This window comes from Streptomyces sp. NPDC058008 (genome assembly GCF_042886395.1).
Classification (GTDB): Bacteria; Actinomycetota; Actinomycetes; order Streptomycetales; family Streptomycetaceae; genus Streptomyces.
In genome coordinates, this window is sequence record NZ_JBHVQX010000026.1 from 1,949 (window position 1) to 115,849 (window position 113,901).

Sequence of the window (113,901 nt, forward strand, 5' to 3'; positions counted from 1 at the left end):
CGGGCTGCGCTGGGTGCGCCCGGGGGGGGCCCTCCTGGCCCCGCTCGCCGCCGCCGCTGGGCCGCTCGCGCCCGCCGCGGGGGGGGGGGGGGGGGCCGCGCCCCCCCCGCCCCGGTCCCCGCAGGCACTCAGGGCTGCGCGCCCCTGGCCTTCAGCATGTCCGCCATGAGCGAGATCTCCGACTCCTGGGCACGGGCCATGCCCGCCGCCAGACCCCTGATCCCGTCCGTGCCCGCCGCACCTGCCGCCGCCCGTGCCATGTCGGCACCCGCGCGGTGGTGGACGGTCATCAGGCGCAGGAACAGCACCTCGGCGTCCCTGCCCTCGGCCGCGCGCAGCCGGTCCAGCTCGGTGTCCGTCGCCATGCCCGGCATGAGCGAGCCGTCGGACGCCGTGACCGGGTGGCCCATCCACTCCATCGGCGGCCGGTCCGAACTCTTCGGCCTGCCCCAGGACTCCAGCCAGCCCAGCATCATGCCGCGCTGGTTGGCCTGGGTGTTGATGATGTCGTAGGCGAGCCGGCGCACGTCCTCGTCATCGGTGCGGTCCCGGACGATGAAGGCCATCTCCACCGCCTGCTGGTGGTGGACCGACATGTCCCGGGCGAAGCCCACATCGGCCGAGGCCTCGGCGGGGGCGGCCGCGGTGCCGGCCGGGGACGCCGCCGAGGGCCGTACGACCATCAGCAGGACGAGCCCCACGGCCAGGGCGAACACCGCGGCCCCCGCCCACACCAGCGAACGGGGAGCGCGGACCCCCGCACTCACTTGGCGACCCCGCCGGAGCAGGCGGCGCCCGGCTCCGGGGTCTGCGCGCCCTGGACGTACTTGGTGAAGAACTGGGCGACCCGGGCGTCCGTGGCGCTCTTCACGGTGAGCTGCTTGCCCCAGGCGCTCAGCATCAGCGGGTCCTTCTGGTCGGTCACCGGGCTCATCAGCGAGTAGGGGGTCCTGGCCACGCGCTCGGAGAGCGCCGTGACGTCGGCCTCCGCCGCCTTGTCGTTGTACGTGACCCACACGGCGCCGTGCTCCAGGGAGTGGACGGCGTTCTCCTTCGGTATCGCCTCGGTGTAGACGTCGGCGTCGCAGTTCATCCAGACCGGGTTGTGGTTGCCGCCGACGGGCGGGTTCATCGGGTAGTCCACGGGCGTCTCGACGTGGTCCTGGGTCAGGTCGTCCCAGGACTTCTCACCCGTGACGGGGGAGGTCCTGGCCTGCTCCTCGGCCTGGTCCTTCTCGTCGGCGGCCGACATCAGGTAGCCGCCCCCGGCGACGAGGCCGGCGAGCACGGCCACGGCCGCGGTGATGGTGATGATCCGGCTGCGGCGCTCACGGGCCCGCTCCTTGCGGCGGGCCTCGTCGAGCTTGGCGCGGCGCGCGGCGGCAGAGCTGTTCTGGTTCTTGGCGGAAGCCATGTCAGGTCCTCGGGTTCGGCGGATCGCGTGCGCGCGGGGGCGCGCCACGCGGTAAACGGCTTACGGGAGCCCGCCCCCGGCGCATCGGCGGCGCGGAAGGGGGATCCGGGGGCCTCGGGGTGTCCGTGGAGTACCGCCGTACGCCCATGGGGCGCGGCCCGCGGCGGGACCCCGGGGGACACCCTCTAGATCCGCTGTACCTGGAGACGCAGTTGGTCGACGGCGCCCACACCGTCGTTCGAGGGGCCCCGGATCACCGCGGCCCCGGTGAGCGGCGCGGTCCTGGGGGCCGCCGAGGGGCAGGGCAGGGCGAGAGGGGCGGGGTGGCCGGGCAGGACGACGGCCGCCGAACGGTCCGCCGTTCCGTGGCAGGAGCTGCCGGCCCCGCGTTCGTCCGGGGCGTCGGCCACGACCACCGACACGGCGGCCGAGGGCGCGGGGGTGAAGGCCCTTGCCGCCCCGGCGGACGGGACCTCGGCACGGGACGAGGCCGGGCCGGCCGGGGAGCAGCAGAGGAAGACCGCCAGGAGCATGAGTGCCCAGACCGGTGCGGCGAGCAGGCTGCCGCCCGGTCGCCGGTCCGTCCGCCCGCTTGCTCTGGTCATCGCCGCCATCGTAGATGGCGTGTGAAGGTTCAAACAGTTCGGCCCACGGTTCGGCGGGACCCCGGGTCCCGGTGCGGCGCCGGAACGGACGGCCCGGCGGTGGGACCCCGCGCGCACCCCCCGGGGGGCGCGCCCGGCGTACGCCGCGCCTACGTCCCCTCCGTGTCCTCCCGCCCCTCCGTGTCCTCCCGCCCCTCCGTGTCCTCCCGCCCCTCCGTGTCCTCCCGCCCCTCCGTGTCCTCCCGCCCCTCCGTGTCCCCCCGCTCCGTCCGCGCCGGTTCCGACAGCACCCGCTCGGCCACCGCGAACGCGGCGTTCGCCGCCGGGACCCCGCAGTAGACCCCCGTCTGCAACAGGGCGGCGCCGATCTCCCGAGGGCTGAGGCCGTTGCGCACCGCCGCGCGGACGTGCATCGCCAGCTCGCCGTGGTGGCCGTGCGCGACGAGCGCGGTCAGCGTGATCAGGCTGCGCTCGCGGCGGGACAGCGTCGGGTCGGTCCAGATCTCGCCCCAGGCGTAGCGGGAGATGAAGTCCTGGAAGGGCGCGGTGAACTCCGTGGTCGCCGCCTGCGCCCGGTCCACGTGCGCATCGCCGAGCACCTCCCGGCGCACCGCCGTCCCGCTCCCGCGCTCCCGGGGCGCGAAGTGGGCGCGCAGGGCCTCCCGTACGGCCTCGGGGCGTTCCGCCGGGGCGAGGTGGGAGGCGTGCGGCAGTTCGGTCAGCGCGGCGCCGGGGATCCCGTCGGCGATCTCCCGCGCGTGTGCCGGCGGCGTCGCCGGGTCCTCGCGGCCCGCGACGACGAGCGTGGGCGCCCGCACCCCGGACAGCCCGGGCCGCAGATCGCAGTCGGCGAGCGCGTCGCAGCAGGCGGCGTACGCTCCCGGGTCCGTGCCGAGGAGGTCGTCCAGCAGCCCCGGCTCGGTGAACCCGGGCGTGAACCAGCGGCCCGCCGCGCTCTCCGCGACCTTGCCGAGGCCCTCGGCGCGCACGAGCGCGGCCCGCTCCCGCCAGGGCCCGGGATCGCCGAAGTGGGCGGAGGAACAGACGACGGCCAGGCGGTCCACGCGTTCCGGGTGGTGGACGGCGAGCCAGAGGCCGACGGCACCGCCCAGCGACACCCCGGCGTACGAGAACCGCTCCAGGGACAGCGAGTCGGCCAGGTCCAGGACCAGCGTGCCCAGATCGGCGATGCGCGCACCGGGCCCGATCAGTCCGGCGGGCGAGCCGCCGTGGCCGGGGAGGTCCCACCGCAGCACCCGGTGGGTGACGGAGAGGTCCGGGGCGACCCCGTCCCAGAGCGCCGTGGAGGTGCCGAGCGACGGGCCGAGCAGGAGCGGGGGTGCGTGCGCGGGCCCTTCGGCGCGGTGGTGGAGCAGACGGGCGGGTGTCGTGGTCATCGGCGCTCCAGGGCGCGGTCGGTGAGAGGCCCGGCACAGCCGGTGTACCGGGCGGGGTCGGTCAGTTCCACGAGATCCAGGCCGTCGAAGGCGGGCTCCCCGGCGAGGATCTCCGCGAGCGGCCTGCCCTCGTCGCGCGCCCGGCCCGCCGCGGCGGTGAGGATCTCCTGGGCGCGCGCACGGCCCACCCGGTCACCGGCGACGGCGGCCAGCCGCTCCGAGACGATCAGTCCGCCGGTCAGCCCCAGGTGGCTCCGCATGGCCGAAGGGAACACCTTGAGCCCCCGGGCGAGTTCCGCCGAGTCCCGCGCGGCACCGCCGGCCAGGCGCAACAGGTCGCGCAGCGGCTCCCATTCGGCGTGCCAGGCCCCGGCGGGCCGCTCGTCCTCGGCGACGAGGGAGCCGTACAGCGTGGCCGCCAGCGCCGGTGCGCGGCGGGCGGCGGCGGCGATCAGGACGGCCCGCACCGGATTGGCCTTGTGCGGCATCGCGGAGGAGCCGCCGCCCGATCCCTCGGCCACCTCGGAGATCTCCGTACGGGACAGGGTCAGCACGTCGGCCGCCGTCTTTCCGAGCGCGCCCGCGGTGAAGGCGAGCGCCCCCGCCAGGTCGGCGACCGGGGTGCGCAGGGTGTGCCAGGGCAGCGGCGGTTCGGCCAGGCCCAGTTCCCGGGCGTACGCGGCGACGAGTCCGGGTCCCGCCGGGTCGCCGCCGGCCGTGGTGAAGGCGGCCAGCGTGCCCGCCGCGCCGCCCAGCTGGACGGGCAGCGCGTCGCGTACCGTCCGCAGCCGGTCGCGCGCGTCGAGCACCAGCGACCGCCACCCGGCGGCCTTCAGCCCGAAGGTCGTCGGGACGGCGTGCTGCGTCAGGGTGCGGCCCGGCATCGGCGTGTCCCGGTGGCCGGCCGCCAGCCGCCCCAGCGCACCCGCGGTCCGCTCCAGGTCGTCGAGGACGAGCGTCAGGGTCCGTGACGCCACCAGCATCGCCGCGGTGTCCAGGATGTCCTGGCTGGTCGCGCCCCGGTGGACGTACGGGCGCGCGTCCTCGCCGACCGCGGCCGAGAGGGCGGCGACCAGCGGAATGACCGGATTGCCGCCGGACCGCGCCCGCAGGGCCAGCTCCCGCACGTCGAACCGGCCGGCGTCCGCCGCCGCGGTGACCGCCCGCCCCGCTCCGGCGGGAGCGAGCCCGCAGGCGGCCCCGGCCCGGGTGAGCGCGGCCTCCGCGTCCAGCAGCGCCCGCAGGAAGGCCTGGTCGCCGGTGGCCGTCTCGGCGCCGGAGCCGGCCCTCCCGGGGGCGAGGAGGCCGGCATCGCTCTCGTGCATCAGCTGAACTCCAGGAAGACCGTCTCGTCATCGCCCTGGAGACGGATGTCGAAGCGGTAGGTACGGGGGTCCGTGCGTGTCGCGATCAGTGTCGCGCGCCGCCCCGCGTCCAGCGACTCCAGCACCGGGTCGGCCGTCGCGCCCGCACCCTCTTCCAGCAGGTCAGGGAGGTACACCCGGGTGTAGAGGTGGTGGACCAGGCCGCGGGCGAACACGGCCGCGCAGAGGTAGGGGACGCCGCCCGGCGGGAGCGTACGCACCACCCAGCGTCCGTCCGCGTCCGTCGGCGCGCGGCCGAAGCCGGTGAAGTCGACCCCGTTGCGTCCGATCACCCTGCCCGTGGCGGGGTCGTGCCGCAGCGAACCCGGGAGGCCGGCGCGTGATCCGTCGGGTGCGGGCTGCCAGGTCTCGACGATCGCGTCCGGCACCGGGTCGCCCCGGCCGTCGAGCACGTGCCCGTGGACGGTGACGGTGTCGGGGTGCCCGGCCGGGGCGACCTCGCCGCCGCCGGGGAAGGGCAGCGCGTAACCGTAGAAGGGGCCGACGGTCTGGGAGGGCGTGGGGGCGTGGGACATCAGTGATCGCCTTCTTCCTCGGTCCAGGTCGCGCACGGCCCGTCCAGGACGATGTCCCAGCGGTAGCCGAGCGACCGCTCGGGAACGGACAGCCCGTGGTCGTACGCCGAGACCAGCCGCTCGCGCGCGGCCCGGTCCGTGACGGAGCGGATCACCGGGTCGTAGGGGAGGAGCGGATCGCCGGGGAAGTACATCTGGGTGACCAGCCGCTGGCTGAACGACGTGCCGAACAGCGAGAAGTGGATGTGCGCGGGGCGCCAGGCGTTGGTGTGGTTGCGCCACGGGTAGGCGCCCGGTCTGACGGTCGTGAACGAGTACCCGCCGTCGTCGTCGGTCAGGCACCGCCCGAAGCCGGTGAAGTTGGGGTCGAGCGGGGCCGGGTGCTGGTCGAGCTGGTGCGCGTACCGCCCGGAGGCGTTGGCCTGCCACACCTCGACGAGCTGACCCCGCACCGGCCTGCCCGCCCTGTCCCGCACCCGGCCGGTGACCGTGATCCGCTCCCCGAGCGGCTCGCCGTCGTGCCGGGCGGTCAGGTCACGGTCCAGCGCGGTCACGTCCGTGACGCCGAAGGCCGGCCCGGACAGCTCGACCGCCTCCGGATCGCGCACGGGTATGAGCGCGCGGTGCGGATGACGGAAGTGGCTGCTGCGGTACGGGGGGTAGTCGCGCGGCGGATGGTGGGCACCCGGCTCCGCCGCCGCCTGGGCCCGGGCCACCTCGGCGTCGATCTCCTGCTGGCTCAGTCCGTCGGGCAGCGGATCTGCGGAAAGGTCACGTGCGGTCATGTCACGGCTCCGTGAGTCTGATAATGCTCAGTACACTGAGTAAAATGCGATGGCCATGAAGCTACCCAGGGCTTGTCGTTGGGGTCAAGACCCTCAGTACACTGTGTATTTCCGCCATCCGGCCGACCGGGCCGGCCGAGCCCGGAGCCGCCGGGCCGGCGGACGACAGGGAGGGGACGGTGCCGTGCAGGCGGTCGACCTGAGCATCCATCCGGGGCACCTGGCCCGACGGCTCCAGCAGGCGCACCACCTGCTGTGGAACACGATGGTCTCCCAGGAGATCACCTCACCCCAGTTCGCCGTGCTGAACGCCCTGACCGCCGAACCCGGCCTCGACCAGCGGACGGTGGGGGAGCGGGTCGGCCTCGACCGGTCCACCGTCGCCGAGGTGGTAGGCAGGCTGCTGCGCCGGGAGCTGCTGGACAAGGTCCGTGACCCGCTGGACGGACGGCGCTCCCTGCTCCGGCTCACGGACGAGGGCGCCCGCACCCACCGGCGCCTCGCCCGGCGCACGGCCGGGATGAACCAGGTCTTCCTCGGCCCGCTCTCCGCGGACGAGCAGCGGACGCTCTTCGACCTGATGCGCAGGGTGGCGGACGCCGCCGAGACCTTCCGGGTGCCGGAAGGGGCCGGGCCGCCGGGCCGGTGAGGGCGCCGCTCAGGGGGCGAGCACGCCGAACCCCGCCCCCTGGGGGTCGTGGAGCGTCGCGACACAGGGCCCGCCCGGGACCCGGACCGGGGGTGCCAGTGGCTCACCGCCCGCCGTCAGGGCCCTGGCCACGGTGTACTCGGTGTCGGACACCGTGAAGTAGGGGAGCCAGTGCGGTGGCGTCTCCGCCTGCTCGTCGTCGTCCTGCTCCTTCACGCCGCCGAAGTCGGCACCGGCCACGCCCCAGTGGGTGAAGCGCTCGGAGGCGTCCACGCTCCAGCCGAACACCGCCCGGTAGAAGGTGAGGGCGCCCCGCGGGTCGGAGGTGCGGAGCTCGGTCCAGCCGAGCGTCCCCGGGGCGTTGAAACGCCCCGCGCCGGGGAAGCCGCGGGCCTGCCAGAGGGCGAACACCGCGCCGGCCGGATCGGCGGCCACCGCGAACCTTCCCCGGTCGAGGACGTCCAGCGGGTCCACCAGCACCGTGCCGCCCGCCGACCGGACGGCACCGGCCGACGCGTCCGCGTCCTCGGTGGCGAACGAGAGGGTCCAGGCCGGCAGCTGCCCCGGGTCGCGGAGGGGGCTCAGGGCCGCGACGGCGTCCTCGCCGAGGCGCGCCGTCGTGTACCCGCCCGCCTCGGGCCGTGGATCGGTCTCGGACCGCCACCCGAACAGCCCCGCGTAGAAGGCCCGGGCGGCCGGCACGTCCGAGGTCGCCAGCCCGGCCCAGCAGGGGCCGCCGGGCACCGGTCCGGTGAGCTTCACGCTGATTCCTCCCGGGGCGGGCGGTCCGTCACGTTCCTACGCTGTCGTGCAGCACGCTAGGGCCGTCCGGGAGCGGCGGCGACCCGGGGCGGCCGGACCGGGAAAGATGTTTTACGTGTGTAACACCTGTTAAAGTAAATGAGTGAGTGATACAGCTGTGCGACCCCGGAAGCGATCCGTCCACAAACTGCCGGTCACCGGTCTCCTGCGGCTGAACAGCCCGGCGGAGACCTGGTACAAGCCCGCGCTGAGCGTGGTCGTGGCCTCGGCCGTCCCGAATCTGCTGCTGTACTCCCTCGGCCGGCTCGACCTGGTCATGTACACGATGGCGGGATCGCTCTGCGCCCTCTACGGGCACAACCTGCCGTACGCCCGCCGGGCCCACACCGTTCCGCGCGTCGTCCTGGGCATGGCGGCGGGCCTCGCGGTCGCCCTGGTCACGGCCTCGCTCACCGGCTCGACCGCCGTGCTGATCGCCGTCGGCGCGCTGCTCGCGGCCGTGCAGAAGACCTTCTGCGACGCCACCCGCATCGGTCCGCCCGGCAACGTGATCTTCGCCTTCGTCACCTCGGCGGCGCTCTTCGCGCCGCAGGAGCTCGGGCAGGTGCCGGCGCACATGGCCCTGATGCTGGCGGCGGGCGCCTTCGCCTGGCTCGTCACCGCGGGCCCCGCCCTGTGGCACCGGGAGGGACCCGAGCGGCTCGCCACCGCCCGCGCGCTCGACGCCGCGGCGGCGTACGCGGCGGATCCGGGCGCCCGGAGCCGGCACGCCGCCGCGGCGGCGGTCCAGGGCGCCTGGCAGTCGCTGCTGGCCTCCGGCCGCCCCACCCCCGTGCGCCAGGGGCTCGAACGGCTCGTCGTCCACGCCGAGCGCGCCCTCGCCACCACCTCGGCCGGGGGGACCGCCGCCGACCCCGGCGAGCTGCGCCGCTGGGCGGCGCAGACCCGAAGCCGCGGTCCCGTCCCCGGACCGCCGCCCGCGCCCGGCACCGTCGAGCAGCTCTTCGGGATCGACGCCGAACGCGCCGGACAGCGGATGCGGCGCGGCAGGCGCGAGGCCCGGCGCCGGCTGCTGCGCGCGCTCGGCCCCGGCTCCCCGGTGCTGCCGGTCGCCGTCCGCACGCTCGTCGGCTGCGCCCTGGCCGGGTACGTCTCCTCGGCGCTCGGCGTCGGTCACCCGTACTGGGCCATCGTCACCGCGGCGTCCGTCTACCAGCCCAACCTCGCCCTCTCCTGGAGCAGGGCCGTGCAGCGGACCGTCGGCAACCTCCTCGGGGTGCTGGTCTTCGCCGCCGTCATCCCCCTCGCGCGGGTCGGACCGCTCGCCCTCGTCCTGTGCGTGCTGTTCTTCAACTTCGCCGCCGAGGCCCTGATCACCCGCAACTACTGGCTCGGCTCCATCGCCGTGACACCGATGGCCCTGCTGATCCTGGAGTTCGGCGGATTCCAGCCGGCCGGTCAGCTCGTCACGGACCGCGCCCTGGACACCCTCGTCGGCGTGGCGGTCGGCTTCCTCGCCGCGATCGCCGTCACCAACCGCCGGGCGTCCGGCCGGGTGGAGCGCGCCCTCGCCGCGGCGGGGGAGGCCCGGGACCGTGCCGAGCGGGTGGTCGCCGACCCCGCGGCCGACGCCCTCACGCTCGAAGCGGCGCGCAGGAGGCTGACCGCCTCCCTCGTCGAGCTGCGCGACGCGGGTGACGTCGCGTCCGGCGAATGGTGGCAGCGCGCCCTCCCCGAGGAGGAACTGCTCGCCGCCGAACAGGCGGGACACCGTACGCTCGCCGCGACAGCACGACGGCAGGGCCTGCTCACCCTGCCCCCGGCGAACGGAGCGGTGTGACCGACGACATCGTGGCCTCGGTGGTACGGCAGTGGCAGGCCGTCAACCCGGGGCTGGACACGGGACCGATGGAGGTCATCGGCCGCATCAACCGCTGCGCGGCCCTCCTCCAGCAGGCCGAGGACGCCCCGCTGCGGGCGGCCGGCCTGACCCGTGCCGAATTCGACCTGCTCGGCGCGCTGCGGCGCACCAACCGCGAGCTCACCCCGGGGGAACTGGCCCGCGAGACCTTCTCGTCCGGGGCCGCCGTCACGAAGCGGCTGCGTTCCCTCCAGGAGTCCGGCCTGGTCGGCCGCCGCAGCGATGCCAGGGACCGCAGGGTCGCCCACCTCGGGCTGACGGAGGCGGGGCGCGAGCTGGTCGACCGGCTGCTGCCCGAACAGCTCGCCTACGAACGGTCGGTGCTCTCCGGACTCGACGAGGAGACCCGCGAGGGTCTCGGCGCACAGCTCGGTGAGCTGCTGGTGCAGCTGGAGGGCCGGCTCGGCGGACGCCGCTGACACCGGAGGGGTGACGGTCCGGCGGAGGAGGCACCGCCGGACCGTCCCGGATGGAGGGGGCGAACCTCACTCTGGGTGAGCGCCCTTTGGGGTGCAAGCGACCGCCGGTCCAGCGGTCCGATGTTCGGCACGCGTACCGGGCGGCACCCCGGGCCACACCCTTCGCACAGGGGTTCGTCGCTCAGGAATCTGCACCTTTCGATCTGATTCGATCGCATGTGCGCTTGTCCTGCTCTGCGGTGCGCGAATATTCGTACGAGCCACGCTTTCCCGCTCGCGTGTTCCCATAAATTTGCGTTCTCACTGGAAATTGGCAGCCCGTCAGTGCCGCTCCCGTTGACCAGGTGTCCCTCAGGGAGGGACACCTCTGTCGTCTTTCTGCCCATTTATGGCGCGCGTCACTCCCCGCACACGGTCGGCAGCGGTGAGTGTGAAAACTGGTGAGTGTATTACCGCCGACGGGCTCGCGCAGGGGGTTGGGCGAATATGCCGAGACACTGTTCTGATCTGGCTAGGCTCACGCGCAGTGAAGTCGAGTTGATATGAATTCGAGCGCTTGTTCACAACTATCCGTTCAAGTGCGTATACCTCCCGAAATCAACCGCCAGAGGGTTTAGATGGTCCGTGTTGAATCACCGCCGACCAAAAGAGACATCCCCGTAGTCCGGGCAGCACTCCTGCCCGTCGTGCTCATGGCATGCGCCACCGCGGCCGGTGCGGTGCCGGTCACCGGGGCCGTACGGGCGGCAGTCGTCTGGTGCGGTGCGATCGCCACCGTGGTGGTCGCCGCGCTCGCCGTCGTACTGAACCGCCGGCGCCGTGCGATGCGCGTCCAGCGCGCCGCGTACGAACAGCGCATCGCCTTCCTGGAGCGCCGGATCGCCTCGCACGACCGGGAGACCGAACGCCTCAGCAAGGAACTCCTGCCCGCCGCGATCCGCCGGCTGCGCGCCAGCAACTCGCCGCAGGAGGTGATGCGCGACATCGTCGACGCCGACGAGACCTACCGCGACCTCCCCAAGGCGCAGCGGGCCCTGGTGCTCCAGGTGCTCGACATCATCGACAACGAGGAGGCGATGCGTGACTCCGCGCAGCGCGCCTTCGTCAGCGTCGCCCGCCGGGTCCAGGCCATCGTCCACCGCCAGGCCAGTGAGCTGCGGGAGATGGAGGACCACCACGGGCGCAACCCCGACGTCTTCGACGACCTCCTCCGCATCGACCACGGCACCGCCCTGATCGGCCGGCTCGCGGACTCCATCGCCGTGCTCGGCGGTGCGCGCCCCAGCCGCCAGTGGCCCAAGGCCGTACCGCTGTTCAGCGTGCTGCGCGGCGCGATGTCCCGGATCCTGGAGTACCAGCGTGTCGATCTGCACTCGATCGCCAAGGTCGCCATCGTCGGCACCGCGGTCGAGCCGCTCATCCACGCCTGTGCCGAACTCCTCGACAACGCCACGCGCTACTCGCCGCCCCAGACCCGGGTGCACGTCACCGCCGTCGAGGTGCAGACCGGCATCGCCATCGAGATCGAGGACGGCGGTGTCAGCCTCAGCGAAGAGGCCCGAGTGAGGGCCGAGAACATGCTCGCCCAGGCCCGCGCCGGCATCAACATGAACGACCTCGGGGAGTCCCCCCGGCTCGGCATGGCCGTGGTCGGCCGACTCGCCCGCATGTACCAACTCCAGGTATCCCTGCGGCAGTCAGCGTACGGAGGGGTCCGCGCCGTACTCATCGTGCCGCGCGACATGATCACCACCGGCCCCGCTCCGGGCATCGCCCACGGCATCGGCGCCACCTCGCGGCCGCAGAGCTCGCTCGACATGTCGCAGATGCAGCACGTCGTCCCCCCGCGCGGCAAGAACAAGGTACGGCCCGCCGCGACCGGTCCCGTCCCCTCGCTCGCGTCGCCCGCGCCCGCGCCGGCCCCGGCGGCCTCCGCCGCCCGGTCCGCGCCCGCCCAGGCGGCCATGGGCGACGACGAGATCGTCGTGACGGAGTGGACCGACGGCGGGCTCCCGCAGCGCCGCAGCCGAGGGCGCGCCCCCCTCGGTTCGCACAACCTCCCGCAGCAGTCCGCGCCGGCCGCCGAGCCCGTCGCGCGCAACGGGCACAACGGGCACGGCGGTGGCGGCACGGCACCGCCCGGGCTCTGGCTGGAGGCCTTCACCCAGGCCGTCAACGGAGTGCCCAAGGAGCCGACGAACGACACAGACCCTGACGACGTGTGGGACAAGGGAGACGAGAAGTGATCCAGCAGCGGGGAAACATGGACTGGATGCTCAAGGAACTGGCCGACGACGTACCGAGCATCCACCAGATCGTGGTGCTCTCCGCCGACGGCCTGCGGATCGCCCGGCACGGCGGCGACCCCGACGTCGCCGACCGCCTCGCCGCCGCCTGCGCCGGACTGCAGAGCCTGGCCGCCGCCGTCGCCACCGAGATCCCGTACAGCGACGGCCTGATGAAGCTCGTCGTCATCGAGGTCACCGGCGGGTTCTTCTACCTGATGGCCGCGGGCGCGGGTGCCTACCTCGCGGTCCTCGCCGGCGAGACGGTCGACGCCGGACTCGTGGGGGCCCGCATGCGGGACATGGTCGTCCGCATCGGCGCGCACCTGACGAGTCCTCCGCGCCACGACGGGCAGGCCGGATGAGTCCTCCCCGACGAGAACGCCGAAAGGCCGACCCGGCGGTGAGCGACCCGGAACGGCTGTACGTGATCACCGGCGCCCCCGACGGCGGGAGAGCGGCGCTCGACCTCGTCACCATGGTGGTGGCGCAGGCCGAGCCGTCGCCGACGGTGCAGCCCGAGCAGGCCGCGATCCTGCGGCTCTGCAAGGCGCCGCTGTCCGTCGCCGAGATCTCGGCCTACCTGAGCCTCCCCTTCAGCGTGGTCACCTCGCTCCTGACAGAACTCCTGGCGACCGAGCTGGTCGAATCGCGCGCGCCCATCGTCCGCGCGGCGCTTCCGGACCGGTCCCTCCTCGAAGCGGTGATGCATGGACTTCAGAAGCTCTGACACGATCACGGGCCCCCGCAGCGAGGACGTCCTCCCCGACACGGCCACGGCCGCGGTGAAGGTCGTCGTCGTCGGCGGGTTCGGGGTCGGCAAGACGACCATGGTCGGATCGGTCAGCGAGATCCGGCCCCTGACGACCGAAGAGACCATGACCCAGGCCGGTGTCGGCGTGGACGACAACGTGGGGGTGGAGACCAAGACCGCCACCACCGTCGCCATGGACTTCGGCCGGATCAGCCTCAGCGACGAACTGATCCTCTACCTGTTCGGAACGCCCGGCCAGGAACGCTTCTGGTTCCTGTGGAACGGGCTCTTCGAAGGAGCGCTCGGGGCCGTCGTCCTCATCGACACCCGGCGCCTCCAGGTCAGCTTCGACGTCATCGGCAGGCTGGAGGAGCGCGGCGTGCCCTTCGTCGTGGCCGTCAACACCTTCCCCGGCGCGCCGCGGCACCCCGTCGAGGCCCTGCGCGCCGCCCTGGACCTCCCGGACGAGGTTCCGATGATCGACTGCGACGCCCGGCTGCGCGCGTCCAGCCGCGATGTGCTGATGACCCTGATGCGCTACCTGCACAACATCGCCGTCCCGCTCGCCTGACGACGGCATGTACCGCCCCCTTCCCGTGAACGGGCCCTGTCCCTCCTTCGCCCGTTCCCGGGACGCCTTATCCCTGGAGCCACTGTGACAACCCCCTTCCAGCACGAACCCGCCTCGGCCACCGGCCCGGTGCCGCCCCCGCAGTGCCCCGCGCACGGCATGGGCACCGGGCCCGGCGGACTGCGCCGGCTGTACGGTCCCGAGGCGGAGGCCGACCCGGCGGGCCTGTACGAGAAGCTGCGCGCCGAACACGGTTCGGTGGCGCCCGTCCTGCTCCACGAGGACGTCCCCGCCTGGCTGGTGCTCGGGCACAGCGAGAACCTCCACATGACCCGCACGCCTTCGCAGTTCTCCCGCGACTCGCGGAGGTGGCGCGGCCTTCAGGACGGCAGCGTGGCCCCCGACCACCCGCTCGCCCCGCTCTTCACCTGGCAGCCGGTGTGTTCCTTCGCCGAGGGCACCACCCACGAACGGCTGCGCGGCGCGGTCACCGACAGCATGGCGCGCATCGACACCCGGGGCGTGCGCCGCCACATCAACCGGTACTCCAACCGGCTCGTCAACGACTTCTGCGGCGAGGGCCGGGCCGAGCTGGTCAGCCAGTTCGCCGAGCGGCTCCCCATGATGGTGATGTGCGCGATCATCGGCATGCCCGAGGAGTACGGCGACCGCCTGGTGCAGGCCGCCCGCGACATGACCCGGGGCTCGGAGACCGCCGTCGCGAGCAACGCCTACGTCATCGGCGCCCTGGACCGGCTCGTCCAGCGGCGCCGGGAGGTCCCCGCCGAGGACTTCGCCACCTGGCTCGTCGAGCACCCCGCCGGCCTCACCGACAAGGAGGTCAGCGAGCACCTGCGGGTGGTCCTGATCGTGGCCTACGAGACGACCACCAACCTCATCGCCAACGTCCTGCGCATGGTCCTCACGGACCCCCGCTTCCGGGCCAGGCTCAGCGGCGGGCACATGACGGTGCCCGAGGCGGTCGAGCAGACCCTGTGGGACGAACCGCCGTTCACCTCGGTCCTCGGCCGCTGGGCGGTGGGCGACACCGAGCTCGGCGGGCAGCAGATCAAGGCCGGAGACGCCCTGATCGTCGGCATCGCGCCGGCCAACACGGATCCCGCCGTGCGGCCCGACCTGACCGTCAGCATGGAGGGCAACCGCGCCCACCTGGCGTTCAGCAGCGGCCCGCACGAGTGCCCCGGCCAGGACATCGGACGCGCCATCGCCGACGTGGGGGTCGACGCCCTGCTGATGCGCCTGCCCGACCTCGGGCTCGCCGTCGAGGAGAAGCAGCTGAGCTGGGCGGGGAACTTCATGTCCCGGCACCTGGTGGACCTGCCGGCCACGTTCGGCCCCACCCCGCAGCAGGAGATCGACGCCGAACCGCTGCCCGCGGTGGCCCGGTCCCGGTCGCAGGGCGACTGGGTGGTGTCGTCGCCCACCGTCCCCGAGCCGGCGCCCGCCACGACCGGCGCGGCCGCCGCACCCGGCACGCCCCCCGGCGAGGAGGCCGCCGTTCCGGCGCAACGCGGTGGACCGTCGAAGGCCTGGCGCGCCGTCGTGCGCTGGTGGAGCGGCCACTGACAGCCGTGCGACCGCTCGGTTCGGGCGCCCCGGGCCGCCGGGTCCGGGGCGCCGGGCTCCCCTCCCCGTACCATCGAGCAGCGTGAAGCTGACAATTCTTGGTGGCGGCGGATTCCGGGTCCCTCTCGTGTACGGGGCGCTGCTCGGCGACCACGCCGAAGGGCGCGTCTCGCGCGTGACGCTGTACGACACGGACGCGGACCGGCTCACCGCCGTCGCACGCGTCCTGGCCGAACAGGCGGCCGGTGTCCGGGACGCACCCGCCGTCCACACCACCGGCGACCTCGACGAGGCCCTGCGAGGAGCGGACTTCGTCTTCTCCGCGATCCGGGTCGGCGGCCTCGCCGGCCGGGCGGCCGACGAACGCGTCGCGCTCGACGAGGGGGTCCTGGGCCAGGAGACGGTCGGGGCGGGCGGCATCGCCTACGGGCTGCGCACCGTCCCCGTCGCCACCGGCATCGCCCGCCGCATCGCCCGCCTCGCGCCGGAGGCGTGGGTCATCAACTTCACCAATCCGGCGGGCCTGGTCACCGAGGCGATGTCCCGGCACCTGGGCGACCGCGTCATCGGCATCTGCGACTCGCCGGTGGGGCTCGGCCGGCGGATCGCCCGGGCCCTGGGCGCGGACCCGGACCGGGCCCGCGTCGACTACGCCGGGCTCAACCACCTCGGCTGGGTGCGCGGGATCCGGATCGACGGACGCGACGAACTCCCGCGCCTGCTCGCCGATCCCGCGCTGCTCGGCTCCTTCGAGGAGGGCCGGCTCTTCGGGGCGGACTGGCTGCGGTCGCTGGGCGGGATCCCCAACGAGTACCTGCACTACTACTACTTCGCCCGGGAGGCCGTCCGCGCCTACCAGGACGCCGAGCAGACCCGCGGCGCCTTCCTCCGCGACCAGCAGGAGGGCTTCTACGCCCGGATGAAGGACCCGGCCGCCCCGCCGCTGGCCACCTGGGACCGTACGCGTGCCGAACGCGAGGCGACGTACATGGCCGAGAACCGTGACGTGGCCGGGGCCGGTGAGCGCGAGGAGGGCGATCTGGAGTCCGGGGGCTACGAGCAGGTCGCCCTCGCGCTGATGAGGGCGATCGCCCGCGACGAACGCACCTCGCTGATCCTCGACGTCCGCAACCGGAGCACCCTGCCGGTCCTCGACGCGGACGCCGTCGTCGAAGTGCCGTGCCTCGTCGACGCCAACGGCGCGCTTCCCCTGGCCGCCGACCCGCTCCCGTACCACGCGGTCGGGCTGGTCACCGCGGTCAAGGCCGTGGAGCGCGCGGTGCTCGAAGCGGCGGAGAGCGGTTCCCGGTCCGCGGCCGTGCGGGCCTTCGCCCTGCACCCGCTGGTCGACTCCGTCTCCGTGGCCCGCCGCCTCGTCGAGGGCTACACCGGGGTACACCCCGGACTCGCCTATCTCGACCGGCCCTGAGCGGGTCCCGGGCCCGTCAGGGTGCGGGCACGGCCCTCGGCGGGCCCGACGGGCCCCAGGACGGCGCGACACCGGTGACCTGGCACACCATCAGGAAGAGCGGGATGGGCGGTGTGTAGGGCGTACGGCTCTCCGGGGCGTGGATCAGGCGGGGCCGCCCGGCCGGAACGTACGCCCCCGTGGCGTACGACGCCTGCTCCGGCCAGTCCAGGTCGAGGTCCGAACCCGACGGGACGATCCACCACCACCGGTCCGCGTCGGCGAACACACAGCCGGCGCGCGGCAGATGCGACATCAGGCGGAATCCGTACTGCGCGGGCACGCCCACCGCGTCGCAGCCGAGGCTCGCCGACAGCGCGGGCGGCAGCGGAAGCCTGACCCGGCCCGGCGCGCCGTCCTCCTCCACGGGACGGGCCCGGCGGGTGCCGAGGAACTGGGACAGCGCGTTCTTCAGCATGGCCGCTCCGGGGCGTACGGCAGTTCCGCCCACACGATGCGCCCCGAGTGGTCCCCCGCGTCGTGGGAGCCCCAGGCGGTGCTCATGGAGTCGACGAGCAGGAGACCGCGCCCGTGCTCACCGTCGGCGGTGAGGGAGAGCCGGGGGCCGCCGGGCTGATGTCCCTGGTCCTGTACGGAGATGCGCAGCCGGCCCGCGTCGCAGCGCAGCTCGCAGACGACCCGGGCGCTCGCGGTGTGCACCACCGCGTTGGTGAACAGTTCGGAAACGATCAGCACCGCGGCGTCGTGGGCGTCCCCCGTCAGCCCCCACCGCGCCAGCCGCGCCCGCGTGAGCCGCCTGGCACCGGCCACCGACTCGGGGTGAGCGGGCAGCGCGAAGCAGTGACGGAGCGCCTCCGTCCCAGGGCTGAGGTCCATGAGCCGGGGGATGAGCGCACTGCCAGGTGCCACGACCGATTCCTCACAGTGGGGGCTGTGTCACGCACCGCACCGCCCCGGAACGGGGGCGTGCGCACCACGCGAACTTGGTTCGGTCACCAACTCTCCCCCTGACATGAACACTTGGCAAGAGGCACTCTGAAAAATTCAGAGTGGCAGTGTCCCTTGAGCCGCGCGCATGGCACACTGCTCGCACAGAGCGCATCGGGAGGTCTGAAGTGAGCGAACCGAGGTCCGCCCCGACCGTGGGTCAGGTCGTTCTCGGCAAGCGCCTGCAGGATCTGCGGGAGCGCGTCGGCCTGAGCCGTGACCAGGCGGCGAAGGTGCTCCGTGTCGCCCCGGGGACCATACGCAGGATGGAGACCGCCGAGGTCGGGCTCAAGATCCCGTACGTCCAGCTCCTCCTCAAGGCCTACGGGATCACCGACGGCGAGACCGACGCCTTCGTCGAACTCGCCGAGGAGGCCAACAAGCCGGGCTGGTGGCAGCGCTTCCACGACGTGCTGCCCGACTGGTTCAGCATGTACGTCAGCCTGGAGGGCGCGGCCAGCCTCCTGCGCACCTACGAACCGCACTTCGTCCCCGGTCTGCTCCAGACCGAGGACTACGCCCGGTCCGTCCTGCGCACCGGAGCGGTCGGCCAGACCCGGCCCACGGACATCGAACGCCACGTGGCGCTGCGGATGGAACGCCAGTCCCTCCTCACCAAGGCGGAGGCGCCGAAGCTGTGGGTGGTGATGGACGAGACCGTCCTGCGCCGCCCCGTCGGCAGCCCCGACGCGATGCGCGCCCAGGTCGACCGGCTGCTCGAAGCGACCGAGCTGCCCAACGTCACCCTCCAGATAGCGGAGTTCGCGACCGGCCACCACCCGGGCACGTACGGCCCGTTCGTCCTCTTCCGGTTCGCGGTCCCGGAACTTCCCGACATGGTCTACAGCGAGTACCTGACCGGCGCCGTCTACTTCGACGCGCGCCCCGAGGTGGCCTCCTACCTCGAGGTCATGGACCGCATGGCGGCTCAGGCCGCAACTGCACAACGCACGAAGGAAATCCTGAGGGACTTCCGCAAGGAGCTGTGATGAACCACATATACAACGGCATGCCGGCCGCCGACCTCGGCACCGAAGGCTGGTACAAGCCGTGGAGCGGTGGTAACGGGGGCAATTGCATCGAGGCCATGAAGCTGGCCGACGGCAGAGTGGCGGTCCGCCAGTCCGCCGACCCCGACGGCCCCGCGCTCATCTACTCCAACGGCGAGATCGCCGCCTTCATCCAGGGTGCCAAGTCCGGTCAGGCGGATTTCCTCCTCACCTGACACGCCGGCACATATCCTCGCAACCACTCGCTGTTCGCCGAAGTCCCCGACCAACGGAGTGCGTCATGACCGGGCAGGAACCCCAGGCCGTCGAGATCGACACCAGCAAGCCGCATCCCGCGCGGATGTACGACTGGTTCCTCGGCGGCAAGGACAACTACCCGGTCGACGAACAGATGGCGCAGCAGCTGCTCGCCCTGGACTCCCGGGGGCGTGACATGGCCCGGGTCAACCGTGCCTTCATGCACCGTGCCACCCGCTGGCTCGCCGAGAACGGCGTGCGCCAGTTCCTCGACATCGGCTCGGGCATACCCACCGAGCCGAATCTCCACCAGATCGCCCAGCGGACCGCCCCGGACGCGCGCGTCGTCTACTGCGACAACGACCCGATCGTGCTCGCGCACGCGGCGGCGCTGCTGCGTTCCACTCCGGAGGGCGCCACCGAGTACATCCAGGCCGACGCCCGCCGGCCCGACGCGATCCTGGAGGCGGCGGGGAAGATCCTCGACTTCGACCGTCCGATCGCCCTCTCCCTCCTCGCCCTGCTCCACTTCGTGGACGACGAGGACGGGGCCGCCGAACTCGTCGACCGGCTCGTGGAGCGGCTGCCCTCCGGCAGCTATCTGGTGCTCTCGCACACCACCGGCGACTTCGACCCCGAGGGCGCCGCCGAGGCCCGCGCCCTGTACAAGGCGCGGGGGATGACCCTGCGCCCCCGCTCGCGCGCCGAGCTCACCGCGTTCTTCCACGGCCTCGAACTCGTCGAGCCGGGCGTCTCGCTCTCCGCGGACTGGCGGCCCAAGCTCGGCGAGCCCGTCGAGGTCCCCGGTGACGACCCCATCCCCGGCTACGCGGGCGTGGCCCGCAAGCGCTGACCCCGGCCGGCCGGACCCCGCCCACCCGCGCACCCGGCGGCCCGGCCGGCAGGCGACAATGGACGCATGTCACGACGTACCCCACGCCCCCGCCGCCCGGCCGCTCCGCAGGAGGGCTCCCCGCGGGTCACCCCGCAGGCCCCGTGCCCGTGCGGGCTGCCGGCCGCCTACGGGGAGTGCTGCGGCCGGCTGCACGCGGGCACGGCCGCGGCCCCCACCTGCGAGGCGCTGATGCGCTCGCGGTACGCCGCCTTCGTCGTCCGGGACGCCGGGTACCTGCTGCGCACCTGGCATCCGTCGGCCCGCCCGCCGGCCGTCGACTTCGACCCCGCGACGCGCTGGGAGCGGCTGGAGGTCCTCGCGACCACCGAGGGCAGCGCCTTCCACACCACCGGCACGGTCACCTTCCGCGCCCACTACACCGACGGCGCCGGGCCCGGCTCGCTGTACGAGCGGAGCCGTTTCGTCCGGGAGCGGGGCGCGTGGGTCTACGAGGCCGCGCTCCACGCCGGGTAGGCCGCCCGGTCAGACCGGGGCCGCCACCCGCTCGGGCGGTGCCAGCTGCTGCTCCAGGTCCTCCGCGAGCAGCCGTTTGGCGATCACGTCTACCGCCGCCCGCAGCTGCCGGTCGTCGGGCCTGGCCCCGTCCTCGGCCAGCCGCTCGTTGAGCCAGCGGCCCCAGGCCGACGAGATCGTCGCCGCTTCACGGCTGCCGGCCGCCGTGTGGGTGAAGAGCCGGCCGTCCCCGGTGAGGTACCCCTCCTCGATCATCCGGTCGAAGACGGGCACCAGCACCTCCGGGGGGATCCGGTGCCGGGCGGCGATCAGCCCGAGTCCCGCGTGGCCCACCATCCGGGTGAAGAGGTCGACCTGCATCACGGCCCAGGCCCCCGCCGTGTCGAGCCTGGTGTCGGACTCCACGACGATCCGCCGGGCGGTGTCGGGACCCGCCTGGCGCAGGATCCTGGCCACGGCGGATTCGAGTACCTTCGCCGCGTCCCCGGTGCTCGGCTGGGCGAAGCCCTCGCCCATGTCCGTCGAACCCGCCCGCGCGCTGTCGCGCAGCTTCACCTGCTTCAGGAAGAGCGAGACGACGAAGCCCAGCAGAGCCACCGGCACCGTCCAGAGGAACACCGTGTGCAGTGTGTCCGCGTACGCCTGGGCCAGGGGCGCCGTCTGCGCCGCGGGCAGACGGTGCACGGCCTGCGGGCTCTCCGCGACCCGTGCCAGGGTCGCCGGATCGCCGCCCGCGCGGGCCGCCTGCTCGACGCCCCGCGTCAGGTTCGGCCGCAGCGCGTTGGCGTAGATCGTGCCGAACACCGCCGTGCCGAACGAGCTGCCCAGGGTGCGGAAGAACGTCACCCCGGACGTCGCGGTGCCCAGGTCCGCGTAGTCGACGGTGTTCTGCACGGCGATCGTCAGCACCTGCATCGACAGTCCGATGCCGATGCCCAGCACCAGCATGAACAGCGACTCCCGCCACACCCCGCTGCCCGGGCCCATCCGGGACAGGAGGTAGAGCCCCACCGCCATCACGAGCGAACCGACGACGGGGAAGGAACGGTAGTGGCCCGTCTTGCTGACCACGTTGCCGCTGAAGATCGAGGCCGCCAGCAGGCCCAGCACCAGCGGCAGGGTCCGTACCCCGGACAGGGTGGCCGAATCCCCGTCGACGTACTGCAGATAGGTCGGCAGGTAGATCATCGCGCCGAGCATGGCGAAGCCCACGATGAAGCTCAGGACGGAACAGACCGCGAAGACCGGGTTGCGGAACAGCCGCATCGGCAGCATCGGCTCCTTCGCCCGTGTCTCCACGACGCAGAAGAGCGCCAGTGCGACGACCCCGCCGGCGAAGAGGGCGATGATGACCGGGGAGCCCCAGGCGTACTCGTTGCCGCCCCAGCTCGTGCCCAGGATCAGCGCGCTGGCGCCGGCCGCGACCAGCGCGATGCCCAGGTAGTCGATGACCGGCCGTCCGGCCGCGCGCACCGAGGGGATGTTGCGGGCGGCGGCGATGACCACGACGACCGCGATCGGCACATTGACGTAGAACGCCCAGCGCCAGGTCAGATGGTCGGTGAACAGTCCGCCCAGCAGCGGTCCGACGACCGTGGCGACGCCGAAGACCGCACCGATCGCCCCCTGGTACTTGCCTCGGTCGCGCAGCGGGATGACATCGGCGATCAGGGCCATGGAGGTGACCATGAGCCCGCCCGCGCCGATGCCCTGAAGACCCCGCCAGATGATCAGCAGCAGCATGTCCGAGGCGAGGCCGCAGAGGAACGAGCCGGTGATGAAGATGACGGCCGAGATCTGGAAGATCAGCTTCCGGCCGAAGAGGTCACCGAACTTGCCGACCAGCACCGTGGCCACGGTCTCCGCCAGGAGATAGGCCGTCACGACCCAGGACATGTGCTCCGCGCCGCCCAGGTCCGAGACGATCGTGGGGAGCGCCGTCCCCACGATCGTCTGGTCCAGCGCGGCGAGCAGGATCCCCAGCACGATCGTGGCGAACACGATGTTGCGGCGCCGGGGATCCAGGACGGGTGGCGCTGCGGCACTCTGCGCGGCGGGTGGGGTCTCGCTGGCAGTGGTCACCCCTGCACCCTCACACCCGGCCCCGCCTCACGCATGCGGGCGCGGGCCGTCCGGGTCAGGCCAGCAGGTCCCGTACGCACTCCGTCATCCGCGCCACGAACGCCTCGCGGACCTCCTCCGTGACCCGGTCGAGCGACAGGTACGGATTGAGGTCCTCCAGCTCGACGAGCAGCAGGCCGCCCTCCCGGGTCCGGCAGGCGTCCACCCGCTGGATGCCGTGCGTGAGCGTGTTCCACTCGACGAAGCGGCGTGCGAAGTCCAGGTCCCCGGGGGCCGGCGCGTAGGGTTCGAGCACCCAGCGGCGCTCGGGATCCGGCGCGTGCAGGGCGTACTGGAAGTCGTGGTCGACGAAGTAGAAGGACACCTCGTAGCGGAAGTCGATCCGGGGCTGGACCAGCAGCGTGCCGTCGGCGTCCCCGGGCAGTTCCGGCTCCTCGGTGAACCTCAGCCCGACCGAGTCCGCGCCGAGCTTGGGCTTGACCACGTACCCGTCCGACCGGGGGAGCAGCCCGAGGTCCGCCGCACGGTCCACGGTCGGGATCACCGGGAAGCCCTCCCTGCTCAGATCGACCAGGTACTGCTTGCCCGCCATGTCCCCCCGGCCGTCGAGCGTGTTGCAGACCCGGACCCCCGCCTCCCGCGCGCGGGCCCGGAAGGCGTCGTAGGCCGCCCGGTAGTGCAGGACCGGCCCGCTGTTGCGGACGACGACCGCGTCGAAGCCGTCCAGCAGCGCCGCCGCGTCCCGGGGGTGACAGAGTGCGACGTCGAAGCTCTCGCGCAGCCGGGAGGTGAGGAAGATGTCCTCGTCGCAGTAGCGGCGTCCGCGCGCCTCGTAGGCGAGATCGGTGACGAACAGGACGGAGGGGCGTGGTGCTCCGGGCAGGGGGATCAAGGACACTCCCAGGGGTATCGATATCGGGCTGACCGTCAATAACCTTGCTGGCGTTGCCCGTTCGCCGTCATGAAGCAGCTGATCTCTGCCCCACAGGAGTCACACGTGTCCCAGGCTTCGTCACCGCCAGACATTCTTTCGCCCGCCTTCGCCGCCGATCCCTACGGGGCCTACCGGACGATGCGCGAGAGCGCCCCCCTGATCCACCACGAGGCCACGGGGAGTTACCTCGTCTCCCGGTACGAGGACGTCGAGCGCGTCTTCAAGGACCGGGCCCAGGAGTTCACCACCGAGAACTACGACTGGCAGCTCGAACCCGTCCACGGGCGCACCATCCTCCAGCTCAGCGGCAGGGAACACGCCGTGCGCAGGGCCCTGGTCGCCCCGGCCTTCCGCGGCGCCGACCTCCAGGAGAAGTTCCTGCCCGTCATCGAGCGCAACGCCCGCGAGCTCATCGACGCCTTCCGGCACACCGGGGAGGCCGACCTCGTCGGGGCGTTCGCGACCCGCTTCCCCGTCCTGGTCATCGCCGACATGCTCGGGCTCGACCGGGAGGACCACCAGCGCTTCCACGGCTGGTACACCAACGTCATCGCCTTCCTCGGCAACCTCGCGGGCGACCCCGGGGTCGCGGCGGCGGGGGAGCGCACCCGTCAGGAGTTCGCCCGGTACATGATCCCGGTCATCCAGCGGCGCAGGGAGGAACCCGGGGACGACCTGCTCTCCGCGCTCTGCGCCGCCGAGGTGGACGGGGTGCGGATGAGCGACGAGGACATCAAGGCGTTCTGCAGCCTCCTGCTGGCGGCCGGCGGGGAGACGACGGACAAGGCCATCGCCTCGGTCTTCGCCAACCTGCTCGCCCACCCCGAGCAGCTCGACGCCGTGCGCCAGGACCGCTCCCTGGTCGACCGGGCCTTCGCCGAGACGCTCCGCTACACCCCGCCCGTCCACATGATCATGCGTCAGACGGTCGGCGAGGTGGAGCTGTCGGGCGGCACCGTCCCGGCCGGCGCCACCGTGACCTGCCTGATCGGGTCGGCCAACCGGGACGGGGCCCGGTACGCCGACCCGGACCGCTTCGACCTGTTCCGCGACGACCTGACCAGCACCACGGCGTTCTCGGCCGCCGCCGACCACCTGGCGTTCGCCCTGGGCAGGCACTTCTGCGTGGGCGCGCTGCTGGCCAGGGCCGAGGTCGAGACCGGGGTCAACCAACTGCTCGACGCGATGCCGGAGCTGCGGCTCGCCGACGGTTTCAGCCCGGCCGAGGTGGGCGTCTTCACCCGGGGCCCCGCGTCGCTGCCCGTACGGTTCACCCCCGTCGGCGTCTGAACCCCCGGCCCGGCAGCCGGCCCCCGGATCCGGCGGGGGACGGCCACCGGGCCGGACCGGGGTCCGCGCCCCAGGTCCGTTCGTCACGAGTCCGGTCGGGGCGGCCGATCGGGCCCGCCGGCTGGCTATAGTGGCGGAGGCTTCGAGGATCGGGGGATCTGAAGTGTCGCAGGAAGAGTCTCAGGCCCGGGCGGTGGGAACGGCCTGGCGGATCCATGCCGCGCTCAACGAGTCGACCCGCGCCGTCGACGCCAAGGCGTCCTTCGCCCTGGCCCTGGAATCCGCCGCCCTCGCCGGCATAGCCGCGCTGGCCGGCGACGGCCGCGCCCTCGACCGGGTGAGCGGGCCCGCCGCGTTCGTGCTCTGGGCCGGCGTGGTCCTCATCGGTCTCTCCGCGATCCTCGCCGTCCTCGTCGTCCTGCCGCGGCACAACGGGCAGGGCCGCTCGCCCGCCCCCGGGCCGGACGAGTTCCTCTTCTACGGCCATCTGCGCCACTGGGCCCCCGACGATCTCGCCGGCCGGCTCGCCGGAACCGACGCCCTGCCGACCCTCAGCCGCCAGCTCGTCGTGATCAGCGCGATCACCTGGACGAAGCACCGGCGCGTCCAGCAGTCCCTGCTCGCGGCCGTCGCCGGCAGCCTGCTCGTCGCCGCAGCCCTCGTGCTCGCCTGAACGGCCCCTGTGGACAGCACACCACGCCACCGCCCGCGCCGGATGCCCTTCTGGTCGCTGCTCGACGACGACGCCAGGTCCCGGCTGCTCTCCGCCGGCCGCACCGTGACCTTCCGGCCCAAGGACACCCTGCTGCGCCAGTACGACCTCACCGACCACCTGCTCGTCATCCGGCGCGGCTGCGCCAAGGTCGCGGCCGGCTCCGCCGCGGGCTACCAGGCCGTGCTGGCCATCCGCAGGGCCGGGGACCTGATCGGCGAACAGGCGGCCCTGGACGGCGGACCACGCTCGGCCACCCTCACGTCGCTGACCCCGGTCGAAGCCCTGACGATCCCGTCGTCCGCGTTCCGCGCCGCCGCCGGGTCCGTGCCCTCGATCGCGTTCGCCCTCCAGCAGGTGCTCTCGGAGCGGCTGCGCGAGTCGGACGGCCACCGGGCTGCCGCCGGGTCCGAAGCCGTCCAGGCCAGACTCGCCGCACTGCTCCTGGAACTCGGCGCGGAGTACGGCCGCCCGCAGCCGAACGGCGCCGTCCTCATCGCCCTGCCGCTGTCCCAGGACGACTTCGCCGGCCTCGTCCTCAGCTCACGGCGCACGGTCAGCCGTGTCCTGGAGCAGTGGCGCGGGCACGGCTGGGTCACGACCGGGCGCACCCGGCTGACCCTCGACCGGCCGGACGAGCTGAAACGGCTGACCGCTTCCGGGCGTTAGCCGTGCGACGGGCGGCCAGGGCCGCCCTCCGGCCGGTGCGAGGACCGCCGCGTGACGGCACGCCGGCTACGCCGTGGTCCCCTCCACGGGCGACGGGGTGTCCGCGCCCTGCCGGGGCACGGTCCCGGGGCGGGGCGTCTGCCTGCCGGCGTCGAGCCAGGCGAGCAACTGCCGCAGCCGCAGCCGCCTGGGCGGCCGTGTCGCCGGGGCCTCGACGAGTTCCTCGATACGGGCCGCGGCCTCGGCCTCCATCCCGGCGGCCTGCATGTCGATGAGCAGGGCGAGCTCCCAGTTCTCCGGCGGGGTCGGAAGACCGAGGGCGTGCCTCCACAGACGCAGGGCCGCCTCCCGCTCGCCCAGAGCCGCCAGTTCCATGGCGATGTCGCACACCTGGAACCATTTGGCCCAGGGGTGGGTCAGGGCGGTGTCCACCACGAAGTCCGCCGCGCCGCCGCCTTCGAGGGAGAGCACGACCCGCAACCCCCGGAGTACGTCGGCCTCGGCGCCCGCGGGCAGCGCCACGAGCCGGCGGGCGAGCTCGGCCGTGACCCGCAGGTGGCCCTCCTCCTGCGGCAGCACCTGCAGGACGCCCTGGAGCCAGTCGGAGTCGTCGGCCAGTGCCGGAGTCCGGTCCCAGATCTCCGGGAAGCGGTCGGCCGCACCCTCGCCCCCCGCCTTGAGCAGGACCCGCGCGGCCTGCTCGTACTCGGAACGGGAGCAGTACGGGGTGCGCAGCGCGAGCTCGGCCACTTCGCCCGCTTCGGCGCGTGCCCCACTGTCCAGGAGCGCCTCGGCCAGGGTCGAACGGTCGGCCGGGGCCAGCGCCCTGCCCCGGGAGAGACGTTCCATGACCGTGTCGACGGCGGACAGTCCTTCCGCCGCCAGCCAGGTCGCGACCACCGAGCCGGTTCCCAACGCCTGCCAGTGGCCGTCCTGTTGCACCTGGCGCGCCCAGTCCCCGGCTCGTGTCCCGTCGTCCAGGCCGATCAGCGCGCTCCGCAGGTGCGCGGGGACCCACAGGTAGTGGCCCGCGTCGCTCCCGCTGCGTTCGAAGGCCGCCTCGATCTCCGGCCTGGACTCCTGGCCGTACGCCGTCGCCCACAGGGAAGCCGCCCACTCCGTGGTGCGCGTGCCCGTGGCCTGCGACCTGAGCAGCGACAGGGCGATACGGGCGGCGGCCTCGATCTCGCCCGACTTCTCCAGCACCTTGCCCACGGCCATGTGGCTGGTCTGGTCGGTGGGCGGCCAGGCCAGCACGATGTCGGCGAGCTGCGGCGCCGCGTCCGGCATCGCGGTGAGCCACGCCTCACCGGCCCGCTGCAAGGAGGCCTGCCCCGAGGACGGGTCCTCCAGGACCTTGCGGGCGAGGCGCACGGTGTCCTCGCGCATCTCCATCAGGACGAGGGCCTCCGCCGCGCAGGAGAGCTGCCAGCCGTTCTCACCGGGCTCCGCCGCCATCTCCCAGGCCCGTCTCCGGACCATCTCCCGCGCCCGGTCGCCCAGGGCGACGGCCACCCGGGCGGCCCTGTCGAGCCACCCGGACACCGTGCTCAGCACCGCGCCGAGGAGTTCCTCCGTCACCTCCGCGGGACCCAGGCGGCTGAACGCCTCCACGGCCAGCAGCCGCTTCCCGCCCTCCAGGAACTCACCGCGTGCGATGCGCTCCAGCCGCTCCAGCACACCGGGTTCCCCGCCGAGCGCGCCCAGTGCCGCGAAGGCGTCCTTCTGGTCCTCCTCGTCCCGGGCGCAGCGGCCGATGCTCTCCAGCCGGTCGACCAGCCGCCCGCGGTTCTCCTCGCCGAAGCGGGCCCCCTCGGCGAGGAGCAGACCGGCCAGCAGGGGCCGGTCGTGCCCGCCGGCCGTCCCGGTGAGCAACTGGCCGGCGATCCGGTCCGCCGGACACTCCTTCCGTTCCGCCCACAGGCACAGGACGAACATGGCCAGGGTCTGCTTCTCCTTGTTGAAGGCCCGCAGGATCCAGGACTCCAGGCCGGGGAAGTCGGGCCCGATGAGCTCCGCGTACGAGCGGGCGGCGAAGAACTCGGCGAAGGAGTGGTGCAGGAAACGGTAGTCGTGCTGCTCCTGGACGAGCAGGCCCGTTCCTCGCAGGAAGTCCCTGACCTCCGTCTGCCAGCCGTCCAGGGCGAGGTGCTCGCGGCCGTGCGCGCGGACCCAGTCCAGCGCCGCCTGGTAGAGCGACTCCTCGCCCTCGAGCCGGCGGTGCCCGAGCTCCCCGAGGAGCCGGCGCTTCTCCCCGTCCAGCCAGAGGTGCAGGGCCAGGCGCTCCGGCTCGGAGGCGTAGCGGCGGCGCAGGTCCGCCCGTCCTCCGTCGCGGCGGGTGAGCAGATGGTCGAAGAAGCGCTGGTAGAGGGCGAGGCGGTTGGTCGGGAGCGCGCTCGTGGGGTCGACGGTCGACGTGACCGCCGCGATGGTGGCGAGCAGCGGGTTGTGGACCAGCTCCTGTAGCCGTCCGTCCGTCACCTCGTCGAGGAAGCGCTCACCGGCGGCCCGCGCGGACGCCTTGTCCTCGTGCTGGGCGGCGAACCACTTGCCGGCGAAGTCCTTCAGCTCCTCGGCACCGAAGGGCTCCATGGTGTACTCACCCACAGCCGCGCCGCGCAGCGGGGCCAGCTCCCCGTCGGGCAGCGGACGGCTGGTGATGACGAAGCGGTAGTCCCCGTCCGTCCGGGCGTGCAGCGCGATCATCCTGATGACCTCGGCCCGGGAGGCGAGGTCGGCGACCTCGTCCAGGCCGTCGACCAGGACCATCCAGCGCGCCCCCTGCACGCGACCGCGGAAGAGCCGGGCGTCGGGCTCGGTGATCAGGCTGTGCCCCAGGCTGCGGCACACCGCCCGGCACAGGACCGCGCTCCACGAGCCCGTCTCGCCGAGCAGCGTGCGCGCGGCGACCCTGACGGGGATCACGGGCTCGGCGACCGGAGCGTCGAGGCTCGTGTCGTCCCGCAGCCAGATGCGTGACAGCGACCAGGCGAGGTGGCTGGACAACGTGGACTTCCCGGCACCGGGCTCGCCGGTGATCAGCAGATGGCTGTGCCGCACCAGCGCCTTCGACACGGGCAGCTGGTTCTCGGCGCGCTGCGGGCTGGTGTGCCGGGAAGCCGCCGCGGGTGCGGGCACGGGGGGACCGTCGCCCATGGGCGTCCCCTTGCGAGGCACGCCGGCGCCCGCCTCGGCCGGGACCCGGATCCGCTGTCTGACGTACACGGCGGAGAGCGGCGGCTCGGTGACTCCCAGCATGTCGTAGGGCAGTCGCTCCACCGCCTTGGCCTGGGCCTCCAGCAGGTTGCGCACCATGAGGGACGGCAGGGGCAGTTCCGCCCACGACGGCAGCTCGGGGGTCCGTGCCTGCTCGGCCGCGCTCGCGGCACGGTCCATGGCCTCCCTGGCCCGGATCCATACGGGCATGACCGCGCCGGGATCGTGCCCCAGGGCCACGGCGAAGGACTGGATGACGGCCGGCTTCACCATCCGGGCGGCGTTGCAGACCCCGTAGACGACGTTCCGGTGGGCGATCTCCGCCCGTACCGCGGCGTTGAGGCTCTCGTAACCGGCGTCCGACACGGCCTGCCGGAACCACGCGGCCAGTTCCTCCAGTTCCGCGTAGCGCTGCTGGTCGCCTTTCGGCGGACGTCCCCCGGCCATGGCTCCCCCGTATCGCCGACTGCCCAGTAGTTTCCCGGAGTTTCCCCAGCCTAGTGGGAAACCTCCCGCCGCTCGCAGAGTTGGGGCACACCCGGTCACCGCCCCACGAGGAGAGAGCCATGACACCGCCGGCAGCCATCGACCCCGTACTCGCGATCGTCCTCACCGCCTCGGCGGCCGCCGCGAGCCTGTTCCGTGCCTGGATCGCGCACCGCACCACCGTGAAGGTCGAGCAGGAGCACACGCGGCGCGTGCGGATCGCCGTGGAGGCCTCCGCACCCGGGCACAGAGCCGCTGTGGTGCGGGCGTGCGCGGAGCTGGAAGCCGCCTCACGGATCGTGCCGGAGCCGGGCCGAGCGGCCTCCCGGAGGGTGCACAGCCCATGAGCCGACCGGGCGCGGACCGGGCCCGGCCTCCGCCCTCCCGGTCCGGACCCGCCGGCCCCGCCGGACAGGGCGGGCGGAGGCCGGGGTCACACCTCGTCCCAGGACATCGTGGCCAGCCCGTGCCGCTCCGCCAGCGGGTTCCAGGCCGAGACGAAGTCCTTCTTCGCGCGCGTCGCCCGCGTGCTGGCGCGGGACGCGTCGCGCCAGTGGGACGAGGACATCACGGCCGTGGACGTGCAGTCGTCCATCACCGCCTCGGCCAGCAGCGCGTACGCGCGGTCGGCGTCGGCCGACGCCTGCCACCCCGAGCGGAGGTCCCCCGTCATGGAGTCGGGCAGGAGGTCCGGGCCGAGTGCCTCCAGATCCCGTACGAGCTCCTCCCGTTCGGCCGCCGCACCGTCGAAGACCTCCTTGGCCTCCCTGAGCCCGGAGCGTCCGGGACAGCCGGTCATCCGGTTCACCGCGCGGCCCACATCGCTGCGGTTGCCCTCGTTGCGGTCCAGCAGGGTGCTCAGGGCCAGGGCCTGTTCCTCCTCGGACCCCTGGGCCGACGGCTCGTCGCTCCCCGGGTCCGAACCGCCGCCCGGATAGGCGGAGTCGGCGGAGACGCCGGAGCCGGAGCGGCCCTGGTCCCCGTCGGACAGGTCGAGGAGCGCGGGGCCGTAGACGACGGCCAGGACGACGAGTCCGGCGGCGACCAGCCACCGGCCGGCCCTGGAACCGCCGGGGTGCGGTGTGTGGGGCACCGCTCCCGCCGGCCGCGCGGGACGTCCGGCCGGCGCGGGGGCCGCCGGCGGCACGAAGGGCGGCTGCGGCGCCGTCCCTCCCGGCGTGGCGGACGCCGCGGTGACCGCGTCGGCCAGTGCGGCCAGCCACTGTTCGAGTACCGGCCGTCCGGCCGGGCCGGCGGACAGGGTCCGTTCGGCGAGCTGCCCCACCGCCGGGTGGGCGGCGCGCAGCACCGTCACGTCCCGGCCGTCCTGCTCCCCGGAGAAGAGACGGGCCGCGAGCAGAGCGAACTTGTACGTGTCGCCCGCCGGGCCGCCCATCCGCTCGCCCGGGGGCAGGGACCAGTTGGGGGTCTCCACGGCGGGGAGCGCCCAGCTGCCCCGCAGGGCCATGGCGTCGCAGTCGATCAGGAAGCACCGGGGCTCCTGACCGTCCAGGCAGAAGAGCACGTTGTTCGGTGACACGTCGCCCACCACGACCCCGAGGGAGTGCAGCCGCACCAGGGTGCGCGCGAGGTCCAGCAGCAGCTCGAACCGCTGGCCGGGTGTGACGGCCAGACCCGCCCGCCGCAGGTAGGCCGGGGGGTTGAGCAGGTACTGGAAGCCCGCCGGACGGGCGTTGCCCGGGTCGAAGTCGAAGCGGCGGAAGAACCGCCCGGGGATCTGCCGCATCAGGAAGCCGCTCACCCCGGCGGTGTCCTTCACCAGAACCGCCGGCCAGGCGGTGCACCCGGCGAGCCACTCACCGGTGGCGTGCGGCAGGGACGGGACGAAGCCGGCCATCGCGGCGAGGACATCGGCCTTCAGCCCGGGGCGGATCCTGGCGTGGTACTCCTTGTACGCCACCGGCCAGGAGCCGTTCAGCGTCCGGCCCTCGACCGCCCACACGGAGCCCTGCCCGCCGGCGTTGAACCTCGGCCCCTTCGTGATCCGGCCGACGTCCATCGCCTCGGGAGGCGTCCCGGCGGTCCCGGTCATCCCGCGGCCCTGCCCGCCGCGGGGCCGCCGCTCTCGTCGAGGCGGTGGCGGGGCCAGACGGCGAGCAAGGTCCGGTCGTCGTCGAAGGTCTCACGGGAGAAGTCGAGCAGCTGCGCGAGGGCCTGCGGTTCCCGTGGCGGACGGCCCAGCTCGTACGCCATCACCGACCCGATCCGCCCCCTGCCGTCCCCCAGCGCGTCACCGAACCCGTCCGTCCCCACCAGCAGCACCCCGTCCTCGGGAAACGTGTACCAGGTCCCCTCGATGTGCGGCGGCACCCACGGCAGCGCGGACACGGCGGAGGAGAAGACCCCGTCCGCCCGCTCCTCCTTGCCGCCCAGCAGCGGGTGGAAGCGGTCCTGCTCGAGCATCCAGGCGCCGCTGTCCCCCACGTGCGCCAGACCGACCTCCAGCCGGCCGCTCCCGGTGAGCCGTACGAGACCCGTCACCAGGGTCGTCGCCAGCAGGGTCTGCGCCTCCCGGGTCTGCTCACGGGTGGGCTCCGCGCCCCGGGTCACCCGCATGAACAGCTGGTACGCCGCCGCCGTCACCACCCGCTTCCAGTCGACCTCCGGCCGCCCGCCGTCGAGCTGGCGCAGTATGTCGGAGACCGCCGTGCGGCAGGCCAGGGCCGCGCCCACGTGCGACTGCGGAGCCGCCGAGACACCGTCCGCGACGGCGAACACCACCGCACCGGACGGCTCGTGCGCCGCCACCACCACGTCGTCCTGGCGCGGCTGCCCGCCGAACCGGTGCGCGTCGCCGCGCACGGACGCCAGCCGGACCGTCAGCTCCGGGGTCGACCAGCCGTCGAACAGGGTGTCGGGCCGGTAGGGGTCCGCTCCCGGCGGCCTGGCCTCGAACCGGGCGGTCGGACGGCCGAAGACGAAACGCGACCACGCCGGCGTGTGCGAGCCCGGCAGACGCGGCTCCCGCGTCTGCCGCGCGGGGACCGGACCACCGTCGGGCCGCCGGGGGGCGGCGGACGGCGGGGTACGGCCCTCCGGGGCCGGTTCCACCCGGCGGCCCGACGGCGGACCGTGGCCGGGGAGCGGGGGCCGGCCGGGCTCCTGCGCGTGGTGCGCGGAGCCGGAGGGCCCGTCTTCCGGAACCGGCCGCCGCAGGGGCCCGTCACCGCCCTCCGGACGTCCGAAGAAACGTGACACGCTCACACCTCGTCAATCGCGATCCGGAAGCCCTCGGGCCGTTCGACGACCAGCTCGGGCCGTCCGGACGCCATCGCGTTGCCGGACTCCACCACGCTCTTGGTGAGCGCGGTGAAGAACCCGGCGATGGAGGCCCCCAGCTGGGCCCCGGGCACCGAGACGAAGGCGAAGTCGGACTGGGTGGCGATGCTGACCATCGTCCCGGCCTCCGCCTGGCCGATCCCGCAGGCGATGATGTTCGGCGCCGCCTTGGTCACGGAGCGGTCGGTGAGCTCCCGGTGCCTGTCCTGCCAGGCCTCCCCGTAGTTGGGCTGGCCGTCGCTGAGGAAGAACACCGCCGGCCGGTGCACGCGGTACCCCTGGCTCTTGAGGGTGTCCACATCGCGGGGGAGCCGCCTGAGCAGCGCGGTGAAGGCCGCCTCGTAACTCGTGCCGCCGCTCGCCGAGAGGCGGGGCAGCTCGTTCTCGGCCCGCAGATCGGCGAGGACGAGCCGTTCGGTCACCGTGTTGGAGAACCCCAGCACGGAGAAGCGGACCTTCGCCGCGGCCATCGGCTCACCGAGCAGCGCCCGGTGGAGCGAGGCGAGTCCCGCGTTGAGGTCGCCGACGTACGGGTGCATGGAGCCGGACTCGTCCGCCAGTACGTAGATGGGCAGCAACTGCCCTTGGTCATCAGCCATTTCTCGCGCGTCCCTCTACTCGGCGTCTTCTACGGGGCTCAGCCCCCGGGGGCGTTCCAGCAGCAGCTCCGAGGATCCGGAGGCCGCGCTGCGCCCCAGGTGGAGCACGGTGTCGCGCAGCAGCACGGAGAACCGCGCCACCGAGTCCGCGAGGCTCAGCCCCTCGTCGGCCGCGACGGCGAACTCGGCGCGGTCGGCGATCCGCGCGACCGTCGCGCGGCCGGCGGTGCCGATCCCGCAGGCGACGATCTGTGGCCGGTAGCGGTGTTCCATCAGCTCCTGGCGCGCGGCCTGCCAGGCGCCGTCGTCCTCGGGCTCGCCCACGGTGAGGAAGAAGACGGTGGGCCGGCTGACGTGCGCCACCTGCTGCTTGAGCCGCTCCGTCTCCAGCGGCACGAGCTCCAGCAGGCGGCGGAAGACGGGTGCGTAGAGGCGGCCGGTCCCGGCCGGGAGGTCGGGGACGCCGGTCCGCGCGGAGACCTCGGTGAGGGGCATCCGGACGTCGGCCGTGCGGGCGAAGGCCAGTACGCACAGCCGGACGGCCGAGGCCACGTCCGGGCTGTCGGCCAGCACCGTTCGCAGCGACTCCAGCGCCTCACGGAGTCCGGCGGCACAGCCGGCCGCGGCAGGCGAGGTGTCGAGCACGACGTAGACCTGGGCCAGCCGGCCGGCCGCGGCCGGCCGCCCGCCGGGCAGCGGACCCGGTGCCGGCGCCGCGCCGTCCTCCGGCAGGTGCGGACCGTCGGGACGGGTGCCGCCCCACGGCGGAGGGGACGCCGGGGAGGCGGGCGTGGGCGGCAACCGGTGCGGCGCGGGCGGCAGCTGGGGTGTGGGTGCTGCCGCCCCCGGCGGCAGCACCCCGCCGAAGACGTCGACCGACGGCCCCAGGACGCCGTCGCGCAGACCCGGCAGGTCCACCTCCCGCACGATCCCCTTGTCGATCATGAACTGGACCATCTCGACCTGGCGCGCCTCCTGGTCCACGGACCGGCGGTGCCGGCTCTCCTCCAGGCGCATCAGCAGTTCCATGGACTTCTCGGTGTCGTCCGGATGCTTCGCCAGGTGTTCGAGGATGAGGCCGCGGAAGTCCAGGCGTACGGAGGCCAGCGCGGCCCGCTCACGCCTGTCCCGTTCCAGCCGCGCCCCCTGCTCGATGGTCCTGACCGCCTCCTTGTGGTGGGTGTTCCCGATGACGGCCCGGTGCCGGAGGCCGCCCACCTCCGAGTCGCGGCCCGCCTTCTTGCGTACGCGGATGAACTCCTGTGCCGCCTGGTCGGGTTCGAGCTGGACGTCGCAGTAGTAGAGGGTCAGGCCCTCGGGCAGCTCCATCGGCGGCGTCAGCGCCCCGTTGATCCTGGTCTGCGCCTCGAACGCCTCCTCGATCGCGAACCGGGCCGCGTGCGGCCGCATCCTGCTGACGAGATACGGATAGACGGAGCTGAGCGCGTCGGGGAGGTTGCTCCGCACCACCGCCACCGGATCGTGCACCCGGAAGCCGACGTCGATGGTCGCCTCGAACCGGTGCGCCTGGTCCTGGCAGGTCAGCGGCGTCCTGGTGAGCCTGGCCGTCCGCCGGTGGTCACCCAGGTCCACCACGTAGCAGAGCTTGTACCTGTTCTGGAGCCGGCCGGCGGCGGTCAGGTGCCGGGCCGACTCGACCTCCCAGCCACCGGTCTTCAGCGCGTACACGACCGCGAAGTTCGGCGGAAGGCCGGGAACCGCGGCGAGCTGGGAACGCCGCACCGGCTGCCTGTTGAGAATCAGCTGGACCGACATGTCACACACTCTCCAGATCGAGCTGCGCGTGGACGACGGCAGCGGTCAGGGGCAGGGGAACCAACTCGTCCCGGTCGGTCCAGTCGTCCGCGCACCGGCGCAGGATCAGGCAGGACCTGGGGTCCCCGTACGCGATCGAGCCCACCATCAGCCGGAACAGGGGCCGCAGCGCCGGGTCCCGTTCGGCGACCGCCGCCCAGCCACGGAGGACCTGCTGGGCCTCCTGTCCGAAGAACGCCTGGTTGAGCGACTCACGCCACAGGGCGGTGAACGGGGTGCGCAGTTCCTCGTAGCGGTGCGCCAGGAAGAGGAGGGCCGGCCACTCGTCCACCGAGCCGCCGGTGTTCCACTTGTCCTTCTTCACCACCACCTGGGCCGCGACGATCAGGAAGGCGAGGAGTGCCGTCGGCCGCCTGTGGTGATCGGCGGACGCCTCGTGGAGGGCGGCGAGGGCCAGCACCATCGTCCGGATGTCCTGCACGACCAGATCGGTCAGGCTGCGGCCGATCGCCACGGCCACGGCCTGCCGGTCGACGACGGCGAGGCGGACGAGGGCGGCGACCGCGGGCCCGGGGTCCTCGCGCATGCCGTACACGCGGGCCGCCGTCGCCTGCGCGAAGGGCCGGCTCCGGTCCGCGAACCAGCCCCGCACCAGGATGTCCGACCGCTCCGCGATCCAGGGCTCGTTCGAGGCGACGCACAGCGCGTAGGCGACGGCGTCGCGGTACATCCAGTTGTCGCTGTCCGCCCAGGTGTGCAGGAGCTGGTCGCAGAGATAGGTGTACGACTCCGCGGCGATCACCCCGAGCGCGGCGGCCGCGTAGATCCGGACCTCCTCCGCCGGGTCCACGACCAGGCCGGCCAGCCAGGCGAGCAGTTCCTCCTGGATCTCGTACTGCGTCCAGGCGTGCTGGATGACCCGGCGGGGATAGGCGGGGTCCTTGTACTCCAGCGACCGGCCCGGCTCGCCGTCCGCCTTGCCGGTGTCCTGGGCGCGCAGCCTGATCAGCTGGGTGCGGCGCGCGGCGGCGAACGGGTCCTCCACGCGCGGCAGCCGGCCGTCCGGCCCGGCCATCAGGACGTGCGGACGGTCGTCCTCCAGCCGCTCGCGCAGATTCCGGGCCGCGGTGGCGGTGTACTCCTGCGGGAGGCCGTTGAGGACGGCGAGGGCCAGCGCGAGGCTCCGTACGGAGGGCTCCCGCAGGCCCTCCACCCAGATGTCGAAGTCCTCGTCGGCGTGGCGGGCGAGGCGCCTGCCGATGTTCTCCGGGTTCTGCCAGCCGGCGTCCCACTCCTCGATGATCGCGACCGCCAGGTCGGCCGCCTGCTTGCACGCGGGGTCCGCGTCCCGCAGCGCGGCCAGCGAACGCGCGACCTCCGAGTCGGTGAGCAGCCGGTCCCGGACCGTGTCGCCCAGACGCCAGCGCAGGTGCGAGGAGACGATGCCGCGCTGGCTGGGCGCCTCGGTGACGTCCACGACGGCCGTGAGGAGTTCGCTGTCCGCGACCGAGGTGCTGGAGACGGTCATCACCAGCCACGCGCCCGCCAGGGCGAGCGCGCCCTGGATCTTCTCGAAGGCCTCGCCGCGCAGGGCGCCGACGGCGGACGGCTGGTCGAGGAGGAAGGCCGCACCCTGCTCGACGGAGTCGGTGCCCCGCTCCAGGAGGTCGGCGAGGGAGCCGAAGTCGACGTCGCTGTCCAGGTGGTAGGTGGTGGTGGCCCCCATGCCCTGGAGCAGACGGACCGCCATGGCGGTCTTCCCGTAGCCGGGTGCGCCGCGCAGGATCAGCAGATGACGGCCCGCCAGCGCCTCGCGGGCGGCCGGCAGGCCGGGAGGCTCCTGGTAGGCGAACCGGATCCGCTCCGCCACGAGCGGGGAGAGGGTGCGCAGGCGCCGCCGGTCCCCGCCCAGCAGAAGGACGTACTTGTCACCGCCGACGACGTCGCCCTCGACGTTGGCGAAGGCGTTGCGCACCCGGTCGTGGCGCAGGGAACCCTGCCCCATCCGGCCGGTGGCGTCGAAGGACTCGGACCCCGGGCCCGACCGGGGGGACTCGCCCGGCGCGCCACCCGTGCCCCCGCCCTGTCCGGCGCCCGCGCCGTCCGGGGCCGGTGCCCCGCCACCCGGCGCCGCCGGCTGTGCCGGGCCGGGCGGGGCAGCGGTACCACCCGCCGCCCCGCCCGGCCCGCCCCCCGTACCGGCCGCCGTCGTGGTGGTCATGGCCGGACCGGGCCCGTCGTACGGACGTTGACGGTCTTGTCGCCCTGGAACACGTCCCCGTGCACGGTTCCGACGCTGATGCCCGCACCGCCCGCGGGCCGCCGGCCGGCGGCCGTCCCCTCCTGCGCGCCGGTGTCCGTCGCGCCCTGCCCTCCCTGCTCCGCCGACGCGGCGGGGAGGCCGGGGGGAGCCGGGGATCCGGGTACCGTCACCCAGCTCCCGACGAGCTCCCCGTGCTTGGTGCGGAACGGCATCGGCAGATACGCCGCCGGGTCCACGGAGCGGTGCCCGTGACGGACGACGGCCCGGTAGATCTCGTCCGACACGACGAAGACCATCCGCGACGCGGGCGCGGCGGCGAGCACCTCGCGCAACGGCCCGGCGTCCACCAGCCGGCAGGCGGTGTTGACCGCGTCCCCGGACCATCCCTCACCGTCCCGCGCGACGATCCCCTGGTGCAGGGCGACCCGGAACCGCATCGCGTGGGCGGGCGCGTACACGACGGCCTTCTGCCGCAGTTCCTCGTCGAGGGCGTGCACGAACGGCCCGGCCAGGACGATCGGTGAGACCGTCGCGGGGACGATCATCAGGACGCCGTCGCCACGGTCCTCGGTGACCACGTCGCCGGCCGGCAGTCCGGCCCGCAGGACCGCCTCGCGGAGCACCTCGTACATCCCGGCGCGCAGGGAGCGCTGGACCGGATCGGGACGGGAGCTGAAGTTCTCGATGTCCAGCACCACGACCCAGTGGTGTGCGGCTTCGGCGGACATGGCGGTCTCCCCACGGGTGCGAGACGGTGACGACTCGGTCGGTGGTCCCAGTTGTATGACATCGGCGAGCCCCCGGTCTACGCCAATTGACGCACAGTGGAAGGCTGAAGTCCCGTGATTTAAAAGGAGGTTGGGTCTCGCGCGGCGCCCCGTCCGGCCGGGGCGCCGCAGTCGGGCGTCAGCGGATGTGGCGTCCCGAGACGGCCCGGGCGATGACCAGCCGCTGGATCTCGCTCGTTCCCTCGAAGATGGTGTAGATCTTGGCGTCGCGGTACATCCGCTCCACCGGGTGCTCCCTGCTGTACCCGGCCCCGCCGAGGATCTGGACCGCCTTCTCCGTCGCGGAGACGGCCAGTTCACCGGCCCGCAGCTTGGACATGGAGCCCTGGCCGGCGTCGAAGGTCCGGTCGTTGCGGGCCATCCAGGCCGCCTGCCAGATCAGCAGCCGGACGGCCTCGATCTCCGTACGGATGTCGGCGAGGGCGAACGCGATCGACTGGTTCTCGATGATCGGCCTGCCGAACGCCTCGCGCTGCCCGGCGTACTCCAGCGCGTACTCGTAGGCGGCCCGCGCGATGCCGAGCGCCTGCGCACCCACCGTGGGGCGGCTGACCTCGAAGGTCGCCATGGCCGCCTGGCCCTTGGCGGTGCCGCCCTCGCGCGCACGCGCCAGCCTGGCGTCCAGCTTCTCCTTGCCGCCCAGCAGGCAGTGTCCCGGCACGCGTACGCCGTCGAGGAAGACGTCCGCGGTGTGCGACGCGCGCAGGCCGAGCTTCTTGATGGTGCGGCTCGCCTCCAGGCCCTTCGTGCCGGGCGGCACGATGAACGCGGCCTGCCCGCGGGCGCCGAGCGACCCGTCGACCGAGGCGACGACCACGTGCACCCCGGCGATCCCGCCGTTCGTGATCCACGCCTTCTGGCCGGAGAGCACCCACTCGTCGCGGGCCTCGTCGTACCGGGCCCTGGTGGTCATCGCGGAGACGTCGGAGCCGGCCTGGGGTTCGGAGACGCAGAAGGCGGCGACCTTCGGGTCGTCCTCGTCGCCGTAGCACTGCGGTACCCACTCGGCGAGCTGGTCGGGGGTGCCGGAGGCGAAGATTCCGGCGACCGCGAGGGAGGTGCCGAACAGGGCCATGCCGATGCCGGCGTCACCCCAGAAGAGCTCCTCGTTGGCGATCTGGAGGGAGAGCCCGCTCGGGTCGCCGTACATGTCGGCGAGCGACTCGAATCCGTACAGGCCGATCCTGGCCGCCTCCTGGATGACCGGCCACGGGGTCTCTTCCCGGGCGTCCCACTCGGCGGCCGCGGGGCGTACCACCTGGGCGGCGAAGCCGTGCACCCAGTCGCGCAGATCCTGCTGCTCCTCGGTGAGGGCGAGGGAGAAGTGGCTCATGGGCTCAGGCCTTCGGGATGTCGAAGTAGCGGGTCAGGCCGGAGGCCAGGCCGACGTCGCCGGCGATCCTCAGCTTGCGCATCATGAACATCGTCACGGGACTGCCGTTGCCCGAGACCAGCTTGAGGAAATCGGCGTCGCCCATCACCAGCGTCGTGCGGGGCTCGGCGTCGGAGCGGCCCGCGCTCACCGTGCAGGCGCCGTCGGCTATGGAGGTCTCGTAGACCTGCTCGCTCTCGCCGGTGATCTTCCAGCGGATCAGCGCCTTCAGCGGACCGGCCGCCTCCGGGCGGAACTGCTGCCGCATCCGGCCGAAGACCTCGCCCAGCACCCGGGTGCGCAGGTCGCCGTGCATGACCTCGCCGAGCTGCCGGGCGGTCAGGCCCTTCACGATCCGCGCGAACTCCTGGGGCGATACGGCGGTGAGGTCGAGCCCGGCCAGTTCGCCGGTGAGGTCGCCGCTGCTGTTGTCGGCCACGCCAAATCCTTACTCCAGAGTAAACTTACTTCTGGGTAAGGTAAGGCGGCCGCCGCCGCCGCGCAAGAAGCGTCACCAGGCCCCGTTCGGCAGCACCGCGAGACGGGGGTGGTGGGCGCACAGCACCTTGTTGGCCCGCGCCAGCTCGGACAGCGCCTGCTCGCGGTCGGCCTGGTCCTCGACGCCCAGCCTCGGCCCCCGGAACCTGCGCACCTCGCGGGCGGCGCAGTCGGCGTCGAACTCCGCCTGCAGGATGTGCGGCGGGGTGCAGGCCCCGATCAGGGCGGCGACCCGGTCGGGGATCGGTACGGGGACGAGGAGGTGCGAGGCGGTCATGGGGGGTTCCCTCTCGGATGGTTGGCCAGGAGGTGGTGCTCCGCGACGGCCGGTGGGCCGCCGCTCCTCCCTATGTAACGGGACGCAGTTCCGGGTTTCTCGTTGAGAACGTCTCCGTGGCGCAACCGTTTGGGACTGACCGTCTATTTCGCGTTACGTGGCAGTAAGTTGACTTTGTTTCAAGGAATATGATGCGAGATCAGCTGAGGGACTGGCCCCCGCGCGCGCGTAACCGCGTGGCACGCAGCACCGCTTCGGTGGAGAAACGGCTCTCCGGGTCGGTGAGCTGCTCACCGAAGATGGCCTCCAGGCTGCGCATGCGGTAGCGGACCGTCTGGGGGTGCACAGCCAGGAGTTCGCCCATCTGCGCGGCGGTGCCGCGGGTGTCGAGCCAGATCCGCAGCGTCTCGATCAGCCGCTCCCGCCGTGTGGTGCTGATGCCGGAGACGGGGGCGAGTTCACGCGCGGCGAGCTGGTCCAGCAGGGCGGGGTCGGAGAGCAGGAACAGCGTGACCAGGTGGTCCTCGCAGAGGATGACCGGCTGATGGTCGATCACCCCCGCGTCGACCAGCTCCAGGACACGGCGGGCCCAGCGGATCGAGTCGGCGGCGAGCGCGGTGGGCACGGTCAGCCCGATCGCCACGCCGCCGCCGGGGACGGTGCGCTCCAGCATCTCCCTGCGCGCCTCGTCCATCGGTCCGGGGACCAGCAGATGCGGCTGCGGGTCGCCGGGGTCGATCAGGACGTCGTGGTCCGCGCTGATCCGGTCGAGGCCGGCGGGAGCGCGTACGGCGACGAGCGTGACCTGCTCGGGCAGCGTCCAGCCGGTCTGCTCGCAGAGCTCGGCGATGGCGCTGCGGGGCACCGGTCTTCCCGTGAGGATCAGGTGCAGCAGCCGCCGGCGCACCGCCTCGCTCTGCTGGTCGGACTGGGCCTGCACCTCCAGATAGCCCTCGCGGGACAGCGACTCCAGCTCGTCCACGTACGCGAAGAGCGCGTCCGCGAAGCTGAGCATCAGCGCGGGGGAGAAGTTGTAGCTCCGGCCCACCTTCTTCGCCCGCCGGAGTGCGACCCGCGCGCCCAGTCGGTACGCGCCCTGCAACGCGTCCATGGTGCGCCCCTCGTACGCCTCGAACCTGCCGAACCGCCGGCACATGTCGTCGCGCAGGACCGTGGGGGAGGAGGGCTCGGCGACCAGGTCGACGAAGGAGGAGAGGCTCTGCTCCACACCCAGGCGGATGGACGTGCCGTTGGGGCCGTTCAGCAGCCGCGCGTACTCCGGATAGGCGCGGGTCACTTCCATGCCTATCTCTTTGATCAGGCTCGGCAGTTCGGGCCGCATGATCGCGGCGAACTCCTGGGGGAGGGGCCCCAGCGGGTCTCCGGTGTCCAGCGGCTGGATGAGTCTCGGCATGACCGTCCCCTTGCTAATCCCGGGCCCGGCGTGGAAGGAGCAGGTGGGGGGAGAGCGCTCCCACGGACCGACAGGTGTATACCAACATCGGCGCCGAAGATAGACCAAGTCGGGCGGGGTGCACACTGTCTGGACAAGATCGAAGTGCAAGGGGCACATACCGTGGCCCTGTTGTGGGGCTCCGGTGCAGGTGGGGCGGTAAATGCTCACTTCCGGACAATGTTTTCGGCCGTGAGCCGGGCCGGGAGTGGTCCGCGGCCGCGCCGCCGGCCGCCCGTGGGGACGGTACCCGCGCCCTTCGCCCGGACTCCCGGTCTCCGCCGTTCGCACCGCGGCGGGCGCGTACCGGGTCGGGTGATCCAGGCGCCACGCGACATTTCCCGGCGATTTTGCGCACCAAGTGACAAGTGCGCCGGGCGAATTAGTGACGTACTGACGAGGAAAAAAACTCGCCGAACCAATCTTGACCGACGGGATTGTGCTGAAAGTTTCCCACAAGTAACGTCACGCCCTGTCACAGAACGTGTGTGGCTGAAAGAGCAGCACGGCCCCCACGTAACACGATTCTTCGCGGCACTCCCTGCGCCTTTGCAGGAATGCGAGTGCCTTCCCCGCAACAGTGCGCCCGCACTGCCGAATCGGAGGAACTCACTGTGCGCAACTCCCTCGGAAAGATCGCCCTGGCGGCCGGTGCCGCCGCGGCCGCTGTCACCCTCGGGGCCACCACCGCCTCCGCAGGTGTCTCCGCCCCGACGTGGACGGTCGGCCCCAGCTCCCCCGAGACGTTCTCGGCCAGCTCCGGCACCGTCACCCTCGTCCTCAACGGCGTCCCGATGACGTGTACGTCCTCCGCGGCGTCGGGCAACCTGGCCTCCGCCTCCGGCACGACGAACGTGCAGGTCGGCACCATCGCTCCGCTGACCTGGAGCGGCTGCACCAGCCCGTTCGGCCCGGTGACCCCGACGGCCGACACCTCCACCGCGTGGAAGCTGAACGCGAACACCTACAGCGCCGGCGTCACCAGCGGGTACATCTCCGGGGTGAAGGCCACGCTGAAGGTCCTCACCTGCACCTTCACCGTGACCGGTGACGTCGCCGCCACCTACACCAACTCCACCGGGGTGCTGGCGGTCAGCAACAACGCCACCTACAAGCTGACCGTCGCCACCGTCACCTCGGGCTGCGCGGGTATCGCGGCTGTGGGCAACAACCCGACCTACACCGCCAACTACAACGCGGTCACGCCGAGCGGAGGCACCACCAAGCCGACCATCGTCTACACCCCCTGATCCGGCCGCACGCCGGTAAGGAGTGAGCCGGGACCGTACGGCGGGGCCGCCCGCCGTGCGGTCCCGCGCCCCGCGGGCGGCCCCGCGGGTACGTACGGCTCCCGGCCGGCCCCGATCGGCCGAGCCGTTCCCCCGGTGCGGCGGCCGGGGGGCCTCCGGCGCCGACCGGCCCCGGACACCGTCCGGCCGACGGTCGCCCACCGGCCGGGAGGGGTGCGGCCGGACCCGCCGTCGTGCAGACTCCGTGATCCGGTCGTGCGCCCGCCCCCCGGGAGCGGGAGCCGCCGTCACGCACGTCCGTCCGAAGGGGAACACCGACAGTGAGGGCAGCCGTATGACAGGAGCACGCAGGCGCACGGTGCGCGGTGCCGCGGTGGCCACCGCGGTGCTGCTGGGAGGGATGGTCCCCGGTGCACAGGCCGCAGCCGGTGTGCAGGAGATCGACCTGGAGCTGGCCTACACGTGCGAACTGCCGCAGGGTGAGCAGCCGGTGAAGGTCGGGATCAGCGCGAAACTGCCCGAATCCGCGCAGCCCGGACAGGTGATACAGCCCGAGGACGTCGTCCTGGAGGCCACCCTGCCGGAGGGAGCGATCCTCCTGCCGGACGGCTCCACGGCGGCGCGCGTCAGCGCGGAGCTGAGGCTCGGCGTCGACGTGTCCCAGCAGGGCCGGCACGCGCGGGCGGAGTGGATCGGCACGACGGCCGAGGCCGTGCCCGTCCCGGCGGAGGGCGGACTCTCGCTGACCACGTCGGGCTCCGTCCCGTACGTGAAGCCCGAAGGGTCCGGCGACCTGCTCTTCGACGCGGACGCCCTCTCGGTGGAGCTCGCCCTGGAGACCGCCCAGGGCACTCCCGCGGAACCACCGGCCATCTCCCTGGACTGCTCCGCGGACCCGGATCAGCCGACGCAGTTGGCGAAGACGGAGGTCGGGGACGGCGAGGGCGCCGGAGACGGCGCGTCCGCGTCGGCCCCACCCGCGTCCGGACCCGCCGAGAAGGAGACGGCGGACGACGAGGCGGTGCCCGAGGTCGGCGCCAGGGCGAAGAACCCCGCTGCCCCCGACGCCCCTCCGTGCGTCGGCGACGTCGAGGACGATCTCAACCTGAACGCCTACGTCACCGGCTACGCCAACGTGGCCAAGCTCGACGGGGCGACGAAGTTCCCCCTCGCCTGCACACAGGTCTCGCAGGGACCGACCCGCGTCGACCTCTCCGAGCCGGGGTTCACACACATCTACCAGGACTCGACCGCTGTGCTGGACTACCGGGGCAAACCCCAGCTGCCACCCACCTCGGGCACCTTCCTGACCTTCGGGTTCATGCCGACCACAGCGACCCTGGAGATGACGCAGATCCCCCCGGGGACGGACGCCGAGGGGACTCCGGACTACAACGTGAAGTCGCACCTGGTGGTCGACTGGTCCGACTTCACGAACACGGGCGTGACGACCATCGACCTCGATCTCATGCTCCGGCTCCGCGACGTCGAGGTGAACGGCGTTCCCCTCGACGTGGGTGACAACTGCCGTACCAGCAAGCCCTTCACCCTGTCCCTGGAAGGCAGGATGACGGCGAAGGACGGTGTCACGACGGGCTACACCCTGGCGACGGGTGGCGTCCTGACGGGGTCGGTGACCCTACCCCCGTTCAGCGGGTGCGGAGCCGGCGAGGACCTCGACAGCATCTTCACCGCCTCGTTGTCCGGTGCGCCCGGATACGTCAAACAGGTACAGGGCGCACCCTGCGCCGCCCAGCAGCACGTGCCGGGTTCCGAAGGCGCGGTCTGCACGGACGAGTACGAGCCGGTCGACGTGCCCGTGGCGGTCCGCTGACCGCGCAGCACCCGCCGGTGCCCCTCGCACGACCACAGCACCTCACCCGAGCCGTTGACGAATTGAGGGAACAATGAGACCTGCTTCGAAGACCTGGATCAAGGCCGGCGGCGCCGTCGCGGCATCCGCGGCACTGGTCATGCCACTGACCGCCACCCCGGCCGGCGCGGCCGCGGCGGCCACCCAGCTGAACGGTTCCTGGGCCCCCTTCGACCGCTGTCCGGTGGACGCCCCGGCCATGCTCGCGACGGACGGCGACACGGACGTCGCGCTGTGCGTGACGTCCACCTCGCCCAACGGGACGATCAAGCTGGGCAACACCACGGCGACGACGGGGTCCACCAACCTGCAGTTCGGCGTCATCCAGCACCCCGCCGAAGGGACCTACACGGTCGTCCCGCCCGCGGCCGGATCCATCGTCAGCGGGAAGACCACCATCCCCGGCGGGCTGCTCGGCATCATGTGCCCCAGCAACGTCCCCGTCGTCTCGGCCGTCTGCGGCCAGATCACCGACGCCACCCTCAACAAGGTGACCGCCACCGTGGAATCGGCCGGCACGCCGACCGATTTCAGCCTGGTCGCCGGCATATCCTCCGGGCCGATCGTCAAGCTGCCCGTCAAGATCCGCCTGGAGAACCCGCTGCTCGGCTCCAACTGCTACATCGGAAGCAGCAGCAACCCGGTGCTGCTGCGCCCCGGGAACCTCAGCGCTCCCACCTTCTCCGCCTCCCGGTTCAACGGTGACGGTTCGGCGAACCCGGACGAGGGGTCGATGATCCAGATCGCCCTGTCCGGCGCCGCCCAGGGCGACAGCCAGTTCTCGGTGCCGAAGGCCAGCGGCTGCGGTCTCGGCGGCATCCTCAGCTGGGCGATCGACCTCAAGGTGGGCCTGCCCGCAGCAGCCGGCTCGAACAACCTCGTCCTGAACGACGCCAAGACCTACACCGCCGGTCTCACGGCCCCGGGCCTGTCGGTGCCCAACGCGGGCAAGGAGCTCGCCAGGAGCTGGCACTCCGCGGTGAAGTAGCCGCCGAAGCGCGCCGCGCCCCCCGTGGGGAGACCCGCGGGGAAGCGTGCCCGGCCGGTCCCGGCGGACCGGCCGGGACCGGCACCACAGCCCGTTTCTTGTCACTTGATGCGCCCGGCCCCCGGCCGGCCATGAGCCCGTCCCGACCGGATGAACCCTGGTCGGGGCGGGCTTCGGCGTGTCCGGGGCACGTCCCGGGCCCGGAGATCCGGTCCCCGGACCCTCACTTTCCGATAGGTTTCGCGCCGCGATTACTCACCCGAGTACAAGAAACAGGGGCCCTGCAATTACCTCGGAGAAAGTTCGGGAAGTGCTATTGCGGACTCAGGTTACCGGCCCGTAGCGTCCCGCTTGAGCAGCTCGGAAACACCTCCGTACCTGCTCGTCCTCCGTACGCGGAGCCCTGGTCGAACCCCTTCGGTCCGGGATTCGCACGGGAGTTCCAGCGCCCCGAACCTCCCACCGGGGCACGGTCCTCCCGAACGCCGGGGGCGCGTGGCTCCGGTGCCCCGGACCGCGGGACCCCGGTGCACCCGGAGAGCTTGCGCAGATTGCGACAAAGCCGCAGGGCGGGTTTGTCATCCGGTGACAAGTGATCCACGCCGAGATCCAATGTCCGCGATTCCCGCTGTTCAACGGCTTGTCCTGGCGGATTCGACGGACATACCGTGCGCCTCCTGGTGCACGTGTGACGAGCCGTCCTTGTACTGACCGGAGCCGGAGCGCAGACAGATGACGTCGTTCACCACCACTTCGAGGGAGGGCCGATGGGAATCGAAGTAGTCGTCGAAGGCCTGACGAAATCCTTCGGCAAACAGAACATCTGGCAGGACGTCAGTCTCACGCTGCCGGCCGGTGAGGTGAGCGTGATGCTCGGTCCCTCCGGCACCGGGAAGACCGTCTTCCTGAAATCCATCATCGGACTGCTGAAGCCCGAAAAGGGACGCGTCCTCATCAACGGCGTCGACATGGTGAACAGCCCCGAGCGGGACATCATGGAGACCAGGAAACTCTTCGGCCTCATGTTCCAGGACGGCGCCCTCTTCGGCTCGATGTCGCTCTTCGACAACATCGCCTTCCCCCTGCGCGAGCACACGGGCAAGAAGGAGTCCGAGATCCGGCGCATCGTCATGGAGCGGATCGACATCGTCGGCCTGCTGGGCGCCGAGGGAAAGCTGCCGGGCGAGATATCCGGCGGCATGCGCAAGCGGGCCGGCCTCGCCCGCGCCCTGGTCCTGGACCCGCAGATCATCCTCTGCGACGAGCCGGACTCCGGACTCGACCCGGTGCGCACCGCCTACCTCTCGCAGCTCCTCATCGACCTCAACGCCCAGATCGACGCGACGATGCTCATCGTCACCCACAACCTCGACATCGCGGCGACCGTGCCCGACAACATGGGCATGCTCTTCTGCCGCAACCTCGTCACCTTCGGGCCGCGCGAGGTGCTGCTGACCAGCGACGTACCGGTCGTCTCCCAGTTCCTCGCCGGACGCCGCGAGGGCCCGATCGGCATGTCGGAGGAGAAGGACGCGGCCACCCTCGCCGCCGAGCAGACGAACGGCGGCGGCTACGGCCCCTCGGCCCCGCGCACCGTCGTACCCCAGCTGGAGCCCTCACCCGGGATGCCCGTACGGCAGGCGGCCCTGCGCCGCCGCGAGCGGGTCATCTCCATGATGGGCCAGCTGCCGGAGGCCGCCCGCACGGCCATCATGAACAGCTACACCCCGACCTTGGACGGTGGACGCCGATGACGGCACCGCCGCCCGTACGTCCGCCCGGGCCGGCCGCCGGGGAAGCCGGCGGGAAGACCCCGCCGCCGAGGCAGCCCTCGCGGCTCCTCGCCCCGCTGCGCCAGACCGGCCAGCTGTTCGCGCTCGCCCTGGCGGTCTCCCGGGCGGTCTTCCGACGGCCCTTCCAGGTACGGGAGTTCATCGAGCAGTTCTGGTTCGTCGCCAGCGTCACGATCCTGCCGGCCGCACTCGTCTCCATCCCGTTCGGCGCGGTCATCGCCCTCCAGGTCGGCTCCCTCACCGAACAGCTCGGCGCCCAGTCCTTCACCGGCGGCGCCAGCGTCCTCGCCGTCATCCAGCAGGCCAGCCCGCTCATCGTCGCGCTCCTGATCGCCGGGGCGGCCGGCTCCGCCATCTGCGCCGACCTCGGCTCGCGGAAGATCCGCGAGGAGCTCGACGCCATGGAGGTCATGGGCGTCTCACCCGTCCAGCGACTCGTCGTGCCCCGGGTGCTGGCCACCATGTCCGTCGCCGTCCTGCTCAACGGGCTGGTCTCCGTCGTCGGCACACTCGGCGGCTACTTCTTCAACGTGATCATGCAGGGCGGGACCCCCGGCGCCTACCTCGCCAGCTTCTCCGCCCTGGCCCAGCTCCCCGACCTCTACATCGGTGAACTCAAGGCGCTGATCTTCGGCTTCATCGCGGGCATCGTCGCCGCCTACCGGGGACTGAACCCGCGGGGCGGTCCGAAGGGCGTCGGCGACGCGGTCAACCAGTCCGTCGTCATCACCTTCATGCTGCTGTTCGCCGTCAACATGTTCCTCACGGCGATCTATCTGCAGATCGTCCCCCCGAAGGGGGGCTGAGCGATGTCGATGCTCGGCTGGCTCGACCGCTCCGGCGAGCAACTCACCTTCTACGTACGGGCGCTCATCTGGATCCCCCGGACGCTGCACCGCTACCTCAGGGAGGTCCAGCGGCTGCTCGCCGAGGTCGCCTTCGGCAGCGGCGGTCTCGGGGTCATCGGCGGGACCATCGGCGTGATGATCGCGATGACCCTCGCCACGGGCTCCGTCGTCGGCCTCCAGGGGTACGCCGCCCTCGACCAGATCGGCACGTCCGCCTTCACCGGCTTCATCTCCGCGTACTTCAACACCCGAGAGATCGCCCCGCTCGTCGCCGGGCTCGCCCTCTCCGCGACCGTCGGCGCCGGCTTCACCGCCCAGCTCGGCGCGATGCGGATCAACGAGGAGGTCGACGCGCTCGAAGCGATGGGCGTGCGCTCCATGCCCTACCTCGTCACCACGCGGATCATCGCCGGCGTCGTCGCCATCATCCCGCTGTACGCGATCGGGCTGCTGTCCTCCTACCTCGCCTCCCGCTACATCACCGTCCTGTTCAACGGGCAGTCGGCGGGAACCTACGACCACTACTTCAACCTCTTCCTCTCCCCGGACGACGTGGTCCTGTCGGTTCTGAAGGTCCTCATCTTCAGCGTGCTGGTGATCCTCGCCCACTGCTACTACGGCTTCCACGCCACCGGCGGCCCGGCCGGTGTCGGCGTGGCCGTGGGCCGTTCGGTGCGCAACGCCATCGTGCTCATCAGCGTCACCGACTTCTTCCTCTCGCTCGCCATCTGGGGTGCGACGACAACGGTGAAGGTGGCCGGCTGATGTCCTCCTCCACGGCGCAGACGGTGCGCCGCAGACTCGCCGGTGTGGCCTTCGTGCTCGTGCCCGCCGTCCTCGTGTGGGTGTCGGTCTCGGTGTACGAGAAGGACTTCACCGACGACGCCACCGTGACCGTGCGCACCGGGAGCGTGGGCAACGAGATGCACGACAACGCGGAGGTCAAGCTGCGCGGCGTCGTGATCGGCGAGGTGCGCCACATCGCGGCCGACGGCGACGGGGCACGGCTCACCCTCGCCATCCGGCCGGACCGGCTCCGGCGGATACCCGCCGACGTGACCGCCCAGATGCTGCCCACCACCCTCTTCGGGGAACGCTTCGTCGCCCTCGTACCGCCCGCCGTCCCCTCGGCCGAGACCCTCCGGGCCGGGGCGGTGATCCCGCAGGACCGCTCCAGCAACGCCATCGAGCTGGAGGAGGTCCTGGACAACGTCCTGCCGATGCTGACCGCGGTGAAGCCGGAGAAGCTCGCCGCCACCCTCAACGCCGTCTCCCAGGCACTCCGGGGACGCGGCGACAAGCTGGGCGACACCCTGGTCACCCTCGACGCGCACCTGAAGGAGTTCAACCCCCAGCTCCCCACGCTCAACAGGGACATCAAGGAGCTCGTCAAGGTCAGCCACCTCTACGCGGACGCCGCCCCCGACGTCCTGGACGCGCTCACCGACTTCACCACCACCAGCGGCACGATCGCCGAGAAACAGGCGGAGCTCGCGGACCTGTACGGGTCCACCACCGCCTCCGCCAACGACGTCACCGCCTTCCTGCGGAAGAACAAGGACAACCTCATCCACCTCTCCGCCTCCGGCCGGCCGACCCTGGAACTCCTCGCCGAGTACTCCGACGCCTTCCCCTGCACCCTGCGCACCATGGCCGGATTCGTCCCCGACATGGACAAGGCGCTGGGCAAGGGCACCGACAGGCCCGGACTCCACGTCACCGTCAAGGCCGTGGAGTCCAAGGGCGCGTACGTGGCCGGCAAGGACACCCCGGTCTACGGTGCGACCGGCGGCCCGCACTGCTACTCCGTGCCGTACACCGGCAGGACGGTCCCGACCGCCGACGCCCGCGAGGCCCCGGCCACCGCACACGGTGCCGGCGGCGCGGACGGGGCCCGGGAACCCGCCCCCGCCGACGGCGCGCTCGGCCTGCCGAACTCCCCCGAGGAGAGCCGGCTCGTCAACGAACTCGTCGCCCCCTCCCTCGACGTCCAGCCGCGGTCCCTGCCCGACTGGAGCAGCGTGCTCATCGGTCCGGCCTTCCGCGGCGCGGAGGTGAAGCTCAAGTGAAGCGCCGCTCGCTCGCGGGACCGCTCGCGAAATCCGTCGTCTTCGTCGTGGTGACCGTCCTGGCCACCACGGTCCTGGGCCTGTCCATCGCCAACACGGGCGTCGGCGACACCGCGTCGTACAAGGCGAGGTTCAGCGACGCCACCGGCCTCGTCGTCGGTGACAGCGTCAGGATCGCCGGCGTCAAGATCGGGCAGGTCGAATCCATCCGGGTCGCCGACAGACGGGAGGCCGAGGTCGGCTTCGCCGTACGCAAGGACCGCGACCTGCCCGCCTCGGTGACCGCGTCGATCAAGTACCTCAACATGGTCGGCCAGCGCTACATCGACCTCGACCAGGGCGCCGGGCCCGTGGGGGAGACCTTCAGGTCCGGGGCGACGATCCCGCTCTCGCGCACCACGCCCGCGCTCGACCTCACCCAGCTCTTCAACGGCTTCCAGCCCCTCTTCGAAGGGCTGTCCCCGCCGGACGTCAACCAGCTGGCCGGCTCGATCGTGCAGGTCCTCCAGGGGGAGGGCGGCACGGTCGACAGCATCCTCTCCCACGTCGGATCGCTGACCGGCACCGTCGCGGCCAAGGACAAGGTGATCGGCGAGGTGATCAAGAACCTCGACACGGTCCTCAAGACCGTCAACGACCGCGAGGCCGGATTCGACGACCTCGTCGTCACCCTGGAGAAGCTCGTCAAGGGCTTCTCCGGCGACCGCAAGCCGCTCGGTGAGGCGGTCACCGCGATGGGGGCGCTCACCACCGTCACCGCGGACCTCCTCCAGGACGGCCGGGCGCCCCTGAAGAAGGACATCGCCCAGCTGGGGCGGCTCACCGGACAGCTCGACGAGAACGCTCCGAAGATCGAGAGCTTCCTGGAGAAGACGCCCGCCAAGATGGAGGCGATCACCCGCCTCACCTCCTACGGGTCGTGGCTCAACCTCTACCTCTGCGAGGCGAAGGTCTCCGGAGTGACGACCGAGGACGGCAGCGCCCCGCCCACCGGCATCACCATCGGCGGACCGAGGTGCTCCGGATGAGGATCAAGCCCGTACGGGAACGCAACCCCGTCGCCCTCGGCGTCATCGGACTCGTCGTCCTGGCCCTCGTCACCCTCGCCGCCTACCGCGCCGACGCGCTGCCCTTCATCGGTGGCGGCACCGTCTACAGCGCCGACTTCACCGAGTCCGCCGGGCTCGACGCCGGTGACGAGGTCCGGATCGCCGGAGTGAAGGTCGGCGAGGTCACCGGCGTCGCCCTCGACGGCGCCCGGGTGAAGGTCGACTTCAAGGTGAAGGACGCCTGGATCGGCAACTCCTCGACCGTCGGCATCGCCATCAAGACCCTCCTGGGCGACAAGTACCTCGCCGTCGACCCGCTCGGCGACGCCCCGCAGGACCCGCACTCCCGCATCGCCGCGAGCCGCACCACCTCCCCGTACGACGTCACCCAGGCGTTCGACGGGCTCGGCGAGACCATCGAGGAGATCGACACGGCCCAGCTCGCCCAGAGCTTCAAGACCATCTCCGAGACCTTCAAGGACTCACCGCCCGACGTACGCAGCGCCGCCGAAGGGCTCTCCGCGCTGTCGAGGACCGTCTCCGAGCGCGACGCGCAGCTCGCCACCCTCCTCAAGGGAAGCAAGCAGCTCACCAGGACGCTCGCCACGAAGAAGAGCAGCTTCGAGACCCTGCTGGAGGACGGCAACCTGCTCCTCGGCGAGATCCAGGCCCGCCGTGACTCCATCCACCTGCTGCTCACCGGCACCCGCGACCTCGGCACCCAGCTCACCGGGCTCGTCACCGACAACGACAAGCAGTTGAAGCCCACCCTCGACTCGCTGGGACGGGTCACCACCGTCCTGGTGAAGAACCGCAAGAGCCTCGACAAGGTGCTCTCCATGGCCGGGACCTACAACCGGCTCGTCGGCAACACCCTCGGCAACGGCCGCTGGTTCGACAACTACGTCTGCGGAGTCGTCCCGAAGAGCTACCTGCCCAAGGACACGCCCCCGGCGAACGACTGCATGCCGCCGAAGCAGGGGGGCCGCTGAGATGAGACGCACCCGCATCGCCGGCATCGGAGCCGGACTCGCCGTGGTGGCCGTGGCCGTCGGCTCGGGCGTCATCGCGTCGGACCAGGAGGGCACGGCCACCATCACCGCCTACTTCGACCAGGCCACCGGGGTCTACCCCGGGTCGGACCTGCGGATCCTGGGCGTGAAGGTCGGCACCGTCGAATCGGTGAAACCGCGCGGCCAGGAGGTCCGGATCACCCTGCGGCTCGACAAGGGGGTCGAGGTCCCCGCCGACGTCCACGCCGTCGTCGTCGCACCCAGCCTCGTCGCCGACCGGTACGTACAGCTCGCTCCGGCGTACACCGGGGGAGCACGGCTGGAGTCCGGTGCCGTCCTCCCCGCCGCGAACAACGCCACGCCCGTCGAGGTGGACCAGCTCTACGAGTCGATCACCGAGATCTCCAAGGCCCTCGGCCCCGACGGTGCCAACGCCGACGGCGCGCTCTCCGGCCTGCTGGAGACCGGCTCCGCGAACCTCAAGGGCAACGGAGAGGCCATCGGGGACTCCATCGAGCAGTTCGGCAAGGCCACGAAGACCCTCGACAGGAGCAGCGGCAACCTCTTCGACACGCTGTCCTACCTCCAGACCTTCACCACCATGCTGAAGGAGAAGGACGGCGACGTGCGGAGCGCGGAGCAGCAGCTCAACTCCGTCACCGGGTTCCTCGCCGAGGACAAGGAGAACCTCAGCGCGGCACTGCGGGAACTGGGCACCGCGCTCGGCCAGGTCAAGACCTTCATCGAGAAGAACCGCGGCGCCCTCAAGAAGAACGTGGACCTGCTGGTGCCCCTCACCCAGACCCTGGTCGACCAGCGTGCCTCGCTCGCCGAGTCGCTCGACACCCTGCCGCTCGCGGCGGGCAACGTGCTCAACGCCTACGACCCGGCGAACCGCACCCTCGACGGGCGTACGGACCTCAACGAACTGTCCATGGGCGGCCCGCTCTTCGAAGCCGGGCAGGGCACCGCCGGCCCCGACGGGCTGGCCCCGGTGGACGCCGCCCGGCAGAAGGCCCTGCCCGCCCTGCCCCTGCCCGCCGTCGGCACGGTCTACGGAACCCCGGCGGACACGGGAGCCCCGAAGAAGAACGGTACGGGCGAGAAGAAGAAGGAGGCGGACCGATGAGCCCCGCCCAGCGCGGATCCGGCACCGGAGCGGTCGTGGCCCTCGGCGGCCTGGTCGCGGCCGGCGTCTGCTTCGCACTCGTCGCCACGACCACCGGACTGCCGTCGTTCAGCGGCATCGACCAGTTGCCGCTGCCCGGCGGAGCCGACCTCGGCGACCACCCGTACGAGATCACCGCCGAGTTCGGGGACGTCCTCAGCCTGGCGCCGCAGTCGTCGGTCAAGGTCAACGACGTCGCCGTGGGCCGGGTCACCCGGATCTCCCTCACCCCGGGCGGCTGGACCGCCAAGGTGACCATGCGCGTCAACGGGGACATCAGGATGCCCGCCAACGCCTACGCCCACCTCGAACAGTCCAGCCTCCTCGGCGAGAAGTACGTCCAGCTCTCACCGCCCGCCGAAGGCCGGGCCGAGGGCTCGCTGTCCGACGGCGACCGCATCCCCCTGGAACGCACCAACCGCAACCCGGAGGTCGAGGAGGTCTTCGGCGCCCTGTCCATGCTCCTCAACGGGGGCGGCGTGGCCCAGCTGAAGACCATCACCACCGAACTCAACAAGGCGCTGGCCGGGCAGGAACCCCAGATCCGGTCGATGCTCAGCCGCGTCGACACGCTGGTCACCGACCTGGACACGCACAAGGAGGACATCACCGACGCGCTCGACGGCGTCAACCGGCTCGCCGCCACACTCGCCACCAGGAAACAGGACGTCGGCACCGTGCTCACCGGCCTCAGCCCCGGCCTGAAGGTCCTGGAGGAGCAGCGCGGGTCGCTGCTCACCATGCTGCGCTCGCTCGACACGCTCTCCACCGTCGCCGTCGACACGGTCAACAGGAGCAAGGCGGACATGATCGCCGACCTCAAGGCCCTCGCCCCCACCCTCACCGCGCTCGCCGACTCCGGGAACGACCTCCCGGACTCCTTGCAGGTGCTGCTCACCTACCCGTTCACCGACGAGGTGCTGCGCGGGGTGAAGGGCGACTACCTCAACGTCTACCTGGACGTCACCGCCATGCCCGGCACCCAGATCATCCCGGCCCTCGACCCGGACGCCGGGACCTCGGCCGGCAGCCGCGCGAAGTCCGGCCCGGCGCTGCCCCTGCCGCTCCCGTCGGTCACCACGTCCGGTACGGAGGGCACCCGCCGATGATCACCCTCGCCACCCGGCTCAAGAACATCGCCTTCCTCGTCATCGCGGTACTCGTCCTCGGCTACCTGGGCGTCCGGTACGCCGACCTCGGCCACTACGTCGGACTGCGCGGCTACTACACCGTGACCGTCCAGCTCCCGCAGACGGGCGGCCTGTTCACCCACTCCAACGTCACCTACCGCGGCGTGTCCGTCGGCCGGGTCGGCCCCATCGAGCTCACCGACGACGGTGTCGAGGCCGAACTGCGCATCGAGAAGGACGCGCCGCGCATCCCCGACAGCCTGCACGCCGTCGTCGCCAGCCTCTCCGCGGTCGGCGAGCAGTACGTCGACCTGCGGCCCACCCGCGAGGACGGCCCGTTCCTGGAGAACGGCTCGGTCATCGACCAGGCCGACACCACCATCCCCGCGCCCGTCACCGACGTCCTCACCAGCGTCAACGACCTCACCGCCTCCGTCGACACCGAAGCCCTGCGCACCGTCGTCGAGGAGTTCGGCGCGGCGTTCGAGGGGCGGGGCGACGACCTCCAGGTCCTGCTCGACACCAGCAGCGACTTCGTCCACGCCGCGGACGAGGCGCTGCCGGTGACGACCCGGCTGATGGCGGACGGGGAGACGGTCCTGCGCACCCAGAACGAACAGGGCGAGGCACTCAAGGGGTTCGCCTCGGGAGCCGGGGAACTCGCCGCGGAACTCAAGGGCTCCGACACCGACCTGCGCCGGCTGATCGCGACGGCGCCCGGCGCCACCGCCCAGATCAGCGGGCTCCTGCGGGACCTCGAACCCGGTTTCGGAGTCGTCGTCGCCAACCTCCTCACCACCTCCGAGGTCGCCGTCACCCGCCAGCGCGGCCTGGAGGAACTGCTGGTGAAGGTGCCCGCGGTCGCGGCGGCCGGGGCCGGCATCGTCGACGGGGACGGGAACGCCCGGTTCGGGATGTCCGTCACCTTCTTCGAACCGCTGCCCTGCACCGCCGGATACGGCTCCACCACCTACCGCCCCGGGACGGACCTCTCGCCCGCCCCCGCGGTCAACACCAAGGCGCGCTGCGCCTCCACGCCCGGCAGCGGCGTCAACGTACGGGGCAGCGCGAACGCACCCGACGGGGGCGGGGTGCCCCGGCCGGCCAGGCCCGGTTCGCTGATCGCCGGCACCGACGGGACCGGGCTGCCCGGAGCCCTCGGCGCCACGGGGGACAGCGGGCGCGCGGACGGCGGCATGGCCGGACTGCTGGGCCTCGGAGGTGGCGCGTGAACGCCCGCACCAGGAGCCTGAGCGGCTGGGCCGCCATGCTCGCCGCCGTACTGGTCTGCGCCGTCGGAGGCTGGTCCTACGCGCAGGCGCGCGGCGACGGCACCCTGGCGTACGCCAAGGCGCGTGACGCCGCGCTCGCCGACGGCAGGAGCCGCCTCGCCCGGCTCACCAGCATGGACGGCACGAGCGCCGGGAGCGTCGGGAGCGGTCTCACCGCCTGGCTCGCCGCCTCCACGGGCCCGCTGCACGACCGCCTGGAGAGCACCCGGAAGAAGGACACCGCCGAGCTCACCGAGTCGGGGGCCACCGCACGCGGCAAGGTGACCGCCGCGGCCCTCACGGCCCTCGACGAACGGGCCGGAACGGCGACGCTGATCGCCACCGTGGACGTGGCCGTCACCCCGCGCGCCGGGAAGGCCGGCACGGAGCGCAAGCGCTTCGAGGCCTCCCTGGCCCGCACCGGGGACGGCTGGAAGATCAAGGCACTGGACGCGATACCGGCCGGGAGCGGCGGATGAAGCAGACCGGAGGCACCACGGTCGAGGACACCCCCTCGGACCCCGACCCGGGCGTACGGGAGGACGGGGCGGACACCGCGCCGGAGCCGGACGCACCCCGCCGCACGGCCGGGCGCCGCGTCCTCGCGGCGGTGCTGGCCGTCGCCCTGCTCGCCTCGGGGGCCCTTCTCCTGGTCAAGGCCCGGCAGTTGCGGGACACCCCCGCCACCTCGAACCGCGCCCTGACCGACACCGCCGGGACCACGCGCGTCGCGGGCGACGTCAGCAGCGCGCTCGGCAAGGTCTTCTCCTACGGCCCGCGGTCCACCGCCGCCACCAAGGAATCGGCGAAGCGCCTCCTCGCGGGCAAGGCGCTCCAGCAGTACGCGGCCCTGTTCGGCCAGGTCGAGAAGCAGGCCGCCGACCAGAAGCTCACACTCACCTCGCAGGCCGTACGCGCCGGAGTCACCCGGCTCGGCGACGGCAGTGCCCACCTCCTGGTCTTCCTCGACCAGGTGTACGAGCGCGAGGGGAAGGCCCCCACCACGGCGGCGGCCCAGCTCTCCGTGACCGCCGAACTGCGCGGCGGCCGCTGGATCATCGTCGACATCACCTCCAGGTAGGAGAGGCACCGATGGCACGGGTACGGACGACCAGGAACCCGCTTCTGACATCGGCGATCGTGCTGACGGTCGCGGCGGCCGGCGCGGCCGGCTGGGGCGGATGGTCGCGCTACGACGCGGCGCACGACGACTCGGCGGCCTACGCCGAGGCCCGCGACGACGCGCTCGCCGCGGGGGAGCAGGCCGTGCAGAACATGAACACGCTCGACCACGCGCAGCTGGAGAAGGGGCTCGACAGCTGGGAGGCCTCGACCACCGGCGACCTGCACCGGCAACTCGTCGACGGCCGGGACTCGTTCGTCGAGCAGATCGAGGCGGCCAGGACCGTCAGCACCGCGAAGGTCCTGTCGGGCGCGGTGACCGAGCTCGACGACCGCGCGGGCAAGGCGGGGGTGATGGTGGCGCTGCGGGTCACGGTGACCGCCCCGGAGGGGAAGCCCGCCGTGAAGGAGAGCCGGATGCTCGGACAGCTGACCCGGACCTCCGAGGGATGGAAGCTCAGCGCCCTGGGACAGGCGCCCGTCGGCAACACCGCCGGCTGAACCCCGCCCCGCCGCACCGCCCTTCGAGAGGACCACCGACATGTCGACGACCCGACACCTCGTCAACCGGCGCCGCCGGCTCGCCACCGTCGCCGCCACCACCGCACCCGCGCGCACGGCCGCCGACCCGGGCACGGAACCCGGGTCATCCGGCGCCTCCGAGTCCGCTCGCGTGCCGGAACCGGACCCCGCGGCGGAACCGGACCCCGCGGACGGGGCCGGGGAGGAGGACGGGCCCGCCGGGGACGAACGCCCCCGCCGGAGACTGCCGCGCCCCGGCCTCCGGCTCCCCGCCGTCCTCTGCGCGGCCACCGTCCTCCTCGGCGCGTTCGCCGCCTGGGCGTTCACCTCCGCCGCCGCCCTCCGTGACGACCCCACCCGGCAGAACACGGCCCTCACCGACATCGGCAGGACCAGCGAGGTCAAGGGGCAGATCGCCGAGGCCGTCGGCGCGGTCTTCTCCTACAACTACGCCGCGCCCGGCAAGTCCGGCCTCGCCGCGCGGAAGTACCTGACCGGCAAGGCGGTCCAGCAGCACGAGGACATGCTCGCCGAGGTACGGGCCCAGGCGCCGGAGCAGAAGCTCGTCCTCACCACGACCGTCACCGGGAGCGGGGTCGAACAGCTCGTCGGCGACCGGGCCCGGCTGCTGGTCTTCGCCGACCAGAGCAACACGCGTACGGGCAAGCAGGAGGAGACGACCTACGCGGCCGCCATGTTCGCCGTGGACGCCGTCCGCCGCGACGGCACCTGGCGGATCGCGGCCATCGACACGTTCACGCGATGACCCAGGAGAGGGAGGACACATGAGGTTCGACGGAACGATGCGCCGCGGGCTCACCGGCACGGCCACCGCCGTCGCCGCCATGGCGGCGCTCACCGCGTCCCAGGCCCCCGGGCTCACCGGCGGCACGGGCGACGGCATGAAGACCGTGTCGTCCGACGACATCGTCTGGACCGAGGTGCCCAACGACGACAGCTACCACACCGAACTCCCGCCGCTGCGCTCACCCGAGCCGCCGAAGAGCGCGAGGACCGGGAAGAAGCCCGGCGCCTCCGTCGGCCGGACCTGGAGCGAGGCGGGCATCCCGGCCACCGTCCTCGCCGCCTACCGCAACGCCCAGAGCTCCCTGCACCGCAGCGACCCGGGCTGCCGTCTCCCCTGGCAGCTGCTCGCGGCGATCGGCAAGGTGGAGTCCGGCCACGCGGGCGGCGGGCGGGTGGACGCCGCCGGTACGACGCTCACGCCGATCCTCGGTCCCGTCCTCAACGGCGCGGGCTTCGCCGAGATCCGGGACACGGACGGCGGCGCGTACGACGGCGACACCCGCTACGACCGGGCGGTCGGGCCGATGCAGTTCATCCCGTCCACCTGGGCGCACTGGGCGAAGGACGGCAACGGCGACGGCCGCAAGGACCCCGGCAACATCTTCGACGCGGCCCTCGCCGCCGGGCACTACCTCTGCGCAGGACCGCGTGACCTGTCGGTGGGCGCCGACCTCGACCGCGCGATCCTCAGTTACAACCACTCGGACACCTATCTGCGCACGGTGCTGTCCTGGCTGGCGTTCTACCGCGAGGGCGTGCACTCCGTCGCCGACGGCAAGGGCGTGATCCCCCGGAGCCCCGGTGCGGGAGGCCCGCACGCACCGAAGGCCCCCGTCGGAGGCCCCGGCAGCCCGGGCGTCCCCGGTACGGGCGGCGGCATCATCGTCGGTCCGCAGCCCGGCGGTACCCCGCGACCCTCCACCACCCCCACTCCCACCGACTCCGGCAGCCCGGACCCCGGCGGATCCCCGAGCCCCACGGACCCGGGCCCCGGCCCCACCGACGGCGGCCCCACGGATCCGACGACACCCGACCCCACCACGACGCCCGACCCGACCACCACACCGGACCCCACCACGACACCGGACCCGACCACGACACCGGACCCGGAGCCGGGCACCACCGGTCCCGGCTGCCCCACGGAGCCGGCGGAGACGCCCGGTCCCGAGGACCCCGCGGGCGAACCCTGCCCCACCCCCACGGCCTGACGGGTCAGCCGGTCCCGAGCACCTCGGACAGGTCGTACCGCACCACTTCCTCCAGCTGGGCGTACGTACAGCCGGCGGGGGTGCGGTCCGGCCGCCACCGGCGGAACTGCGTGGTGTGGCGGAAGCGGTCACCCTCCATGTGGTCGTACGCCACCTCGCAGACCCGCTCCGGGGCCAGCGCCACCCAGGACAGGTCCTTCTTCCCCGACCAGCGGCTCGGCGCGCCCGGCAGCCGTGACCCCTCGTGCGCCGAGGCGTCCGCCCAGGCCGCCCACGGGTGTCCGGCCGGGTCCACGCGCAACGGGTCCAGCTCCTCCAGGAGTTCCGCGCGCCGCTTCATCGAGAACGCCGCGCACACCCCGACGTGCTGCAGGGCGCCCTCCGCGTCGTACAGGCCGAGCAGCAGCGACCCGACCACCGGGCCGCTCCGGTGGAAGCGGTAGCCCGCCACCACGCAGTCGGCGGTGCGCTCGTGCTTGATCTTGTACATCGCGCGGGCGTCCGGCCGGTAGGGCAGGTCGAGCGGCTTCGCGATCACCCCGTCGAGCCCCGCCCCCTCGTACCGCTCGAACCACTCCCGCGCCAGGGCCCGGTCCGTGGTGGCCGGGGCGAGGTGGACCGGTGCCGAGGCCCCGGCCAGGGCCGCCTCCAGGACCGTGCGCCGTTCGCTCTGCGGCGTGGCGAGCAGGGACGTGTCGTCCAGGGCGAGGATGTCGAAGGCGACGAGACCCGCCGGGGTCCGCTCGGCCAGCGTCCGCACCCGGGAATCGGCCGGATGGATGCGCTCGCTCAGCCGGTCGAAGTCCAGCCGCCCCTCGTACGGCAGGACGATCTCGCCGTCGACCACGCAGCGCGGCGGGAGGTTCTCCCGCACGGCGGTGACCACCTCGGGGAAGTAGCGGGTCAGGGGCTTCCCCGTCCGGCTGCCGATCACCACCTCGTCACCGTCCCGGTGCACGACCGCCCGGAACCCGTCCCACTTCGCCTCGTACTGCATACCGGGCGGAATCGCGGACACGGACTTGGCGAGCATCGGCTTCACGGGAGGCATCACCGGCAGGTCCATGGCCCGATTCTCACCCACACCACGGGGCGCGGCCTCCGATATGCGGCGTATGTGGGCCCGGCCTACGGTGTCCGACATGGGAGCAGGAACAGCGGTGGAGCTGGACGCGGACGGACGGGCCGTACGGCTCTCCAACCCGGACAAGGTGTACTTCCCGGAGAAGGGCTACACGAAGAGGGACGTGGCCGACTACTTCCAGGCCGTCGGGCCGGGGATCCTGCGCGCCCTGCGCGAGCGGCCCACCACCCTCCAGCGCTTCGTCGACGGGGTCCAGGGCGACTTCTTCTACCAGAAGCGCGCGCCCAGGAACCTCCCCGACTGGACCCCCACCGCGCGGATCGAGTTCCCCAGCGGCCGGCACGCCGACGAGATGTGCCCCACCGAGATCGGCGCCGTCCTGTGGGCGGCCAACCTCGGCACCCTCACCTTCCACCCCTGGCCGGTGCGCAGGGCCGACACCGACCACCCCGACGAGCTGCGCATCGACCTCGACCCGCAGCCCGGCACCGACTACGCCGATGCGGTGAGGGCGGCCCACGAACTGCGCTCCGTCCTGGACGACCACGGTCTGCGCGGCTGGCCCAAGACCTCGGGCGGGCGCGGCATCCACGTCTTCGTCCCCATCGTCCCCGAGTGGACCTTCACCCAGGTCAGGCGTTCCGCCATCGCGGTGGGGCGGGAGCTGGAGCGCAGGATGCCGGACCGGGTGACCACCGCCTGGTGGAAGGAGGAACGGGGCGAGCGGATCTTCGTCGACTACAACCAGACGGCCCGCGACCGCACCATCGCCTCCGCCTACTCCGTACGCCCCTTCCCGCACGCCCCGGTCTCCGCACCGCTGCGCTGGGAGGAGATCGACGACGCCGAGCCCCGTGACTTCGACCTCAGGACGATGCCCGCCCGCTACGCCGAGGTCGGCGATCTGCACGCCGACATGGACGACCACGCGTTCCGGCTCGACCAGGTGCTCGAGCTGGCCCGGCGCGACGAACACGAGCACGCGCTCGGTGACCTGCCCTACCCGCCCGAGTACCCGAAGATGCCGGGCGAGCCGAAGCGCGTGCAGCCCAGCCGCGCCCGGCGCGACGACGGCCGCTCCGCATGACGTCCGGCGGCGGGCACCCGGCGCACGGTGCGCACGGCAGGCCGCCGACCCGGCGGGAGAAGTGGGAGACGTACAAGAAGTCGCCGTACTTCCCCGCGGTGGTCCTGCTCTTCATCCTGGCGGCCGCGGCCGGGCTCTTCGCGGGGTCCTACACCTACGCCATGGCCAACCCGACCCCCCACCGCATTCCGGTGGCGGTCGTCGAAGGCCCCAGGACGCCCTACGCGGGGGAGTTCGTCCAGGGGATGGAGAAGGCGCTCGACGCCTCGCTCGAACTCCACCGCTACCCGGACGGCGCACAGGCCGAAGGGGCGCTGGACGAGCAGAAGGTGTTCGCGATCCTGCGGAGCGCCGGGAACGGTGTGGTGATGGAGGTGGCCGGGGCCTCGGGCGCCAGCGTCGCCCAGCTGCTCGGCGAGACGGGGGTGAAGGTCGCCGACACCCTCGGCATCCCGCTCACCGTCAAGGACGTCAAGCCGCTCCAGAAGGGGGACCCGCGCGGTCTCGCCCTCTTCTACATCTCGCTGGCCGCCGTCATCATCGGCTTCGTCGGGGCGATCCAGCTCAGTGTGCACGCCCGGGCACTGAACCCGCTGGAACGGATCCTGTTCACCGTCGCCTACGCCCTGCTCGGCGGGTTCGCCATCGCGGCGGTGGTGGACTGGGGGCTGGGCGCGCTCGACCTGCCCTTCGTCCAGTCGTGGCTGATCCTGGCGTTCACGATGTTCACGTCGGGCATGGTCTTCACGATGTTCAACACCCTCATGGGCCGCTGGGCGATGATCCCGACCTGGGGTGTGATGGTGCTCCTGGGCAACCCGTCGTCCGGCGGCGCGGTGTCCTGGCCGCTGCTGCCCTCGCTGCTGGGGCACATCGGGCGGTGGCTGCCGCCCGGCGCCTCCGTCAACGCGCAGCACACGGCGGTGTACTACCAGGGCCACCAGTACGTCTTCCCGTACCTGGTGATGGCGGCCTGGGCGCTGGTCTCCTGCACGGTCTTCTGGGTCTGGCGCCACCGGCACCCGGGAGGCCGCGACCGCGTGCCCGAGCACGCGGCCGCGGCCGCCTGAGAGTGCCTCGCCCCTACAGCTCCTTGACGCGGATGTCGCGGTAGGAGATCACGTCCGTGGTGCTGTGGACCTGGAGCCCGATGTAACCGGAGGCGTACCGCCGGCCGTCGGTGCCCGGGTCGTCACCCCGCGGCGGCTCGAAGAGCTGACCGCCGTTGTTGTCGAACTCGTTGATCAGGACGCCGTTGCGGTAGACCGAGTAGTGCTGGTCCACCACCCGGACCTCGTAGTCGTTCCACGTGCCCTTGGCGGTGACCCCGGCGCCGCCGAGGCCGACCCGGTCGAACCCGTAGAGGGAACCGGTCTTGTACATGTCGCCGTCGGGCCGGTCGTTGATCTGGATCTCATGGCCGTACTTGATGGCGACCCACTCCGGACGGGACTCCTCCGGGTGGTCGTGGACGTTCGGGAAGCGGACGAAGACCCCGCCGTTGGCGTTGCCGTCGCCCGGGGCGTCGTCCCGCCACTGGAGCTTCAGCGAGAAGTCGCCGTACTGGCGGGCCGGGAACCACAGCATCCCCATGCCGTCCACCGTGGTCGAGCTGGTGATCGAGCCGTCCTCGGTGTTGAGCCCGAACTTCCCGCCGCCGACCTGCTGCCACTTGGCGAGGGACGCCGCGGTGCCGTCGAACAGCTTGCGGTAGCCCTCGTCCTGGCCCGGCGTGCCGATGCCGGACTGCTTGGCCGCCCGGTAGATCTTCTTGTGCTCGCGGGCGTCGACGACCCCGGCGGTGAGCAGCTTGTCCAGGACCGAGTCCACGTGCTTGAGGAACAGCGCGTGCGAGGACCAGTCCTTCTCGTCCTCGATCAGCTCGTTGATGGTGCAGCGGTTGCCGGTGAGCCGGTTGGGAACGCCGGTGTCCACCGTGCCCACGATGACGGTCAGCCGTTCGTCGAACTCCGGGCAGTTGGGGGCCGGGACACCGCCGCTCTGCGCGACGGTGAACGAGACCTGCTTCGCCACGGAGGTGTTGCCCGCCTTGTCCGTCGCCCGGTGGGCGAACGTGTGGTGGCCGACGCGGTCGACGATGACGGGGGAGGTGTAGGCCAGGTACGGGCCGCCGTCCAGGGAGTACTCGACCTTGTCCACGCCCGAGTCCGCGTCGGTCGCGGTGACCGTGGCCCTGGCGCTGGTGATGAAGGCGCCGTCCGAGTTCTTGTCGCCCGTCACCACCACCGAGGTCTCCGGCGGTGTCCTGTCCTGCGACGGCGGTTCGACGACGGTGAACCCGACGGACTTCTCGGCCGCCACGTTGCCGGACCGGTCGGTGGCGCGGTAGCCCACGGTGTGCGCGCCCACCTCGTGCACCATCACGGGCGCGGTGTAGGGCTGCCAGGCGCCGTCGGCCCCGAGGGCGTACTCGATGGTGTTGACGCCGGACCCGGTGTCGGACGCGGTCACGGTGACCGTGGCCATGCCCAGGTAGGCCCCCGCGTCGTCCTTCTCGCCCGAGACGGTCGCCGAGGTCTCCGGCGGGGTCTCGTCGTCCGTGGGCGGTGCGGCGACCGCGAAGTCGACGGACTTCTCGGTCGCCGTGTTGCCCGCCTTGTCGCTGGCGCGGTAGCGGACCGTGTGCGTCCCGACCTGGTTCACCACGATCGGTGCGGTGTAGGGCTGCCAGGCGCCGTCGGCCCCGAGGGCGTACTCGACGGTGTCGACGCCGGAACCGGCGTCGGTCGCCGCCACGGTGACGGTGGCCTGGCCGATGTAGGCGCCGTCGGCGTTCTTGTCACCGTCCACGGTGGCCGAGGTCTCGGGCGCGGTGGTGTCGTCGCCACCGCCGCCGTCCTCGGTCACCGTGAGGATGCCCTGCATCGAGCCGTGGCCGGGGATCGTGCAGTGGTAGAAGTACCGGCCGGGCGTGAGGGTGACCTCGACGCTGTGCTTGCCGCCCTCGCTGTCGCTGGGGTTGGCGAGGATGTTGACCGCCACGTCGTCGTTGAACTCCGGGTCCGAGACGCTGAACGTCAGCGTGTGCGGCATGCCCGTCGTGTTGCCCGTGGCCGTGCTGTTCTCGAAGACGATGGTCGCGGCACCTGCCACGGCGGTCTTCGGCGCCGTCAGGTAGTGGTCGATGGGGTCGCCGGCGGTCCAGTTGAGGACCTGGTCGGCGGCGGTGGCCGACGCCCGGTCGCCGTCCCGGCCGTACGCTGCGGTCGACGCCAGCCCGAGGACCATCAGGAACGAGCCGAGCAGGGCGAGCCACCACCGGGCCGGCCCGTACCGCCGTCGAGCGAGGAGCGAGGGGTGTCTCACTGCGCTGCCGCCTTCCTGGCCAGGTCTGCGGCGGCCGGGGTCGGACCGCCGCCCTTGTACGTCACGCGCCACAGCGCGGACTTGGAGTCGGAGGTGAAGAAGCCGCGTCCGTAGTCCAGGACGTAGAGGGAGCCGTCCGGGGCGAACTTCCAGTCCATGAGGTTGCGGATGCCGTCCGCACCGACCGGAATGATCTTCTTCAGGGACTCGGCGTGCGTGGGCAGACCGCCCTTCCCGGCCGTCTTCGGGTCGGTCAGCACCGCGTGGCGCGGCTGGGTGTCGTCGTAGAAGTCACCGACGAACCACTTACCGTCCCAGTACGACGGCCACTTGGCCGCGCTCGTGCTCGCCGCGTCGTAGCGGTAGACCGGGCCGTTCATCGTCGCCTGGCCGCCGCCCTTGAGCCAGGGCAGGAGTTCCTTCTGCTCCTCCGCTTTGTAGCTCGGGACGCCGTTCGCGTCCCGCGGGTAGTCCACGCCGCCGCCCTGGGGCGAGTACCAGATGGTGTTGCCGGTCACCGGCGGCAGCTTCACGAGGCCGTCGTTGTTGGGCGACTCGTTCCTCGGCGCGGCGCAGTCGTACCAGCCCAGCGGCTTGGACGGGTCGGGCAGGTTGCGGTCCCGGTAGGGCTGGTTGTTGCCCATGCAGAACGGCCAGCCGTGGTTGCCCGCCTTGGTGATCGCGGAGAAGGTGTCGTACTTCGCGGGACCCCAGGTCGTGCTGGGAGAGCCCGCGTCGGGGCCGACCCAGCCCGCGTACAGGGTGTCCGTCGCCGTGTCGACGGAGATGCGCGCCGGGTTGCGGACCCCCATCACGTAGATCTCGCCCCGTGTCTTGCCGCCGCCCTCGTCCGGCTCCTTGCCGGTGAAGAGGTTGCCCTGGGGCAGGGTGTAGGTGCCGTCGTCCTCGGGGTGGATCCGCAGGATCTTGCCGTTGAGGTTGTTGGTGTTGCCCGCGGTGCGGCGGGCGTCGGCGAACGACACGCCCTTGTAGTTCGGCGCCGGGTTGTTGCCCGAGTAACCGTCGCTGAAGCCGGAGGAGTTGTTGTCACCCGTGGCGATGTACAGGTTGCCCTTCGAGTCCCAGGCCAGCCCGCCGCCCGCGTGGCAGCAGCTGTGGATCTGGACCGGCCAGTGCAGCAGCACCTTCTCGGACGCCAGGTCCAGCTTGCCGGTGGCCCGGTCGAAGGTGAAGCGCGAGACCTGCCGCACCGCCATCTGCTTGTCGCGGTCGATCTTCGCGTGCGGGGTGTAGTGCAGGTACACCCAGCCGTTGGACGCGAAGTCCGGGTCCAGCTCGATGCCGAGCAGGCCCTCCTCGACCTTGACCAGCTCGTCGCCGCCGCCCTTGTTGCCGAAGACGCTCAGCTTGCCGGCGAGGGTGACCTTCCCGGTCGCGGGGTCGTAGACGTGGATCTCGCCCTCGCCCTTGCCGACGTTCGGGTCGTTCCAGTCGGTGACCACCGGCACGCTGCTGTCCGCGCCGCCGCGCCCGATGTAGAAGACCCGCCCGTCCTTGGCGGTGACCAGGCCGTGGGGCTCGCCGATCTGGTCGTTCGCGCCGGGCTGGTTGGGCTGGGTGACCCGCTGGGCCGTGTAGTTGGAGTCGATGGTGGCCTTGCAGTCGGCCTGCGAGGTGCGGTTCGTCCAGGCCAGCGCGCCGCGCAGGTGGTCCCGGAAGTCGGTCTCGGCGAAGCTCGCGGCCGTACCGCCCATGGCGGTGTAGAAGGAGCGGCCGCCGTCGTAGTCACGGCACCAGGAGACGGGGTGGTCCCAGCCGTTGGCGCTCTTGCCCGGGGTGTAGGTCAGCTCGCGGACGCGCGCCACCGTGTGCACGTCACCGGACGGGTTCTCCTTCCAGTTCAGCCACTTGTCCGGGCGCTTCCACTCCAGCGGGAGGTTCTTCGTCGCCGGGTGCTGCCGGTCGCCGATCTCCACGGTGGCGCGCTGGACGGCCGTCGGGCTGTCCGCCGCCGGACGCGCGCCGACCAGTCCGGTGAACCAGTCGGAGTACGGTTCCGCGCGCGCCGCGTCATGGATGCCGAGGAAGCCGCCGCCGGCCTCCATGTACGCCTCCAGACCCGCCTCCTGCTCCGGGTCGAGCACGTCGCCGCCGCCGGTCAGGAAGACGACCGCGTTGTACGTGCCGAGCTTCTTGCCGTTGGTGAAGACCCTGGCGTCGTCGGTCGCGACGGTCTTGAAGCGCCCGGCCTCCGGGCCGCTGAGCCCGATCTTCTCGATGGCCGCGATGCCCGCGTCCACGGTCGGCGGCTCCTCGCCCGCGGACGCGTGGAACACCAGCACCTTGACGTCGGCCCCGCCCGGTGGCGAAGGAAGGGACAACGTTGTCGCCACCCTCTCCTTCAGTCCTGGATCCGGATACGGGCTGGCGGTGGCCGCCTGGCCGCCGAGCAGGGACGCGGTCAGGGCTCCCGCCGCCACGGCCGCCGCGATCCCGCGGCGTGATCTGGACCTGTGATGTGGTGTGCGCTGCATGTGGTCACCCACCCCTCTTGGTCACTTCTCCGGTCACTTCTCTCGTCACCGCGCCTGTGTGGTCACCGTGACAGCGCACGAAGCTAGACCTCTTTTCGTGACTCGCCAATAGGTATGGCAGCAATCGAACGAACTTTGTCCTGAGTGTGGATAAACCAACGGCCCCCGGCTACCGTGTGGGCCGTCCAGGGGAGCAGCACGTCAGTTTCCGTCTCGCAGTGGGGAGTTCGACATGGACCGAAGGACCTTCAACCGCCGGATGCTGGTGGGCGGCGGGGTGGCGGCGGCCACCGGGGTGACATCGATGTCACTCGGCGCGGTGCAGGCCACCTCCGCGGAGAACCCCGCGAAGACGGCCCCCGCGGGCGGAGTGGTCCGCCATCTCAAGCTCTACGCCGAGAAACTGGCGGACGGTCAGCTCGGATACGGCCTGGAGAAGGGCAAGGCGTCGATCCCCGGGCCGCTCATCGAGATCACCGAGGGCGACACGCTGCACATCGAGTTCGAGAACACCACGGACGTCGACGCCAGCCTCCATGTCCACGGCGTCGACTACGACATCGCGAGCGACGGCACCCGGATGAACCGCAGCCACGTCGAGCCCGGCGGCACCCGTACGTACACCTGGCGCACCCACGCCCCGGGCCGGCGCAAGGACGGCACCTGGCAGGCGGGGAGCGCCGGTTACTGGCACTACCACGACCACGTCGTCGGCACCGACCACGGCACGGGCGGCATCCGCAAGGGCCTCTACGGCCCCCTCGTCGTGCGCCGCAAGGGCGACGTCCTGCCGGACCGGACGATCACGATCGTCTTCAACGACATGACGATCAACAACAAGGCGGCCCACGAGAGCCCGGACTTCGAGGCCACCGTGGGCGACCGGATCGAGGTCGTGATGATCACGCACGGCGAGTACTACCACACGTTCCACATCCACGGGCACCGCTGGGCGGACAACCGTACGGGGCTGCTCACCGGCCCCGACGACCCCAGCCGTGTGATCGACACCAAGATCTGCGGCCCCGCCGACTCCTTCGGCTTCCAGATCATCGCGGGCGAACACGTGGGGGCGGGCGCCTGGATGTACCACTGCCACGTCCAGAGCCACTCCGACATGGGGATGGCCGGACTGCTGCTCGTCGCCAAGGCGGACGGCACGGTCCCGGGCTACGACCCGCCGCACCACGCGGCCGGCTCGGCGAAGACGCACGAGCACTGAGGTCCGGCGGCCGGACCTCCGGGGCGCGGACGGCGGGCGTGCTCGGCCCGTCCGGTACGCCCGGCCCTTTCGCCGCGCCCGGCCCGTTCGGCACGGGCCCTGTCAGGGTGCGCGCCCCGTGCGGGGCCCTCCGCCGTCGAGGGCGTACGCCCCGGCTCGTACCCACCGGGACCCGGCCTCGGGCTGCGCCGGTCCGGCGGTCGCGCGGTCCGTCACGGTGTGCCGGAGGCCATGGGTGTCGGGCGCTGATCAGCCCCGGGGCGGGGTCCGTGCGGTACGCCGGGCCCGGCCGGGCGCCGGGGCTGCGGTTGTCGGTGCCCGGTGCAAGACTCGGAAGGTGAGGGATGCCCGGGGTGGCGGACACGCCGGGCACGGAATCCGTCCGAGGAGCACACCATGCTCGACCCGTCCTTCGAGACCGGCGCCCCCGACTGGGTCGATCTCGGCACACCCGACATCGACGCGGCCACCACCTTCTACCAGGGCCTCTTCGGCTGGGAACTGGTGCCCGGCGGCCCCGAGACCGGCGGCTACGGGATGTACCAGCTGCGGGGCAAGACCGTCGCCGGCGTCATGACCGTGCCCGAGGACCAGGGCAAGCCCGCCTGGTCGGTCTACTTCCAGACCCCCGACGCCGACGCCACAGCGCGGACGGTGGAGAAGGCAGGCGGCTCCGCGGCCTTCCCCCCGATGGACGTGCTGGACTACGGGCGGATGGGCGGCTTCATCGACAACCACGGTGCCTACTTCGGCGTCTGGCAGCCGGGCACGAACCCGGGCCTCGGCATGATCATGGAGCCCGGCTCGCTGATCTGGTCCGAGCTGTACACCCCGGACGTCCCGTCGGCGGCCGCCTTCTTCCACACGGTCTTCGGGTGGCAGACCCACGAGATGGACTTCCCCGGCGGTGGCTACACGGTCGTCCGCCCGGCGGGCGGGGACAACGACGAATCCGCCTTCGGAGGGCTCGTCCCCCTCGACCAGGTGCCCAGCGAGACCGCGGCCGGACCGCACTGGCTGCCGTACTTCGCCGTGGACGACACCGACGCCGTGGTGTCCGACGCCGAGCGGCTGGGCGGCCGGGTGACCATGGCCGCCACGGACCTGCCGGAGGTCGGCCGCATCGCCGCCTTCGCCGATCCGGCGGGTGCCTCCTTCGCGGTGATCAAGCCCGCGCCGATGTAGCCGCCGACCCGCGGGCCGGGCACGTCCGGCAGATACCGGCCCGCGGAACGCGCCGGGCCGGAACGGCCGTTGAGCGGTCGTTGATCACCTGTTTATCGCGGCCGGGCACTGTGGGACGCATGCCGATCAACACCATGACCGACGAGCTCGCCTGGCAGGAGACCGCGTTGTGCGCGCAGGCCGGGCCCGAGTTCTTCTTCCCGGCGCCGGGAAGCTCCACCCGTGAGGCCAAGCAGCTGTGCAACGCCTGCGAGGGCCGGGTGGCGTGCCTGGAGTACGCACTCACCCACGACGAGCGCTTCGGCGTCTGGGGCGGGCTCTCCGAGAAGGAGCGGGACCGGCTGCGCAGAAGCCGGCCCGTACGCCGCTGAACTCCGGGCCAGGGCGGGGCCGTCGCCACGGGCGGTCCGTCACCTCGGGCGGACCGGCGCCCGCGGGCCGGGTCCCGCTACGGGATCCGGAAGGTCTCGCCGTACACCTGCCACACCAGGGGCCCGTCCAGCGCGAGGTTGCCCGCACGGAGGAACACCCGCTGCGCCGTGTCGATCCGGGTCGTGTCGCGCTGCACCTTGCGCGCCTTGATGGCCGACCGGCTCCGGTCGAGGAAGGCGTCCAGGTACGCGGTCTCGTCGCCGCCCTCCGCCGCTGTGTCCGCCGACGCCATCGCGGCGTCGCGGATGCCGTAGAAGCCGTCCGCCCCGACGCCGGGACCGTGCAGCACCATCGCGTCGTAGTAGACGAACTGCCCCAGCGTGCCGAGGCCGTCCAGCTTCGCCAGCCGGACGGCGGGATCGAAGTACAGCCTGTCGCGCGTCTCGTCCTGGGCCTCGCGGAACACCGGGTCCTTCGCCGCCTCGCGCCAGGCCTCCGTGAAACCGGGGTCCAGGCCTTCGTGCGAGTCGGTGCCGTCCACCGCGCGCAGGGCGGGCAGGTACGCGGCGAGCGGATTGTCCGCGTCCTTCCCGGTGTAGGCCTCGACCAGGTGCAGCATGTCGTTCGTGCCGGAGCAGAAGCCGATGATGCCCGCGGTGTAGCCGGTCCCGTCGCCCACGTCCTCGATCGCCCCGTACCGGCTGCGCCAGTCCAGGGTGGACGCCTCCGCGCTGGACACCAGCCGGGACGCGGTCTCCTTCATGCCGGGCTCCGCGAGGCCGGCCGGCAGCGCGGCGATCTCCTCGGCGTGCTCGTCGTCGGCCTGTCCGGCCGCTCCGGGCTCCTCCTCGTCGGCCTGCTCGGCCCCGGAGGCCTGTCCGGTGATCGTGGGCGGCTCGGAATCGCCACCGCTGAACAGGATCGAGAGGGCTATCGCGATCGGTGCCCCGAAGAGAACAACACGCGTCACAGGTTTCACCGGCACAGGGTACGTTCCGTGAGGCCGTGGGGGCAGCCCGAACGCGGAGCAGCGGCGCACGCGTGACACGTGCGCCGCTGCTGTCCGGCGGGTCGGGGAGCGGATCCCGAGTCCGCCGGGCGGATTCCGGCCGGGTCAGCCCTGGACGGCCCGGGCGGCCAAGCGGGCCTTGCGCGCCGCCAGCTTCTCGTCGAACTTCGACGCCTCGCTGTCCAGGCCGTTCATGTAGAGGCCGAGCTCCTCCTGCGCCTTGAGGCCCTCGGGGCCGAGGCCGTCGATGTCGAGGACCTTCAGGTACCGCAGGACGGGCTGGATCACGTCGTCGTGGTGGATGCGCATGTTGTAGATCTCGCCGATCGCCATCTGCGCGGCGGCCCGTTCGAAGCCGGGCATGCCGTGTCCGGGCATCCGGAAGTTGACGACGACGTCGCGCACGGACTGCATCGTGAGGTCCGGGGCGATGTCGAAGGCCGCGCCGAGCAGATTGCGGTAGAAGACCATGTGCAGGTTCTCGTCGGTCGCGATCCGGGCGAGCATCCGGTCACAGACCGGGTCGCCCGACTGGTGACCGGTGTTGCGGTGCGAGACGCGGGTGGCGAGCTCCTGGAAGGCGACGTACGCCACGGAGTGCAGCATGGAGTGGCGGTTGTCGGACTCGAAGCCCTCGGCCATGTGCGCCATGCGGAACTGCTCGAGCTTGTCCGGGTCGACGGCGCGCGAGGTGAGCAGGTAGTCGCGCATCACGATGCCGTGCCGGCCCTCCTCCGCGGTCCAGCGGTGCACCCAGGTGCCCCAGGCGCCGTCGCGGCCGAAGAGCGAGGCGATCTCGTGGTGGTAGCTGGGGAGGTTGTCCTCGGTCAGGAGGTTCACGACGAGCGCGATGCGCCCGATGTCGGTGACCTTGGACTGGCCGGTCTCCCACGCCTCCCCGTCCTCGAAGTATCCGGGGAAGTTGCGGCCGTCGGTGAACGGCACGTACTCGTGGGGCATCCAGTCCTTGGCGACCTTCAGATGGCGGTTGAGTTCCTTCTCCACCACCTCCTCCAGCGCGTACAGCAGCTGGGCGTCTGTCCACGCCTTCGAACTGCCGAGGTGGGGAGAGGCGATCGTCACGGGGAGCTCCTGGGGACGGGAGATTTACCTACGGCTTCGTAGGTTACGTGACCGTAGGTTAAGGCGGCGGTAAGCCCATAGCCAAGCCCCGCCCTCGCGGTGTGTGCTCACTCACGGTCATCCGTGCAGGTCGTAGCCGTCTACATGAGGACAATTCGGGCGTCTCGCTCAGGCGGTTCCGGGCCGGCTTCCGGGGTGGGTCCTCGTCCGGGGGCAGGTGCCGCACCGTTCCGGGCGCCGTCGGGAACGGCCGGTCGCGGCCCGCCCCGGCCGACGCCCCCGCGCATGCGCCTCCAGCGCCGACGTCAGGGGCGCGGCGCCGGGTCACGCGGGGCGTGCGTGCGGGAACAGGCGGGCGCGGTGTGCGGACTTCCCGGTTGCGGAGCGGCGCCGTCCTCCGGTCCGACGGCGGCAGGAGATCCGGTGCCGTCAGGAGAGGTCCTTCGGCCGCGCGGGCGCTTCGGTGCCGTGCCGGGCTGCGGCAGGTCCCGGCCGGGAGCCGTCCGGCCGGCCGCCTCGGGCGGAACGGCTCAGGAGGAACCGCCCAGCAGGTCGCCGAGGTCCGCGTCCAGGTCCAGGAAGCGGACCTCGTCCCCCACCGGGACCAGCTCCTGCGCCCGCTTCAGGAAGCGGCGCAGCTCGGACGTACGCACGTGCACCATCGCGATGCCCTCGACGGCGTGGAACTCCAGGACCGTGCGGTCGTAGCCGAACGGTCTGACCCGGACGTCCCCGACCCCGGCCGGAGTGTCCATGCCGGTGGCGAGCAGTTCGCGGGAGAACTCCCAGCACACCTCGGTGCCTTCGAGGGTCGCCGGGGCCGGGAACGCCATGCGGACGGCGAAGGGGTCCTTGCGGTCGTAGTGCAGAGTGGCGGGCAGGGTCTCCATACGCGGTGCGGACGCGACCATACGGGCCTGCACGGACTGCTCGATAACGCTGGACAAGACCTGCTCCCTCTCGCCTCGGACGAACGTTTCCCGGCACTGGAGTAGACGACGGAACGCCGTCATCCGTGCACTGCCGGGCGGCGTGAGCTGCGTCACCGACCCACCCCCCTCCGGTCCACTGCCCCGTTTCGCGCGGCGCACCCCGGGCGCCCGTCCGGCGGTGCGCGCGTGAGGGCCGTGGGGAGCCGGTCGGCCGAGGCGCACCGGGTCCGGCCGGTGCGGCGCGGTTCGGGTGCGGGAGTGATCGCCGGGCTGCCTAGACTGACCGTTCATGACGACGTTCCGGATGCCCGCCGACGAGGCCGAAGCCCGTTCCGTCCAGGACGAGTTGCGCACGCGGGTGATCCTGGACGAGCCGGGGCCACCGCCGGGGACCGGCCGGGTCACCGGGGTCGACGTCGCCTACGACGACGCACGCGACCTCGTCGTCGCCGCGGCCGTCGTCCTGGACGCGGCGACCCTGGAGGTCGTGGCCGAGTCCACCGCACGGGGCCGCGTGACGTTCCCGTACGTCCCCGGGCTCCTCGCCTTCCGGGAACTCCCCGCCGTCCTGGCCGCGCTGGAGGACCTGCCGGTGGACCCGGGGCTCGTCGTCTGCGACGGCTACGGGCTGGCCCACCCGCGCAGGTTCGGGCTCGCCAGCCACCTCGGTGTGCTCACCGGACTGCCGGCCATCGGCGTCGCGAAGAACCCCTTCACCTTTCGTCACGGACAACCCGGGCCCCGGCGCGGTGACTTCTCCCCGCTCCTGGACGGGGACGAGGAGGTGGGCCGGGCCCTGCGGACCCAGGACGCCACCAAACCGCTCTTCGTCTCGGTCGGTCACCGCACCGGCCTGGACAACGCCTGCGCCCACACGCTCGCGCTGGCCCGGGACTTCCGTCAGCCGGAGACCACGCGCAGGGCCGACGCCCTCTGCCGGTCCGCTCTCAAGGAAGCGGCCGGCTGACCGGGGTTCAGCCCGGGGTTCTGTTGCCAACTGAGTACAAGAACGGATGTTCTTCGTCGAACATCAGGGGCAGGCTTGTACACATGATCGACCACCACACTCCTCAGATGAGCACCGGAACCGTACGCCTCTCCCAGCGTGGCGTGGCAGTGGGCATGACCCTGGGCGTCCTGGCGGGCGCGGGCTGGACCGTCTCCATGGTCGTCACGCTGGCGTCCTGGATGCTCTGACGGGACGCGCCGTCCGCCCGGGGGTCAGTGCGACGCCGCGACCCGGAAGCGCAGGCCGGCCGCCCGCAGCCGTTCCGTCAGCGCGTCGCCCATCGCCACGGCCGTCGTGACCTGGCCCGACGTCGGCGGAAGGTCGTCGAGCGCGAGCGCCAGGGACGCCTCGGCCAGCATCTTCGCCGTCTCGCCGTAGCCCGGGTCGCCGCCCGACACCTCCGTGTAGACCCGTCGGCCGCCGCCCTCCCCGACGAAGCGGACGGTGAACCAGCTCCGCCGCCTGCGCTGTTCACCGGGGCCCGTGCCGGGTTCGACCCGCGCCGACAGCCACTGCCGCGCGGCGGGGATCTGGGCGGCCCCCAGCAGCAGTCCCACGGCCGCCGTGCCCCCGAGCGCCACGGGCAGGTGCTTCACCGAGGCGAAATGCCGGTAGCGGAAGTCGGGACCGTAGCGCTCCAGCCTCCGCGCGGACCGCTCCACGACGCGTGGGTCCAGGGTGGGAAGCGGCAGCGCCCAGGTGCCGGTCGCCGGACTGAAGTGCGGTGACCCCTGCGGGGCGCGGGCCCGCCGGCCGACCAGCCGCGGCTCGTGCAGACGCCGTTCCCGCGCGGCCCGGGCCATCTGGGGGCCGCGGCCCATCGCGGTGAGTGCCGAGGCGAACGTACCGCCGGAGAGGCCCGCGTTCGTGCGGACGAAACCGTCGACGGTCAGGGGGACGCCCTCGGGGAGCTGCCCGACGGTGAAGTGGACGCCGAGGTCGTGCGGTACGGAGTCGAAGCCGCAGGCGTGCACGAGTCGGGCGCCCGTCTCGCGGGCGCGGCCGTCGTGTTCCAGGTACATCCGGTCGACGAACTCGGCCTCCCCGGTGAGGTCGGTGTAGTCGGTCCCGGCCTCCGCGCAGGCGGCGACCAGCTTCTCGCCGTGCAGGACGTACGGCCCGACGGCCGACGCCACCACGTGCGCGGAACCGGCGAGTTCGCGCAGGGCGCCGGCGTCGTCCGCGTCGGCCGTCAGCAGCGGAAGGTCCGCACAGTGCGGGTGCGTCCCGGCGAGGCGGTCGCGCAGCCGTTCCAGCTTCTCGCGACTGCGGCCGGCCAGGGCCCAGCGGCAGCCCTCGGGCGCGTGTGCGGCGAGATAGTCGGCCGTGAGCGCCCCGACAAAGCCGGTGGCTCCGAAAAGGACGACGTCATAGGGGCGTTCTGCCCCGTTCTGCCTGTTCATGAGTGCCTCCGCAGGGGCCGGCGCCGATGTAGCAGGCAGAGGCTAGCGGAGGCGTTCGTGGCGCTGTGCGCCCGGGAGGCCCTGGATGCGAGAGGATCCGGGTAAAGAACTAAGCGCTTGCTCGGCCAAAAGGGTTGTGCGCGGCGCGGTCCGTTCTTAGCATCGCCGATGTTACATCAGTTGTGTCACACCGCTGGGGGCTTGATGGCAACGACAGGTCACCGTCCGCGGGGCCCGCTGGCCGGGGTACGCGTCGTCGAACTGGCGGGCATCGGCCCCGGGCCGTTCGCCGCCATGCTCCTCGCCGACCTCGGCGCCGACGTGGTGCGCGTGGACCGGCCCGGAGGCACGGTGATCGGGGTGGAACCCGCCTCCGACCTCACCAACCGCAACAAGCGCTCGGTCCTGGTCGATCTGAAGGCCGAGGGCGGAGCCGGGCAGGTGCTCGACCTCGTCGGACGCGCGGACGTCCTGATCGAGGGCTACCGGCCGGGTGTCGCCGAACGCCTCGGTGTGGGCCCCGGCCCCTGCCTGGAACGCAATCCGAAGCTCGTCTACGGGCGGATGACCGGATGGGGCCAGGACGGACCGCTGGCCGGGCGGGCGGGACACGACATCGGCTACATCGCCCTCACCGGCACGCTCTCCATGATCGGCAGATCCGGCGAACCGCCCACCGTGCCCGCCAACCTGGTCGGCGACTACGCGGGCGGCTCGCTCTACCTCGTCGTCGGCGTGCTCGCCGCACTCCAGCACGCCCGTACGCCCGGTGGGCAGGGGCAGGTCGTCGACGCGGCGATCGTCGACGGCGCGGCCCACCTCGCCACGATGATCCACGGCATGCTGGCGGAGGGCAGCTGGCAGGACCGGCGCGGCTCCAACCTCCTCGACGGCGGCTGCCCCTTCTACGGCGCCTACGAGACCTCCGACGGCGGCCACATGGCGGTCGGCGCCCTGGAGCCGCGCTTCTACGAGGAGTTCGCCGGGATCATCGGCCTGGGTGACGACGCCCCCGACCGCGACGACCCCGGACGCTGGGAGGAATTGCGCGCCCTCGTCGCGGGCCGGTTCGCCACCCGTACGCGCGCGGAGTGGACCGAGGTCTTCGAGGGGACGGACGCCTGCGTGGCCCCCGTCCTCTCGCTCCGCGAGGCACCGGAGCACCCCCACCTCGCCGCCCGCTCCACCTACGTCGAGCACGGCGGCGTCACCCAGCCCGCCCCCGCGCCCCGCTTCTCCGCGACGCCCGTCTCGGTGCGCACCGGTCCCGCGCTTCCCGGAGCGGACACCGAGGCCGTCGCCGCGGACTGGGACCTGCCCGGCCTGCTGAGCACCGGGAAGGGGGCGGCCGGCTGATGGGAGGCACCCCGCGCCCCGCGCCCCGGTCCGGCGCCGCCGCCCACGACGGGACGCGTGCTGCCCACGATGGGACGCGTGCAGCTCACGATGGGACGCGTGCAGCTCACGATGGGACGCGTGCAGCTCACGATGGGACGCGTGCAGCTCACGATGGGACACGTGCTGCCCACGATGGGACGCGTGCTGCCCACGACTGGACACGCGCCGCCGCCGTCCGGGGGCCGCGGCCCTCCGGGAGGGACGGGAAGGCCGTCCCGCGCGGGCCCGACGGCCTCGTGGTGCCCGGTCCCGGAGGCGCCGGCGGAGCCGCCCGTGAGGCAGGGGCCACCCCGCTCGACGCCACATCCGCCGGCCCCGGGGCCGCGCGGCCGATCTCCACCGTCAGGAACCGGATCCAGGGGGCTTGAAGTGCAGCGGCAGATCTTCACCGAAGAACACGAGGCGTTCCGCGGGACCGTCCGCACCTTCCTGGACAGGGAGGTCCTCCCGCACTACGAGCAGTGGGAGGAGGACGGAATCGTCTCGCGCGAGGCCTGGCTCGCCGCCGGACGGCAGGGGCTGCTCGGCCTCGCCGTCCCCGAGGAGTACGGAGGCGGGGGCACCACCGACTTCCGCTACAGCGCGGTGCTCGCCGAGGAGTTCACCCGGGCCGGGGTCGCCGGGCTGGCGCTCGGGCTGCACAACGACATCGTCGGCCCCTATCTGACCGGGCTCGGCACGCGGGAGCAGAAGCGGCGCTGGCTGCCCGGCTTCTGCGGCGGCCGGACCATCACCGCCATCGCGATGACCGAACCGGGTGCGGGCTCCGACCTTCAGGGCATCCGCACCACCGCCGAGGACAAGGGCGACCACTGGCTCCTCAACGGCTCGAAGACCTTCATCTCCAACGGCATCCTCGCCGACCTGGTGATCGTCGTCGCCAGGACCTCTCCGGAGGGCGGGGCGAAGGGACTGTCCCTGCTCGTCGTCGAGCGCGGCGCCGAGGGCTTCGGGAGGGGCCGCAACCTGGACAAGATCGGGCAGAGGTCCCAGGACACCGCCGAGCTGTTCTTCGACGGCGTACGCGTGCCCAAGGAGAACCTCCTCGGTGAGCTCGACGGCGCCTTCGTCCACCTCATGACCAACCTGGCCCAGGAGCGGATGGGCATCGCGGTCGCCGGGATCGCCGCCGCCGAACACCTCCTGGAGATCACCACCCGGTACGTCAAGGAGCGCGAGGCCTTCGGGCGCCCGCTCTCCAAGCTCCAGCACGTCCGCTTCGAGATCGCTGAGATGGCCACCGAGTGCGCCGTCACCCGCACCTTCGTCGACCGGTGCGTCGTCGACCACTCCGAGGGGGCGCTCGACGCCGTCCACGCCTCGATGGCCAAGTGGTGGGCCACCGAGCTGCAGAAGCGGGTCGCCGACCGCTGCCTCCAACTCCACGGCGGCTACGGCTACATGGCCGATCACCGGGTCGCCAGGGCCTTCACCGACGGCCGGATCCAGACCATCTACGGCGGGACGACCGAGATCATGAAGGAGATCATCGGCCGCTCGCTGCTCTCCTGACCTCCCACCCTCCCCGCACCGACCCCGAAAGGCAGCCGCCTTGAGTACCGAAGCATTCGTCTACGACGCGATCCGCACACCGCGCGGTCGAGGCAAGGCCAACGGCGCCCTGCACGGCACGAAGCCGATCGACCTCGTCGTCGGCCTCATCCACGAGATCCGTGACCGCTTCCCCGGCCTGGACCCGGCGGCCATCGACGACATCGTCCTCGGTGTCGTCAGCCCGCTCGGCGACCAGGGCTCCGACATCGCCCGCATCGCCGCCATCGCCGCGGGACTGCCGGAATCCGTCGCGGGCGTACAGGAGAACCGCTTCTGCGCCTCCGGTCTGGAAGCGGTCAACCTGGCCGCCGCCAAGGTCCGTTCGGGCTGGGAGGACCTCGTCCTGGCCGGTGGCGTCGAGTCGATGTCCCGGGTGCCGATGGGCTCGGACGGCGGTGCCTGGGCCATGGACCCGATGACCAGCTTCGAGACCGGCTTCGCCCCGCAGGGCATCGGCGCCGACCTCATCGCCACCGTGGAGGGCTTCTCGCGCCGGGACGTCGACGAATACGCCGCGCTCTCCCAGGAACGCGCGGCCATCGCCTGGAAGGAGGAGCGCTTCGCGCGCTCCGTCGTTCCCGTCAAGGACCGCAACGGCCTGCTCGTCCTCGGCCACGACGAGCACATGCGCCCCGGTACCACCGCCGACTCGCTCGCCTCGCTCAAGCCGTCCTTCGCCACGATCGGCGAGATGGGCGGCTTCGACGCCGTCGCCCTCCAGAAGTACCACTGGGTCGAGAAGATCGACCACGTCCACCACGCGGGCAACTCCTCCGGGATCGTCGACGGCGCGGCCCTCGTCGCGATCGGCTCCAGGGAGACGGGCGAGCGCTACGGACTCACCCCGCGCGCCCGTATCGTCTCCGCCGCCGTGTCCGGCTCCGAGCCGACCATCATGCTCACCGGGCCCGCCCCCGCCACCCGCAAGGCGCTGGCCAAGGCGGGACTCACCATCGACGACATCGACCTCGTCGAGATCAACGAGGCCTTCGCGGGGGTCGTCCTGCGCTTCGTCCGGGACATGGGCCTGTCCCTCGACAAGGTCAACGTGAACGGCGGTGCCATCGCGCTCGGCCACCCGCTGGGCGCGACCGGCGCGATGATCCTCGGCACCCTCGTCGACGAACTGGAGCGTCAGGACAAGCGCTACGGCCTCGTCACGCTCTGCGTCGGCGGCGGCATGGGCGTCGCCACCGTCATCGAGCGTCTCTGACCGTCCCCGGCCCCTCTGCCTACGGAGAAGAAAAAGCAATGACCGAGACCATCCGCTGGGAACAGGACGAGACCGGCGTCGTCACCCTCGTGCTCGACGACCCCGACCAGTCCGCCAACACGATGAACCAGGGCTTCAGGGAGTCCATCGCGGCCGTCGCCGAGCGCGCCGTGGCCGAGAAGGACTCCATCCGGGGCATCATCTACACCTCCGCCAAGAAGACCTTCTTCGCGGGCGGTGACCTGAAGGACATGATCAGGATCGGTCCCGGGAACGCCCAGGAGGCGTTCGACGCCGGGACCGCGGTCAAGAAGGCGCTGCGCACCATCGAGACCCTCGGCAAACCCGTCGTCGCCGCCATCAACGGCGCGGCCCTCGGCGGCGGTTACGAGATCGCGCTCGCGGCCCACCACCGGGTCGCCCTGGACGCCCCCGGGTCCCGCATCGGCCTGCCCGAAGTCACGCTCGGCCTGCTGCCCGCGGGCGGCGGGGTCACCCGGACCGTGCGGCTGATGGGCATCGCGGACGCCCTGCTGAAGCTCCTCCTCCAGGGCACCCAGTACACCCCGCGCCGTGCCCTGGAGAACGGCCTGGTCCACGAGGTCGCCGCCACCCGCCAGGAGATGCTCGACCGGGCCCGCGCCTTCATCGACGCCCACCCCGAGTCGCAGCAGCCGTGGGACGCCAAGGGGTACCGGATCCCCGGCGGCACCCCGTCGAACCCGAAGTTCGCGGCGAACCTGCCCGCGTTCCCCGCCAACCTGAAGAAGCAGCTCGCGGGCGCTCCCATGCCCGCGCCCCGCAACATCATGGCCGCGGCGGTCGAGGGGGCGCAGGTCGACTTCGAGACCGCGCAGACCATCGAGGCGCGCTACTTCACCGAGCTGGTCACCGGCCAGGTCGCGAAGAACATGATCCAGGCGTTCTTCTTCGACTTTCAGGCCGTCAACTCCGGTGCCAGCCGCCCGGCGGGCGTCGAACAGCGCCAGGTCCGCAAGGTGGCCGTCCTCGGCGCCGGGATGATGGGAGCGGGCATCGCCTACTCCTGCGCCCGCGCCGGCCTCGACGTCGTCCTGAAGGACGTCTCCGCCGAGGCGGCCGCCCGGGGCAAGGCGTACAGCGAGAAGCTCCTCGCCAAGGCGCTCTCCCGGGGCCGTACGACCGAGGCGAAGCGGGACGAGCTGCTGGCCCGTATCACCCCGACCGGTGACCCGGCCGACCTCGCGGGCTGCGACGCGGTGATCGAGGCGGTCTTCGAGGACACCGCGCTCAAGCACACGGTGTTCCAGGAGATCCAGGACGTCGTCGACCCCGACGCGCTGCTCTGTTCCAACACCTCGACGCTGCCCATCACGGTCCTCGCCGAAGGCGTCGCCAGGCCGGCGGACTTCATCGGGCTGCACTTCTTCTCGCCCGTCGACAAGATGCCGCTCGTCGAGATCATCAAGGGCGGGAAGACCGGGGACGAGGCACTGGCACGCGCCTTCGACCTGGTGCGCCGCATCGGGAAGACCCCGATCGTCGTGAACGACTCGCGGGGCTTCTTCACCTCACGGGTCATCGGCCACTTCATCAACGAGGGCGTCGCCATGGTCGGCGAGGGCGTCGAACCCGCCTCCGTCGAGCAGGCGGCGGCGCAGGCCGGCTACCCGGCCAAGGTGCTCTCCCTCATGGACGAGCTGACCCTCACCCTGCCCCGCAAGATCCGGAACGAGACCCGGCGCGCCGTCGAGGAGGCGGGCGGCACCTGGGCCACGCATCCCGCGGACGCGGTCATCGACCGCATGGTCGACGAGTTCGGACGGCCGGGCCGCAGCGGGGGAGCGGGCTTCTACGAGTACGGCGAGGACGGCAGCCGCGGCGCGCTCTGGCCGGGGCTGCGCGAGCACTTCACGGAGCCCGGCACCGACGTGCCCTTCGAGGACATGAAGGAGCGGATGCTCTTCTCCGAGGCACTGGACAGCGTCCGCTGCCTGGAGGAGAACGTCCTCATGACCGTCGCCGACGCGAACATCGGCTCCATCATGGGCATCGGCTTCCCCGCCTGGACCGGCGGCGTGCTCCAGTACATCAACGGGTACGAGGGCGGTCTGCCGGGCTTCGTGGCACGCGCCCGGCAGCTCGCCGAGCGCTACGGCGACCGCTTCCTGCCGTCGCCCCTGCTGCTGGAGAAGGCGGCGAACGGCGAGACCTTCCACGACTGACGAGGTCGCGCGCGGGCCGCGCTCACCGCTCCTCACCCGCGGTGAACGCGGCCCGCAGCTCCTCCTTCAGCGACCTCTGGAAGGCCGTCAGCAGCGCCTGGAGCACCATCGGCTGCATGTGGGCCGAGAGCGACTTCATCGCCCTCACGTGTTCCGGGTCCGACTCCCGCTCCCGGTAGGGGTCCCACACCTCGTCCCGGAACAGCCGGGTCAGCTCCTTCGCGGCGGAGCGGGTGTGCTCCAGCAGGACCGTGCGCGCGGCGAGGATCGTCCCGTGCGCGATCGGCACGTCCAGCAGCTCCACCCCGAGCCGCAGCAGGGCCGGGTCGACGAGGAAGGGCCCCCCGGGCGTCGCGGGGTGCTCCAGCACGCCCATGGCCGCCAGCCGGTCGACGTCCTGTCCGTCGAGCGCCCGTCCCGCCCGCCGCTCCAGCTCGGCGCGCCCCATGTCCTCGGCCGTTTCGGGCGACCAGGACGCCACCAGGGCGCGGTGGATCGCCAGGTCCTGCGCGCTCAGGTCCGGCGGCAGCTGCTGGAGGTAGCGCTCGATGGCGGCCAGCGTCATGCCCTGGTGCTGGAGTTCCTCGATGAGGGCCAGCCGGGAGAGGTGGTCGGGCCCGTAGTGCCCGACGCGCCGGGGACCGATCACCGGCGGCGGCAACAGGCCCCGGGTGCTGTAGAAGCGCACGGTGCGCACGGTCACCCCCGCCCGCGCCGCCAGTTCGTCGACGGTCAGCGTCGGCTCGTCTGTCCCGGTCGCCATCGCTGCTCCTCGTCGCGGACGGGCCCGTCCTGCCGGGCCTCGGTCGATCAAGTGCAACAGTATTGCTGTCGCACCATTGTGGTGAAAGAGCCCGGGGGCGGCCGTACCCGTCGGCGATCCCACCGGACCGGGCCGGCGGTGACGGCGCCTACGTACGTCCACCGGTTCCCGGCCGACGAGGAGTACTTCGCCTACGCGGCGTACGACCTGTGGGGCGCGCTCGGTGCCTGGACCGGCCCCGGCGACGTCCGGGTCCCGACGACCGGCCACGTGCGCGCCGGGCAGGACGACTTCGGCCGCGCCTCCTGCTCCTGCGGGGGCCGGCCCGCCCCCTCGCTGAGTGACGGCCGGCGGAGCGCCCCGCCGCCCGCCCCCGGGGGCGTTGTCGGTGGCGGCCCGTACGGTGGACGCATGCCAGGGATCACGTATGTGCGCGGGGACGCCACCGCGCCGCAGGGCAAGGGCGTCAAGCTGATCGTGCACGTCTGCAACGACCTGGGCGGCTGGGGCAAGGGATTCGTCCTCGCCGTCTCCCGCCGCTGGGCCGCTCCCGAAGCCGCCTACCGGCGCTGGCACCGCGAGCGCTCCGGCAACGACTTCGGGCTGGGAGCGGCGCAGTTCGTCCAGGTGGAGCCGTACGTCTGGGTGGCGAACGTGGTCGGCCAGCGCGGGATGCGCACCGGCAGCAAGGGGGTGCCGGTGCGCTACGAGGCGATCGACGAGGGGCTGCGGAAGGTGGCGGTGCGGGCCGCCGAGCTGGGCGCGTCGGTGCACATGCCGAGGATCGGGTGCGGCCTGGCGGGCGGCACCTGGCCGAGGGTCGAACCGCTCCTCACCGAACGGCTGGTGAAGCGCGGCCTCGACGTCACGGTGTACGACCACGGGTGAGGCCGCCGGCGCGGGGCCCGGACAGGGAGGCACGGGAGGGGAGTTACAAAGAGCCGGATCGGGTAGCAGTGTCGCACGCTCTGTATGGTTGAGTGGTGCCGACGGACTTGGAGACCTGATGGCCGCACCGGGCACCAACGAGGCGCTGCTGGCCGGCGCGCTCGCCGAGGCACCGGCCTACGACGCGCTGGACGAACAGATCCTGGACGCGGCACGCGAGCAGTTCATGACCTTCGGGCTGCGCCGCTCGACCGTCGACGACGTGGCCAAGCGGGCCAAGGTCTCCCGTGTCACCGTGTACCGGCGGATCGGCAACAAGGACAGCCTGGTCTCCGCCTGTCTGCTGCGTGAGTACCGCAGGTTCGTGGTGGACGTGGACGAGGCCGTGGCCGCGCTGCCCACCACGGAGGACCGGCTGGTCGCCGGATTCGTCGCCGTCCTCAAGCACTTCCGCGAACATCCTCTGGTGGGCGGTCTGCTGAGGCTGGAGCCGGAGATCATGCTCCCCTTCCTCACGGTGGAGAGCGGGCCCGCCTTCCTCGCGATGCGCGCCTACCTGGCCGACCGGCTCCGCCACGCCCAGCGCGCCGAAGGGCTGCCGGAGACGGACCCGACACCCGTCGCCGAACTGATGGTGCGGATCACCGTCTCCTTCCTCCTCAACCCGGTGAGCTGCTTCGAGCTGGACGACGACGAGCAGGTGCGGGCCTTCGCCCGCCGCTACCTGGTGCCGCTGCTCAGCGCCGCCTGAGCGTCCCTGACGGGAGCGCCGTCCCCGCCGTCACGCCGTCTCCGTGGGCAGGGGCTCCAGCGGGCGGTTCCTGGCCCAGTGCGGGCCGAGGTCGTCGAGCCGGTACCCGAAAGGATAGCTGCGCGGCCGGGGGCGGGAGGGCAGCCACCGGGGCCGGGGCGGCAGCAGCCGTACGCCGCGCGACCGGGCGCGGACCAGGCGCGCGGCCGAGGCCCGCACCCACCGTGGCTGCGCAGGGAAGCCCAGGGCCCGCAGCAGCGGTTCGTCCAGCAGGGCGAGCGAGAACCTGGCCACCAGGGGGCGTAAGGGCGCCGGATACCAGGCGGCCATGACGCGGAAGGTCGCGTTGGCGACCCGGCGGTTCGCCGGGTCGTAGGCGAACATCCGGCCCTCGTAGGAGTCGAGCAGTTCCTCGAACTCCCGGTAGGTGCCGGGCGCACCCTCGATGCCCATCATGGCCGCCATCCGCCGCCCCACCTCCGCCAGCGCGCCCTCCTCCTGTGCGCACAGGGGACGCCACCCGAACCGGTCGATCCAGCGCTTGGGGCCGACGACCGTGGTCGCCAGGACATAGAGGTAGTCCTCGTTCGGGATGCGGTACCTGCCGTGGATCCGGTTGAGGTGGCGGGCCGCCGCCCGGGCGCGCTCCGAGTCGAAGCCGTCGGCGGCCATCTCGTAGCCGAACAGGACGGTGTCGTCGTAGCGCTTCTGGCCGTTGCGCTCGAACTCCTGCGTGCGGTCCAGCAGTACGGAGATCCTCGGCACGCCGTAGTCGCGCAGGAAGGCGACGCTGATGCCCTGCCGGTAGTCCCAAGGGAACTCGTACTGGGACATCAGCCGGAGAATCTCGGCGCAGTCGCGGGCGGGATCCATCCGGCGGATCTGGTGCAGTCGGCTGTAGCGGCCCATGGTCAGCAACCCCTCCTGTTGAGTGACGACCGGCTTGCCCGGGACGGCATGTGACGGTTCCTCATGCCGTGGAGAGTCAAAGTTACAAATACTATTGACTTGTTTCATGGGGTGCGTCAACGGCTGTGCCGACACTGCTGACACGGATTCGCGCAGGAGTCCATTGCCGCTCCGGCGGGCGGCGCCGGCGCGCTCGGGATCGCATACTGGAGGTGACAGGGGCCGGGCACCGGTCCGCGCGCCGCCGACCGCCGGGAGCATCCCCATGACCAGCGCGGGAGACCCGTCGCCGCCCCCGCCGGGCGGCGTCCTGTGGAGCCTCGCGGGTGACATCCGAGGGCTGCTGATGCTGCCCGCCGCCCTCACCCTCCAGGTCGCCCGCCCGGCCGTCGGCGCGGGCGTCGACGCGTACTCGGTCTTCCGTACCGACCCCTGGGGCCGCGGCGAGCGGTCCCTGAGCTCGCTCCAGCTCTGGGTGTACGGGGGAGAGGAGGCGGCGGAGGAGGGGCGCAGGCTCAGGGAGCTGCACCGGGCGATCCGGGGGACCGACACCCGGGGCCGGCCCTACCACGCGCTCGCACCCGCGAACTACGCGTGGGTGCACGCCACCGGCTTCCCCGTCTACCGGCACGCGACGCGCTACCTGGTCCGCCCGCTGACCGGCGCGCAGGAACGCGCCCTGTACCGGGAATGGCTCCAGGTCGGCCGGGTCCTCGGCATCCACGACCGCGACATGCCGCAGACGATCGAGGAGTTCTGGCCGTACTACCGCAGGATGCTGGCCGAGGAGGTGGAGGCCACCGTCGTCGTACGCGAACTCGTCGCCACGGACGTTCCCGTACCGCCCCCCGACCGCGGACCCCTCGTCCTGCGGCTGCTCCTGAGGGCGCTGTGGCCGGTGCTGCTCCCGCCGCTCGCCCGGTTCCGCCGCTTCCTGACGACCGGGCTCATGCCGCCGGACGCCCGCGAGGCCATCGGGCTCGAATGGACCCCGGAGCAGGAGCGGCGGCTGCGGCGTTTCGGCGCCGTCGTACGGCGGATCGTGCCGCTGCTCCCGGAGCGGCTGCGCTATCTGCCGCGCGCCAGGTCGGCGCGGGCCGAGTGGCGGGCCGGCGGACGGCGGGAGCGGCACAGGCCGGAGTGATCCCGCCGGTCCGCCGTGACCCGCCGTGCGGGATCGGGCCCCGGGTGACCGGCGGGCGCCTCAGGCGGAGGCCCTGCGGACCAGTTCGGTCGGGGTGACCACGGACTCCGGCCAGGTGCCCGTGCCGCTGTCCAGGCGCTCCATCAGCAGCCTCACCATGAGCCGCCCCATGCCCTCGACGTCCTGGCGGACCGTCGTCAGCGGCGGCTCGGTGGCCTCCGCCACCGAGGTCATGTCGTCGAACCCGACCACGGCCACGTCCTCGGGAACCCGTACGCCCCGCTCGCGCAGCACCCGCAGGGCGCCCGACGCCATCAGGTCGTTGGACACGAACACGGCGTCGAGGTCCGGGTGCGCGTCCAGCAGCTCCGCCATGGCCCTGGCGCCGCCCTCCACCGTGAAGTCGCCGTCCGCCACGAGTTCGCTCCCCGCGTCCGGCAGCACGTCGTGGTACCCGTCGATCCGGTCGAGCGCCGATGTCTGGTCCCGGGGTCCGGCGAGGTGCGCGATGCGGCGGCGGCCGAGCGAGACCAGGTGGCGTACGGCCTCGCGGGCGCCGCCCCGGTTGTCGCAGTCGACGTACGGCACCTGGGGCGCGTCCCCGCCCTCCACCGGGCGTTCCGGGCGGCCCCCGTACACCGTGGGGACCCGGAACCGCCTGATGATCGCGGGCAGTTCGTCGTCGGTGTGCAGGGAGAAGGCGAGCACGCCGTCCACATGGCCGCCGGCCAGGTAGCGGGTGACCCGGTCGAAGTCGCCGCTGCCCTCCACCAGCAGCAGCACCAGCTGCGCGTCGTGGGCGTTGAGCTCGCGGCTGATCCCGCGGATCTGGCGGGAGAAGAACGGGTCGGAGAAGACCCGGAACTCGGGCTCGTCGATGATCACGGCGACCGCGCCGTTGCGCCGGGTGACCAGGGTCCGCGCCGCGTGGTTGGGGATGTAGCCCAGCTCGTCGACCGCCCTGCGCACCTGGTCCACCAGGGGCTGCCGTACGCCCGCGCCGCCGTTGACGACGCGGGACGCCGTCGCCCTGGACACACCCGCGCGGGCCGCCACGGCCTCCAGGGTGGGGCGGGCGTCACGTTGCGGATCGGGGGTCGGGTCGGGCAAGGGTCGCTCCTCGTACACGCGCGTCCCGGCTGGGAGCGGCTGGAACTGGCGGGTTCGGCACGAACGCCGTCAGCCTAGTCGCCCGGCCGGGAAGGCCGGGCAGGTGATCGCACCGCGATCGGGCGACATACCGTCACAGAAGAGGTCAAGGCGGAACAGCTTGTTGGTCCCCTGAGATGCACACCCCGTGTGGTACTGCCTACGGAGAGCGAATTTTCGCACTGCGGGAAAGGTGCCATCTGTGTCATACGACGAGCAGGGCCCGGGCGGGCGGGGGGACCACCTCCCGGTCACGGCCGAACCGCCCGCCGAGCCCCAGCACGGCCGGCGCCCCACGACCGACCGGGTGGTCTTCGGCGTCACGGCGGTGCTGACGGTCGCCTTCGTGGTCTGGGGCTCCACGGCCACCGGCTCACTGGAGAACATCTCCAGCAGCCTGCTCAACGGACTCATCCACAACGGCGGTTGGGCCTTCATGCTGGCGGCCTCCGGCTTCGTGGTCTTCGCCCTCTGGCTCGCGATCAGCCGGTACGGGAAGATCTCGCTCGGGCAGGAGGGGGAGGAACCCGAGTTCCGGACGATCTCCTGGGTCGCGATGATGTTCAGCGCGGGCATGGGGATCGGCCTGATGTTCTACGGGGTGAGCGAACCGCTGGCCCACTTCGTCCATCCGCCGCCCGGGACCCACCCCGCGGACGCCGCCGAGGCGATGCAGACGGCGATGGCCACGACCCTCTTCCACTGGACCCTGCACCCCTGGGCGATCTACGCGGTCGTCGGACTCGCCATCGCCTACAGCGCCTACCGCCGGCACCGGAGGCAGACGATCAGCTCGGTCTTCGTCCCGCTCATCGGCGAGAGGCGCGCCCACGGGCCCGTGGGGCGTGTCATCGACATCCTCGCCATCTTCGCCACCCTGTTCGGCTCCGCGGCCTCGCTCGGGCTCGGCGCGCTCCAGATCGGCAGCGGGTTCCAGGAGCTCGACTGGATGGAGAAGACCGGCACCGGACTGCTCGTCGCGATCATCGCCGTGCTGACGGTCGCCTTCGTCGCCTCCGCCGTGTCCGGCGTCGAGAAGGGCATCCAGTGGCTGTCCAACATCAACATGGTGCTCGCCCTGGTCCTGGTGGTGTTCGTCTTCGTCGTCGGCCCCACCGTCATCATCCTGGACCTGCTGCCCACCTCCATCGCCGCCTACTTCGGCGACCTCGCCCAGCTCGCCGGGCGGACCGAGGCCACCGGAAAGGGCGAGGTCGCCGAGTGGCTGGCCGGCTGGACGGTCTTCTACTGGGCGTGGTGGATCTCGTGGACGCCCTTCGTCGGCATGTTCATCGCGAGGATCAGCCGGGGCCGGACGATCCGCCAGTTCGTCGGCGGGGTGATCCTGGTGCCCAGCACCGTCAGCCTGATCTGGTTCGCGGTCTTCGGCGGGTCGGCGATCAGGCTGGAGGAGACGGGGCAGCTCAAGGGGGTCGGCGCCACCCAGGAGGCCCAGCTCTTCGGAGTCCTCCAGCAGTTCCCGATCGCCACCTTCATGAGCATCCTGGTGATGGTCCTGGTCGGCATCTTCTTCGTCTCGGGCGCCGACGCGGCGTCGATCGTGATGGGCACCCTCTCCCAGAAGGGCGTCCTCGAACCCGCCAGGTGGGTCGTGATCTTCTGGGGCGTGGTCACCGGCGCGGTGGCCGCGGTCATGCTGCTCATCGGCAACGGCGAGGGGGACGCGCTCGCCGGTCTCCAGAACCTGACCATCCTGGTGGCCGCGCCGTTCACCCTCGTCATGATCGGCATGTGCGTGTCCCTGATGAGGGACCTGCGGCACGATCCGCTGATCGTCCGCAGGGAGTTCGGGGTGGAGGCCGTCGAATCCGCGGTCATCGAGGGGCACGCCAAGTACGACGGGGACTTCGAGATCCGGATCGGACCCGGCACGGCGGAGGTCACCACCGACGAACGCCCCCGCCCCGACACGCCGGCCTGACCGGACCGCCGCTCAGCCCACGAGCCGGGCGGCCGCCCGCGCGCAGCCCCGGGCCACCGTCACCCCCGCGCCCCCGTGCCCGTAGTTGTGCACCAGCAGACCCCCGCCCGGCAGATCCTCCGCCTCGATGCGCACCCCGGCGTCCCTGGCCGGCCGCAGGCCCACCCGGTGGGCGATGATCCGGGCCCCCGCGATCTCCGGCCGTACCCGGGCGCACCGCGCCACGATCTCCCGCGCCGTCCGGTCGTCGGGCTCCGCCCGCGGATCGTCCACCTCCGCGGTCCCGCCCAGCACCAGCCCGAACGGCTGCGGAAAGAGGTACGTCGTCGCGCTGGCGGCCGGATCCGCCCGGGTGAACCACTCCTCGATCCCGGGGTTCTCCACCACGACCAGCTGCCCCCTCACCGGCCGCACCAGCGGGTCCGGGACCAGCTCACGGGCGCCCAGCCCGGTGCAGTTGACGACCACCCGCGCCTCGGCCGCCGCCTCCGCGAAGCCGCGCACCGTACGCCGCTCGACCACGCCCCCCGCGGCGGCCAGCCGGCCCTCCAGCCAGCGCAGGTGGGCCGGCATGTCGATCAGCGGAAGGGTCACCCGCAGCCCCTCCGCCACCTCGGACGCCGTCCGCAGCTCACGGGCCCACGGCCCCAGCGCGGCCAGCCGCTCACCCCCGTGCACCCCGGTCACCAGGCGCACGCCGGTCGCCGAGGGATCGGCCGCCAGCTCCTCGTACACCCGCAGGGTCTCCAGGGACCACGCGCCCACCTGCTCCTCCGGCTCGATCCGGTAGGGCCACCACAGCGCCCCGGCCACGGCGGAGGTCGTCGCCCCTGCCGGGTCCCGGGACCAGACGCGCACCCGCAGCCCGCGCTCCGCCAGCAGCAGCGCCGTGGTCAGCCCGCTGATCCCGCCACCCACCACGATCACGTCCGCCACCGTGCTCACCCCTGTCACCACACCGCCCCGCGCGAACCGGGGGCCCGAGCGGCCATGCTCCCACCCCGGTCCGGCGGCAGCCCAGGCCTTTCCGGTTCGTTAGGATCGTCACCCTGATGACTGCCACTCTCGTCGCCAAGGAACTCGCCGCCGGACACGGCGACCGCACACTCTTCGCGGGACTCGACCTCGTGGTCGCGCCCGGCGACGTGATCGGTCTCGTCGGAGCCAACGGCGCGGGCAAATCCTCACTGCTGCGCCTGCTCGCCGGACTCGACCGGCCCGAGGAGGGTGAGCTGCGGCTCTCCCCGCCCACCGCCACCGTCGGCCACCTCCCGCAGGAGCCCGAGCGCCGCGCGGGTGAGTCCGTACGGGAGTTCCTCGCCCGCCGCACCGGGGTCGCGGAGGCCCAGGCCGCCATGGACGCCGCGACCCAGGCCCTCGTGGACGGTGCGCCCGGCGCGGACGACGCGTACTCCGAGACCCTGGAGCGCTGGCTCGCCCTCGGCGGCGCCGACCTGGACGAACGCGCCGAGGAGACCGCCGCCGACCTCGGCCTCACCATCGGCCTCGACCTGCCCATGACCGCCCTCTCGGGCGGCCAGGCGGCCCGCGCCGGACTCGCCTCGCTCCTGCTGTCGCGCTACGACGTGTTCCTGCTCGACGAACCCACCAACGACCTCGACCTCGACGGCCTCGAACGCCTGGAGCGCTTCGTGTCGGGACTGCGCGCCGGCACCGTCGTCATCAGCCACGACCGCGAGTTCCTGATGCGCACGGTCACCAAGGTGCTCGAACTCGACCTCGCCCAGCAGCAGATCAACCTCTACGGCGGCGGCTACGCCTCCTACCTGGAGGAGCGCGAACGCGCGCGTACCCACGCCCGCGAGGAGTTCGAGGAGTACGCCGACAAGCGCTCCGCCCTCGAGGGCCGCGCCCAGATGCAGCGCGGCTGGATGGACAAGGGCGTCAAGAACGCCCGTCGCAAGGCCACCGACAACGACAAGATCGGCCGCAAGTTCCGCAGCGAGGCCAGCGAGAAGCAGGCCGCGAAGGCCAAGCAGACCCAGCGCATGATCGAGCGCCTCGACGTCGTCGAGGAGCCGCGCAAGGAGTGGGAGCTGCGGATGGAGATCGCCTCCGCGCCGCGCTCCGGCTCCGTCGTGGCGACCCTGCGCGACGCCGCCGTCGCCCGCGGCGGGTTCTCCTTCGGCCCGGCGAACCTGCAGATCGACTGGGCGGACCGGGTCGCCATCACCGGAGCCAACGGGGCGGGCAAGTCCACGCTGCTCGCCGCGCTGCTCGGACGGCTGCCGCTCGACACGGGCCACGCCTCGCTCGGCCCGGGTGTCGTGGTCGGCGAGGTCGACCAGGCCCGCAGGCTCTTCCACGGCACGGGCACCCTGCTGGACGCGTTCTGCGCCGCCGTGCCCGACACCGAGCCCGCCGAGGTGCGCACCCTGCTCGCGAAGTTCGGCCTGCGCGCCGCGCACGTGCTGCGCCCCGTGACGACCCTCTCGCCCGGCGAACGCACCCGCGCCGGTCTCGCCCTCCTCCAGGGCAGGGGGGTCAACCTGCTGGTCCTGGACGAGCCGACGAACCACCTGGACCTGCCGGCGATCGAACAGCTGGAGTCCGCCCTGGAGGCGTACACCGGGACGCTGCTGCTGGTCACGCACGACCGGCGGATGCTGGAGGCGGTCCGTACGACCCGCCGGGTCGAGGTCCGCGACGGCAGGATCACCGAGTCCGGCTGACCCGGGCCCCCGTCTCCGGGAGCACCTGCCCGCCCCCGGAGACCGGGACGGGCACACGCGCGGCCGCCGCGGGGCGTGGAGTCACGGCGGCACCGCGTTCCCCGTGACGGCGCCACCGCCCGTCATGGCCGGGGTACGACCACGGGCGGACGGGGCCACGGCCCCGCCCGCCCGACTCTCAGCGCTTGCGCCCGCCCTGGTCGGAGCCGCCCGTCAGACCCGCCCGCCGCAGCGCGTCCGCCATGGCGCTGTTGGCCGGGGCCGCCGCGGGCCGGGGTGCGCTCCCGCCGCCCCCGCGCCGGTCACGGCGCTGGCCGGCGCCCGGCTGGCGGCCGTCCTGCGCCTGCCCCTGCCGCTGCCGGGGCGGCCGCTCGCCGCCGCCCTGGGCGTTCCGCTCGCGCTTGGGTCCCTGACCGCCGCCCTGACCCGCGGCCTCGTCGTCGAGCCGCAGGGTCAGCGAGACCCGCTTGCGCGGCAGGTCGACGTCCATGACCTTCACCTTCACGATGTCGCCCGGCTTCACGACGTCCCTCGGGTCCTTGACGAACGTCCGCGACATCGCCGACACATGGACCAGACCGTCCTGGTGGACGCCGACGTCCACGAAGGCGCCGAAGGCCGCGACGTTCGTGACGACGCCCTCCAGCACCATCCCGGGCACCAGGTCGCCGAGCTTCTCGACGCCCTCCTTGAACGTGGCGGTCCGGAAGGCGGGGCGTGGGTCGCGTCCCGGCTTCTCCAGTTCCCTGAGGATGTCCGTGACCGTCGGCAGACCGAACTTCCGGTCCACGAAGTCGTCCGGCCGCAGCGAACGCAGGGTCTCCCTGTCGCCGATCAGCGAGGCGACGTCACCACCGGTCCGCTTCACCATCGTGCGCACCACGGGGTACGCCTCGGGGTGCACGCTGGACGCGTCCAGAGGGTCGTCGCCGTCCCGGATCCGCAGGAAGCCCGCGCACTGCTCGTACGCCTTCGGCCCCAGCCGTGCCACGTCCTTCAGCGCCCGGCGGGAGCGGAACGGGCCGTTCGTGTCGCGGTGCGCCACGATGTTCTCGGCCAGCCCGGACCCGATGCCCGACACCCGCGAAAGCAGCGGTGCCGACGCGGTGTTGACGTCGACGCCGACCCCGTTCACACAGTCCTCGACCACCGCGTCCAGCGACCGCGACAGCTTCACCTCGGACAGGTCGTGCTGGTACTGGCCGACCCCGATCGACTTCGGGTCGATCTTCACCAGCTCGGCCAGCGGGTCCTGGAGCCGGCGCGCGATCGAGACGGCGCCGCGCAACGAGACGTCCATGTCGGGGAGTTCCTGCGAGGCGAACGCCGACGCCGAGTACACGGAGGCGCCCGCCTCCGACACCATCACCTTGGTGAGCTTCAGCTCGGGGTGCCTGTCGCACAGTTCGCCCGCGAGCTTGTCCGTCTCCCGGGACGCGGTGCCGTTCCCGATCGCGATCAGGTCGACCCGGTGCTCCTTCGCGAGGCGCTCCAGCGTGGCGAGCGACTGGTCCCACTTGTTCGCCGGGACGTGCGGGTGGATGACGTCCGTCGCGACGACCTTGCCCGTCGCGTCCACGACGGCCACCTTCACACCCGTACGGAAACCGGGGTCCAGCCCCAGGGTCGCCCGCGTCCCCGCGGGCGCGGCGAGCAGCAGGTCCCGCAGGTTGGACGCGAAGACGCGCACGGCCTCGTCCTCCGCCGCCGTACGCAGCCGGAGCCGCAGGTCGATCCCGAGGTGCACGAGGATCCGGGTCCGCCAGGCCCAGCGGACCGTGTCGGCGAGCCACTTGTCCCCGGGCCGCCCCCGGTCCGCGACGCCGAACCTGCGGGCGACCATGTTCTCGTACGAGGAGGGGCCCGGCTGCTCCGAGGGCTCCTCCGGCTCCAGGACCAGGTCGAGCACGTCCTCCTTCTCACCCCGGAGCATCGCGAGGACCCGGTGCGAGGGCAGCGCCGTGAACGGCTCGGCGAAGTCGAAGTAGTCGGCGAACTTCGCGCCCGCCTCCTCCTTGCCGTCGCGCACCTTCGCGACGACCCTGCCGCGCGACCACATGCGTTCGCGCAGTTCGCCGGTCAGGTCGGCGTCCTCCGAGAAGCGCTCGGCCAGGACGGCCCGGGCGCCTTCCAGCGCCGCCGCGGGGTCCGCCACGCCCTTGCCGACGTCGACGAACGCGGCGGCGGCCACCAGCGGGTCCACGGACGGGTCGCCGAGCAGCCCGTCGGCCAGGGGCTCCAGGCCCGCCTCGCGTGCGATCTGTGCCTTCGTCCTGCGCTTCGGCTTGAACGGCAGGTAGATGTCCTCCAGCCGTGCCTTGGTGTCGGCCGCCCGGATCCGCGCCTCCAGGGCGTCGTCGAGCTTGCCCTGTTCACGCACGGAGTCGAGGACCGCCGAACGGCGGTCCTCGAGTTCCCGGAGATATCGCAGCCTCTCCTCGAGCGTGCGCAGCTGCGCGTCGTCGAGCATCTCGGTCGCTTCCTTGCGGTAGCGCGCGATGAACGGCACGGTCGACCCGCCGTCGAGCAAGTCGACGGCCGCCTTCACCTGACGCTCACGTACGCCGAGCTCCTCGGCGATCCTGCCTTCGATGGACGTCGTCACGGTTTTCCCGACTCGCCTTCTCGTACTGGCTGTGCTGGCTGTGCCACTGGGGTGGTCCACATCCGGGTGGGCCCCTTCGCCTGCATTGTGCCGGGTGGCCGGGGGCCGTGTCGCGTGACCCGGTCGGTCACGGCCCCGCCGTCCTGCCGCAGGCGGCCCTCACGCGCGCCCGGTCCCGCCGCCGCGCGGCGCGCCGTCGAAGGGGCCGGCCAGGAGCCGCGAGGGCAGGGCGGCCACGCCGGCGACCGCACGGAACACGGTGTGCCTCCTCCGTCGGGTGCGTCCGTCGCGTGGCCGTTGCCCGCCCTCGTGGACGTGTGCGGTGCCGGGGCCGCCCCGCGTCCACGGGGCCGGGATCAGCCCTTGCCCACCAGGTCCGGCGGGAACGCGCCGGCGGAGGCGGCCGCGAACAGGAACCCGCGGCTCAGGTCGGTCAGCCGGGCCACACCGTCGGCGCCCAGGTGCTCGTACGGCGCGGCGTCCATCCGGTCCGTCGCCTCCTCCAGATCCGCCCGGAGCGCGGTGCCCGCGTCGGTCAGCTCGCCCTCGGCGTCCAGCACGCCCCGGCCGCGCAGCCGTTCCACCGCCGCGTCCCAGTCCGCGCGTCGCCAGCCCCGGGTGGCGAGGATCCAGCGCGGCGCCATGCCCTTGCCGGTGGCGGTGTGGCTGACCAGAGCCTCGAGCGGGTCGAGGCCTGCCGTGAGGAGGGCGGCCAGATGTCCGTCGCCGCGGTGCTCGCGCAGCAGCGTGGCGGCGTGCCAGTACGCCAGGTGCGGCTGCTCCGGCGCCTCCAGGTCCGCGTGCGCGGCGTACAGCGGGCGGGCGTGGCGGGTGCACGCCTCGGTGGCCCGCAGGGCCAGCCCGGCCGCCTCCGCCATCTCCGGGGACGCGAGGGCCTCCTCGCCCAGCACCCGGCGCAGCGTCGAGTCGGCGGCCCGCAGGCGGGCGTCGAGCGCCTCCGCCGGGGTGATGTCCGACCAGACGGCGGGCAGGTGGCGGGCCACCAGCCGGTGGTCGAAGTTGTAGAAGGCCGCGGTGACCGTGCCCGCCCCGACGGCGCCCAGTGCCGCGGCCCGCGCGGCGAAGTAGACACGGCCGTCGTCGTCGACACCGAGCCCCCTGAACTCCTCGCCGAGGTCGGGCGAGAAGTAGACGGAGGAGTGCAGCGGGTTGAGCGCGTTGTGGCAGCGGCGCCCGGCACGGGGCGGAAGAGTACTCATGCCCGCACGTTACCGACTGGTTGGTACGTGAGGTAGACCCGGGGCGGACACCGACGGCCCACGGCCCGGCATGGCAGGAAAGGTGGGGAACTCGTCATTGCGGCCATCGGCCCGTCCGCCCAGGATGACGGACATGAAACAGCGATCCGTGCTCGTCGTCCTCTTCGAGGGCGTGCAGAGCCTCGACGTGAGCGGCCCGGTGGAGGTCTTCGCCGGAGCCTCCCGTTTCCCCGGGGTCTCCTACGACCTGCGCACCGCCTCGCTGGACGGGGCGCCGGTGCGCTGTTCCAGCGGACTCACGCTCGTCCCCGACGGGACCCTCGCCGACGCCCCCGTGCCGGATCTGCTGCTCGTGCCCGGCGGCGCGGGCACCAGGACACCCGACCCGGAGCTGGTCGCATGGCTCCGCACGCACGCCCCCACGGCCCGGCAACTGGTCTCGGTCTGCACCGGTGCCCTGCTCCTCGCCGCGGCGGGCCAGCTCGACGGCCACCGTGTCACCACCCACTGGTCCGTGTGCGAGACGCTCGCCCGGACCTATCCGGCAGTGCGCGTGGACCCGGACCCGATCTTCGTACGCGACGGACGCCTGGCCACCTCGGCCGGTGTCACCGCCGGGATCGACCTCGCGCTCGCCCTGGTCGAGGAGGAACACGGCCGGGACGTCGCGCTCGCCGTCGCCCGCCGGCTCGTCGTGTTCCTCCGACGCCCGGGGAACCAGGGCCAGTTCAGTGCCCAGCTCACCGCGCAGACCGCCGTCCGTGAGCCCCTCCGCGAGGTCCAGCACTGGATCACCGAGCATCCGGACGCCGATCTGTCGGTGGAGGCGCTCGCGGCCCGCGCCCGGCTCTCGCCCCGTCACTTCGCCCGCGCCTTCCAGGCCGAGACCGGCCTGACCCCGGGCCGGTACGTGGAACGCGTACGCCTCGAACAGGCGCGCCGGATGCTGGAGGACACGAGCGACGGTGTCGCCGGCATCTCCCGCGCCAGCGGCTACGGCACGCCGGAGGCGATGCGCCGCGCCTTCGTCAGGGCCCTCGGGACGGCGCCCGCCGAGTACCGGCGCCGGTTCCAGCCCCGGAGCGGCTGACCCCTGCCCCTCCCGGAGCACGCCCACCCCGACCGACCACCGGCAGACGAAAGGTCCCTCATGCAGATCGCCATCGTGCTCTTCGACCGCTTCACCGCCCTCGACGCCGTGGGCCCGTACGAGATGCTCAGCCGGGCTCCCGGTGCCGAGACCGTGCTGGTCGCCGAGGAGCCCGGGGCCGTGCGCAACGACAGCGGCAGCCTCTCGCTCGTCGCCGACCGCGCGCTCCGTGACGTGCCCGCCCCCGACGTGGTGATCGTGCCGGGAGGACCCGGGCAGAGCGGCCAGATGGAGAACGAGGCGCTGCTCGGCTGGCTGCGGACGGCGGACACCACCAGCACCTGGACCACCTCGGTGTGCACCGGATCCCTGCTGCTCGGCGCCGCCGGACTGCTCAGCGGCCGGCGCGCCACCTCGCACTGGCTGGCGCTCGACGCGCTCAAGGCCTTCGGGGCCGAGCCGACCGGCGAGCGGGTGGTCCTGGACGGCAAGTACGTCACCGCCGCCGGGGTCTCCGCCGGCATCGACATGGGCCTCACGCTGCTGGGCCGGATCGCGGGTGACGAGTACGCCCGGACCGTCCAGCTCCTGACCGAGTACGACCCCCGGCCGCCCTACGACAACGGATCGCCCGAGAAGGCCCCGGCGGCCATGGTCGAGGAGTGGCGTGCCAACAGCCGGTTCATCCAGGGGTAGGAACCGCCCCGTCCGCGCTCCCCGTCGTCCAGGTGAAGACGGGAGCGCGGCGCTCCAGGAAGGCGGCGACCCCTTCGGCGGTCTCGCCGCTGCCGCGGGCCCGCTCCGACCAGTACGCGTCCCGGTCCTCGCGGCCGTCGGCGAACTCCTTCGCCGCCGCCTGGGTCAGCTGCGAACGCGAGGCGAGGATGCGGGTGAACGCACGCACGCGTCCGTCCAGCGCGCCCACCGGAAGGACCTCGTCCACCAGCCCCGTGCGCAACGCCCTCGGTGTCCCGATCAGTTCGCCGGAGAAGAGCAGGAACTTCGCCGTGGCCGGGCCGACGAGCGCGACCAGGCGGCGCGTCGACGACGAGGGGTAGACGATCCCGAGCTTGGCCGGGGTGACACCGAAGGACGCCCCCTCCTCGGCGAACCGCAGGTCACAGGCGGCCGCGAGCTGGCTGCCGCCGCCCACGCAGTACCCGCGCACGGCGGCCAGCGTCGGGCGGGGGAACGCCGCCAGGGCCTCCTCGGCCCGGACGGCGAGCGCCTGGGGACGCCCGGCCGGGTCCCGGAGGGAGGAGATGTCCGCCCCGGCGCAGAACGTGTCACCGGCGCCGGTGAGCACGAGGACCCGCACACCGGGGTCGGCGGCCAGCTCCTCCAGCAGCACGGGCAGCGCCCGCCACATGTCCGCGGTCATCGCGTTGCGCTTGGCGGGGTGGCTGATGACGACGGTGGCCACCCCGTCCACCACCGCGTGCTCCAGCCCTGGCTCCGCCCCCGCCGCCCGCTCCCCGAGATCCATGCGCCGGATGCTATCCGTACGGCCCGAACCCATGAGCGGGCGAGGGGGGGGGCGTCGGTCTGGTGACGGACCGGATGACGTGCGAAGGCGGCGAGAAATAGTCCATCACCTGACGCCGTCATACTCCGAACGGTCAAATTGCTTCTGAAAGTGACCACTTGTGGTCAGTCGTAGGGTCCGGACCGCGCTCCTCCCGACACTCGTCAACCAAGGGTCAGAGACGTCCGAGTCGAGAGCGGGTGGCGGTCCATGGAGAGCCGTGGGAGCGTTCCGGCCCATCCCATGCCGTACGAGGGGGTGTGGCGCTTCACCGCCCCCGCGGCCGACGTCTCGGTGCCGCAGGCCCGGCATGCGGTACGGGACCTGATCGGCCGCCAGGGCGCGCCCGTCGAGGACGGCGTGCTCCAGGGGCTGCTGCTCATCGTGTCGGAGCTGGTCACCAACGCGGTCCGGCACGCGGCGCTGCTCTCGCCCGAGCTGGCGGTCGAGGTGGCCATCGGGGCGGAGTGGATCCGGGTGTCCGTCGAGGACAACCACCCCTACCGCCCGACGGCGCTCGTCACCGACCACGCGCAGACGGGCGGCCGTGGCCTGCTCCTGGTGCGTGAGATCACCGCCGAGGCGGGCGGCACCTGCGAGGTCGAGCACACCGCCGGCGGCGGCAAGATCATCTGGGCGGCGCTGCCCCTCAAGACGCAGCTCTGACCGCCCCTGCGGGACGTACGGTCCCTACCAGCCCGCGGACGGTCCCGTCAGCTCCCTGACCGCGGGCCGCGCGGCGTCCAGCACGGTCATGAACCACGCCGAGAACGGGGCGGCGGCATGCCGCTCCGCCAGCTCGGCGGCGGTCACGAAGGCCGTCTCGCCGACCTCCTCCTCGTCGGGCCGCAGACGTTCCTGCACCATGCCGACGAAGAGGTGGTTGAACTCCTGCTCCACCAGGCCCGACTCCGGATCGGGGTGGTTGTAGCGCACGGTGCCCGCCGCGGCGAGCAGCGAGGGCGAGACCCCCAGCTCCTCGTACGTGCGCCGGGCGGCCGCCGCGAAAGGCGCCTCGCCCGGGTACGGGTGGCCGCAGCAGGTGTTCGACCACACGCCGGGGGAGTGGTACTTGCCGAGCGCGCGGCGCTGGAGCAGCAGCCGTCCCTGCTCGTCGAAGAGGAAGACGGAGAAGGCGCGGTGCAGCTGGCCGGGGGCCTGGTGAGCGGCGAGCTTCTCCGCGGTGCCGATGGTGGTGCCGTTCTCGTCGACCAGTTCGAGCATGATCGCGTCTGCTGTGCCGTTCGACGAGCTGTTCGCCGCGGTGGCTGGTGTGGTCGGCATACCCATCCTTCGCTTTGGTTCCCGGCCTCGTGCGCCGGACCCCTCGAGTGCGGACAAGTCTGCCGTACAAAAGCCGCTTGTCCGCACTTCGGGTGCTGGCATGTCCGTCCCGCCCCGTTGTGGGGGAGTGGCGGGGCGGACACGGTGCCTGGCGCCGGAGACCGGCCGGTCAGTGGATCATGCCCCCCGGTACCGGAACGGAACCGCCGGGGACCAGCGCGGTCGTCGCCACGCCGGGAACACCGGGCCCCGGCCCGCTCGCCCGACCGGGCGCCGGTGCGAAGCGGAAGGCCGCGCGGTGCCCCGGGCGCCCGGCTACCGGGACGAGTGACGTGTCGAGCAGGCGCGCGGTGCCTCAGTGGCAGAGCCGTGCCTCGTGCTCCGCGTGCCCGCTGGGCTCCAGCTGGAAGGTGCAGTGCTCGACGTCGAAGTGGTGGCCGAGGCAGCCCTGAAGATCGTGCAGGAGCTTCTCGTGCCCGACCGAGTCCAGCATCTCCTGGTGCACGACCACGTGGGCCGAGAGGACGGGCATGCCCGAGGTGATCGTCCAGGCGTGCAGGTCGTGGACGCCCAGCACACCGGGCAGGGCCGTGATGTGGGCGCGCACCTCGTCCATGTCGACCCCCTTGGGCGCCGACTCCAGCAGCACGTCCAGCGTCTCCCGCAGCAGCTTGACCGTACGGGGGACGATCATGAGGCCGATCAGCAGCGACGCGATGGGGTCGGCCGCCTGCCAGCCGGTGGCCATGATGATGCCCGCGGACACCAGCACGGTCACCGAGCCGAGCGTGTCCGCCACGACCTCCAGGTAGGCGCCGCGCACGTTGAGGCTGTCGCGCTGCCCGCGCATCAGCAGGGAGAGGGAGACGACGTTGGCGACGAGGCCGACGGCGGCGAACGCGATGGTCAGGCCGCCCCGCGTCTCCGCCGGGGTGATGAAGCGGTCCACGGCCTCGAAGACCAGATAACCGCCGACGCCGAGCAGCAGCAGGCAGTTGGCCAGCGCGGCGAGGATCTCGGCACGGGCGTACCCGAAGGTGCGGTTGGGGCCGGCGGGCCGGTTGGCGAAGTGGATGGCCAGCAGGGCCATGCCGAGGCCGAGCGCGTCGGTCGCCATATGGGCCGCGTCCGCGATCAGTGCGAGCGAGTCCGAGAGCAGCCCGCCGACGATCTCCATGACCATGACGCCGAGCGTGATGCCCAGGGCGACCCGCAGCCGGCCCCGGTACGCGGCGGCGGCCGTCCCCGTCGGAGGCGGTCCCTGGTGCGCGTGCCCGTGATCGTGGCCAGCCCCCATGTGAACGCCTCCGCAACCCGTCGTGTCCCCAGGACAGCCCGGACGTACCTCGTCCGATGCGGCCAGTGAACTACGGGGGAGGGGTAGGGGGCAACACGGCACTGAACACCGTTGTCATGTGCTCTGACCTGCGGAAACGATCGCAGGTCAGAGCGTCGTCGATGGGGGCGGGCCTACCGCGCGGCGAGGGCCTCGGGGTGGTGCAGGCACCAGCCCTCCCAGGCCGACTCCACCATCTCGCGCATGCCGCGCCGCGCCGTCCAGCCCAGCTCCCCGGCCATCCGGCCGGCCGACGCCACCGCCCTGGCCGCGTCCCCCGGCCTGGGCGGCTCCACCACGGGCTCCGTGCGCAGGCCGGTGACCTCCCCGACCAGCTCGGCGAGACGGCGCACCGAGACGCCCTCGCCCCGGCCGATGTTCACGGTGAGGTCACCGCCGCCCGGGTTCCCGCCGAGGTGTCCGGCGACCGCGAGGTGGGCGTCCGCCAGGTCGGCGACGTGGATGTAGTCGCGGACACAGGTGCCGTCCGGGGTCGGGTAGGCGTCACCGAAGATCCGCGGGGCCTCGCCCCGCGTCAGCCGGTCGAAGAACATCGGTACGACGTTGTACACACCCGTGTCGGCCAGCTCGGGCGCGGCGGCGCCCGCCACGTTGAAGTACCGCAGGCAGGCCGTCGAGATGCCGTGGGCCCGCCCCGTCGCGCGCACCAGCCACTCCCCGGCGAGCTTGGTCTCGCCGTAGGGGTTGATCGGCGCGCAGGGCGTCTCCTCGGTGATGAGCTCGACGTCCGGGACGCCGTACACCGCCGCCGACGAGGAGAAGAGGAAGCGCCGCACCCCGGCCGCGACCACGGCCTCCAGCAGCACCGCGAGCCCGGTCACGTTCTCCCGGTAGTAGAGCAGCGGCTTCTCCACGGACTCGCCGACCTGCTTCTTCGCCGCGAGGTGCACCACACCCGTCACGGCGTGCTCCGTGAGCACCCGGTCGAGCACCTCACGGTCCGACGCCGAACCCCGCACCAGGGTGACCTCCGCGGGCAGCCGGGCCTCCACGCCCGACGAGATGTCGTCGAGGACGACGACCCGTTCCCCGGCACCCGTCATGGCCTTCGCCACATGTGCCCCGATGTAACCGGCCCCGCCTGTGATCAACCACGTCATGGGCGTCAGCTTAGACCGGCCGGGAAACGCGGTGCCGCCCTCCGGGGGCCCGCCGGGACCCCGTGCGGTCCCGACGCGGTTTGTGGGTCGAGGCGTTGATCGACGATGATGATCGCGAACGGCGCCGGATGATGGCCGATTCGCCCGAACGGAGCACGAACGGGTGGTGAAATCGGCCTTCCGTTCATCCGATAGCCTCAGCCGACGTGCCGCCGGCCCACCCCCGGGCCGTATCCCGCGCGCCGTTCCCGTCAGCACCAAGGAGTGAGTTCGTCTGTCGACCGCCATCCTCACCGGTGCGCCGGTACCCGGATCGTCGCTCGAGGACGATCTGAGGTCGCTCGGTTTCGACGTGACCGCCGCGGCGGACGCCGGTGAAGCCGCCGAGCTGCTCGCCGCGGTCCCCGCCGCCAGCCGCGTCGCGCTCGTGGACCCCCGCTTCATCGGCCACGTCCACGCCCTCAGGCTGGGACTCACCGACCCCCGCTTCGCCGCCGCCGCGATCCCCGGAGCGCTCACCGCGCAGCCCGAGGCCCGTCCCGCGCTGCTGCGCGCCCTGCGGCGGGCCGTGACCGTCGTCGGCGCCGGTGCGCCCGCCGCGGACCCCGGCCACGACGACGGCTCCCCGGACCGTACGGTGCCCGGCCGGCTGGCCCTGGCGCTGGACGCCGAGGGCACCGCCGTGCAGCACCCCGAGCTCGGATCCCTCACGGCCGCGGTGCCCACCGCCCCCGAGGAACGGAACGCCGCGCGGACCGCCGTGGCCGCCGTCGACGACGAGGCCGTACGGCTGCGCAGCGCGGTGAAGGCCCACGACGGCTTCTTCACCACCTACTTCATCAGCCCGTACTCCCGCTACATCGCCCGCTGGTGCGCCCGCCGGGGCCTCACCCCGAACCAGGTCACCACCGCCTCGCTGATCACCGCGCTGATCGCGGCGGGCAGCGCGGCGACCGGCACCCGGGGCGGCTACGTCGCGGCCGGGGTGCTCCTGCTCCTCTCCTTCGTCCTGGACTGCACCGACGGGCAGCTCGCCCGGTACTCGCTCCAGTACTCGACGATGGGGGCCTGGCTCGACGCCACCTTCGACCGGGCCAAGGAGTACGCGTACTACGCGGGCCTCGCCCTCGGCGCCGCCCGTGGCGGCGACGACGTGTGGGTCCTCGCGCTCGGCGCGATGGTGCTCCAGGCCTGCCGCCACGTCGTCGACTTCTCGTTCAACGAGGCCAACCACGACGCGGTGTCCAACACCAGCCCCACCGCCGCGCTCTCCGACAAGCTCGACAGCGTCGGCTGGACGGTCTGGCTGCGCCGGATGATAGTCCTGCCCATCGGTGAACGATGGGCCATGATCGCCGTGCTGACCGCCGTGACCACGCCCCGGATCGTGTTCTACGCACTGCTCGTCGGCTGCACGCTGGCCGCCTGCTACACCACGGCCGGCCGGCTCCTGCGCTCGCTGACCCGCAAGGCCCGGCGCACCGACCGCGCGGCGCGGGCGCTCGCCGACCTCGCCGACTCGGGCCCGCTCGCCCAGGCCGTCGCCGCCGTCCTGCGCCGTCCCGGCGGGGGCTTCACCGCCCCGCTCCTGGCGTTCGCCGCGGCCGCGCTGCTGGTCGCGACGGCCCTCCTCACCCCCTTCGGCGGCTGGCCGACCGTGGGCGCCGCGGCCGTGTACGCGGTCCTCTCCGGGCTCGCCGTGTCACGGCCGCTCAAGGGCGCGCTCGACTGGCTCGTACCGCCGGTCTTCCGGGCCGCCGAGTACTGCACGGTGCTGGTGCTGGCCGCCCGCAGTGACGTACCGCACGCGGTGCCCGCGGCATTCGGGCTGGTTTCGGCCGTCGCCTACCATCACTACGACACCGTCTACCGCATCCGGGGCGGTACCGGGGCACCGCCCCGGTGGCTGGTGCGCGTCATCGGCGGACACGAGGGCCGGACCCTGGTCGTGGTCCTCCTCGCCGCCGTACTCACCCACGGTCCGGATTTCACCACGGCCCTCACCGCGCTCGCGGCCGCCGTGGCTCTGGTGGTGCTCGTGGAGTCCATCCGCTTCTGGGTGTCCTCCTCGGCCCCCGCCGTACACGACGAAGGAGAACTCGCATGATCGGCCTCGTACTGGCTGCAGGTGCCGGACGCCGTCTGCGTCCGTACACGGACACGCTGCCCAAGGCCCTGGTGCCGGTGGACGGGGAGAAGACGGTCCTGGACCTGACCCTGGCCAACTTCGCCGAGGTCGGACTCACCGAGGTCGCGGTCGTCGTCGGCTACCGCAAGGAGGCGGTCTACGCCCGCAAGGCCGAGTTCGAGGCGAAGTACGGCGTGACGCTGACGCTGATCGACAACGACAAGGCCGAGGAGTGGAACAACGCCTACTCCCTGTGGTGCGCGCGTGAGGTCCTGAAGAGGGGCGTCATCCTCGCCAACGGCGACACCGTGCACCCGCTCTCCGTCGAGAAGACCCTCCTGGACGCGCGCGGCCGGGGCCGTCGGATCGTCCTCGCCCTCGACACGGTGAAGACCCTCGCCGACGAGGAGATGAAGGTCATCACCGAGGACGGCAAGGGCGTCCGGCGGATCACCAAGCTGATGGACCCGGCCACCGCGACCGGCGAGTACATCGGTGTGACGCTGATCGAGGCCGAGGCCGCCGAGGAGCTCGCCGACGCTCTCAAGGCCACCTTCGAGCGGGACCCCGACCTCTACTACGAGGACGGCTACCAGGAGCTCGTCAACCGCGGCTTCACGGTCGACGTCGCGCCCATCGGCGAGGTGACCTGGGTCGAGATCGACAACCACGACGACCTCGCCCGCGGCAGGGAGATCGCGTGCCTGTACTGACCCGCCTCATCCCGTCCCCGGTCGTCGTCGACATCCGGCGCGGCGCGATGGACGATCTGGCCGGTCTCCTCGCCGACCAGCGGATCTCCGCCTCGGGCAAGCTCGCCGTCGCGATCAGCGGCGGTTCCGGGCGCGCCCTGCGGGAGAGGCTCGCCCCGGTGCTCCCGGGCGCCGACTGGTACCCGGTCACCGACGGCACGATCGACTCGGCGGTACGGCTGGCGGACGGCATCAAGGGCAACCGCTACGACGCCGTGGTGGGCCTCGGCGGCGGCAAGATCATCGATGTGGCGAAGTACGCCGCGGCCCGCGTGGGCATGCCCATGGTCGCCGTCGCGACGAACCTGTCCCACGACGGGCTCTGCTCGCCGGTCGCGACCCTGGACAACGACAACGGCCGCGGCTCCTACGGGGTCCCCACCCCGATCGCCGTGGTCATCGACCTCGACGTGATCCGTGAGGCGCCGGCCCGCTACGTCCGCTCCGGCATCGGCGACGCCGTCTCCAACATCTCGTGCGTCGCGGACTGGGAGCTCGCCCACGACGTCCAGGGCGAGGAGATCGACGGACTCGCGGCCGCCATGGCCCGGCAGGCCGGCGAGGCGGTGCTGCGCCACCCCGGCGGGGTCGGCGACGACGCCTTCCTCAAGGTGCTGGCCGAGGGACTCGTGCTGACGGGCATCTCGATGTCGGTCGCCGGGGACTCCCGGCCCGCCTCGGGCGCCTGCCACGAGATCAACCACGCCTTCGACCTGCTGTACCCCAGGCGCGCCGCCAGCCACGGTGAGCAGGTCGGCCTCGGCGCCGGCTTCGCCATGTACCTGCGGGGCGCGCACGAGGAGTCCGTCCAGATGGTCTCCGTCCTGCGGCGCCACGGGCTGCCCGTGCTGCCCGAGGAGATCGGCTTCACCACCGAGGAATTCGTGCGGGCCGTCGAGTACGCCCCGCAGACCAGGCCCGGGCGCTTCACGATCCTGGAACACCTCAACCTGTCCACCGACCAGATCAGGGACGCGTACGGCGACTATGCAAAAGCCATCCATAGCTGAACTCCGTCCGGTCGTGCACCCTCCGGGCGTGAAGGACCGGCGCAGCGGCGAGCACTGGGCGGGCCGGCTCTACATGCGCGAGATCTCGCTGCGCGTCGACCGGCACCTGGTGAACACCAAGGTCACGCCCAACCAGCTGACCTACGTGATGACCGTCGCCGGCGTGCTCGCGGCGCCCGCCCTGCTGGTCCCGGGCATCCCCGGGGCCCTGCTCGGCGTGCTCGCCGTCCAGCTCTACCTGCTGTTCGACTGCGTCGACGGCGAAGTGGCCCGCTGGAAGAAGCAGTTCTCGCTGGGCGGGGTCTACCTGGACCGGGTGGCCGCCTACCTGTGCGACGCGGCGGTGCTGGTCGGCTTCGGCCTGCGGGCGGCCGACCTGTGGGGCCCGGGACGCATCGACTGGCTGTGGGCCTTCCTGGGCACGCTCGCCGCGCTCGGCGCCATCCTGATCAAGGCCGAGACCGACCTCGTCGGAGTCGCCCGTCACCAGGGCGGGCTGCCGCCCGTCAAGGAGGCCGCCTCCGAGCCGCGCTCCTCCGGCATGGCGCTGGCCCGGCGGGCCGCCGGGGCGCTCAAGTTCCACCGGCTGATCCTCGGCATCGAGGCCTCGCTGGTCATCCTGGTGGTCGCCGTCCTCGACACGGTCAGGGACGACCTCTTCTTCAGCCGCCTCGCGGTCGCGGTCCTGGCCGGCATCGCCCTTCTCCAGACCGTCCTGCACCTGGTGTCGATCCTGGCGTCCAGCAGGCTGAAGTGAGCTCTCCCATGAAACTCGGCGCGGTCATCATCACCATGGGCAACCGCCCCGACGAACTGCGCGCCCTGCTCGATTCGGTCGCCCGGCAGGACGGCGACCGGATCGAGGTGGTCGTCGTCGGCAACGGCGCACCGGTCCCCGACGTCCCCCCGGGCGTACGGACCGTCGAGCTGCCCGAGAACCTGGGCATCCCGGGCGGCCGCAACGTCGGCATCGAGGCGTTCGGGCCGTCCGGCTCCGACGTGGACGCCCTGCTCTTCCTCGACGACGACGGGCACCTGCCGAACACCGACACCGCCGAGCTCTGCCGGCAGGCGTTCGAGGCGGACCCGGGGCTCGGCATCATCACCTTCCGCATCGCGGACCCCGACACCGGGGTCACCCAGCGGCGGCACGTGCCCAGGCTGCGCGCCTCCGACCCGATGCGCTCCTCGCGCGTGACCACGTTCCTCGGGGGCGCGAACGCCGTGCGCAGCCAGGTCATCGCCGACGCCGGCCCGCTCCCCGGCGAGTTCTTCTACGCGCACGAGGAGACCGACCTCGCCTGGCGGGCCCAGGACGCCGGCTGGATGATCGAGTACCGCGCCGACATGGTGCTCAACCACCCCACCACCGCCCCTTCGCGGCACGCGGTCTACCACCGCATGGTGGCGCGCAACCGCGTCTGGCTCGCCCGCCGGAACCTGCCGGCGCCCCTGGTCCCGCTCTACGTCGGGGTCTGGCTCCTCCTCACCCTGGTGCGGCGGCCCTCCCTGCCCGCCCTCAGAGCGTGGTTCGGGGGCTTCCGGGAAGGCTGGACCAAGCCCTGCGGACCCCGGCGCCCCATGAGGTGGCGTACGGTGTGGCGGCTGACCAGACTGGGCCGGCCGCCGGTGATCTGAGAGGCTTTCCCTCTGAGACCATGAGCCGTAATCATTTCCGTACGGGGTACCTGTCCGCCTTGGCCGCGCCCGCGACCGGCTGCGCATCGTGAAGACGAGAGTTCTTAACTGTGAGTGACACGACCCAAGACGGCGGGATTGCCCTGAGCAGCCCGCCGTCCGCCGACGAGGGACTGAGCGCGTCCCAGCTGGCCGAAAAGTACGGCCTGACGGTCAGCGGAGCCCGGCCCGGGCTGTTCGGCTACATCCGGCAGCTATGGGGCCGCCGGCACTTCATCCTCGCGTTCTCGCGGGCGAAGCTGGCCTCGCAGTACAGCCAGGCCAAGCTCGGGCAGCTGTGGCAGGTGGCCACACCGCTGCTGAACGCCCTGGTCTACTTCCTGATCTTCGGGCTGATCCTGGGCACCCGGAAGGGGATGAGCCAGGAGGTCTTCATCCCCTTCCTCGTGACGGGTGTCTTCGTCTTCACCTTCACCCAGAGCTCGGTCATGGCCGGGGTGCGCTCCATCTCCGGCAACATCGGCCTGGTCCGGGCGCTGCACTTCCCCCGGGCCTCGCTGCCGGTCTCGTTCTCGCTCCAGCAGCTCCAGCAGCTGCTGTACTCGATGATCGTGCTGGTGGCCGTCGCGGTGGCCTTCGGCAGCTACCCGGGGCTCTCCTGGCTGCTGGTCGTCCCGGCGCTGGCCATGCAGTTCTTCTTCAACACGGGCCTGGCCCTGGTGATGGCCCGGATGGGGAGCAAGACCCCCGACCTCGCCCAGCTGATGCCCTTCGTCATGCGGACGTGGATGTACGCCTCGGGCGTCATGTTCTCCATCCCCGTGATGCTGGCGGACAAGCCGAAGTGGATCGCCGACGTACTCCAGTACAACCCGGCGGCCATCTACATGGACCTGGTCCGCTTCGCACTGATCGACGGCTACGGCTCCGAGAACCTGCCGCAGCACGTCTGGGCCGTCGGGCTCGCCTGGGCGCTCGTGGTGGGCGTCGTGGGCTTCGTGTACTTCTGGAAGGCAGAGGAACGGTACGGCCGTGGCTGAGGAATCGTCCCAGGGACACATCCCCACCGTGATCGCGGACGACGTGCACATCGTGTACCGCGTCAACGGCGCGGGCGGCGGCAAGGGCAGCGCCACCGCGGCGCTGAGCCGGATCATGCGCCGAGGCAAGGGCGAAGCGCGCGGTGTGCGCAAGGTGCACGCCGTGCGGGGCGTCTCCTTCACCGCCTACCGGGGCCAGGCCATCGGCCTCATCGGCACCAACGGCTCGGGCAAGTCCACCCTGCTGCGGGCCATCGCCGGCCTGCTGCCCACCGAGCACGGCAAGGTGTACACCGACGGGCAGCCGTCGCTGCTCGGTGTCAACGCGGCGCTGATGAGCGATCTGACCGGTGAGCGCAACGTCGTGCTCGGCGGTCTCGCGATGGGCATGAGCCGCGAGGAGATCCGCTCGCGCTACCAGGACATCGTGGACTTCTCGGGGATCAACGAGAAGGGCGACTTCATCACGCTGCCGATGCGTACGTACTCGTCCGGCATGGCCGCCCGGCTGCGCTTCTCGATCGCGGCGGCCAAGAACCACGACGTCCTCATGATCGACGAGGCGCTGGCCACCGGTGACCGGAAGTTCCGGGTCCGCTCCGAGGAGCGGATCCGCGAGCTGCGCAAGGAGGCCGGGACCGTCTTCCTGGTCAGCCACAACAACACCACCATCAGGGAGACCTGCGACCGGGTGCTGTGGCTGGAGAAGGGCGAGCTCCTGATGGACGGCGGCACCGACGAGGTGCTCAAGGCGTACGAGCGCGAGACGGGCAAGTAACCGCCGCGCGTGTCCCCCGCCGCGACGAGGCGGCGGGGGGCACCTGGCACGCGGGTCCGCGGCCGGAGTGACCCGCGGGGGCCGCGGGCGTTCCCGGGGAGGATCTCCTCCCGGCGGATGACGTCAATTGCCACGGATCCGGGGAAGGTTGACGACGGCCGGCATGTTGTACGACTGCGCGGCGCACCCCGGCGCGGCCCTGTGAGCTGTACAACGTAAGCTGTGACGGTGCTGATTCGCGGCAATGTGGGGTGATACGCCCCCTGTGCATCGCCCGTTGTGAGCATGTCGCACTCGGCCGGACGAGCGGCGTGTCCGAAAAGGGATGTTTTGGGTCAGCAGTGTAGAACGGGAGATATGACGGCAATGATGGAAAATCTCCAGCTCCGACGTGGTTTCGCCGTCCCCGCGTCGGGTGGTCCGCAGTGACCCGTACCCAGCAGGCGCGCTCCGACGCCGCCACCGCCACCCTCGACAAGGCCGCGGACGAGAACTTCCCCGTGGCCCCCTTCTTCCTGCCCCGCGCCTGGCGCGACGACCTGATGGCCGTCTACGGGTTCGCCCGTCTGGTCGACGACATCGGTGACGGCGACCTGGCCCCCGGCGGCGCCGACGCCCGCCACCTCGGCCTCGACCCCGGGCAGGGCGAGGACCGGCTCGCCGCCCTGGACGCGCTCGAAGCCGACCTGCACCGCGTGTTCTCACCGGCCGGCGACGGCCCGCGCCACCCCCTGATGCGTGCCCTGCGCCCCACCGTGCGGCGCTGCGCGCTCACCCCCGAACCCTTCCTCGGCCTCCTCGAGGCCAACCGGCAGGACCAGAAGGTCCGCCGCTACGGGACCTACGGGGAGCTGCTCGCCTACTGCGAGCTCTCCGCCAACCCCGTCGGCCGCCTCGTCCTCCAGATCACCGGCACCGCGAGCCCGGAGCGCATCCGCCGCTCCGACGCCGTCTGCACCGCCCTGCAGATCGCCGAGCACCTCCAGGACGTCGCCGAGGACCTCGGCCGCGACCGCGTCTACCTGCCCGCCGAGGACATGGCCCGCTTCCACGTCGGCGAGGCGGACCTCGCCGCCCCGTCCGCGGGCGCGGCCGTACGCTCCCTGATCGCCTTCGAGGCGGAGCGCGCCCGCGAGCTGCTGGACGAGGGCGTCCCGCTGGTCGGCAGCGTCCACGGCCGGCTCAGGCTGCTGCTCGCCGGATTCGTCGGCGGAGGGCGGGCCGCCCTCGGCGCGGTCTCGGCCGCGGGATTCGACGTACTGCCCGGACCGCCCAAGCCCACCGCGCCGAGACTTCTGCGCGAGGTGGGAGACGTCCTGCGAAGAGCGCACAGAGAGGGGTGAGCCGGACCGTGGAGGGACAGACGACGTACATGTCGGCACCGGTACAGGCCGCATACAGCTACTGCGAGGCCGTCACCGGACAGCAGGCCCGCAATTTCGCGTACGGCATCCGTCTGCTGCCGTACGAGAAGCGGCAGGCCATGTCGGCGCTGTACGCCTTCTCCCGTCGGGTCGACGACATCGGCGACGGCGAGCTGGACCCGGCGATCAAGCACGCCCGGCTGGAGGAGACCCGGGGGCTGCTCGGACGGATCCGGGACAACGCCGTCGACGAGGACGACACCGACCCCGTCGCGGTCGCGCTGGCGGACGCCACCCGGCGGTTCCCGCTGCCGCTCGGCGGCCTCGACGAGCTCATCGACGGTGTCCTGATGGACGTGCGCGGAGCGACGTACGAGACCTGGGACGACCTGAAGACCTACTGCCGCTGTGTCGCCGGTGCCATCGGCCGCCTCAGCCTGGGCGTCTTCGGGACGGAGGCGGGCGCGCCCGGCGCCGAACGGGCCGCGGAGTACGCCGACACACTCGGCCTCGCGCTCCAGCTGACCAACATCCTGCGGGACGTCCGCGAGGACGCGGGCAACGGGCGCACCTACCTGCCCGCCGACGACCTGGCGAAGTTCGGCTGCTCCGCCGGATTCCACCGGGCCACCCCGCCCCCCGGATCCGACTTCGCCGGCCTGGTGCACTTCGAGGTCCGCCGCGCCCGCGCGCTCTTCGCGGAGGGCTACCGGCTGCTGCCCATGCTGGACCGGCGCAGCGGCGCCTGCGTGGCGGCCATGGCCGGCATCTACCGCCGGCTCCTCGACCGGATCGAACGCGATCCCGAGGCGGTCCTGCGCGGCAGGGTCTCGCTGCCGGGGCACGAGAAGGCGTACGTTGCGGTGCGCGGCCTGTCGGGCCTCGACGCACGGTACATCTCACGCCGGACCGCCAGGGGGAGGGTCTGATGACGGGTCCGATCCGACACGCCGGGCGGGCAACCCCCCGGCGCTCACGTGCGTCCCTGTCCGCGACGACGCGGTGTGCGCCGCCGACCGCGCGGACACGGCGAAGGGAGCCGGTATGAGCGGCCCGAGCCCCCGGCCCTCCCGGGCGGTGGTCGTCGGCGGCGGACTGGCGGGCGTCACCGCGGCACTGCGTCTCGCCGACGCGGGGCTCGACGTGACCCTGCTCGAAGGCCGGCCGCGGCTCGGCGGACTCGCCTTCTCCTTCCGGCGCGGCGACCTGTCCGTCGACAACGGACAGCACGTCTACCTGCGCTGCTGCACCGGCTACCGCTGGTTCCTCGACCGCATCGGCGGCTCCCGCCTCGCCCCGCTCCAGGACCGCCTCGACGTACCCGTCCTCGACGTCGGCCGGCCCGCCGGGCCCAGGCTCGGGCGGCTGCGCCGGACCGGGCTGCCCGTACCGCTGCACCTGGCGGGCGGCCTCGCCGCCTACCCGCACCTCTCGCTCGCCGAGAAGGCCGGCGTCGCCCGCGCCGCCCTGGCCCTCGGCCGCCTGGACCCCGCGGACCCCGCCCTGGACGGCATCGACTTCGCGACCTGGCTGCGGCGCCAGGGCCAGTCGCAGCGCACCATCGAGGCCCTGTGGGACCTCGTGGGCGTCGCCACCCTCAACGCCACCGCGCCGCACGCCTCCATGGCGCTCGCCGCGAAGGTCTTCACAACCGGGCTCCTCTCGGAACCGGGCGCCGCCGACATCGGCTGGGCCGCCGTACCGCTGGGGGACCTCCACGACACCCTCGCCCGCAAGGCCCTGGAATCCGCGGGCGTGCGGATCCTCCTGCGCGCCCGGGCCGGTTCGCTGGAGCGCGCCGAGGACGGCCGCTGGGCCGTGGCGACCGAGGACGAACGGTTCGAGGCGGACACCGTCGTCCTCGCCGTGCCGCAGGGCGAGACCCACCGGCTGCTGCCCGACGGGGCACTCGACGACCCCGGCCGGCTGCTCGAACTCACCGACGCGCCGATCCTGAACGTGCACGTCGTCTACGACCGCACGGTGCTGCGCAGACCGTTCTTCGCCGCGCTCGGCTCACCCGTGCAATGGGTCTTCGACCGTACCGCGGCCTCCGGCCTCCAGGGCGGCGGCCAGTACCTCGCCGTGTCCCAGTCCGCGGCGCAGGACGAGATCGACCTGCCCGTCGCCGAACTGCGCCGGCGCTACCTGCCCGAGCTGGAGCGGCTCCTCCCGGCGGCGCGAGGGGCCGGGATCCGGGACTTCTTCGTCACCCGCGAGCGCACCGCGACCTTCGCGCCCACGCCGGGCACCGGGCGTCTGAGGCCGGGCGCGCACACCCGCGCCC

103 protein-coding genes (1 of these 103 running past the window's edge) are annotated in these 113,901 nt (G+C 72.3%); 63 read left to right on the forward strand and 40 right to left on the reverse strand.

Translation table 11 applies throughout. The features are described from left to right. Nucleotides 1-128: 128 nt before the first annotated feature. The 7 genes from ACFVS9_RS24510 to pcaH all read right to left on the reverse strand — a co-directional run bounded on the left by ACFVS9_RS24510 (nt 129) and on the right by pcaH (nt 6,101). A complete protein-coding gene (locus ACFVS9_RS24510; protein ID WP_383116998.1) occupies nt 129-767 on the reverse strand; it encodes a DUF305 domain-containing protein in 639 nt (212 codons plus the stop codon). Next, the gene (locus ACFVS9_RS24515; protein ID WP_389935446.1) at nt 764-1,414 is read right to left on the reverse strand and encodes a DUF3105 domain-containing protein; all 651 of its coding nucleotides are present in this window, start codon (nt 1,412-1,414) and stop codon (nt 764-766) included. The genes ACFVS9_RS24510 and ACFVS9_RS24515 overlap by 4 nt, the downstream gene beginning before the upstream one ends. A 185-nt stretch (nt 1,415-1,599) precedes the next feature. After that, nucleotides 1,600-2,028 (reverse strand): hypothetical protein, encoded by a 429-nt coding sequence (locus ACFVS9_RS24520; protein ID WP_383117000.1) that lies wholly within the window; start codon nt 2,026-2,028, stop codon nt 1,600-1,602. 140 nt (nt 2,029-2,168) lie between these two features. Beyond that, a complete protein-coding gene (gene pcaD, locus ACFVS9_RS24525) occupies nt 2,169-3,416 on the reverse strand; it encodes a 3-oxoadipate enol-lactonase (protein WP_389935449.1) in 1,248 nt (415 codons plus the stop codon). After that, the gene (gene pcaB, locus ACFVS9_RS24530; RefSeq protein ID WP_389935452.1) at nt 3,413-4,741 is read right to left on the reverse strand and encodes a 3-carboxy-cis,cis-muconate cycloisomerase; all 1,329 of its coding nucleotides are present in this window, start codon (nt 4,739-4,741) and stop codon (nt 3,413-3,415) included. Before pcaB ends, pcaD begins: the two co-directional genes overlap by 4 nt. Continuing rightward, nucleotides 4,741-5,316: a protocatechuate 3,4-dioxygenase subunit alpha gene (gene pcaG / locus ACFVS9_RS24535; RefSeq protein ID WP_383117003.1), complete on the reverse strand. Its 576-nt coding sequence runs from the start codon at nt 5,314-5,316 to the stop codon at nt 4,741-4,743. The genes pcaB and pcaG overlap by 1 nt, the downstream gene beginning before the upstream one ends. Beyond that, complete coding sequence (gene pcaH / locus ACFVS9_RS24540) at nt 5,316-6,101, reverse strand: protocatechuate 3,4-dioxygenase subunit beta (RefSeq protein WP_389935456.1); 786 nt, start codon at nt 6,099-6,101, stop codon at nt 5,316-5,318. Before pcaH ends, pcaG begins: the two co-directional genes overlap by 1 nt. 184 nt (nt 6,102-6,285) lie before the next feature. Between pcaH and ACFVS9_RS24545 the strand changes: the two genes are divergently transcribed. Next, the gene (locus tag ACFVS9_RS24545; protein WP_383117005.1) at nt 6,286-6,750 is read left to right on the forward strand and encodes a MarR family winged helix-turn-helix transcriptional regulator; all 465 of its coding nucleotides are present in this window, start codon (nt 6,286-6,288) and stop codon (nt 6,748-6,750) included. Nucleotides 6,751-6,759: 9 nt separating this feature from the next. Here ACFVS9_RS24545 and ACFVS9_RS24550 read toward each other — a convergent pair whose 3' ends face one another. Continuing rightward, the gene (locus tag ACFVS9_RS24550) at nt 6,760-7,512 is read right to left on the reverse strand and encodes a VOC family protein (protein ID WP_389935459.1); all 753 of its coding nucleotides are present in this window, start codon (nt 7,510-7,512) and stop codon (nt 6,760-6,762) included. A 142-nt stretch (nt 7,513-7,654) separates the two neighbouring features. Here ACFVS9_RS24550 and ACFVS9_RS24555 point away from each other — a divergent pair, with 142 nt between their 5' ends. The 8 genes from ACFVS9_RS24555 (at nt 7,655) to ACFVS9_RS24590 (ending at nt 16,478) form a co-directional block, all read left to right on the forward strand. Further along, the gene (locus tag ACFVS9_RS24555; RefSeq protein WP_383117007.1) at nt 7,655-9,352 is read left to right on the forward strand and encodes an FUSC family protein; all 1,698 of its coding nucleotides are present in this window, start codon (nt 7,655-7,657) and stop codon (nt 9,350-9,352) included. Next, a complete protein-coding gene (locus ACFVS9_RS24560; RefSeq protein ID WP_389935462.1) occupies nt 9,349-9,852 on the forward strand; it encodes a MarR family winged helix-turn-helix transcriptional regulator in 504 nt (167 codons plus the stop codon). Before ACFVS9_RS24555 ends, ACFVS9_RS24560 begins: the two co-directional genes overlap by 4 nt. A 617-nt stretch (nt 9,853-10,469) precedes the next feature. Further along, the gene (locus tag ACFVS9_RS24565) at nt 10,470-12,098 is read left to right on the forward strand and encodes a sensor histidine kinase (RefSeq protein WP_389935465.1); all 1,629 of its coding nucleotides are present in this window, start codon (nt 10,470-10,472) and stop codon (nt 12,096-12,098) included. After that, nucleotides 12,095-12,502 (forward strand): roadblock/LC7 domain-containing protein, encoded by a 408-nt coding sequence (locus ACFVS9_RS24570; RefSeq protein WP_014152870.1) that lies wholly within the window; start codon nt 12,095-12,097, stop codon nt 12,500-12,502. Before ACFVS9_RS24565 ends, ACFVS9_RS24570 begins: the two co-directional genes overlap by 4 nt. Continuing rightward, nucleotides 12,499-12,867 (forward strand): DUF742 domain-containing protein, encoded by a 369-nt coding sequence (locus tag ACFVS9_RS24575; protein WP_383117010.1) that lies wholly within the window; start codon nt 12,499-12,501, stop codon nt 12,865-12,867. The genes ACFVS9_RS24570 and ACFVS9_RS24575 overlap by 4 nt, the downstream gene beginning before the upstream one ends. Next, nucleotides 12,848-13,462, forward strand: coding sequence for an ATP/GTP-binding protein (locus tag ACFVS9_RS24580; protein ID WP_389935468.1), 615 nt, complete (start codon nt 12,848-12,850; stop codon nt 13,460-13,462). Before ACFVS9_RS24575 ends, ACFVS9_RS24580 begins: the two co-directional genes overlap by 20 nt. 84 nt (nt 13,463-13,546) lie before the next feature. Then, nucleotides 13,547-15,049 carry a cytochrome P450 gene (locus tag ACFVS9_RS24585; protein ID WP_389935471.1) on the forward strand — a complete coding sequence of 501 codons (1,503 nt, stop codon included), beginning with the start codon at nt 13,547-13,549 and terminating at the stop codon, nt 15,047-15,049. Between the two features lie 82 nt (nt 15,050-15,131). Continuing rightward, the gene (locus ACFVS9_RS24590) at nt 15,132-16,478 is read left to right on the forward strand and encodes a 6-phospho-beta-glucosidase (protein ID WP_389935474.1); all 1,347 of its coding nucleotides are present in this window, start codon (nt 15,132-15,134) and stop codon (nt 16,476-16,478) included. Nucleotides 16,479-16,494: 16 nt separating this feature from the next. Here the strand turns inward: ACFVS9_RS24590 and ACFVS9_RS24595 are convergent, their stop codons facing one another. Beyond that, nucleotides 16,495-16,935: a hypothetical protein gene (locus ACFVS9_RS24595; RefSeq protein WP_383117014.1), complete on the reverse strand. Its 441-nt coding sequence runs from the start codon at nt 16,933-16,935 to the stop codon at nt 16,495-16,497. Then, nucleotides 16,929-17,387: an ATP-binding protein gene (locus tag ACFVS9_RS24600; RefSeq protein ID WP_383117015.1), complete on the reverse strand. Its 459-nt coding sequence runs from the start codon at nt 17,385-17,387 to the stop codon at nt 16,929-16,931. Before ACFVS9_RS24600 ends, ACFVS9_RS24595 begins: the two co-directional genes overlap by 7 nt. 206 nt (nt 17,388-17,593) lie before the next feature. Between ACFVS9_RS24600 and ACFVS9_RS24605 the strand changes: the two genes are divergently transcribed. From ACFVS9_RS24605 to ACFVS9_RS24620, 4 genes are all read left to right on the forward strand, one after another. Further along, nucleotides 17,594-18,454 carry a helix-turn-helix domain-containing protein gene (locus tag ACFVS9_RS24605; RefSeq protein WP_389935477.1) on the forward strand — a complete coding sequence of 287 codons (861 nt, stop codon included), beginning with the start codon at nt 17,594-17,596 and terminating at the stop codon, nt 18,452-18,454. Beyond that, nucleotides 18,454-18,690, forward strand: a complete 237-nt coding sequence (locus tag ACFVS9_RS24610) for a DUF397 domain-containing protein (protein ID WP_014152862.1) — start codon at nt 18,454-18,456, stop codon at nt 18,688-18,690. Before ACFVS9_RS24605 ends, ACFVS9_RS24610 begins: the two co-directional genes overlap by 1 nt. 65 nt (nt 18,691-18,755) lie before the next feature. Further along, nucleotides 18,756-19,565: an SAM-dependent methyltransferase gene (locus ACFVS9_RS24615; RefSeq protein ID WP_383117017.1), complete on the forward strand. Its 810-nt coding sequence runs from the start codon at nt 18,756-18,758 to the stop codon at nt 19,563-19,565. A 66-nt stretch (nt 19,566-19,631) separates the two neighbouring features. Further along, a complete protein-coding gene (locus ACFVS9_RS24620) occupies nt 19,632-20,081 on the forward strand; it encodes a YchJ family protein (RefSeq protein WP_389935481.1) in 450 nt (149 codons plus the stop codon). A gap of 9 nt (nt 20,082-20,090) precedes the next feature. Here ACFVS9_RS24620 and ACFVS9_RS24625 read toward each other — a convergent pair whose 3' ends face one another. Then, on the reverse strand, nt 20,091-22,163 hold the full coding sequence (locus ACFVS9_RS24625; protein ID WP_383117019.1) for an MDR family MFS transporter: 2,073 nt from the start codon (nt 22,161-22,163) through the stop codon (nt 20,091-20,093). 55 nt (nt 22,164-22,218) lie between these two features. Then, the gene (locus tag ACFVS9_RS24630) at nt 22,219-23,046 is read right to left on the reverse strand and encodes a hypothetical protein (RefSeq protein WP_389935585.1); all 828 of its coding nucleotides are present in this window, start codon (nt 23,044-23,046) and stop codon (nt 22,219-22,221) included. 114 nt (nt 23,047-23,160) lie between these two features. Here ACFVS9_RS24630 and ACFVS9_RS24635 point away from each other — a divergent pair, with 114 nt between their 5' ends. The 3 genes from ACFVS9_RS24635 to ACFVS9_RS24645 all read left to right on the forward strand — a co-directional run bounded on the left by ACFVS9_RS24635 (nt 23,161) and on the right by ACFVS9_RS24645 (nt 25,768). Next, nucleotides 23,161-24,387, forward strand: coding sequence for a cytochrome P450 (locus tag ACFVS9_RS24635; protein WP_389935484.1), 1,227 nt, complete (start codon nt 23,161-23,163; stop codon nt 24,385-24,387). A 163-nt stretch (nt 24,388-24,550) separates the two neighbouring features. Then, a complete protein-coding gene (locus ACFVS9_RS24640) occupies nt 24,551-25,060 on the forward strand; it encodes a Pycsar system effector family protein (RefSeq protein ID WP_383117021.1) in 510 nt (169 codons plus the stop codon). Between the two features lie 9 nt (nt 25,061-25,069). Further along, complete coding sequence (locus ACFVS9_RS24645) at nt 25,070-25,768, forward strand: Crp/Fnr family transcriptional regulator (RefSeq protein ID WP_383117022.1); 699 nt, start codon at nt 25,070-25,072, stop codon at nt 25,766-25,768. 66 nt (nt 25,769-25,834) lie between these two features. Here ACFVS9_RS24645 and ACFVS9_RS24650 read toward each other — a convergent pair whose 3' ends face one another. Continuing rightward, nucleotides 25,835-29,431 (reverse strand): NACHT domain-containing protein, encoded by a 3,597-nt coding sequence (locus ACFVS9_RS24650; RefSeq protein WP_389935488.1) that lies wholly within the window; start codon nt 29,429-29,431, stop codon nt 25,835-25,837. 119 nt (nt 29,432-29,550) lie between these two features. Between ACFVS9_RS24650 and ACFVS9_RS24655 the strand changes: the two genes are divergently transcribed. After that, nucleotides 29,551-29,817, forward strand: coding sequence for a hypothetical protein (locus ACFVS9_RS24655; RefSeq protein ID WP_383117024.1), 267 nt, complete (start codon nt 29,551-29,553; stop codon nt 29,815-29,817). An 86-nt stretch (nt 29,818-29,903) separates the two neighbouring features. Here ACFVS9_RS24655 and ACFVS9_RS24660 read toward each other — a convergent pair whose 3' ends face one another. From ACFVS9_RS24660 to ACFVS9_RS24705, 10 genes are all read right to left on the reverse strand, one after another. Further along, on the reverse strand, nt 29,904-31,523 hold the full coding sequence (locus ACFVS9_RS24660; RefSeq protein ID WP_383117025.1) for a hypothetical protein: 1,620 nt from the start codon (nt 31,521-31,523) through the stop codon (nt 29,904-29,906). Continuing rightward, a complete protein-coding gene (locus ACFVS9_RS24665; RefSeq protein WP_389935491.1) occupies nt 31,520-32,689 on the reverse strand; it encodes a protein phosphatase 2C domain-containing protein in 1,170 nt (389 codons plus the stop codon). Before ACFVS9_RS24665 ends, ACFVS9_RS24660 begins: the two co-directional genes overlap by 4 nt. 2 nt (nt 32,690-32,691) lie before the next feature. Continuing rightward, the gene (locus tag ACFVS9_RS24670; protein ID WP_383117027.1) at nt 32,692-33,369 is read right to left on the reverse strand and encodes a hypothetical protein; all 678 of its coding nucleotides are present in this window, start codon (nt 33,367-33,369) and stop codon (nt 32,692-32,694) included. 15 nt (nt 33,370-33,384) lie between these two features. Continuing rightward, a complete protein-coding gene (locus ACFVS9_RS24675) occupies nt 33,385-35,145 on the reverse strand; it encodes a hypothetical protein (RefSeq protein ID WP_383117028.1) in 1,761 nt (586 codons plus the stop codon). Between the two features lies 1 nt (nt 35,146). Next, nucleotides 35,147-37,366, reverse strand: coding sequence for a hypothetical protein (locus tag ACFVS9_RS24680; protein WP_389935494.1), 2,220 nt, complete (start codon nt 37,364-37,366; stop codon nt 35,147-35,149). Next, on the reverse strand, nt 37,363-38,136 hold the full coding sequence (locus ACFVS9_RS24685) for a hypothetical protein (RefSeq protein ID WP_389935497.1): 774 nt from the start codon (nt 38,134-38,136) through the stop codon (nt 37,363-37,365). Before ACFVS9_RS24685 ends, ACFVS9_RS24680 begins: the two co-directional genes overlap by 4 nt. A gap of 178 nt (nt 38,137-38,314) precedes the next feature. Continuing rightward, nucleotides 38,315-39,529: an acyl-CoA dehydrogenase family protein gene (locus ACFVS9_RS24690; protein WP_383114255.1), complete on the reverse strand. Its 1,215-nt coding sequence runs from the start codon at nt 39,527-39,529 to the stop codon at nt 38,315-38,317. Between the two features lie 4 nt (nt 39,530-39,533). Next, nucleotides 39,534-40,007, reverse strand: a complete 474-nt coding sequence (locus tag ACFVS9_RS24695) for an SCP2 sterol-binding domain-containing protein (RefSeq protein ID WP_383114256.1) — start codon at nt 40,005-40,007, stop codon at nt 39,534-39,536. A gap of 72 nt (nt 40,008-40,079) precedes the next feature. Continuing rightward, on the reverse strand, nt 40,080-40,343 hold the full coding sequence (locus ACFVS9_RS24700) for a hypothetical protein (protein ID WP_383114257.1): 264 nt from the start codon (nt 40,341-40,343) through the stop codon (nt 40,080-40,082). A 199-nt stretch (nt 40,344-40,542) separates the two neighbouring features. Beyond that, complete coding sequence (locus ACFVS9_RS24705; protein ID WP_383114258.1) at nt 40,543-41,757, reverse strand: PucR family transcriptional regulator; 1,215 nt, start codon at nt 41,755-41,757, stop codon at nt 40,543-40,545. 653 nt (nt 41,758-42,410) lie between these two features. Between ACFVS9_RS24705 and ACFVS9_RS24710 the strand changes: the two genes are divergently transcribed. From ACFVS9_RS24710 to ACFVS9_RS24790, 17 genes are all read left to right on the forward strand, one after another. Then, the gene (locus tag ACFVS9_RS24710) at nt 42,411-43,046 is read left to right on the forward strand and encodes a hypothetical protein (protein ID WP_383114259.1); all 636 of its coding nucleotides are present in this window, start codon (nt 42,411-42,413) and stop codon (nt 43,044-43,046) included. A 334-nt stretch (nt 43,047-43,380) separates the two neighbouring features. Further along, a complete protein-coding gene (locus tag ACFVS9_RS24715; RefSeq protein ID WP_389935502.1) occupies nt 43,381-44,880 on the forward strand; it encodes a DUF6801 domain-containing protein in 1,500 nt (499 codons plus the stop codon). A gap of 73 nt (nt 44,881-44,953) precedes the next feature. Then, nucleotides 44,954-45,907, forward strand: a complete 954-nt coding sequence (locus tag ACFVS9_RS24720) for a hypothetical protein (protein ID WP_383114261.1) — start codon at nt 44,954-44,956, stop codon at nt 45,905-45,907. 767 nt (nt 45,908-46,674) lie between these two features. Further along, complete coding sequence (locus ACFVS9_RS24725; protein ID WP_383114262.1) at nt 46,675-47,661, forward strand: ABC transporter ATP-binding protein; 987 nt, start codon at nt 46,675-46,677, stop codon at nt 47,659-47,661. Then, nucleotides 47,658-48,506: an MlaE family ABC transporter permease gene (locus ACFVS9_RS24730; RefSeq protein WP_383114263.1), complete on the forward strand. Its 849-nt coding sequence runs from the start codon at nt 47,658-47,660 to the stop codon at nt 48,504-48,506. Before ACFVS9_RS24725 ends, ACFVS9_RS24730 begins: the two co-directional genes overlap by 4 nt. Before the next feature lie 3 nt (nt 48,507-48,509). Beyond that, complete coding sequence (locus ACFVS9_RS24735; protein ID WP_383114264.1) at nt 48,510-49,313, forward strand: MlaE family ABC transporter permease; 804 nt, start codon at nt 48,510-48,512, stop codon at nt 49,311-49,313. Next, nucleotides 49,313-50,617 (forward strand): MCE family protein, encoded by a 1,305-nt coding sequence (locus ACFVS9_RS24740; protein ID WP_383114265.1) that lies wholly within the window; start codon nt 49,313-49,315, stop codon nt 50,615-50,617. The genes ACFVS9_RS24735 and ACFVS9_RS24740 overlap by 1 nt, the downstream gene beginning before the upstream one ends. Further along, nucleotides 50,614-51,645, forward strand: a complete 1,032-nt coding sequence (locus ACFVS9_RS24745; RefSeq protein WP_383114266.1) for an MCE family protein — start codon at nt 50,614-50,616, stop codon at nt 51,643-51,645. The genes ACFVS9_RS24740 and ACFVS9_RS24745 overlap by 4 nt, the downstream gene beginning before the upstream one ends. Further along, nucleotides 51,642-52,658, forward strand: a complete 1,017-nt coding sequence (locus ACFVS9_RS24750; RefSeq protein ID WP_389935508.1) for an MCE family protein — start codon at nt 51,642-51,644, stop codon at nt 52,656-52,658. The genes ACFVS9_RS24745 and ACFVS9_RS24750 overlap by 4 nt, the downstream gene beginning before the upstream one ends. A 1-nt stretch (nt 52,659) precedes the next feature. Beyond that, nucleotides 52,660-53,808 (forward strand): MCE family protein, encoded by a 1,149-nt coding sequence (locus ACFVS9_RS24755; RefSeq protein WP_389935511.1) that lies wholly within the window; start codon nt 52,660-52,662, stop codon nt 53,806-53,808. Next, entirely contained in the window at nt 53,805-54,956 is a 1,152-nt protein-coding gene (locus ACFVS9_RS24760) for an MCE family protein (RefSeq protein ID WP_383114269.1), read from the forward strand. Before ACFVS9_RS24755 ends, ACFVS9_RS24760 begins: the two co-directional genes overlap by 4 nt. Continuing rightward, the gene (locus ACFVS9_RS24765) at nt 54,953-56,209 is read left to right on the forward strand and encodes an MCE family protein (protein ID WP_383114270.1); all 1,257 of its coding nucleotides are present in this window, start codon (nt 54,953-54,955) and stop codon (nt 56,207-56,209) included. The genes ACFVS9_RS24760 and ACFVS9_RS24765 overlap by 4 nt, the downstream gene beginning before the upstream one ends. After that, nucleotides 56,206-56,727 (forward strand): hypothetical protein, encoded by a 522-nt coding sequence (locus ACFVS9_RS24770; protein WP_389935515.1) that lies wholly within the window; start codon nt 56,206-56,208, stop codon nt 56,725-56,727. Before ACFVS9_RS24765 ends, ACFVS9_RS24770 begins: the two co-directional genes overlap by 4 nt. Then, nucleotides 56,724-57,329 (forward strand): hypothetical protein, encoded by a 606-nt coding sequence (locus tag ACFVS9_RS24775; RefSeq protein WP_383114272.1) that lies wholly within the window; start codon nt 56,724-56,726, stop codon nt 57,327-57,329. The genes ACFVS9_RS24770 and ACFVS9_RS24775 overlap by 4 nt, the downstream gene beginning before the upstream one ends. An 11-nt stretch (nt 57,330-57,340) precedes the next feature. Next, the gene (locus ACFVS9_RS24780) at nt 57,341-57,871 is read left to right on the forward strand and encodes a nuclear transport factor 2 family protein (protein ID WP_389935517.1); all 531 of its coding nucleotides are present in this window, start codon (nt 57,341-57,343) and stop codon (nt 57,869-57,871) included. A gap of 40 nt (nt 57,872-57,911) precedes the next feature. Then, nucleotides 57,912-58,658 (forward strand): hypothetical protein, encoded by a 747-nt coding sequence (locus tag ACFVS9_RS24785; RefSeq protein WP_389935520.1) that lies wholly within the window; start codon nt 57,912-57,914, stop codon nt 58,656-58,658. 19 nt (nt 58,659-58,677) lie between these two features. Beyond that, entirely contained in the window at nt 58,678-59,907 is a 1,230-nt protein-coding gene (locus tag ACFVS9_RS24790; protein ID WP_389935523.1) for a lytic transglycosylase domain-containing protein, read from the forward strand. 4 nt (nt 59,908-59,911) lie between these two features. On the opposite strand, the gene ACFVS9_RS24795 is transcribed toward ACFVS9_RS24790, so the two are convergent. Then, entirely contained in the window at nt 59,912-60,973 is a 1,062-nt protein-coding gene (locus ACFVS9_RS24795) for an ATP-dependent DNA ligase (protein WP_389935525.1), read from the reverse strand. Between the two features lie 94 nt (nt 60,974-61,067). Here ACFVS9_RS24795 and ligD point away from each other — a divergent pair, with 94 nt between their 5' ends. Both ligD and ACFVS9_RS24805 read left to right on the forward strand, forming a co-directional pair. Beyond that, nucleotides 61,068-62,078 (forward strand): non-homologous end-joining DNA ligase, encoded by a 1,011-nt coding sequence (ligD, locus tag ACFVS9_RS24800; protein WP_383114322.1) that lies wholly within the window; start codon nt 61,068-61,070, stop codon nt 62,076-62,078. Further along, a complete protein-coding gene (locus ACFVS9_RS24805) occupies nt 62,075-63,148 on the forward strand; it encodes an ABC transporter permease (protein WP_389935528.1) in 1,074 nt (357 codons plus the stop codon). Before ligD ends, ACFVS9_RS24805 begins: the two co-directional genes overlap by 4 nt. Nucleotides 63,149-63,161: 13 nt before the next feature. Here the strand turns inward: ACFVS9_RS24805 and ACFVS9_RS24810 are convergent, their stop codons facing one another. Continuing rightward, nucleotides 63,162-65,405 carry an OmpL47-type beta-barrel domain-containing protein gene (locus ACFVS9_RS24810; protein ID WP_389935531.1) on the reverse strand — a complete coding sequence of 748 codons (2,244 nt, stop codon included), beginning with the start codon at nt 65,403-65,405 and terminating at the stop codon, nt 63,162-63,164. After that, entirely contained in the window at nt 65,402-67,900 is a 2,499-nt protein-coding gene (locus tag ACFVS9_RS24815; protein ID WP_383114279.1) for a ThuA domain-containing protein, read from the reverse strand. Before ACFVS9_RS24815 ends, ACFVS9_RS24810 begins: the two co-directional genes overlap by 4 nt. Before the next feature lie 232 nt (nt 67,901-68,132). On the opposite strand from ACFVS9_RS24815, the gene ACFVS9_RS24820 reads away from it, so the two are divergent. From ACFVS9_RS24820 to ACFVS9_RS24830, 3 genes are all read left to right on the forward strand, one after another. Then, nucleotides 68,133-69,122, forward strand: a complete 990-nt coding sequence (locus ACFVS9_RS24820) for a multicopper oxidase domain-containing protein (protein WP_383114280.1) — start codon at nt 68,133-68,135, stop codon at nt 69,120-69,122. A gap of 396 nt (nt 69,123-69,518) precedes the next feature. Continuing rightward, nucleotides 69,519-70,307 carry a VOC family protein gene (locus tag ACFVS9_RS24825; protein WP_389935534.1) on the forward strand — a complete coding sequence of 263 codons (789 nt, stop codon included), beginning with the start codon at nt 69,519-69,521 and terminating at the stop codon, nt 70,305-70,307. Nucleotides 70,308-70,426: 119 nt separating this feature from the next. Then, nucleotides 70,427-70,678, forward strand: coding sequence for a WhiB family transcriptional regulator (locus ACFVS9_RS24830; RefSeq protein ID WP_383114282.1), 252 nt, complete (start codon nt 70,427-70,429; stop codon nt 70,676-70,678). Nucleotides 70,679-70,755: 77 nt separating this feature from the next. Here the strand turns inward: ACFVS9_RS24830 and ACFVS9_RS24835 are convergent, their stop codons facing one another. From ACFVS9_RS24835 to ACFVS9_RS24845, 3 genes are all read right to left on the reverse strand, one after another. Beyond that, on the reverse strand, nt 70,756-71,649 hold the full coding sequence (locus ACFVS9_RS24835) for a chitosanase (protein WP_389935588.1): 894 nt from the start codon (nt 71,647-71,649) through the stop codon (nt 70,756-70,758). A 144-nt stretch (nt 71,650-71,793) separates the two neighbouring features. After that, complete coding sequence (locus ACFVS9_RS24840; protein WP_389935537.1) at nt 71,794-72,771, reverse strand: acyl-ACP desaturase; 978 nt, start codon at nt 72,769-72,771, stop codon at nt 71,794-71,796. A gap of 530 nt (nt 72,772-73,301) precedes the next feature. Continuing rightward, nucleotides 73,302-73,718, reverse strand: a complete 417-nt coding sequence (locus ACFVS9_RS24845; protein WP_389935540.1) for an SsgA family sporulation/cell division regulator — start codon at nt 73,716-73,718, stop codon at nt 73,302-73,304. A 274-nt stretch (nt 73,719-73,992) separates the two neighbouring features. Here ACFVS9_RS24845 and ACFVS9_RS24850 point away from each other — a divergent pair, with 274 nt between their 5' ends. Both ACFVS9_RS24850 and mmpA read left to right on the forward strand, forming a co-directional pair. Next, nucleotides 73,993-74,670: an endonuclease V gene (locus tag ACFVS9_RS24850; RefSeq protein WP_383114286.1), complete on the forward strand. Its 678-nt coding sequence runs from the start codon at nt 73,993-73,995 to the stop codon at nt 74,668-74,670. Nucleotides 74,671-74,753: 83 nt separating this feature from the next. Then, nucleotides 74,754-74,900 carry a morphogenic membrane protein MmpA gene (gene mmpA / locus ACFVS9_RS24855; RefSeq protein WP_383114287.1) on the forward strand — a complete coding sequence of 49 codons (147 nt, stop codon included), beginning with the start codon at nt 74,754-74,756 and terminating at the stop codon, nt 74,898-74,900. Between the two features lie 24 nt (nt 74,901-74,924). Here mmpA and ACFVS9_RS24860 read toward each other — a convergent pair whose 3' ends face one another. Then, nucleotides 74,925-76,115 carry a saccharopine dehydrogenase family protein gene (locus tag ACFVS9_RS24860; RefSeq protein ID WP_383114288.1) on the reverse strand — a complete coding sequence of 397 codons (1,191 nt, stop codon included), beginning with the start codon at nt 76,113-76,115 and terminating at the stop codon, nt 74,925-74,927. A 204-nt stretch (nt 76,116-76,319) separates the two neighbouring features. Between ACFVS9_RS24860 and ACFVS9_RS24865 the strand changes: the two genes are divergently transcribed. The 4 genes from ACFVS9_RS24865 (at nt 76,320) to ACFVS9_RS24880 (ending at nt 82,484) form a co-directional block, all read left to right on the forward strand. Then, a complete protein-coding gene (locus ACFVS9_RS24865) occupies nt 76,320-77,471 on the forward strand; it encodes a CaiB/BaiF CoA transferase family protein (RefSeq protein WP_389935543.1) in 1,152 nt (383 codons plus the stop codon). A 411-nt stretch (nt 77,472-77,882) separates the two neighbouring features. Next, complete coding sequence (locus tag ACFVS9_RS24870; RefSeq protein ID WP_383114290.1) at nt 77,883-79,025, forward strand: acyl-CoA dehydrogenase family protein; 1,143 nt, start codon at nt 77,883-77,885, stop codon at nt 79,023-79,025. Nucleotides 79,026-79,065: 40 nt separating this feature from the next. Next, on the forward strand, nt 79,066-80,280 hold the full coding sequence (locus ACFVS9_RS24875) for an acetyl-CoA C-acetyltransferase (RefSeq protein WP_389935546.1): 1,215 nt from the start codon (nt 79,066-79,068) through the stop codon (nt 80,278-80,280). Between the two features lie 38 nt (nt 80,281-80,318). After that, a complete protein-coding gene (locus ACFVS9_RS24880) occupies nt 80,319-82,484 on the forward strand; it encodes a 3-hydroxyacyl-CoA dehydrogenase NAD-binding domain-containing protein (protein ID WP_389935549.1) in 2,166 nt (721 codons plus the stop codon). Nucleotides 82,485-82,506: 22 nt separating this feature from the next. On the opposite strand, the gene ACFVS9_RS24885 is transcribed toward ACFVS9_RS24880, so the two are convergent. Next, nucleotides 82,507-83,247, reverse strand: coding sequence for a MerR family transcriptional regulator (locus ACFVS9_RS24885; RefSeq protein WP_383114293.1), 741 nt, complete (start codon nt 83,245-83,247; stop codon nt 82,507-82,509). A gap of 411 nt (nt 83,248-83,658) precedes the next feature. On the opposite strand from ACFVS9_RS24885, the gene ACFVS9_RS24890 reads away from it, so the two are divergent. Both ACFVS9_RS24890 and ACFVS9_RS24895 read left to right on the forward strand, forming a co-directional pair. Beyond that, the gene (locus ACFVS9_RS24890) at nt 83,659-84,135 is read left to right on the forward strand and encodes a macro domain-containing protein (protein WP_383114294.1); all 477 of its coding nucleotides are present in this window, start codon (nt 83,659-83,661) and stop codon (nt 84,133-84,135) included. A 118-nt stretch (nt 84,136-84,253) separates the two neighbouring features. Continuing rightward, nucleotides 84,254-84,886, forward strand: a complete 633-nt coding sequence (locus ACFVS9_RS24895) for a TetR/AcrR family transcriptional regulator (protein WP_383114295.1) — start codon at nt 84,254-84,256, stop codon at nt 84,884-84,886. Between the two features lie 30 nt (nt 84,887-84,916). On the opposite strand, the gene ACFVS9_RS24900 is transcribed toward ACFVS9_RS24895, so the two are convergent. Then, nucleotides 84,917-85,795, reverse strand: a complete 879-nt coding sequence (locus ACFVS9_RS24900; protein ID WP_389935552.1) for an oxygenase MpaB family protein — start codon at nt 85,793-85,795, stop codon at nt 84,917-84,919. Between the two features lie 265 nt (nt 85,796-86,060). Here ACFVS9_RS24900 and ACFVS9_RS24905 point away from each other — a divergent pair, with 265 nt between their 5' ends. Then, nucleotides 86,061-86,939 (forward strand): oxygenase MpaB family protein, encoded by an 879-nt coding sequence (locus ACFVS9_RS24905; RefSeq protein WP_383114297.1) that lies wholly within the window; start codon nt 86,061-86,063, stop codon nt 86,937-86,939. A 60-nt stretch (nt 86,940-86,999) separates the two neighbouring features. On the opposite strand, the gene ACFVS9_RS24910 is transcribed toward ACFVS9_RS24905, so the two are convergent. After that, nucleotides 87,000-88,049, reverse strand: coding sequence for a LacI family DNA-binding transcriptional regulator (locus ACFVS9_RS24910; protein ID WP_383114298.1), 1,050 nt, complete (start codon nt 88,047-88,049; stop codon nt 87,000-87,002). 241 nt (nt 88,050-88,290) lie between these two features. Here ACFVS9_RS24910 and ACFVS9_RS24915 point away from each other — a divergent pair, with 241 nt between their 5' ends. After that, nucleotides 88,291-90,030, forward strand: a complete 1,740-nt coding sequence (locus ACFVS9_RS24915; protein WP_383114299.1) for a BCCT family transporter — start codon at nt 88,291-88,293, stop codon at nt 90,028-90,030. A gap of 12 nt (nt 90,031-90,042) precedes the next feature. Here ACFVS9_RS24915 and ACFVS9_RS24920 read toward each other — a convergent pair whose 3' ends face one another. Continuing rightward, a complete protein-coding gene (locus ACFVS9_RS24920) occupies nt 90,043-90,975 on the reverse strand; it encodes an FAD-dependent oxidoreductase (protein ID WP_389935556.1) in 933 nt (310 codons plus the stop codon). Nucleotides 90,976-91,082: 107 nt separating this feature from the next. Between ACFVS9_RS24920 and ACFVS9_RS24925 the strand changes: the two genes are divergently transcribed. Further along, nucleotides 91,083-92,723: an ABC-F family ATP-binding cassette domain-containing protein gene (locus tag ACFVS9_RS24925; RefSeq protein ID WP_389935559.1), complete on the forward strand. Its 1,641-nt coding sequence runs from the start codon at nt 91,083-91,085 to the stop codon at nt 92,721-92,723. 178 nt (nt 92,724-92,901) lie between these two features. Here the strand turns inward: ACFVS9_RS24925 and ACFVS9_RS24930 are convergent, their stop codons facing one another. Then, nucleotides 92,902-95,328 (reverse strand): Tex family protein, encoded by a 2,427-nt coding sequence (locus tag ACFVS9_RS24930; RefSeq protein ID WP_389935562.1) that lies wholly within the window; start codon nt 95,326-95,328, stop codon nt 92,902-92,904. 356 nt (nt 95,329-95,684) lie between these two features. Continuing rightward, complete coding sequence (locus ACFVS9_RS24935; protein ID WP_389935564.1) at nt 95,685-96,548, reverse strand: hypothetical protein; 864 nt, start codon at nt 96,546-96,548, stop codon at nt 95,685-95,687. Between the two features lie 133 nt (nt 96,549-96,681). Here ACFVS9_RS24935 and ACFVS9_RS24940 point away from each other — a divergent pair, with 133 nt between their 5' ends. Further along, entirely contained in the window at nt 96,682-97,638 is a 957-nt protein-coding gene (locus tag ACFVS9_RS24940) for a GlxA family transcriptional regulator (protein WP_383114304.1), read from the forward strand. Between the two features lie 60 nt (nt 97,639-97,698). Continuing rightward, nucleotides 97,699-98,334: a DJ-1/PfpI family protein gene (locus ACFVS9_RS24945; protein ID WP_383114305.1), complete on the forward strand. Its 636-nt coding sequence runs from the start codon at nt 97,699-97,701 to the stop codon at nt 98,332-98,334. Here the strand turns inward: ACFVS9_RS24945 and ACFVS9_RS24950 are convergent. Then, entirely contained in the window at nt 98,321-99,124 is an 804-nt protein-coding gene (locus ACFVS9_RS24950) for an enoyl-CoA hydratase/isomerase family protein (RefSeq protein WP_389935568.1), read from the reverse strand. The two genes, ACFVS9_RS24945 and ACFVS9_RS24950, sit on opposite strands and share 14 nt — an antisense overlap. A gap of 249 nt (nt 99,125-99,373) precedes the next feature. Between ACFVS9_RS24950 and ACFVS9_RS24955 the strand changes: the two genes are divergently transcribed. Further along, nucleotides 99,374-99,829, forward strand: a complete 456-nt coding sequence (locus ACFVS9_RS24955) for an ATP-binding protein (protein WP_383114307.1) — start codon at nt 99,374-99,376, stop codon at nt 99,827-99,829. A gap of 24 nt (nt 99,830-99,853) precedes the next feature. Here ACFVS9_RS24955 and idi read toward each other — a convergent pair whose 3' ends face one another. The 3 genes from idi to galE form a co-directional block, all read right to left on the reverse strand. Next, nucleotides 99,854-100,447 carry an isopentenyl-diphosphate Delta-isomerase gene (idi, locus tag ACFVS9_RS24960; protein WP_383114308.1) on the reverse strand — a complete coding sequence of 198 codons (594 nt, stop codon included), beginning with the start codon at nt 100,445-100,447 and terminating at the stop codon, nt 99,854-99,856. A 355-nt stretch (nt 100,448-100,802) separates the two neighbouring features. Further along, nucleotides 100,803-101,744, reverse strand: a complete 942-nt coding sequence (locus ACFVS9_RS24965; protein ID WP_383114309.1) for a cation diffusion facilitator family transporter — start codon at nt 101,742-101,744, stop codon at nt 100,803-100,805. Nucleotides 101,745-101,917: 173 nt separating this feature from the next. Next, on the reverse strand, nt 101,918-102,904 hold the full coding sequence (galE, locus tag ACFVS9_RS24970) for a UDP-glucose 4-epimerase GalE (RefSeq protein ID WP_383114310.1): 987 nt from the start codon (nt 102,902-102,904) through the stop codon (nt 101,918-101,920). A 352-nt stretch (nt 102,905-103,256) separates the two neighbouring features. Here galE and ACFVS9_RS24975 point away from each other — a divergent pair, with 352 nt between their 5' ends. From ACFVS9_RS24975 to hpnE, 10 genes are all read left to right on the forward strand, one after another. Next, a complete protein-coding gene (locus ACFVS9_RS24975; protein ID WP_389935574.1) occupies nt 103,257-105,011 on the forward strand; it encodes a DUF5941 domain-containing protein in 1,755 nt (584 codons plus the stop codon). Then, a complete protein-coding gene (locus ACFVS9_RS24980; RefSeq protein ID WP_389935576.1) occupies nt 105,008-105,745 on the forward strand; it encodes a sugar phosphate nucleotidyltransferase in 738 nt (245 codons plus the stop codon). The genes ACFVS9_RS24975 and ACFVS9_RS24980 overlap by 4 nt, the downstream gene beginning before the upstream one ends. Further along, entirely contained in the window at nt 105,733-106,794 is a 1,062-nt protein-coding gene (locus ACFVS9_RS24985; protein ID WP_383114313.1) for an iron-containing alcohol dehydrogenase family protein, read from the forward strand. The genes ACFVS9_RS24980 and ACFVS9_RS24985 overlap by 13 nt, the downstream gene beginning before the upstream one ends. Further along, on the forward strand, nt 106,772-107,551 hold the full coding sequence (locus tag ACFVS9_RS24990; RefSeq protein ID WP_383114314.1) for a CDP-alcohol phosphatidyltransferase family protein: 780 nt from the start codon (nt 106,772-106,774) through the stop codon (nt 107,549-107,551). The genes ACFVS9_RS24985 and ACFVS9_RS24990 overlap by 23 nt, the downstream gene beginning before the upstream one ends. An 8-nt stretch (nt 107,552-107,559) precedes the next feature. Beyond that, a complete protein-coding gene (locus ACFVS9_RS24995) occupies nt 107,560-108,432 on the forward strand; it encodes a glycosyltransferase family 2 protein (RefSeq protein ID WP_383114315.1) in 873 nt (290 codons plus the stop codon). A 110-nt stretch (nt 108,433-108,542) separates the two neighbouring features. After that, a complete protein-coding gene (locus tag ACFVS9_RS25000) occupies nt 108,543-109,472 on the forward strand; it encodes an ABC transporter permease (RefSeq protein WP_383114316.1) in 930 nt (309 codons plus the stop codon). Continuing rightward, a complete protein-coding gene (locus ACFVS9_RS25005) occupies nt 109,465-110,250 on the forward strand; it encodes an ABC transporter ATP-binding protein (RefSeq protein WP_383114317.1) in 786 nt (261 codons plus the stop codon). The genes ACFVS9_RS25000 and ACFVS9_RS25005 overlap by 8 nt, the downstream gene beginning before the upstream one ends. 425 nt (nt 110,251-110,675) lie before the next feature. Next, nucleotides 110,676-111,593 (forward strand): squalene synthase HpnC, encoded by a 918-nt coding sequence (gene hpnC, locus ACFVS9_RS25010; protein ID WP_383114318.1) that lies wholly within the window; start codon nt 110,676-110,678, stop codon nt 111,591-111,593. 29 nt (nt 111,594-111,622) lie between these two features. After that, the gene (gene hpnD / locus ACFVS9_RS25015) at nt 111,623-112,543 is read left to right on the forward strand and encodes a presqualene diphosphate synthase HpnD (protein ID WP_389935581.1); all 921 of its coding nucleotides are present in this window, start codon (nt 111,623-111,625) and stop codon (nt 112,541-112,543) included. A gap of 115 nt (nt 112,544-112,658) precedes the next feature. Continuing rightward, nucleotides 112,659-113,901, forward strand: the 5' portion of a protein-coding gene (gene hpnE / locus ACFVS9_RS25020; RefSeq protein ID WP_383114320.1) for a hydroxysqualene dehydroxylase HpnE. The gene runs 146 nt beyond the window's last position; only the first 1,243 of its 1,389 coding nucleotides appear in the window; its start codon is at nt 112,659-112,661; its stop codon lies beyond the right edge, outside the window.

Coding starts and splice junctions, on each gene's coding strand:
- ACFVS9_RS24935 (WP_389935564.1), bottom strand. CDS start 96,548: ATGAGTACTCTTCCGCCCCGTGCCGGGCGCCGCTGCCACAACGCGCTC.
- ACFVS9_RS24680 (WP_389935494.1), bottom strand. CDS start 37,366: ATGACCACCACGACGGCGGCCGGTACGGGGGGCGGGCCGGGCGGGGCG.
- ACFVS9_RS24715 (WP_389935502.1), top strand. CDS start 43,381: ATGACAGGAGCACGCAGGCGCACGGTGCGCGGTGCCGCGGTGGCCACC.
- ACFVS9_RS24755 (WP_389935511.1), top strand. CDS start 52,660: ATGAGACGCACCCGCATCGCCGGCATCGGAGCCGGACTCGCCGTGGTG.
- ACFVS9_RS24950 (WP_389935568.1), bottom strand. CDS start 99,124: ATGGATCTCGGGGAGCGGGCGGCGGGGGCGGAGCCAGGGCTGGAGCAC.
- ACFVS9_RS24775 (WP_383114272.1), top strand. CDS start 56,724: ATGAAGCAGACCGGAGGCACCACGGTCGAGGACACCCCCTCGGACCCC.
- ACFVS9_RS24925 (WP_389935559.1), top strand. CDS start 91,083: ATGACTGCCACTCTCGTCGCCAAGGAACTCGCCGCCGGACACGGCGAC.
- ACFVS9_RS24895 (WP_383114295.1), top strand. CDS start 84,254: ATGGCCGCACCGGGCACCAACGAGGCGCTGCTGGCCGGCGCGCTCGCC.
- galE (WP_383114310.1), bottom strand. CDS start 102,904: ATGACGTGGTTGATCACAGGCGGGGCCGGTTACATCGGGGCACATGTG.
- ACFVS9_RS24945 (WP_383114305.1), top strand. CDS start 97,699: ATGCAGATCGCCATCGTGCTCTTCGACCGCTTCACCGCCCTCGACGCC.
- ACFVS9_RS24965 (WP_383114309.1), bottom strand. CDS start 101,744: ATGGGGGCTGGCCACGATCACGGGCACGCGCACCAGGGACCGCCTCCG.
- ACFVS9_RS24655 (WP_383117024.1), top strand. CDS start 29,551: ATGACACCGCCGGCAGCCATCGACCCCGTACTCGCGATCGTCCTCACC.
- pcaH (WP_389935456.1), bottom strand. CDS start 6,101: ATGACCGCACGTGACCTTTCCGCAGATCCGCTGCCCGACGGACTGAGC.
- ACFVS9_RS24580 (WP_389935468.1), top strand. CDS start 12,848: ATGGACTTCAGAAGCTCTGACACGATCACGGGCCCCCGCAGCGAGGAC.
- ACFVS9_RS24660 (WP_383117025.1), bottom strand. CDS start 31,523: ATGACCGGGACCGCCGGGACGCCTCCCGAGGCGATGGACGTCGGCCGG.
- ACFVS9_RS24610 (WP_014152862.1), top strand. CDS start 18,454: ATGAACCACATATACAACGGCATGCCGGCCGCCGACCTCGGCACCGAA.
- ACFVS9_RS24940 (WP_383114304.1), top strand. CDS start 96,682: ATGAAACAGCGATCCGTGCTCGTCGTCCTCTTCGAGGGCGTGCAGAGC.
- ACFVS9_RS24575 (WP_383117010.1), top strand. CDS start 12,499: ATGAGTCCTCCCCGACGAGAACGCCGAAAGGCCGACCCGGCGGTGAGC.
- ACFVS9_RS24880 (WP_389935549.1), top strand. CDS start 80,319: ATGACCGAGACCATCCGCTGGGAACAGGACGAGACCGGCGTCGTCACC.
- ACFVS9_RS24905 (WP_383114297.1), top strand. CDS start 86,061: ATGACCAGCGCGGGAGACCCGTCGCCGCCCCCGCCGGGCGGCGTCCTG.
- ACFVS9_RS24520 (WP_383117000.1), bottom strand. CDS start 2,028: ATGGCGGCGATGACCAGAGCAAGCGGGCGGACGGACCGGCGACCGGGC.
- ACFVS9_RS24980 (WP_389935576.1), top strand. CDS start 105,008: ATGATCGGCCTCGTACTGGCTGCAGGTGCCGGACGCCGTCTGCGTCCG.
- ACFVS9_RS24735 (WP_383114264.1), top strand. CDS start 48,510: ATGTCGATGCTCGGCTGGCTCGACCGCTCCGGCGAGCAACTCACCTTC.
- ACFVS9_RS24720 (WP_383114261.1), top strand. CDS start 44,954: ATGAGACCTGCTTCGAAGACCTGGATCAAGGCCGGCGGCGCCGTCGCG.
- ACFVS9_RS24615 (WP_383117017.1), top strand. CDS start 18,756: ATGACCGGGCAGGAACCCCAGGCCGTCGAGATCGACACCAGCAAGCCG.
- ACFVS9_RS24990 (WP_383114314.1), top strand. CDS start 106,772: ATGCAAAAGCCATCCATAGCTGAACTCCGTCCGGTCGTGCACCCTCCG.
- ACFVS9_RS24740 (WP_383114265.1), top strand. CDS start 49,313: ATGTCCTCCTCCACGGCGCAGACGGTGCGCCGCAGACTCGCCGGTGTG.
- ACFVS9_RS24725 (WP_383114262.1), top strand. CDS start 46,675: ATGGGAATCGAAGTAGTCGTCGAAGGCCTGACGAAATCCTTCGGCAAA.
- ACFVS9_RS24675 (WP_383117028.1), bottom strand. CDS start 35,145: ATGTCGGTCCAGCTGATTCTCAACAGGCAGCCGGTGCGGCGTTCCCAG.
- ACFVS9_RS24595 (WP_383117014.1), bottom strand. CDS start 16,935: ATGCTGAAGAACGCGCTGTCCCAGTTCCTCGGCACCCGCCGGGCCCGT.
- ACFVS9_RS24785 (WP_389935520.1), top strand. CDS start 57,912: ATGTCGACGACCCGACACCTCGTCAACCGGCGCCGCCGGCTCGCCACC.
- ACFVS9_RS24730 (WP_383114263.1), top strand. CDS start 47,658: ATGACGGCACCGCCGCCCGTACGTCCGCCCGGGCCGGCCGCCGGGGAA.
- ACFVS9_RS24830 (WP_383114282.1), top strand. CDS start 70,427: ATGCCGATCAACACCATGACCGACGAGCTCGCCTGGCAGGAGACCGCG.
- ACFVS9_RS24795 (WP_389935525.1), bottom strand. CDS start 60,973: ATGGACCTGCCGGTGATGCCTCCCGTGAAGCCGATGCTCGCCAAGTCC.
- pcaG (WP_383117003.1), bottom strand. CDS start 5,316: ATGTCCCACGCCCCCACGCCCTCCCAGACCGTCGGCCCCTTCTACGGT.
- pcaB (WP_389935452.1), bottom strand. CDS start 4,741: ATGCACGAGAGCGATGCCGGCCTCCTCGCCCCCGGGAGGGCCGGCTCC.
- ACFVS9_RS24995 (WP_383114315.1), top strand. CDS start 107,560: ATGAAACTCGGCGCGGTCATCATCACCATGGGCAACCGCCCCGACGAA.
- ACFVS9_RS24780 (WP_389935517.1), top strand. CDS start 57,341: ATGGCACGGGTACGGACGACCAGGAACCCGCTTCTGACATCGGCGATC.
- ACFVS9_RS24805 (WP_389935528.1), top strand. CDS start 62,075: ATGACGTCCGGCGGCGGGCACCCGGCGCACGGTGCGCACGGCAGGCCG.
- ACFVS9_RS24900 (WP_389935552.1), bottom strand. CDS start 85,795: ATGGGCCGCTACAGCCGACTGCACCAGATCCGCCGGATGGATCCCGCC.
- ACFVS9_RS24765 (WP_383114270.1), top strand. CDS start 54,953: ATGATCACCCTCGCCACCCGGCTCAAGAACATCGCCTTCCTCGTCATC.
- ACFVS9_RS24890 (WP_383114294.1), top strand. CDS start 83,659: ATGCCAGGGATCACGTATGTGCGCGGGGACGCCACCGCGCCGCAGGGC.
- ACFVS9_RS24515 (WP_389935446.1), bottom strand. CDS start 1,414: ATGGCTTCCGCCAAGAACCAGAACAGCTCTGCCGCCGCGCGCCGCGCC.
- ACFVS9_RS24700 (WP_383114257.1), bottom strand. CDS start 40,343: ATGACCGCCTCGCACCTCCTCGTCCCCGTACCGATCCCCGACCGGGTC.
- ACFVS9_RS24565 (WP_389935465.1), top strand. CDS start 10,470: ATGGTCCGTGTTGAATCACCGCCGACCAAAAGAGACATCCCCGTAGTC.
- ACFVS9_RS24860 (WP_383114288.1), bottom strand. CDS start 76,115: ATGAACAGGCAGAACGGGGCAGAACGCCCCTATGACGTCGTCCTTTTC.
- ACFVS9_RS24815 (WP_383114279.1), bottom strand. CDS start 67,900: ATGCAGCGCACACCACATCACAGGTCCAGATCACGCCGCGGGATCGCG.
- idi (WP_383114308.1), bottom strand. CDS start 100,447: ATGCCGACCACACCAGCCACCGCGGCGAACAGCTCGTCGAACGGCACA.
- ACFVS9_RS24650 (WP_389935488.1), bottom strand. CDS start 29,431: ATGGCCGGGGGACGTCCGCCGAAAGGCGACCAGCAGCGCTACGCGGAA.
- ACFVS9_RS24850 (WP_383114286.1), top strand. CDS start 73,993: ATGACGACGTTCCGGATGCCCGCCGACGAGGCCGAAGCCCGTTCCGTC.
- ACFVS9_RS24825 (WP_389935534.1), top strand. CDS start 69,519: ATGCTCGACCCGTCCTTCGAGACCGGCGCCCCCGACTGGGTCGATCTC.
- ACFVS9_RS24955 (WP_383114307.1), top strand. CDS start 99,374: ATGGAGAGCCGTGGGAGCGTTCCGGCCCATCCCATGCCGTACGAGGGG.
- ACFVS9_RS24685 (WP_389935497.1), bottom strand. CDS start 38,136: ATGTCCGCCGAAGCCGCACACCACTGGGTCGTGGTGCTGGACATCGAG.
- ACFVS9_RS24690 (WP_383114255.1), bottom strand. CDS start 39,529: ATGAGCCACTTCTCCCTCGCCCTCACCGAGGAGCAGCAGGATCTGCGC.
- hpnD (WP_389935581.1), top strand. CDS start 111,623: ATGTCGGCACCGGTACAGGCCGCATACAGCTACTGCGAGGCCGTCACC.
- pcaD (WP_389935449.1), bottom strand. CDS start 3,416: ATGACCACGACACCCGCCCGTCTGCTCCACCACCGCGCCGAAGGGCCC.
- ACFVS9_RS24820 (WP_383114280.1), top strand. CDS start 68,133: ATGGACCGAAGGACCTTCAACCGCCGGATGCTGGTGGGCGGCGGGGTG.
- ACFVS9_RS24865 (WP_389935543.1), top strand. CDS start 76,320: ATGGCAACGACAGGTCACCGTCCGCGGGGCCCGCTGGCCGGGGTACGC.
- ACFVS9_RS24760 (WP_383114269.1), top strand. CDS start 53,805: ATGAGCCCCGCCCAGCGCGGATCCGGCACCGGAGCGGTCGTGGCCCTC.
- ACFVS9_RS24620 (WP_389935481.1), top strand. CDS start 19,632: ATGTCACGACGTACCCCACGCCCCCGCCGCCCGGCCGCTCCGCAGGAG.
- ACFVS9_RS24670 (WP_383117027.1), bottom strand. CDS start 33,369: ATGGCTGATGACCAAGGGCAGTTGCTGCCCATCTACGTACTGGCGGAC.
- ACFVS9_RS24705 (WP_383114258.1), bottom strand. CDS start 41,757: ATGCCGAGACTCATCCAGCCGCTGGACACCGGAGACCCGCTGGGGCCC.
- ACFVS9_RS24885 (WP_383114293.1), bottom strand. CDS start 83,247: ATGGCGACCGGGACAGACGAGCCGACGCTGACCGTCGACGAACTGGCG.
- ACFVS9_RS24750 (WP_389935508.1), top strand. CDS start 51,642: ATGAGGATCAAGCCCGTACGGGAACGCAACCCCGTCGCCCTCGGCGTC.
- mmpA (WP_383114287.1), top strand. CDS start 74,754: ATGATCGACCACCACACTCCTCAGATGAGCACCGGAACCGTACGCCTC.
- ACFVS9_RS24790 (WP_389935523.1), top strand. CDS start 58,678: ATGAGGTTCGACGGAACGATGCGCCGCGGGCTCACCGGCACGGCCACC.